This window comes from Streptomyces sp. AN091965, from assembly GCF_022698285.1.
In the GTDB taxonomy this organism is placed as follows: domain Bacteria; phylum Actinomycetota; class Actinomycetes; order Streptomycetales; family Streptomycetaceae; genus Streptomyces.
This window is the reverse complement of the sequence record NZ_JALDMY010000001.1, coordinates 4,790,001-4,904,502: the sequence shown is the minus strand read 5'-3', so window position 1 is coordinate 4,904,502 and position 114,502 is coordinate 4,790,001. Positions and strand designations below refer to the sequence as shown.

93 protein-coding genes, 13 tRNA genes, 1 other RNA gene, 2 pseudogenes and 1 riboswitch (1 of these 110 running past the window's edge) are annotated in these 114,502 nt (G+C 73.0%); of the genes and pseudogenes, 56 read left to right on the top strand and 53 right to left on the bottom strand.

Annotated elements, in window-relative coordinates; all coding sequences use genetic code 11:
* Window positions 1–309 precede the first annotated feature (309 nt).
* The 7 genes and pseudogenes from MQV74_RS20695 (at window position 310) to MQV74_RS20665 (ending at window position 7,491) form a co-directional block, all read left to right on the top strand.
* On the top strand, window positions 310–621 hold the full coding sequence (locus MQV74_RS20695) for a hypothetical protein (protein WP_138960620.1): 312 nt from the start codon (window positions 310–312) through the stop codon (window positions 619–621).
* A 278-nt stretch (window positions 622–899) separates the two neighbouring features.
* On the top strand, window positions 900–1,937 hold the full coding sequence (locus MQV74_RS20690; RefSeq protein ID WP_374120658.1) for a bifunctional MaoC family dehydratase N-terminal/OB-fold nucleic acid binding domain-containing protein: 1,038 nt from the start codon (window positions 900–902) through the stop codon (window positions 1,935–1,937).
* Window positions 1,938–2,026: 89 nt separating this feature from the next.
* A pseudogene (locus MQV74_RS20685) lies at window positions 2,027–2,413 on the top strand (MaoC family dehydratase); the annotation flags it as partial.
* Window positions 2,414–2,715: 302 nt separating this feature from the next.
* Complete coding sequence (locus MQV74_RS20680; protein ID WP_242719777.1) at window positions 2,716–3,882, top strand: lipid-transfer protein; 1,167 nt, start codon at window positions 2,716–2,718, stop codon at window positions 3,880–3,882.
* Between the two features lie 52 nt (window positions 3,883–3,934).
* A complete protein-coding gene (locus tag MQV74_RS20675; RefSeq protein ID WP_242719775.1) occupies window positions 3,935–4,825 on the top strand; it encodes a DUF1906 domain-containing protein in 891 nt (296 codons plus the stop codon).
* 183 nt (window positions 4,826–5,008) lie between these two features.
* Window positions 5,009–5,572, top strand: a complete 564-nt coding sequence (locus MQV74_RS20670; protein WP_374120657.1) for a SigE family RNA polymerase sigma factor — start codon at window positions 5,009–5,011, stop codon at window positions 5,570–5,572.
* 269 nt (window positions 5,573–5,841) lie between these two features.
* Window positions 5,842–7,491, top strand: coding sequence for a long-chain fatty acid--CoA ligase (locus tag MQV74_RS20665; RefSeq protein ID WP_242719773.1), 1,650 nt, complete (start codon window positions 5,842–5,844; stop codon window positions 7,489–7,491).
* Between the two features lie 52 nt (window positions 7,492–7,543).
* Here the strand turns inward: MQV74_RS20665 and MQV74_RS20660 are convergent, their stop codons facing one another.
* Window positions 7,544–12,127, bottom strand: a complete 4,584-nt coding sequence (locus tag MQV74_RS20660) for a PAS domain-containing protein (protein ID WP_242719771.1) — start codon at window positions 12,125–12,127, stop codon at window positions 7,544–7,546.
* A 291-nt stretch (window positions 12,128–12,418) separates the two neighbouring features.
* A complete protein-coding gene (locus tag MQV74_RS20655; protein ID WP_242719769.1) occupies window positions 12,419–12,895 on the bottom strand; it encodes an SSI family serine proteinase inhibitor in 477 nt (158 codons plus the stop codon).
* A 221-nt stretch (window positions 12,896–13,116) separates the two neighbouring features.
* On the opposite strand from MQV74_RS20655, the gene MQV74_RS20650 reads away from it, so the two are divergent.
* From MQV74_RS20650 to MQV74_RS20615, 8 genes are all read left to right on the top strand, one after another.
* Window positions 13,117–13,208: transfer RNA gene (locus MQV74_RS20650), tRNA-Ser, on the top strand.
* A 231-nt stretch (window positions 13,209–13,439) separates the two neighbouring features.
* Window positions 13,440–13,512: transfer RNA gene (locus MQV74_RS20645), tRNA-Arg, on the top strand.
* A gap of 259 nt (window positions 13,513–13,771) precedes the next feature.
* On the top strand, window positions 13,772–14,674 hold the full coding sequence (locus MQV74_RS20640) for a DUF2797 domain-containing protein (protein WP_242719767.1): 903 nt from the start codon (window positions 13,772–13,774) through the stop codon (window positions 14,672–14,674).
* Window positions 14,675–15,077: 403 nt separating this feature from the next.
* Window positions 15,078–15,503 carry an antibiotic biosynthesis monooxygenase family protein gene (locus MQV74_RS20635; RefSeq protein WP_308402290.1) on the top strand — a complete coding sequence of 142 codons (426 nt, stop codon included), beginning with the start codon at window positions 15,078–15,080 and terminating at the stop codon, window positions 15,501–15,503.
* A 259-nt stretch (window positions 15,504–15,762) separates the two neighbouring features.
* Window positions 15,763–16,620, top strand: coding sequence for an amidohydrolase family protein (locus tag MQV74_RS20630; RefSeq protein WP_242728933.1), 858 nt, complete (start codon window positions 15,763–15,765; stop codon window positions 16,618–16,620).
* A gap of 216 nt (window positions 16,621–16,836) precedes the next feature.
* Window positions 16,837–17,586 carry a response regulator transcription factor gene (locus MQV74_RS20625; RefSeq protein ID WP_242719765.1) on the top strand — a complete coding sequence of 250 codons (750 nt, stop codon included), beginning with the start codon at window positions 16,837–16,839 and terminating at the stop codon, window positions 17,584–17,586.
* A gap of 249 nt (window positions 17,587–17,835) precedes the next feature.
* Window positions 17,836–19,371, top strand: coding sequence for an MFS transporter (locus MQV74_RS20620; RefSeq protein ID WP_242719763.1), 1,536 nt, complete (start codon window positions 17,836–17,838; stop codon window positions 19,369–19,371).
* Between the two features lie 156 nt (window positions 19,372–19,527).
* Window positions 19,528–20,301, top strand: a complete 774-nt coding sequence (locus MQV74_RS20615) for a TetR/AcrR family transcriptional regulator (RefSeq protein WP_242719761.1) — start codon at window positions 19,528–19,530, stop codon at window positions 20,299–20,301.
* Window positions 20,302–20,360: 59 nt separating this feature from the next.
* On the opposite strand, the gene MQV74_RS20610 is transcribed toward MQV74_RS20615, so the two are convergent.
* The 3 genes from MQV74_RS20610 to MQV74_RS20600 all read right to left on the bottom strand — a co-directional run bounded on the left by MQV74_RS20610 (window position 20,361) and on the right by MQV74_RS20600 (window position 24,314).
* Window positions 20,361–21,179 (bottom strand): YceI family protein, encoded by an 819-nt coding sequence (locus tag MQV74_RS20610; protein ID WP_242719759.1) that lies wholly within the window; start codon window positions 21,177–21,179, stop codon window positions 20,361–20,363.
* Between the two features lie 112 nt (window positions 21,180–21,291).
* Window positions 21,292–23,820 carry an MFS transporter gene (locus tag MQV74_RS20605; RefSeq protein WP_242719757.1) on the bottom strand — a complete coding sequence of 843 codons (2,529 nt, stop codon included), beginning with the start codon at window positions 23,818–23,820 and terminating at the stop codon, window positions 21,292–21,294.
* A 20-nt stretch (window positions 23,821–23,840) separates the two neighbouring features.
* Entirely contained in the window at window positions 23,841–24,314 is a 474-nt protein-coding gene (locus MQV74_RS20600; protein ID WP_242719755.1) for a MarR family winged helix-turn-helix transcriptional regulator, read from the bottom strand.
* A gap of 173 nt (window positions 24,315–24,487) precedes the next feature.
* Here MQV74_RS20600 and MQV74_RS20595 point away from each other — a divergent pair, with 173 nt between their 5' ends.
* The gene (locus tag MQV74_RS20595) at window positions 24,488–24,697 is read left to right on the top strand and encodes a hypothetical protein (RefSeq protein ID WP_242719753.1); all 210 of its coding nucleotides are present in this window, start codon (window positions 24,488–24,490) and stop codon (window positions 24,695–24,697) included.
* On the opposite strand, the gene MQV74_RS20590 is transcribed toward MQV74_RS20595, so the two are convergent.
* The 9 genes from MQV74_RS20590 to MQV74_RS20550 all read right to left on the bottom strand — a co-directional run bounded on the left by MQV74_RS20590 (window position 24,698) and on the right by MQV74_RS20550 (window position 30,622).
* The gene (locus MQV74_RS20590; protein WP_242719751.1) at window positions 24,698–24,940 is read right to left on the bottom strand and encodes a hypothetical protein; all 243 of its coding nucleotides are present in this window, start codon (window positions 24,938–24,940) and stop codon (window positions 24,698–24,700) included.
* Window positions 24,941–25,706: 766 nt separating this feature from the next.
* Window positions 25,707–26,636 (bottom strand): RNA polymerase sigma factor SigF, encoded by a 930-nt coding sequence (locus tag MQV74_RS20585; RefSeq protein WP_242719750.1) that lies wholly within the window; start codon window positions 26,634–26,636, stop codon window positions 25,707–25,709.
* Window positions 26,637–26,878: 242 nt separating this feature from the next.
* Window positions 26,879–27,706 carry an RNA polymerase sigma factor SigF gene (locus tag MQV74_RS20580; protein WP_138960561.1) on the bottom strand — a complete coding sequence of 276 codons (828 nt, stop codon included), beginning with the start codon at window positions 27,704–27,706 and terminating at the stop codon, window positions 26,879–26,881.
* A gap of 251 nt (window positions 27,707–27,957) precedes the next feature.
* Window positions 27,958–28,251 carry a Dabb family protein gene (locus tag MQV74_RS20575; protein WP_242719748.1) on the bottom strand — a complete coding sequence of 98 codons (294 nt, stop codon included), beginning with the start codon at window positions 28,249–28,251 and terminating at the stop codon, window positions 27,958–27,960.
* A 9-nt stretch (window positions 28,252–28,260) separates the two neighbouring features.
* On the bottom strand, window positions 28,261–28,440 hold the full coding sequence (locus MQV74_RS20570; protein WP_030677182.1) for a hypothetical protein: 180 nt from the start codon (window positions 28,438–28,440) through the stop codon (window positions 28,261–28,263).
* Between the two features lie 551 nt (window positions 28,441–28,991).
* Window positions 28,992–29,076 (bottom strand) — tRNA-Ser (locus MQV74_RS20565).
* Window positions 29,077–29,168: 92 nt separating this feature from the next.
* On the bottom strand, window positions 29,169–29,600 hold the full coding sequence (tadA, locus tag MQV74_RS20560) for a tRNA adenosine(34) deaminase TadA (RefSeq protein WP_242728931.1): 432 nt from the start codon (window positions 29,598–29,600) through the stop codon (window positions 29,169–29,171).
* A 117-nt stretch (window positions 29,601–29,717) separates the two neighbouring features.
* Entirely contained in the window at window positions 29,718–30,263 is a 546-nt protein-coding gene (locus tag MQV74_RS20555; protein ID WP_242728928.1) for a tRNA adenosine deaminase-associated protein, read from the bottom strand.
* 191 nt (window positions 30,264–30,454) lie between these two features.
* A complete protein-coding gene (locus tag MQV74_RS20550; RefSeq protein WP_171075797.1) occupies window positions 30,455–30,622 on the bottom strand; it encodes a hypothetical protein in 168 nt (55 codons plus the stop codon).
* Between the two features lie 140 nt (window positions 30,623–30,762).
* Between MQV74_RS20550 and upp the strand changes: the two genes are divergently transcribed.
* Window positions 30,763–31,398: a uracil phosphoribosyltransferase gene (gene upp / locus MQV74_RS20545; RefSeq protein WP_138960559.1), complete on the top strand. Its 636-nt coding sequence runs from the start codon at window positions 30,763–30,765 to the stop codon at window positions 31,396–31,398.
* Between the two features lie 33 nt (window positions 31,399–31,431).
* Here upp and MQV74_RS20540 read toward each other — a convergent pair whose 3' ends face one another.
* Window positions 31,432–32,088 (bottom strand): LytR C-terminal domain-containing protein, encoded by a 657-nt coding sequence (locus MQV74_RS20540; protein ID WP_242719746.1) that lies wholly within the window; start codon window positions 32,086–32,088, stop codon window positions 31,432–31,434.
* 123 nt (window positions 32,089–32,211) lie between these two features.
* On the bottom strand, window positions 32,212–32,508 hold the full coding sequence (locus tag MQV74_RS20535; protein ID WP_003955420.1) for a type II toxin-antitoxin system VapB family antitoxin: 297 nt from the start codon (window positions 32,506–32,508) through the stop codon (window positions 32,212–32,214).
* A 189-nt stretch (window positions 32,509–32,697) separates the two neighbouring features.
* Between MQV74_RS20535 and MQV74_RS20530 the strand changes: the two genes are divergently transcribed.
* Window positions 32,698–34,299 (top strand): helicase HerA-like domain-containing protein, encoded by a 1,602-nt coding sequence (locus MQV74_RS20530; protein ID WP_374120787.1) that lies wholly within the window; start codon window positions 32,698–32,700, stop codon window positions 34,297–34,299.
* 19 nt (window positions 34,300–34,318) lie between these two features.
* Here the strand turns inward: MQV74_RS20530 and MQV74_RS20525 are convergent, their stop codons facing one another.
* Together MQV74_RS20525 and MQV74_RS20520 are read right to left on the bottom strand one after the other, a co-directional pair.
* A complete protein-coding gene (locus MQV74_RS20525; RefSeq protein ID WP_242719744.1) occupies window positions 34,319–34,909 on the bottom strand; it encodes an HhH-GPD-type base excision DNA repair protein in 591 nt (196 codons plus the stop codon).
* Between the two features lie 41 nt (window positions 34,910–34,950).
* Window positions 34,951–35,865, bottom strand: a complete 915-nt coding sequence (locus MQV74_RS20520) for a LysR family transcriptional regulator (protein WP_242719742.1) — start codon at window positions 35,863–35,865, stop codon at window positions 34,951–34,953.
* Window positions 35,866–35,994: 129 nt separating this feature from the next.
* On the opposite strand from MQV74_RS20520, the gene MQV74_RS20515 reads away from it, so the two are divergent.
* Complete coding sequence (locus MQV74_RS20515) at window positions 35,995–36,966, top strand: DMT family transporter (RefSeq protein ID WP_242719740.1); 972 nt, start codon at window positions 35,995–35,997, stop codon at window positions 36,964–36,966.
* Here the strand turns inward: MQV74_RS20515 and MQV74_RS20510 are convergent.
* Together MQV74_RS20510 and MQV74_RS20505 are read right to left on the bottom strand one after the other, a co-directional pair.
* A pseudogene (locus MQV74_RS20510) lies at window positions 36,903–37,529 on the bottom strand (sensor domain-containing protein); the annotation flags it as partial. The gene MQV74_RS20515 and the pseudogene MQV74_RS20510 overlap by 64 nt on opposite strands.
* 112 nt (window positions 37,530–37,641) lie before the next feature.
* Window positions 37,642–39,093, bottom strand: a complete 1,452-nt coding sequence (locus MQV74_RS20505; protein WP_242719738.1) for a family 2B encapsulin nanocompartment shell protein — start codon at window positions 39,091–39,093, stop codon at window positions 37,642–37,644.
* A gap of 309 nt (window positions 39,094–39,402) precedes the next feature.
* Between MQV74_RS20505 and MQV74_RS20500 the strand changes: the two genes are divergently transcribed.
* The gene (locus MQV74_RS20500; protein WP_242719736.1) at window positions 39,403–40,158 is read left to right on the top strand and encodes an SDR family oxidoreductase; all 756 of its coding nucleotides are present in this window, start codon (window positions 39,403–39,405) and stop codon (window positions 40,156–40,158) included.
* Between the two features lie 65 nt (window positions 40,159–40,223).
* Here MQV74_RS20500 and MQV74_RS20495 read toward each other — a convergent pair.
* Window positions 40,224–40,311: transfer RNA gene (locus tag MQV74_RS20495), tRNA-Ser, on the bottom strand.
* 73 nt (window positions 40,312–40,384) lie between these two features.
* Between MQV74_RS20495 and ffs the strand changes: the two genes are divergently transcribed.
* The 7 genes from ffs to MQV74_RS20460 all read left to right on the top strand — a co-directional run bounded on the left by ffs (window position 40,385) and on the right by MQV74_RS20460 (window position 50,034).
* Window positions 40,385–40,483: signal recognition particle sRNA small type (gene ffs / locus MQV74_RS20490), an RNA gene on the top strand.
* A gap of 63 nt (window positions 40,484–40,546) precedes the next feature.
* On the top strand, window positions 40,547–42,850 hold the full coding sequence (locus tag MQV74_RS20485; protein ID WP_242719734.1) for a DNA polymerase III subunit gamma and tau: 2,304 nt from the start codon (window positions 40,547–40,549) through the stop codon (window positions 42,848–42,850).
* A gap of 154 nt (window positions 42,851–43,004) precedes the next feature.
* Complete coding sequence (purD, locus tag MQV74_RS20480) at window positions 43,005–44,252, top strand: phosphoribosylamine--glycine ligase (RefSeq protein WP_242719732.1); 1,248 nt, start codon at window positions 43,005–43,007, stop codon at window positions 44,250–44,252.
* Between the two features lie 36 nt (window positions 44,253–44,288).
* Complete coding sequence (locus MQV74_RS20475; protein ID WP_242719729.1) at window positions 44,289–45,167, top strand: hypothetical protein; 879 nt, start codon at window positions 44,289–44,291, stop codon at window positions 45,165–45,167.
* Window positions 45,168–45,377: 210 nt separating this feature from the next.
* Complete coding sequence (locus tag MQV74_RS20470; protein ID WP_242728923.1) at window positions 45,378–47,264, top strand: hypothetical protein; 1,887 nt, start codon at window positions 45,378–45,380, stop codon at window positions 47,262–47,264.
* Between the two features lie 242 nt (window positions 47,265–47,506).
* Window positions 47,507–49,021 carry a N,N-dimethylformamidase beta subunit family domain-containing protein gene (locus MQV74_RS20465; RefSeq protein ID WP_242719728.1) on the top strand — a complete coding sequence of 505 codons (1,515 nt, stop codon included), beginning with the start codon at window positions 47,507–47,509 and terminating at the stop codon, window positions 49,019–49,021.
* A 116-nt stretch (window positions 49,022–49,137) separates the two neighbouring features.
* Window positions 49,138–50,034: a phosphoribosylaminoimidazolesuccinocarboxamide synthase gene (locus MQV74_RS20460; RefSeq protein ID WP_242719726.1), complete on the top strand. Its 897-nt coding sequence runs from the start codon at window positions 49,138–49,140 to the stop codon at window positions 50,032–50,034.
* A 51-nt stretch (window positions 50,035–50,085) separates the two neighbouring features.
* Here MQV74_RS20460 and MQV74_RS20455 read toward each other — a convergent pair.
* The 8 genes from MQV74_RS20455 to MQV74_RS20420 form a co-directional block, all read right to left on the bottom strand.
* Window positions 50,086–50,158: transfer RNA gene (locus tag MQV74_RS20455), tRNA-Gly, on the bottom strand.
* 23 nt (window positions 50,159–50,181) lie between these two features.
* Window positions 50,182–50,790 carry a response regulator transcription factor gene (locus MQV74_RS20450; protein WP_138960546.1) on the bottom strand — a complete coding sequence of 203 codons (609 nt, stop codon included), beginning with the start codon at window positions 50,788–50,790 and terminating at the stop codon, window positions 50,182–50,184.
* Window positions 50,787–52,076, bottom strand: a complete 1,290-nt coding sequence (locus MQV74_RS20445; protein WP_242719724.1) for a sensor histidine kinase — start codon at window positions 52,074–52,076, stop codon at window positions 50,787–50,789. Before MQV74_RS20445 ends, MQV74_RS20450 begins: the two co-directional genes overlap by 4 nt.
* A gap of 7 nt (window positions 52,077–52,083) precedes the next feature.
* Complete coding sequence (locus MQV74_RS20440) at window positions 52,084–52,893, bottom strand: ABC transporter permease (RefSeq protein WP_242719722.1); 810 nt, start codon at window positions 52,891–52,893, stop codon at window positions 52,084–52,086.
* Window positions 52,890–53,897, bottom strand: a complete 1,008-nt coding sequence (locus tag MQV74_RS20435; RefSeq protein ID WP_242719720.1) for an ABC transporter ATP-binding protein — start codon at window positions 53,895–53,897, stop codon at window positions 52,890–52,892. The genes MQV74_RS20440 and MQV74_RS20435 overlap by 4 nt, the downstream gene beginning before the upstream one ends.
* 196 nt (window positions 53,898–54,093) lie before the next feature.
* Window positions 54,094–54,169: transfer RNA gene (locus MQV74_RS20430), tRNA-Gly, on the bottom strand.
* A 77-nt stretch (window positions 54,170–54,246) separates the two neighbouring features.
* Window positions 54,247–54,321: transfer RNA gene (locus tag MQV74_RS20425), tRNA-Gly, on the bottom strand.
* 144 nt (window positions 54,322–54,465) lie between these two features.
* Entirely contained in the window at window positions 54,466–54,783 is a 318-nt protein-coding gene (locus MQV74_RS20420; RefSeq protein WP_242719718.1) for a histone-like nucleoid-structuring protein Lsr2, read from the bottom strand.
* Window positions 54,784–55,216: 433 nt separating this feature from the next.
* Between MQV74_RS20420 and purS the strand changes: the two genes are divergently transcribed.
* The 8 genes from purS (at window position 55,217) to MQV74_RS20380 (ending at window position 62,441) form a co-directional block, all read left to right on the top strand.
* Entirely contained in the window at window positions 55,217–55,489 is a 273-nt protein-coding gene (purS, locus tag MQV74_RS20415; RefSeq protein WP_242719716.1) for a phosphoribosylformylglycinamidine synthase subunit PurS, read from the top strand.
* Window positions 55,486–56,169, top strand: a complete 684-nt coding sequence (gene purQ / locus MQV74_RS20410) for a phosphoribosylformylglycinamidine synthase subunit PurQ (RefSeq protein ID WP_030685673.1) — start codon at window positions 55,486–55,488, stop codon at window positions 56,167–56,169. Before purS ends, purQ begins: the two co-directional genes overlap by 4 nt.
* Complete coding sequence (gene purL, locus MQV74_RS20405) at window positions 56,166–58,439, top strand: phosphoribosylformylglycinamidine synthase subunit PurL (protein ID WP_242719714.1); 2,274 nt, start codon at window positions 56,166–56,168, stop codon at window positions 58,437–58,439. Before purQ ends, purL begins: the two co-directional genes overlap by 4 nt.
* Window positions 58,440–58,577: 138 nt before the next feature.
* Window positions 58,578–59,090, top strand: coding sequence for an ArsR/SmtB family transcription factor (locus tag MQV74_RS20400; protein ID WP_242719712.1), 513 nt, complete (start codon window positions 58,578–58,580; stop codon window positions 59,088–59,090).
* Between the two features lie 29 nt (window positions 59,091–59,119).
* A complete protein-coding gene (locus tag MQV74_RS20395; protein ID WP_242719710.1) occupies window positions 59,120–59,986 on the top strand; it encodes a M23 family metallopeptidase in 867 nt (288 codons plus the stop codon).
* Between the two features lie 59 nt (window positions 59,987–60,045).
* Window positions 60,046–60,723: a TetR/AcrR family transcriptional regulator gene (locus tag MQV74_RS20390; RefSeq protein WP_242719708.1), complete on the top strand. Its 678-nt coding sequence runs from the start codon at window positions 60,046–60,048 to the stop codon at window positions 60,721–60,723.
* Window positions 60,724–60,732: 9 nt separating this feature from the next.
* A complete protein-coding gene (locus tag MQV74_RS20385) occupies window positions 60,733–61,530 on the top strand; it encodes a maleylpyruvate isomerase family mycothiol-dependent enzyme (protein WP_242719706.1) in 798 nt (265 codons plus the stop codon).
* Window positions 61,531–61,583: 53 nt separating this feature from the next.
* Window positions 61,584–62,441 (top strand): META domain-containing protein, encoded by an 858-nt coding sequence (locus MQV74_RS20380; RefSeq protein WP_242719704.1) that lies wholly within the window; start codon window positions 61,584–61,586, stop codon window positions 62,439–62,441.
* Between the two features lie 82 nt (window positions 62,442–62,523).
* On the opposite strand, the gene MQV74_RS20375 is transcribed toward MQV74_RS20380, so the two are convergent.
* Both MQV74_RS20375 and MQV74_RS41395 read right to left on the bottom strand, forming a co-directional pair.
* Window positions 62,524–63,945 (bottom strand): sulfatase-like hydrolase/transferase, encoded by a 1,422-nt coding sequence (locus MQV74_RS20375; protein ID WP_242719702.1) that lies wholly within the window; start codon window positions 63,943–63,945, stop codon window positions 62,524–62,526.
* A 248-nt stretch (window positions 63,946–64,193) separates the two neighbouring features.
* Window positions 64,194–64,292: a putative leader peptide gene (locus tag MQV74_RS41395; protein WP_374120656.1), complete on the bottom strand. Its 99-nt coding sequence runs from the start codon at window positions 64,290–64,292 to the stop codon at window positions 64,194–64,196.
* Between the two features lie 260 nt (window positions 64,293–64,552).
* On the opposite strand from MQV74_RS41395, the gene purF reads away from it, so the two are divergent.
* Window positions 64,553–66,079 carry an amidophosphoribosyltransferase gene (purF, locus tag MQV74_RS20370; RefSeq protein ID WP_242719700.1) on the top strand — a complete coding sequence of 509 codons (1,527 nt, stop codon included), beginning with the start codon at window positions 64,553–64,555 and terminating at the stop codon, window positions 66,077–66,079.
* 32 nt (window positions 66,080–66,111) lie between these two features.
* Window positions 66,112–67,194 (top strand): phosphoribosylformylglycinamidine cyclo-ligase, encoded by a 1,083-nt coding sequence (gene purM / locus MQV74_RS20365; RefSeq protein ID WP_242719698.1) that lies wholly within the window; start codon window positions 66,112–66,114, stop codon window positions 67,192–67,194.
* Between the two features lie 131 nt (window positions 67,195–67,325).
* On the opposite strand, the gene MQV74_RS20360 is transcribed toward purM, so the two are convergent.
* Both MQV74_RS20360 and MQV74_RS20355 read right to left on the bottom strand, forming a co-directional pair.
* Entirely contained in the window at window positions 67,326–67,583 is a 258-nt protein-coding gene (locus MQV74_RS20360; RefSeq protein ID WP_138960531.1) for a DUF3073 domain-containing protein, read from the bottom strand.
* A 383-nt stretch (window positions 67,584–67,966) separates the two neighbouring features.
* Window positions 67,967–69,049 carry a Leu/Phe/Val dehydrogenase gene (locus MQV74_RS20355; protein WP_242719696.1) on the bottom strand — a complete coding sequence of 361 codons (1,083 nt, stop codon included), beginning with the start codon at window positions 69,047–69,049 and terminating at the stop codon, window positions 67,967–67,969.
* Between the two features lie 236 nt (window positions 69,050–69,285).
* Between MQV74_RS20355 and MQV74_RS20350 the strand changes: the two genes are divergently transcribed.
* On the top strand, window positions 69,286–70,158 hold the full coding sequence (locus tag MQV74_RS20350; protein WP_242719694.1) for a hypothetical protein: 873 nt from the start codon (window positions 69,286–69,288) through the stop codon (window positions 70,156–70,158).
* Between the two features lie 530 nt (window positions 70,159–70,688).
* Window positions 70,689–70,895 (top strand): developmental transcriptional regulator BldC, encoded by a 207-nt coding sequence (bldC, locus tag MQV74_RS20345; protein WP_003949541.1) that lies wholly within the window; start codon window positions 70,689–70,691, stop codon window positions 70,893–70,895.
* Window positions 70,896–71,434: 539 nt separating this feature from the next.
* Here bldC and MQV74_RS20340 read toward each other — a convergent pair.
* The 3 genes from MQV74_RS20340 to hrpA form a co-directional block, all read right to left on the bottom strand.
* Entirely contained in the window at window positions 71,435–71,662 is a 228-nt protein-coding gene (locus tag MQV74_RS20340; protein ID WP_242719692.1) for a DUF6274 family protein, read from the bottom strand.
* A gap of 280 nt (window positions 71,663–71,942) precedes the next feature.
* A tRNA-Asp gene (locus tag MQV74_RS20335) sits at window positions 71,943–72,017 on the bottom strand.
* A gap of 92 nt (window positions 72,018–72,109) precedes the next feature.
* Window positions 72,110–76,090, bottom strand: coding sequence for an ATP-dependent RNA helicase HrpA (gene hrpA, locus MQV74_RS20330; RefSeq protein ID WP_242719690.1), 3,981 nt, complete (start codon window positions 76,088–76,090; stop codon window positions 72,110–72,112).
* Between the two features lie 83 nt (window positions 76,091–76,173).
* On the opposite strand from hrpA, the gene MQV74_RS20325 reads away from it, so the two are divergent.
* From MQV74_RS20325 to MQV74_RS20315, 3 genes are all read left to right on the top strand, one after another.
* Window positions 76,174–76,551 (top strand): hypothetical protein, encoded by a 378-nt coding sequence (locus MQV74_RS20325; protein ID WP_242719688.1) that lies wholly within the window; start codon window positions 76,174–76,176, stop codon window positions 76,549–76,551.
* Window positions 76,552–76,619: 68 nt separating this feature from the next.
* On the top strand, window positions 76,620–77,378 hold the full coding sequence (locus MQV74_RS20320; RefSeq protein ID WP_242719686.1) for a DsbA family protein: 759 nt from the start codon (window positions 76,620–76,622) through the stop codon (window positions 77,376–77,378).
* Window positions 77,375–78,226, top strand: a complete 852-nt coding sequence (locus MQV74_RS20315; protein ID WP_242719684.1) for a cytochrome c biogenesis CcdA family protein — start codon at window positions 77,375–77,377, stop codon at window positions 78,224–78,226. Before MQV74_RS20320 ends, MQV74_RS20315 begins: the two co-directional genes overlap by 4 nt.
* A gap of 162 nt (window positions 78,227–78,388) precedes the next feature.
* On the opposite strand, the gene MQV74_RS20310 is transcribed toward MQV74_RS20315, so the two are convergent.
* The 4 genes from MQV74_RS20310 to MQV74_RS20295 form a co-directional block, all read right to left on the bottom strand.
* Window positions 78,389–78,462: transfer RNA gene (locus tag MQV74_RS20310), tRNA-Phe, on the bottom strand.
* A gap of 27 nt (window positions 78,463–78,489) precedes the next feature.
* Window positions 78,490–78,564 (bottom strand) — tRNA-Asp (locus tag MQV74_RS20305).
* A 39-nt stretch (window positions 78,565–78,603) separates the two neighbouring features.
* Window positions 78,604–78,676, bottom strand: a tRNA-Glu gene (locus tag MQV74_RS20300).
* Window positions 78,677–78,756: 80 nt separating this feature from the next.
* Window positions 78,757–80,352 (bottom strand): metallophosphoesterase family protein, encoded by a 1,596-nt coding sequence (locus MQV74_RS20295; protein WP_242719683.1) that lies wholly within the window; start codon window positions 80,350–80,352, stop codon window positions 78,757–78,759.
* A 66-nt stretch (window positions 80,353–80,418) separates the two neighbouring features.
* On the opposite strand from MQV74_RS20295, the gene MQV74_RS20290 reads away from it, so the two are divergent.
* The 4 genes from MQV74_RS20290 (at window position 80,419) to MQV74_RS20275 (ending at window position 84,418) form a co-directional block, all read left to right on the top strand.
* On the top strand, window positions 80,419–80,769 hold the full coding sequence (locus MQV74_RS20290) for a metallopeptidase family protein (RefSeq protein WP_184925157.1): 351 nt from the start codon (window positions 80,419–80,421) through the stop codon (window positions 80,767–80,769).
* Between the two features lie 189 nt (window positions 80,770–80,958).
* Window positions 80,959–81,510: a hypothetical protein gene (locus tag MQV74_RS20285; protein WP_242719681.1), complete on the top strand. Its 552-nt coding sequence runs from the start codon at window positions 80,959–80,961 to the stop codon at window positions 81,508–81,510.
* 344 nt (window positions 81,511–81,854) lie between these two features.
* Entirely contained in the window at window positions 81,855–84,131 is a 2,277-nt protein-coding gene (locus MQV74_RS20280; RefSeq protein ID WP_242719679.1) for a DEAD/DEAH box helicase, read from the top strand.
* A 214-nt stretch (window positions 84,132–84,345) separates the two neighbouring features.
* Window positions 84,346–84,418: transfer RNA gene (locus MQV74_RS20275), tRNA-Lys, on the top strand.
* A gap of 122 nt (window positions 84,419–84,540) precedes the next feature.
* Here MQV74_RS20275 and MQV74_RS20270 read toward each other — a convergent pair.
* Together MQV74_RS20270 and MQV74_RS20265 are read right to left on the bottom strand one after the other, a co-directional pair.
* Window positions 84,541–85,155: a hypothetical protein gene (locus MQV74_RS20270; protein WP_242719677.1), complete on the bottom strand. Its 615-nt coding sequence runs from the start codon at window positions 85,153–85,155 to the stop codon at window positions 84,541–84,543.
* A gap of 12 nt (window positions 85,156–85,167) precedes the next feature.
* Complete coding sequence (locus MQV74_RS20265) at window positions 85,168–85,329, bottom strand: hypothetical protein (protein WP_242719674.1); 162 nt, start codon at window positions 85,327–85,329, stop codon at window positions 85,168–85,170.
* Window positions 85,330–85,686: 357 nt separating this feature from the next.
* Here MQV74_RS20265 and MQV74_RS20260 point away from each other — a divergent pair, with 357 nt between their 5' ends.
* Window positions 85,687–86,499, top strand: a complete 813-nt coding sequence (locus MQV74_RS20260; RefSeq protein ID WP_242719672.1) for an alpha/beta hydrolase — start codon at window positions 85,687–85,689, stop codon at window positions 86,497–86,499.
* 87 nt (window positions 86,500–86,586) lie between these two features.
* Here the strand turns inward: MQV74_RS20260 and MQV74_RS20255 are convergent, their stop codons facing one another.
* From MQV74_RS20255 to MQV74_RS20240, 4 genes are all read right to left on the bottom strand, one after another.
* Window positions 86,587–86,781 (bottom strand): hypothetical protein, encoded by a 195-nt coding sequence (locus tag MQV74_RS20255; protein WP_242719670.1) that lies wholly within the window; start codon window positions 86,779–86,781, stop codon window positions 86,587–86,589.
* A gap of 61 nt (window positions 86,782–86,842) precedes the next feature.
* Window positions 86,843–88,066: a mannosyltransferase family protein gene (locus tag MQV74_RS20250; protein ID WP_374120655.1), complete on the bottom strand. Its 1,224-nt coding sequence runs from the start codon at window positions 88,064–88,066 to the stop codon at window positions 86,843–86,845.
* Window positions 88,067–88,326: 260 nt separating this feature from the next.
* Window positions 88,327–88,830 (bottom strand): hypothetical protein, encoded by a 504-nt coding sequence (locus MQV74_RS20245; protein WP_242719668.1) that lies wholly within the window; start codon window positions 88,828–88,830, stop codon window positions 88,327–88,329.
* A complete protein-coding gene (locus MQV74_RS20240) occupies window positions 88,823–89,320 on the bottom strand; it encodes a SigE family RNA polymerase sigma factor (RefSeq protein WP_242719666.1) in 498 nt (165 codons plus the stop codon). The genes MQV74_RS20245 and MQV74_RS20240 overlap by 8 nt, the downstream gene beginning before the upstream one ends.
* Before the next feature lie 236 nt (window positions 89,321–89,556).
* Between MQV74_RS20240 and MQV74_RS20235 the strand changes: the two genes are divergently transcribed.
* The 5 genes from MQV74_RS20235 (at window position 89,557) to MQV74_RS20215 (ending at window position 95,168) form a co-directional block, all read left to right on the top strand.
* Entirely contained in the window at window positions 89,557–90,816 is a 1,260-nt protein-coding gene (locus MQV74_RS20235) for an alginate lyase family protein (RefSeq protein ID WP_242719664.1), read from the top strand.
* A 69-nt stretch (window positions 90,817–90,885) separates the two neighbouring features.
* Window positions 90,886–90,959: transfer RNA gene (locus tag MQV74_RS20230), tRNA-Met, on the top strand.
* 316 nt (window positions 90,960–91,275) lie between these two features.
* Window positions 91,276–92,385, top strand: a complete 1,110-nt coding sequence (locus MQV74_RS20225) for a PP2C family protein-serine/threonine phosphatase (RefSeq protein ID WP_242719662.1) — start codon at window positions 91,276–91,278, stop codon at window positions 92,383–92,385.
* 231 nt (window positions 92,386–92,616) lie between these two features.
* Window positions 92,617–92,785: riboswitch (cyclic di-AMP (ydaO/yuaA leader) on the top strand.
* A 12-nt stretch (window positions 92,786–92,797) separates the two neighbouring features.
* Window positions 92,798–93,931, top strand: a complete 1,134-nt coding sequence (locus MQV74_RS20220; RefSeq protein ID WP_242719661.1) for a M23 family metallopeptidase — start codon at window positions 92,798–92,800, stop codon at window positions 93,929–93,931.
* A 292-nt stretch (window positions 93,932–94,223) separates the two neighbouring features.
* A complete protein-coding gene (locus tag MQV74_RS20215; RefSeq protein WP_242719659.1) occupies window positions 94,224–95,168 on the top strand; it encodes an aldo/keto reductase in 945 nt (314 codons plus the stop codon).
* A 2-nt stretch (window positions 95,169–95,170) separates the two neighbouring features.
* Here MQV74_RS20215 and MQV74_RS20210 read toward each other — a convergent pair whose 3' ends face one another.
* From MQV74_RS20210 to MQV74_RS20195, 4 genes are all read right to left on the bottom strand, one after another.
* Window positions 95,171–96,508 (bottom strand): PrsW family intramembrane metalloprotease, encoded by a 1,338-nt coding sequence (locus MQV74_RS20210; RefSeq protein WP_242719657.1) that lies wholly within the window; start codon window positions 96,506–96,508, stop codon window positions 95,171–95,173.
* Window positions 96,509–96,709: 201 nt separating this feature from the next.
* Window positions 96,710–97,477 carry a tRNA (guanosine(46)-N7)-methyltransferase TrmB gene (gene trmB / locus MQV74_RS20205; RefSeq protein ID WP_308402287.1) on the bottom strand — a complete coding sequence of 256 codons (768 nt, stop codon included), beginning with the start codon at window positions 97,475–97,477 and terminating at the stop codon, window positions 96,710–96,712.
* A 59-nt stretch (window positions 97,478–97,536) separates the two neighbouring features.
* On the bottom strand, window positions 97,537–98,745 hold the full coding sequence (gene lhgO, locus MQV74_RS20200; protein WP_242719655.1) for an L-2-hydroxyglutarate oxidase: 1,209 nt from the start codon (window positions 98,743–98,745) through the stop codon (window positions 97,537–97,539).
* Between the two features lie 97 nt (window positions 98,746–98,842).
* Window positions 98,843–100,288, bottom strand: a complete 1,446-nt coding sequence (locus tag MQV74_RS20195; RefSeq protein ID WP_242719653.1) for an MFS transporter — start codon at window positions 100,286–100,288, stop codon at window positions 98,843–98,845.
* A 727-nt stretch (window positions 100,289–101,015) separates the two neighbouring features.
* Here MQV74_RS20195 and MQV74_RS20190 point away from each other — a divergent pair.
* Window positions 101,016–103,127, top strand: a complete 2,112-nt coding sequence (locus MQV74_RS20190; RefSeq protein ID WP_242719651.1) for an asparagine synthase-related protein — start codon at window positions 101,016–101,018, stop codon at window positions 103,125–103,127.
* Window positions 103,128–103,305: 178 nt separating this feature from the next.
* Window positions 103,306–106,629, top strand: a complete 3,324-nt coding sequence (locus MQV74_RS20185) for an ATP-binding protein (protein ID WP_242719649.1) — start codon at window positions 103,306–103,308, stop codon at window positions 106,627–106,629.
* Window positions 106,630–106,633: 4 nt separating this feature from the next.
* Here the strand turns inward: MQV74_RS20185 and MQV74_RS20180 are convergent, their stop codons facing one another.
* Window positions 106,634–108,634 carry a sigma-70 family RNA polymerase sigma factor gene (locus MQV74_RS20180; RefSeq protein ID WP_242719647.1) on the bottom strand — a complete coding sequence of 667 codons (2,001 nt, stop codon included), beginning with the start codon at window positions 108,632–108,634 and terminating at the stop codon, window positions 106,634–106,636.
* A 211-nt stretch (window positions 108,635–108,845) separates the two neighbouring features.
* On the bottom strand, window positions 108,846–109,646 hold the full coding sequence (locus MQV74_RS20175) for a TetR/AcrR family transcriptional regulator (protein WP_242719645.1): 801 nt from the start codon (window positions 109,644–109,646) through the stop codon (window positions 108,846–108,848).
* Window positions 109,647–110,020: 374 nt separating this feature from the next.
* On the opposite strand from MQV74_RS20175, the gene MQV74_RS20170 reads away from it, so the two are divergent.
* Complete coding sequence (locus MQV74_RS20170; protein WP_242719643.1) at window positions 110,021–111,376, top strand: NAD(P)/FAD-dependent oxidoreductase; 1,356 nt, start codon at window positions 110,021–110,023, stop codon at window positions 111,374–111,376.
* 238 nt (window positions 111,377–111,614) lie between these two features.
* Window positions 111,615–113,291, top strand: a complete 1,677-nt coding sequence (locus tag MQV74_RS20165) for an ATP-binding SpoIIE family protein phosphatase (protein ID WP_242719641.1) — start codon at window positions 111,615–111,617, stop codon at window positions 113,289–113,291.
* A gap of 71 nt (window positions 113,292–113,362) precedes the next feature.
* Here the strand turns inward: MQV74_RS20165 and MQV74_RS20160 are convergent, their stop codons facing one another.
* On the bottom strand, window positions 113,363–114,502 hold the 3' portion of the coding sequence (locus tag MQV74_RS20160) for an MFS transporter (protein WP_242728918.1). It continues 126 nt past the right edge of the window; the window shows 1,140 of its 1,266 coding nt (coding positions 127–1,266); its start codon lies off the right edge, out of view; it ends in the stop codon at window positions 113,363–113,365.

The window sequence follows — 114,502 nt, the reverse complement described above, 5'->3', positions numbered from 1 at the left end:
TGGGGGCAGCGCCCCCTTTTGCCGGGGTTTTGCCGGAACGCTTCAGCCCGTGCGGCGTCTGGGGTCAGCTGGGGCGAGGGTGCTGAACTGGGGCGTTGGTGGAGCGAAGCGGGTTTATCGACTTGTCCTCACGCTTGCGGGGGAATAGTGACTTCCGGGGTGGTTCGGCGGGGATTCGGTGGGCAACTCTGGATGCGCGACGTCGTGCAGATCTCCGGGGCGGTCGGCCAACTGCCCTGGAACAAGCCGTATTTCAGGTGCGCCCGGCAGGGGCCGGAGCTCACCCCCCCCGTTCTGGAGGAAATAGACATGGCAAGCATCCGTACCGCCCGTGCCCTCGCCGCCGTCGCCGCACTGCCGCTGGCTGCCGCCCTCTTCTCGGGTGTCGCGATGGCCGACAACGGCTCGTTCGCGGACAACGGATCGAACGCGGGTGTTGCGGTCGTCAACGGCAGCGGTGTCGGCGATGACAACAACGGCAACTCCTCGACCACTCAGCAGCAGGCGGTCGGCAACGGCGCCTCCAACCAGAGCAACACGGCTCAGGTGAACGGCTCCGCGTTCACGGACATCGACCAGTCGAACGCCAACGTCGCCGTCAACTTCAGCGAACTGTGGTGAGCCGGGGCCTCGTCGGGGAGTGATCCTCGGGGCCTGCTCTGTGGGGTGATGTGACGGTTTGCGCGGCGGTGCCTCGGGCCCCGCCGCGCAGCTGTGTGTGCGGGGTGCGGCGGTCGGCGTCGGCTCCGCGTCTTGACACCCGTACGGAAACTGACGGACAGTCAGAAAATAGTGGCGTGGCGGCGGGGCATCCGTGGGAACCGGCGCGGCGGCTGCGGTGTACCGAATATGTCAGGAGTTCGCGGGGGCGGTTGATCAGGGCGGCGGAGGGGGCGACGGTGACGGGCAGCGCGCGGAGCAGGGCGGACGGACCGGCGGCGGGACCGGACGGACCCGACCGGTGGTACGGACGGCTGAAGGCGTACGAGGGCCGGTCCGCGGCCGAGTCCGGCCACGGCAGGGATCCGGTCAACGCACCGATGATCAGGCACTGGTGCGAGGCCATCGGCGACACCCACCCGGCCTATGCGGGGCCCGGCGCCATCGCCCCGCCGACCATGCTCCAGGCCTGGACGATGGGCGGCCTCGCGGGCCACGCGACCCGCTCGGAGGCGTACGACGAGCTGCTCGCGCTGCTCGACGACGCCGGGTGCACCTCGGTGGTCGCCACCGACTGCGAGCAGGAGTATCTGCGCCCACTGCGGCCGGGCGACGAGATCACGTTCGACGCGGTGATCGAGTCGGTGTCGGACCGCAAGACCACCAAGCTCGGCGCGGGGTATTTCGTGACGACCCGGATGGACATCCGCGCGGGCGGCGAGCTCGCGGGCACCCACCGCTTCCGGATCCTCAAGTACCGCCCCGCGAAGCGGCGGCCGACGGCCACGCCTGCCGCCCGGGGGCGCGGAGCTGCCCCGCCCGCTCGCCCGCGCCCGGTGGTCAACCGGGACAACGCCGGGTTCTGGGAGGGCGTGGCCCGCCGCCGCCTGCTCATCCAGCGCTGCGGGGCCTGTGGCACGCTCCGTTTCCCCTGGCTGCCGGGGTGCGGGGCCTGCGGCTCCCCCGAGTGGGACACGGTCGAGGCGAGCGGCGAGGGCACGGTCTATTCGTACGTGGTGATGCACCACCCCCCGTTCCCGGCCTTCGCCCCGCCGGACGGGGCCTCCGGCGGGGCGAGTCCGTACGCGGTGGCGCTCGTCGAGCTCGTGGAGGGCGTGCGGATCATCAGCAATGTGGTGGGGGTGCCACACCGGGCCGTGCGCATCGGGATGCCGGTGCGGCTGGAGTTCCAGCGGGTGGACGAGGACCTGGAGCTGCCGGTGTTCCGGGCCCTGGAGAGTGCGGCCTTGGCCGCTCCGGAAGGGGGCGAGGGCTGATGGGCCGCGCGGAGACGGGCCACGTGGGTGAGGGCCGCGCGGGTGAGGGCCGCGCGGAGCGGGGGCACCCGCCGAAGGGCCGGGTCACCGTGAGGGTGGGGGACACGCTGCCGCCGCTGGAGATCCCGATCACGCGCACGCTGATCGTCGCCGGAGCCATCGCCTCCAGGGACTACCAGGACGTGCACCACGACGTGGAGCTCGCCAAGGAGAGGGGTTCCCCGGACATCTTCATGAACATCCTCACCACCAACGGCCTGGTGGGGCGGTACATCACCGACCACTTCGGCCCTCGCGCGGCCCTGCGCCAGGTGAAGATCAGGCTGGGCGCGCCCAACTACCCCGGGGACACGATGGTGTTGACGGGCACCGTCGAGGAGGTCACCCGCGCCCCGGAGGGCGTCACGGCCACGGTCAGGGTCGTCGGGGCCAATGGCATGGGCAAGCACGTCACCGGCATGGTGACGGTGACGGTCGGGGGCGCGGCGGCGCGGGCGGGGGAGACGGGCCAGTCGGACGAGACGGGCGGCGCGGCCTCGCGCGGCGCGGCCCTGGCGGGCAAGGCGGGCGACGCTCCCCCAGGTGGCGTGGACCCGGCGGGCAAGACAAGCCCAGCGGGCAAGGCGGCCTCGGGCGGCTCGGCCCCAGGCGCAGCGGCCTCAGACGGTGTGGCCCCGGTGGGCGAGTCAAGCCCAGCAAGCGGCTCGGCCCCAGGAAGCGCAGCCCCAGGCGGCGCAGCCCCGGTCGGCTCACCCCCAGTCGTAGCAGGAGGTGCCGCATGAGCGTGCGGGCGCGGGACGACCTCGGTGGCAGGGCGGCGATCGTCGGGATCGGTGCCACCGAGTTCTCCAAGGACTCCGGGCGCAGCGAGCTGACACTGGCCGTGGAGGCGGTGCGGGCGGCGCTCGACGACGCGGGTCTCGCCCCCGCCGACGTCGACGGCCTGGTCACGTTCACGATGGACACGAGCCCGGAGATCACAGTCGCCCAGGCGGCGGGCATCGGCGAGCTCTCGTTCTTCTCCCGTGTGCACTACGGCGGCGGCGCGGCCTGCGCGACCGTGCAGCAGGCGGCGCTCGCGATAGCCGCGGGGGTGGCCGAAGTGGTGGTCTGCTACCGGGCGTTCAACGAGCGGTCCGGGCGCCGCTTCGGCGCCGGAGTGAGCCACCGCGAGCCCTCGGCGGAGGGTGTCGCGCTCGGCTGGGCGCTGCCGTTCGGACTGCTCACCCCGGCGTCCTGGGTGGCGATGGCCGCGCAGCGCTATCTGCACGCCCATGGGCTGACCCCGGAGGTCTTCGGCCACGTGGCGGTCACCGACCGGAAGTACGCGGCGACGAACCCGGCGGCGTATTTCCACGGCAGACCCATCACGCTGGAGGAGCACGCGGCCTCCCGGTGGATCGTGGAGCCGCTGCGGCTCCTGGACTGCTGCCAGGAGACCGACGGCGGCCAGGCCCTCGTCGTCACCAGCGCGGAGCGGGCCCGGGACCTGCCGAAGCCGCCCGCGGTGATCGCCGCCGCCGCGCAGGGCGCGGGCCGGGCGCAGGAGCAGATGACCAGCTACTACCGGGACGATCTCACCGGCCTGCCGGAAATGGGCGTCGTGGCACGGCAGTTGTGGCGCACCTCGGGGCTCGCCCCCGGCGATGTCGACGTAGGGATCCTCTATGACCACTTCACTCCGTTCGTGCTGATGCAGCTGGAGGAGTTCGGGTTCTGCGCGCCGGGTGAGGCCGCGGAGTTCGTCGCCAAGGAGCGGCTGCCGCTGAACACCCACGGCGGACAGCTCGGCGAGGCCTATCTCCACGGGATGAACGGCATGGCGGAGGCCGTGCGCCAGCTGCGCGGCACCGCGGTGAACCAGATACCCGGCGCCGCGCGCGCCCTGGTCACGGCGGGCACCGGCGTCCCCACTTCGGGGCTGATTCTGACGGCGGACGGCTGAACGCGGCGCGTGTCCCGGGCCGGGCACCCACCCCGGGCCGTTCACTCGCCCCATGCGCCACCGGAAGAAGATCACTGGCCTTGTCCTCGCCCTCGCCCTGGCGACGCTGGCCCTGGACACCTCGCGCCCACCCGAGGGTCCGGGACCTGCCGAAGCTTCGGGGCCCGCGCGTCCGGCGGTCCTCGGGGGACCGACGGGCCCGGGCCGGCCCGCGGCGGCGGCCGGGCCCGGGGTCTTCGACGGCCGGGCCTTCGACACCTGTCTGACGCCGTCGGCGGACACCATGCGGCGCTGGCTCGACTCGCCGTACCGCGCGGTGGGCGTCTACTACGCCGGGCGCGGCCGGGCCTGCCAGGACCAGCCGCAGCTGAGCCGCGCCTGGCTGACGGCGGTCGACGAGATGGGCTGGGGCGTGCTGCCGGTGTACGTCGGCTCGCAGTCCCCGTGCGTCCGGGCGGCGAACAAGCAGCACGTCCGCATCGGAAGCGAGCCCGGTCCCCAGGGCACCCGGGAGGGCCACGACGCGGTGCTCCGGGCCGCGGCGCTCGGCATGGGGCCGGACAGTCCGCTCTACCTCGACATGGAGGCGTATGCGTACCAGAACGAGAAATGCGCCACGGCCACGCTCACTTTCGTACGGGCCTGGAGCCGCGAAGTGCGCAGCCATGGCTACGTACCGGGCTTCTACAGCAGTGCCGATTCCGGCGTAGCGCACCTGGAGTCGGCGCGCCGGGCGGGGGTCGACGACCTGCCGTCGATCATGTGGTTCGCACGCTGGAACAACCGGCCCGACTTGTACGGTGAGCAGGGACTGCCCTGGTACGCCTGGCATCCGGAGCGCCGGATCCACCAGTACGCGGGCAACGTCACGGAGCGGTACGGCGGGCGCACGCTGCAGATCGATCGCAACCTGGTGCACGCGCCGGTGGCCGTGCTGGGGTGAGCGGAGACGGGAGCCGAGTGGGCAAGCGGTTTCCGGTTCCTCAGGGTCGAACCCTCAGGGGCGGGCTCCTTCTCCTCCACCTTCAGGAGGTGAGGCTACCTCCCCTCGTACAACCTGAGGCGGACACGGCTTCGGGACCTGCGGCCGATCCGCAGATGTAGGGGGCGCTTCTAGCGTGGAGCCATGACCGCATCCATGGTGTCCGTGTGCACCAGCGCATCGAAGGCCGCGACGCGGGGCGCGGGTCCTTCCGCCTACCCGTCGTTCGCCTCGTACGTCCGGGCCCGCCAGCCCGTGCTGCTGCGCACCGCTCGCTCGCTGACGGCGAACCCGAGCGACGCCGAGGACCTGCTGCAGACGGCCCTGACCAAGACCTACGTGGCCTGGGACCGGATCGAGGACCACCGGGCGCTCGACGGGTACGTGCGCCGGGCCCTGTTGAACACGCGCACGTCGCAGTGGCGCAAGCGCAAGGTCGACGAGTTCGCCTGTGACGAGCTGCCCGAGCCGGAGACCGTGCCGGCCGGTGACCCCGCCGAGCAGCAGGCGCTGCACGACGCGATGTGGCGCGCGATCATGAAGCTGCCGGCGCGGCAGCGGGCCATGGTCGTCCTGCGGTACTACGAGGACCTGAGCGAGGCCCAGACGGCCGAGGTGCTCGGGGTGTCCATCGGCACGGTCAAGAGCGCGGTGTCGCGGGCGCTCGGCAAGCTCCGCGAGGACCCGGAGCTGACGCCGGTCCGCTGAGCGGCAAGCCAACCGGCCAGCAAGCCGACTGGCCAGCAAGCCGGCTGGCCGGTCGGCCGGTTGGTCGGCGTTTCGCGGGCGCGTCGCGTGGCCGGGGCGCCGGGCGGGTGGCCGGGGCGCCGGGCGGGTGGCGGTCGTAGCTCAATTTGCGTTCTTGTGCGCTCGCGGTAGTGACATACCGCTCGGTATGCGGCGAGAATCTGGGGCTACCGCCAGGTAGAGCGCCGGGAGCACCCGGCCGCCTGCCGCCCGCCGACCGGGAGGACGCCGTGCTGAGCACCATGCAGGACGTACCGCTGACCGTGACCCGCATCCTCAACCACGGCGTGACCGTGCACGGGACATCACAGGTCACCACCTGGACCGGCGACGGTGCCCCACAGCGCCGCAGCTTCCGGGAGATCGGCGCCCGCGCCGCCCAGCTCGCCCACGCCCTGCGTGAGGACCTCGGGGTCAGCGACGACGAACGCGTCGCGACCTTCATGTGGAACAACGCCGAGCACGTCGAGGCCTACTTCGCCGTGCCCTGCATGGGCGCCGTCCTGCACACGCTCAATCTGCGGTTGCCCGCCGAGCAGCTCACCTGGATCGTCGGCCACGCGGCGGACCGCGTCATCATCGTCAACGGCTCCCTGCTAGGCCTGATCGCGCCGCTGCTCGACCGGATGCCGACGGTCGAGCACCTCGTCGTCTCCGGCCCCGGCGACCGCGCCCTCCTCGACGGCGTGCGGGCCCAGGTCCACGAGTACGAGGAACTGATCGCGGACCGGCCGACCGCCTACGACTGGCCCGAGCTCGACGAACGCCGTGCCGCCGCCATGTGCTACACCTCGGGCACCACCGGCGACCCCAAGGGCGTCGTCTACTCCCACCGCTCCATCTATCTGCACTCCATGCAGGTCAACATGGCCCAGTCCATGGGACTCACGGACGCCGACACCAGCCTCGTCGTCGTACCGCAGTTCCACGTCAACGCTTGGGGACTGCCGCACGCGACGTTCATGACGGGCGTCGGCATGCTGATGCCGGACCGCTTCCTCCAGCCCGCGCCGCTCGCCGAGATGATCGAGAGCGAGCGCCCTTCGCACGCCGCGGCCGTGCCCACCATCTGGCAGGGGCTGCTCGCCGAACTCACCGCGAAGCCCCGCGACGTGAGCTGTCTGCACCAGGTCACCATCGGCGGCGCGGCGTGTCCGACGTCCCTGATGGAGGCCTTCGACCGGCTGGGGGTCCGCGTCTGCCACGCCTGGGGCATGACGGAGACCTCCCCGCTCGGCACGGTCTCGCGGCCGCCCGCGCACGCCGTGGGCACCGACCAGGAGTTGGCCTACCGCCTCACCCAGGGCCGCTTCCCGGCCGGGGTCGAGGGCCGCCTCGTCGGCCCCGACGGCAGCCACCTCCCCTGGGACGGTGAGTCCGCGGGCGAACTGGAGGTCCGCGGCCCCTGGATCGCGGGCGCCTACTACGGCGGCGCGGGCGGCGACGTGGTCCGGCCCGAGGACAAGTTCAGCGCCGACGGCTGGCTCAAGACCGGGGACGTCGGCGTCATCTCCGCCGACGGCTTCCTGACCCTCACCGACCGGGCGAAGGACGTCATCAAGTCCGGCGGGGAGTGGATCTCCTCCGTCGAGCTGGAGAACGCCCTGATGTCCCACCCCGACGTCGCCGAGGCAGCCGTCGTCGCCGTCCCCGACGAGAAGTGGGGCGAGCGTCCCCTGGCCACCGTCGTCCTCAAGGAGGAGGCGACCGCCGACTACGCCGCCCTGCGCGACTTCCTGGCCACCCGCGTCGCCAAGTGGCAGCTCCCCGAGCGCTGGGCCCTCGTCGCCGCCGTCCCCAAGACGAGCGTCGGCAAGTTCGACAAGAAGGTGCTGCGCAGGCAGTACGCAGCCGGAGAACTGGACGTGACACGGGTCTGAGGGGCCGTGGCACGGGCCCGAGGGGCCGTCCCCCTCGGGCCCTGCCGCCTGCTCAGTTCGTGCCGATCTTCGCCAGCAGGTCGACGATCCGGGTCTGCACCTCGCTGCTCGTGGAGCGTTCGGCGAGGAACAGGACGGTCTCGCCCGCCGCGAGCTTCGGCAGGTCGGTCTCGTCGACGGCGGCCGTGTAGACGACCAGCGGCGTGCGGTTCAACTGGCCGTTGGCGCGCAGCCAGTCGATGATTCCCGCGCGCCGCCGGCGTACCTGGTGGAGGTCCATGACCACCAGGTTCGGCCGGGTCTGGGCGGCGAGCGTCACCGCGTCGGCGTCGCTCTCGGCCCGTGCGACCTGCATGCCGCGCCGCTCCAGGGTCGCCGTCAGGGCGAGGGCGATCTCCTCGTGCTCCTCGATCAGCAGGACCCGCGGCGGGTGCTGCTCGCTGTCGCGCGGCGCGAGGGCCTTCAGGAGCACGGCGGGGTCGGCGCCGTACGCCGCCTCGCGGGAGGCCTGCCCGAGCCCGGCCGTGACGAGCACGGGCACCTCGGCGGCGACGGCGGCCTGGCGCAGCGACTGCAGCGCGGTGCGCGTGATCGGGCCGGTCAGCGGGTCCACGAAGAGGGCCGCGGGGAACGCGGCGATCTGCGCGTCGACCTCCTCGCGCGAGTGCACGATGACGGGCCGGTAGCCGCGGTCGCTCAGTGCCTGCTGCGTGGTGACGTCGGGCGCGGGCCAGACGAGCAGTCGGCGCGGGTTGTCCAGCGGCTCGGGCGGCAACTCGTCGTCCATGGGCCGAGGCTGGGGCCGGTTCGTCACCTCGACGGCGCCACCGGGGCCGTCCAGCGGCTCGGGGCCCTCGGCGGCGTTCTCGTCCGGGGCGCCGATCGCGTACGAGCGTCCGGTGCCCTCGGTGCCCGGCGAGAGCCGGGGCTGCGGCTGCGGCTTGGTCTGCTGCGGCGCCTGCGGGTGCGGGCGGGCCGCGCTCTCCGGTCGCTCGTCGGCGCCGGGCTCGGGCGGCGTCGCCAGCTTGCGGCGGCGCCCCGAACCGCCCTGCGCGGGCTGAGCGGACTGCGCGGGGCCGTGCGACGGCTGGGCCTGCGGCTGTAGGGGCGGCTGCGGCTGGCGGCCGAAGGGCACGCCCTGGCCGAGCGTCCGGACGCTGATCGCGCGGCCCTGCGTCGAGTTCGGGTCGACGGACGCGGCCTCGGCGGGCAGCGGCTGCGCCGCACGCGCGCGTGGGTCACGTTCCGGCGGCAGGGCGGCGGCGCCCTGGGCGGGCGCCGCTCCGGCGTGCGGGACGGCCTGCGCGGCCGCGTGCGGGACTGCCTGCGGGGCCGCGTGCGGGACTGCCTGCGGGGCCTGTGGCGCGGCCTGCGGCGGCAGGGCGGTCGACGGCGTGCCCCCCGCGGGGGTGCCCTCGGCGGGCCTGGCGCCGGTCGGGACGCCTGCCGCCGGGGTGCCCGCGCCGGGCATGTCCTGGGGCGGAGTCGCACCGCCCGCCGGGTCGGCCGTCGGCGGGGCCTGCCGTGCGCGCCTGCGCCCGGTCGGGGCCTGCGGCTGCGCCTGGCCGGGCAGCGAGGGGGGCTGCGTGGGGTGCGGCTGCGGCGGGGTGTGGTCGTCGGTCGGGTCCTGCGGTGCCACGGCGTGCTGCCCCGTGTCGTCCTGCCTCGCGTCGCCCTGCCCCACGGGGAGGCCTCCCGGCGCGGGAGCGGGCACGGTGCCCCGGGCCGGAGCGGGCGCGCGGCCCTGCGGGGGCACGCCGCCACGTGCGGCGGCCTGCATCCCGGCCTGTACGCCCGCCGGGACGCTCACCGAGGCGCCGACCCGCGCGGGCCCGGCCTCCGTGGCGACCGTGCCGCGCGCGTCCTGCCCGGCACCGGAGGGGTGCGCACCGGCGAGCTGCCGCGCACCGCCCCGCACCGACTGTCCAGAGGCCTGCCCGGCGGCCGGTCCGGCGTCCTGCCCGGTGACCTGCTCGGCGCCGACCAGCGCCCCGCTGCCCTCCTCGCGGTCCGCCTCGGCCGGAGGCAGCGCGAACACCCGGCTGTTGGACGCCTCTTCCGCCGCGGCCCGCTCCCGGGCCGCCGCCAGCGCGCGCCGGGCGCGACGGCCACCGGGGCGCGGGGCGTCGGGGTCGTCGCCCTGTCCGTCCCCGGTCTCCGGAGCGGCCCCGGTCCCCGACGGCAACGCCAGCGCGTGCGACTCGCCCGCGCGCCGGGCACGCCGCCCCGAAGGACCGCCGTCGCCCTGCGGCGGCACTCCCTGGGACGGCACTCCCTGAGGGGGCACCGTTTCGCCGAGCGCCGCGGAACCGGCGGCGTGCTCGGCCGCCGTCATCACGGCCCCCTCGGCGGGGCTCGGCCGTCCCCGGCGCCGGCCGGTTCCTCCCGACGTACCGCCGGAGGTGTCACCGGACGCACCAGGCATACCGGACATGCCAGAGGCGCCAGGCGCGCCGGACGCACCGGCGCCCGTGTCCCCGGGCGCGACCGGGACGGCTTCCGCCGGACCGTGCGCCACCGCACGCCGCCTGCGCCGCCCGGTACCACCGGGACCGGCCTCCGCGGCGGGTCCGGCGACACCAGGCCCAGCACCAGGACCGACACCAAGCCCAGCACCAGGACCGACACCAGGCCCAGCACCAGGACCAGCACTCGTACGCACACCCGCACCCGGACCGGAGTCGGCGCCTCCAGGGACCCCCGCACCCGCGGTGTCACCGGAACCAGCCTCCCCGGGAAGGCCACTGTCGAGGAAGGAGTCCACCGAGGAGCGCCGCGCGCGCCTGCGGCCGCCCCCGGCGGGAGCCCCTGCCTGCTCGGGCACCGGGACACCGGCGCCCACCGTGTCGCCGCCCTGCGCGGGGCTCTCGGCGACGGCCGGAGCCGGTCGCGGGGCCACCTCGACGGACGTCCCCGGAGCGACGGACGCCCCGGGAGCGGGAGCGGCCCCGGCGCCGTCCCCGACCGGCACTTCGAGCACGTACGCGACGCCGCCCGTGCCCGGCACCTCATGCGTCTGGAGCACGCCGCCGTGGGCCCGCACGATGCCCTGGACGACGGGCTCGTGGACGGGGTCACCGCCGGTGTAGGGCCCGCGCACCTCGATGCGGACGACCTCGCCGCGCTGGGCCGCGGCGACGACGACGGTCGAGTCGACGTACCCGGCCGCGGCCTCGGGGCCGCCCGAAACCACGGCTCCCGCGCGCGTGTTGCCGGTAGCGTCGATTCCGGCCACGTCGGCGATCAGGTGCGCGAGGGCCGTCGCGAGCCGGTGCGCGTCCACGTGGACCGCGACCGGCGGCGCGTGCACGGCGAACTGGGCGCGGCCGGGCCCGATCAGCTCGACGGCCCCGTCGACGCCCGCCGCCACGACGGCGTCCAGCGGCACGACCGTACGGGCCAGTTCCTCGGCGCCCGTCTCCAGGCGCTGGAAGCCCAGGACGTTGTCCACGAGGGTCGTCATGCGCGCGTACCCGGCCGACAGGTGGTGCAGGACCTGGTTGGCCTCGGGCCAGAGCTGGCCCGCGTCGTCGGCGGCCAGCGCGGCCAGTTCGCGGCGCATCTCGTCGAGCGGCCCGCGCAGGGACCGGTCGAGGACGGCCACGAGCTGCTGGTGCCGGGCGTCGAGGGCGTCGTACCGCTCCTCCTCCTGCTCGGCGAAGGCCTCGAAGCGGTCCTTCTCGCGCTCGGCGAGCGCCGCGTACCGCTCCTGCTCGGCCGCGAGCTCCTCCGCGCGGCGCTCGGCGGCCTCGCGCAGCTCCTCGGCGTGCTGGGCGAGCGCCGCCTCGTGCTTCTCCGCGAGCGCGTCGTACGGCCGCCGGTCGGTGAAGGTCATGACCGCGCCGACGAGCTGGTCGCCGTCGCGCACGGGTGCCGTCGTCAGGTCGACCGCGACCTTCTCGCCGCTCTTGGCCCACAGGACCTGACCCCGCACGCGGTGCTTGCGGCCGGAGCGCAGCGTGTCCGCGAGCGGGGACTCGTCGTACGGGAACGGCTCGCCGTCGGCGCGCGAGTGCAGGACCAGCGGGTGCAGTTCCTGCCCGCCGAGGTCGCTCGCGCGAAAGCCGAGTATCTGGGCGGCGGCGGGGTTGACCAGGACGACGCGGCCGTCGGTGTCCGTGCCGACGACGCCCTCGGCGGCGGCCCGCAGGATCATCTCGGTCTGCCGCTGCGAACGCGCGAGCTCGGCTTCCGTGTTGAGCGCGCCGGACAGGTCACGGACGACGATCATCAGCATCTCGTCGCCGCTGTAACCGCTGTAGCCGCTGTGACCGCTGTGGCCGTAGCGCTCGTCGTAGGCGTTCCTGCTGTCCTCGAGGCTGGAGCTGGTGACCTCGACCGGGAACTCGTAGCCGTCCGTCCGGCGGGCGATCATCCGCTTCGGCTTGGTCCGTCCGCGTTCGTCCGTACTGTCCGGACGGCGCATGGAGCCGGGAATAAGCCGGGAGTCGAACTCCGGCAGCAGATCGAGCAGTCCGCGCCCCACGAGCGCGGTGCCGGGCGCCTCGAAGGCCTCGAGCGCGATGGCGTTCGCGTTCACGACGGTCCCGTTGGCGTTGACCAGCACCAGCGCGTCCGGGAGCGCGTCGAGTATGGCTGCGAGGCGAGCAGCGCCTCGGGATGGCCTGCTGCTCACGACGACGCTTCCTCCCTGGTTACCGCACCTTGCCGACCGCCCAGGCCATCTTGCCCCGCGGCCCGCGGCATGTCACGGGAGGAAAGTCTACGGGGAGCGGTTGCGGGCGCGACGCCGGATGAGGGGGAGTGAGAGGGAGACTGCACGCAGAAGCTGTGAGGGCTTCGGTCCTGCCTGGTCACGGTGGGGGCGCGCGGCGCACTTCACCACGGCGCCGCACGGCACTTCGCGGAACTGCACGGCACCTCGCGGAACTAGGGGAATTCGTCCGCCACGCGCGCGTGGCGGACGTTACGCGCCGGTGGAGGGCAGGACCGGAACCAGCGTGTTCCACCGCGAGATCTGGCAGCCGTCGGTCCGCTTGAAGGAGGCGTCGACGGGCCGCCCCTGCCAGGTGCCCGTCACGTGGGCGGTCTGCGAGCCGCCGTACACCTGCGTGCACATGGCGTCGCGCGCCACCGGCCGGAAGGGGTCGGCGCCTTCGGCCGCGAGCCCGTCCAGACGTGCGCACGCGTCGGAGGGAGCCGGGTGACTGCCGGCGGCCGGGCCGCATTCGAGGTCGTACGTCCTGTGCGCCGTCCCGTCGTTCTCGGAGTACGTGACTTCGAGGTGGTCGCGGCTGACGAGGCCCAGGTGATCGCGGGTGATCAGGTCGGCGGGGGCCGCGGCGGCGGACGGCGCCGCGAGGGCGGCGAAGGAGGCGGCGACGGTCGTGACGGTGGCCGCGACGGTGGTGCGGAAGGGACGGCGTTCGCTGACGGTCCTCACGGAGGCTCTCCTGGGGTGTGCGGTTTCCACCTCGCGCCCACCGGTGGGGCGGGCGCCTACCACCCCCTCTAACGCCCCCGGCCCTGCCGCGTTGCGGGGGCCTCGGACGCTTTGCTCTTCGACCCGCGCGACTAGTACCGTGGAAGCCGCGATTGGTGGCGCGGCCCCTGGCTGTGTCATCATCTGCACGCACACCCGCGCTCGCGGAGGTGCATCAGGTTGGAGGCGTCGCCTAGTCCGGTCTATGGCGCCGCACTGCTAATGCGGTTTCGGGGTAACCCCCTGATCGAGGGTTCAAATCCCTCCGCCTCCGCACATGAGCTGAAGCCCCGGTCCACTGGACCGGGGCTTCAGTGCTTCCTGAGCCTTCCGACCGCTTCCGGCCGACCCCGCCCTCACCCCGCCCCCTCCACGCGCGGGAACGTTTTCGCAGGTCACAAGGGGTGAGGCCAATGGATTTCACATGGCGGCGGCAGTCATGTAATGTTCTTCCTGTCGCCGCGAGCGGGCCGAAAGGACCGGGAGCGAGACAAAAACAAAACAAGCACTCGTAGCTTAACGGATAGAGCATCTGACTACGGATCAGAAGGTTGCAGGTTCGAATCCTGCCGAGTGCACAGCAGGCCAGAGGCCCCGGAGAGATCCGGGGCCTCTGGCTTTTGTCGTCATCTCTCGGGGCCTCCCCGACGGGGTCGAAGGGCGTGGCTGGGAGCCGAGTGCAGGGTGGGCTGGGGGCCTCGTGCCGTCCGAGAGCAGGAACGTGATCAGGGCCGCGACCTCGGTGGGTTCGGTGATGCGGTCCGATGCCATGCCGAACGTCTGCGGGATGTCCGCGAGGAACCGGGGCGTCCCGTCCCGTTGTCAGTGGTGTGCGTCATGCTCGATCGCATGACGTGGTGGTGCACGGGGGTGCGGTGGCACGCGGAGGGCAGGCCCGCCCTCGGCTGGTACGCGCCCGGACGGGAGCCGCGCGAGAGCGCGCCGGAGTACGGGGCCGTGCTCGCCTTCCGCGCCCGGGGCGGGCGGCGGTGCCTCGGGGTGTGGCGCGGCGGACGGTGGACGCCGTGTCCGGTGGGCGCGGGGGTCGCGGCGCGGGCCACGCGGGGGCAGTGCGAGGAGTGCGCCCGCGTCGACCGGGCGCACTCGGTCGCCGCGGACACCTTTGCCGACGATCCACGGCCGTATCACGTGTACGTGGCGTGGTTCGGCCCCGACGTGGTGAAGGTCGGCATCACGCGGGTCGCGCGGGGCGGCACGCGCCTCCTTGAGCAGGGGGCGGTGGCGTACAGCTGGCTGGGGCGCGGCCCGCTGATGGCCGCCCGCCGCACCGAGGAACTGCTGCGCACCGCGCTCGGCGTGCCGGACCGGATTCCGTACGCGCGCAAGCGGGCCCTGCGGGCGCGGTTGCCGCCCCCGGCCGAGCGGGCCCGCGAGCTGGCGGAGCTGCACCGGAGGGCGAGCGGGCTCGGCGGGTGGCCCGAATCGCTGGAGCGGCTGCCGTACGCGTGCGTCGACCACGGGGAGGTGTTCGGGCTCGCGCTCGGGCAGGCGACGGGGGTGGTCGGCGAGCTCGTGGACGGGGGCGCGGTCGCGGGCACGCTGGTCGGGGCGGCGGGGCCCGATCTGCATCTGGAGGTGCGGGAAGGGGCGGGGCGCGGGGGTGTGGTGGTCGTGGACGGGCGGGTGTTGAGCGGGTGGCGCCTTGAAGCGGTGGCGGAGGGGGCGGGGGTGACGGTTCCGGTACGGGGGATACCTGCGGTGCAGGGCGGATTGTTCTGAGCCCCGGCTCGCGGCCCGCCCCTGTGGGCCTTGGGTCCTGTCGGCGGCTTGCCCCTGCGGGGCTCGGGTCCTGTGGGCGGCCTGCTCCTGCGGGGCTCGGGTCCTGTCGGCGGCTTGCCCCTGCGGGGCTCGGGTCCTGTGGGCGGCCTGCTCCTGCGGGGCCTCGGGCCCCGTCCACGGCCTGCCCGGCTGGTGGCCCGCGTCGTCGGGGGCCCGTCGTGCGGGCGGTCCGCTGCGGCCTGCCGCGGACGGCCCGGCTCGTCGGCAGAGCGCGGCGCCGCTGACCTGCCTCCGGGGCCGCACCCCCGGTTCGCTGACCGGAAGGTCAAAACTGGCTGCCCGTTCGGCAAGGCGGGCTCGCTGAGGTGGACAGGGGGTTCGGCCGCCGGTGACGGTGGGTGCCATGACTGATCACGTGCTGACTGATGACGAGCTGACGGAGTACGAGCCCGGCGACCGCGGGAGACCTGAGGTGGTAGGGCCCGTCGGCCCCTTCGAACCGCCTTACTACTCGGTCGTGTTCACCGCCCTGCGCACCGACGGTGACCACGGCTACGGGGAGACCGCGCAGCGTATGGACGAGCTGGTGGCACAGGTCCCGGGCTTCCTCGGGGCCGACTCGGCGAGGACGCCCGGCGGGCTCGGGATCACCGTCGCGTACTTCCGGGACCTGGACGCGGTGAAGGCGTGGCGGGACGCCCCGGAGCACCGGGAGGCGCGGAAGCGGGGCCGGGAGGAGTGGTACGAGCGGTACGTGGTGCACGTGGCCAAGGTGGAGCGGAGTTACGGGCAGGAGCGGGGAGCGGGGGTGGCCGGCGGTGGCGAGTGAGACCGGGGAACAGCGGCACGACCGGGAGGAAGCCGACCGGGAGGAAGGCGACGGGGAGGGCTTGGGGAAGTCCTCGGGGAGGCTTTCGGAGGAGGTGCCGGGCTTCGGTGTGGGGAGGCTTTCGGAGGAGGTCCCGGGTTTCGGTGCGGGGAGGCTTTCGGAGGAGGTCCCGAGCCTCGGCGCGGGGAAGACCTCGGGGGAGGGCGCGACGGGTGGGCACCCGCAGGCAGCCCCGGGGAAGCCGGGCGAGGCCGAGGCCGTGGTGGCGTTCTGGCGGAGGCTCGGGCTGCCCGGGCTCGTCGACGTGCACACGCACTTCATGCCGGAGCGCGTCCTCGCCAAGGTGTGGGCGTACTTCGACGGGGTCGGGCCGCTGACGAACCGGAAGTGGCCCATCGCGTACCGGCACGACGAGGAGCGACGGCTCGCCGTGCTGCGGGAGTTCGGGGTGCGGGCCTTCACCGCGATGCTCTATCCGCACAAGCCGGGCATGGCCCGCTGGCTCAACGGCTGGGCGGTGGACTTCGCGGCCCGTACGCCGGACTGCCTGCACACGGCCACGCTGTTCCCGGAGCCCGGCGTCGAGGGCTATGTGCGGGAGGCGGTCGAGGCCGGGGCCCGGGTGTTCAAGGCGCACGTACAGGTGGGGGCGTACGACCCGAACGACGCGCTGCTCGACCCGGCGTGGGGGCTCCTCGCCGACACCGGCACGCCCGTGGTGATGCACTGCGGCTCCGGACCCGTGCCCGGCAAGCACACCGGACCCGAGCCGGTGGGGCGGCTGCTCGCGCGCCACCCCCGGCTGCGGCTCGTCGTGGCGCACATGGGCATGCCGGAGTACGCGGACTTCCTCGACCTGGCCGAGCGGTACGGGGAGGTGCGGCTCGACACGACGATGGCGTTCACGGACTTCAGCGAGCGGGAGGCGCCGTTCCCGCGCGGGGAGCGGGCACGGCTCGCGGACCTCGGCGACCGGATACTGCTCGGCACGGACTTCCCCAACATCCCCTACGGGTACGGGCATCAGCTGGAGGCGCTGGAGCGGCTCGGCCTCGGCGACGCGTGGCTCAGGGGGGTGTGCCACGGGAACGGGGCGCGGCTGTTCGGGCTGGAGTGACGCCCCACGCGGCCGCCCCGGCCGCCCCGTGCCCCGGCCGCCCCGCGCCCGTGCCCCGCCCTCCCGCCACGCCCGAGGCCCGCCCTCCCGCCGCACCCGAACCCCGCCCTCCCGCCGGGCCGAAAGCCCCGCCCCGGCCACCGGCCCCACCCCCTTCTTAGGGAATTCACAGGAACCCGCAAGCCCCCTCTCACCCCCCGCGCCCACGCTGAAGGCATGACCACGACCTCGCCCCAGGGGCGTACCGAACTGCTCAGGCCGGACGGGAGTCCCGTCCGCGTGCTCGTCGTGGACGACGAGGTGTCGCTCACCGAGCTGCTGTCCATGGCGCTGCGCTACGAGGGCTGGGAGATCCGCAGCGCCAGTGACGGCCTGGGGGCCGTGCGGGCCGCGCGGAGCTTCCGGCCGGACGTCGTCGTGCTGGACATGATGCTGGCCGGCATGGACGGCCTGTCCGTGCTCGGGCGGCTGCGGCGGGAACTGCCGGAGGTGCCGGTGCTGTTCCTGACCGGCAAGGACGCCGTCGAGGACCGGATCGCCGGGCTCACGGCGGGCGGCGACGACTACGTCACCAAGCCGTTCGGCCTGGAGGAGGTCGTCGCCCGGCTGCGCGGCCTGATCCGGCGGACCGGGGCGGGAGCGGGGCGCCGCAGCGAGTCCGTCCTCGCCGTCGGCGACCTCACCCTCGACGAGGACAGCCACGAGGTGACGCGTGGCGGGCAGTCCATCCACCTCACCGCCACCGAGTTCGAGCTGCTGCGGTACTTGATGCGCAACCCGCGGCGCGTGCTCAGCAAGGCGCAGATCCTCGACCGGGTGTGGAGCTACGACTTCGGCGGCCAGGCCAACGTCGTCGAGCTGTACATCTCGTATCTGCGCCGGAAGATCGACGTGGGCCGCGAGCCGATGATCCACACCCGGCGGGGCGCGGGCTATCTGATCAAGCCCGCCCCGGTCGCGGTGTGACCGCGCGGGGCGACGCCGGAGGGACCTGAACTCCCGCCGGACGCACGCGAGTCGGCGAGCGAACGTGCGGTGGCCCGCCCCCGCGGGACGGGGCGCCTCTCCCGGGCCGCAGCCGCCCGCCCAGGGCCCGCGTCTTCGACTCGGCCAAAGGAGTGAGACCCTCCGAAAAATTCTTGTACAGCGTAAGACGGCTCCTCTACGGTGTATGACGCATTCGGCCTCATACACCGTAGAAGAGAAGGAGCCGCCATGACGGCGACCACCGCCGAGCCCCCCGAGGCGGCCGCCGCGCCCCGGGACCGGCACCCGCAGCGCTGGCTGATCCTGGGCGTCATCTGCCTCGCCCAGCTCACGGTGCTGCTCGACAACACCGTCCTGAGCGTCGCCATCCCGTCGCTCACCCGCGAGCTCGACGCCACGTCGTCCGACATCCAGTGGATGATCAACGCGTACTCGCTCGTCCAGTCCGGCCTGCTGCTCACGGCGGGCAGCGCGGCGGACCGCTACGGCCGCAAGAAGATGCTGACCGCGGGTCTCGTCCTGTTCGGCCTCGGCTCGCTCGCGGCGGGACTCGCGCAGTCCTCGACGCAGCTCATCGCGGCCCGTGCCGGGATGGGCATCGGCGGCGCGCTCCTGATGACCACCACCCTCGCCGTCGTCGTGCAGATCTTCGACGAGGACGAGCGGGTGCGGGCGATCGGCCTGTGGGCGACCGTGAACTCCCTCGGCTTCGCGGCCGGTCCGCTGCTCGGCGGCTTCATGCTGAACCACTTCTGGTGGGGCTCGATCTTCCTGATCAACATCCCGGTGGCGCTGCTCGGCGTCATCGCGGTGGTCCGTCTGGTCCCCGAGTCCAAGAACCCGCAGGGCGACCGGCCCGACCTGGTCGGCGCGGTGCTCTCGACGATCGGCATGGCCTCGGTCGTGTACGCGATCATCTCCGGCCCCGAGCACGGCTGGACGTCGGCGCACGTCCTGGTCGCGGCGGGTGTCGGCGTGGGCGTCCTGGCCGGGTTCACGGTCTACGAACTGCGGATCCCGTACCCGATGCTGGACATGCACTTCTTCCGGAACAAGCAGTTCGTGGGCGCGGTGACCGGCGCGATCCTGGTCGCCTTCGGCATGGGCGGCTCGCTCTATCTGCTCACCCAGCACCTGCAGTTCGTCCTCGGCTACGAACCCCTTGAGGCCGGGCTGCGCACCGCGCCGCTCGCGGTCGCCGTGGTCGTCCTGAACACGGTGGGCCTCGGCGCGCGCCTGCACGCCAAGCTGGGCACCCCCGGCACGATCCTGACCGGCATGACCATGATGGCGGGCGGACTCGTGGTGATCGCGGTGTTCGGCGGCCACGCCTACTCGGGCATGTTCACCGGACTCGTCCTGATGGGCGCGGGCATCTCGTTCTCCATGCCCGCGATGGCCAACGCGATCATGAGCGCGATCCCGCCGGAGAAGGCGGGCGTGGGCGCGGGCGTCAACGGCACGCTCGCGGAGTTCGGCAACGGCCTCGGCGTGGCGGTCCTCGGGGCCGTCCTCAACGCCCGCTTCGCGGCGCTCGTCGCGGTCTCCGCCACCTCCTTCCCCGCGGCCATGGCCGCGGCGGGGTCGGCGGGCGAGCGGGAGCGGATCTCCGACGCGTTCGCCTCGGGCCTGGAGACCAGCCAGCTCGTCGGCGCGGCCGCGGTCTTCCTCGGCGGCGCCCTCGCGGCGGCGTTGCTGTGGCGGGCCGAGCGGGCAGACTCGGGTCAGCGCGCGCAGGGTGCCGTGGACGGGGCGTCCGCGTAGACCGGTGGCCGAGTGTCCGCGGAGCTCCGCGGACCGGGCGCCCGCACGGCCCCGCGGACCAGGCGTCCGCATAGCATCGAAGCCGGGCGGGCCGGCACGTCACGGCCCGCCCGCCCGTACCCGTCGCGAACAGGACCCGTACCAGGAAGGTGCGCCATGGTGAAGGCAGCCGACCGCACGAAGCGAAGGGCGCGCACGAGTGTCTGGCTGGAGAGCAAGGCGCCGCGCGGCTCCGGCCGCAAGGGCGACCAGCCGTCCGGCCTCGACCGGGACCGCATCACCGAGGCCACGGTCCGGCTCCTGGACTCGGAGGGGCTGGCCAAGTTCTCCATGCGCCGCCTCGCCGCGGACCTCGACGTCACGGCGATGTCCCTGTACTGGTACGTGGACACCAAGGACGACCTGCTCGAACTCGCCCTCGACTCGGTCTGCGCCGAGGTGCGCCTGCCCGACACCACGACCGACCCGTCCGCGTGGCGCGCGCAGCTGCGCGACCTCGCGCGGGCCTACCGGGCGCTGCTGATCCGCCACCCGTGGGTGTCGCCGCTGGTGGGCCAGTTCCTGAACATCGGCCCGAACTGGCTGCGGTACTCCCTCGCCGTGCAGCGGGCCGTGCGGAACACCGGCCTCGCGCCCCAGCAGCGCAACGGCGCGATCGCCGCGGTGTTCCAGTTCGTGTACGGCTACGGCACGATGGAGGGCCACTTCATCGCGCGCTGCAACGAGGCCGGGATGACCCTGGAGGAGTACTTCCGCGACGCGGTCGGCACGGTGAACGAGGAGATGCCGGGCAACGAGACGATCCGCAGCGCCCGGGAGCTGATGAACTCCCGTACCGAGGCCACGGTCGTCGAGATGTGGGAGCGGGACTTCGAGACCGCGCTCGACCTGCTGGTCGCGGGCATCGAGGGCCTCCTGTCCCGGCCCTGACACCCGCCCCGGCACCCACCCCGGCATCCGGCCCGGAGCCCGGCCCCCAGGATCACCGGCTAGGCGCCCGGCAGCTCCTCGCCGCGCACCGTCTGGATGTCGAGCTCCACCCGCAGCGTCGTGCCGATCGCGGCGATCCCGGCCCGTACGACCTGGTTGTAGTGCAGGGCGAAGTCCTCGCGGCGCAGCTCGGCGGTGGCGCGGAAGGCGGCGCGGGTGCCGCCCCACGGGTCGGGGCCGGTGCCGAGGTAGGTCAGGTCGAGGTCCACGGGCCGGACGACGCCGCGCAGGGCGAGGTCGCCGCGCACCGTCCAGCGGTCGGCCCCGGCGGGCTCCAGGTCCGTGGACCGGTAGGTGATCTCCGGGTACGCCGCCACGTCCAGGAAGTCCGGGCCCTTCAGGTGTGCGTCGCGCGGGCCGTTGCCCGTGTCGATGGAGGCGGCCCGGATCACGGCCTCCACGCGCGACTTCGCCAGGTCGTCGGCGATGTCCACGCGCCCCGAGAACACGGTGAACCGCCCGTGCACGCTGGAGATCCCCAGGTGCTGGGCGACCGCGCCCACGGTGGAGTGGGCGGGGTCGATCGTCCACGGCCCGGCCGGGGGCAGCTCGGCGCCGCCCGCGCGGGCCAGCACCACCTCGCCCACGTCGGCGCGGCCGCTCGCGGTGACCAGGGCGGTGGCCGCGGCGGGCGCGTACCCGACGGCGGTCACGATGACGGTGTACGGCCCGGCCGCGAGCGCGGTGGCGTCCCGCACCACGCCGTCCGCGTCCGCGTCCACGCGCAGCAGCTGCGCCCCCGTCATGTCCGTGACGGTCACGACGGCGCCCGGCACCGCCCACCCGTCCCGGGTGCGTACGCGCGCGCTGATCCCCATCCCACAACTCCCGTTTGCTCTGTCACTGCTTGAGGTGAAGGTCCGGTCCGGGGCGGTGCCGGCTGGCCGTCCCCTGCCATCGCGTGCCGGCACCGCCCCGGACCGGGGTCGGTCACTCGCCCGGGTGGGCGAGCTCGATCTCGTGCCCGTCGACGCCGTCCCCGGCGACGACGAGGGCGGTGGCCACCGGCGGGAAGCCGGCGGCGATCACGGTGTACTCGCCGCCGTCCAGGTCGGTGAAGGCGTACGCCCCGTCCGTCCCGGTGGTCGCGCTCGCCACGACGTTGCCCGCCGCGTCCACGAGGGTGACCCGCGCGTCGGCGAGCGGCTCTCCGGCGGTCCGCACGGTGCCGAGCACCCGTGCGCCGGGCCGCAGTTCGGCCTCGACCCGGGTGACGCCCACGGCGGCGACCTCGACGGGCAGGGCCACGGGCCGGTGCCCGGCCGCGTTCACGGCGACGGTGACGGCGCCCGGCACGAGCTCGCCGAAGGCGAACGCGCCCTGCTCGTCACAGGCCCCGGTGGCGAGGACGTCGCCGCGCACATCGGTCACGACGACCAGCGCGCCGGGCAGCGGCTGCTTGCCCTCGGCGGTCCGTACGACGCCGCTGAGCCCGCTGGTGCCGCTCAGGAGCACGTCGTACGCGAGCGGCTCGTCGCCGACCACGACGGTCGAGGCCTGCGGCTGGAACCCGTCGGCGGCCGCGATGAGCACGTACGACCCGGCGCCGGGCGCGTCCACGGCGTACGAGCCGTCGGCCCGCGCCACCGAGCGCCCGAGCTGCTGCCCGCCGAGCGAGATCAGCGTGACCGCGGAGCCGGGCACGGGTGCGCTCTCGGCGCCGCGCACGAAGCCGCGCACCGGAATCCCGCCCCCGGCCGAGGGAACGGCCGACGGCGCGGCGGCCGAGGCCCGGACGGCGGGCGCGCCCTCCGCGGCGGCGGCGACGGCGGCGAGCACGGGCTCCTCAACAGGAGCCGGAGCCTCCGCAGCGGACCCGGCGGCCGGAGCGGCCGGAGCGGCCGGAGCGGACTCCACCGACGAGGCCGCCGCCCCGGCGGACCGCAGCGGAACCTCCTTGATGAACAGGGTGATCAGGAAGGCGACGAAGGCGATGGGCGCCGCGATCAGGAAGACGTCGGCGATGCCGTGCCCGTACGCGCTCTCCATGACGGTGCGGAACGGCGCGGGCAGCTTGTCCAGATCGGGGATTCCGCCACCGGCGGTCCCGCCGTGCCCGAACGCGGCGCCCTGGGGGCCGAGATCGGCGATGCCGTCCTTCACGTAGTCGGTGATCCGCGTGGACATCACAGCACCGAGTGCGGACACACCCATGGCCCCACCGAGCGACCGGAAGAAGGTCACCACGGAACTCGCGGCACCGATGTCCTCGGGATCCACCTGATTCTGCGTGCACAGCACCAGGTTCTGCATCATCATGCCGATGCCGAGACCCATCAGGGCCATGTAGACGGCGATGTGCCAGTACGGGGTGTCGTACCGCATGGTGCCGAGGAGCCCGAGACCGGCGGTCAGCAGCACGCCACCGCTCACCAGCCAGGCCTTCCACTTCCCGGTCTTGGTGATGAGCTGCCCGGAGACAGTGGACGAGACGAACAACCCACCGATCATCGGAATCGTCAGAACGCCCGACATGGTCGGCGACTCGCCCCGGGCCAGCTGGAAGTACTGGCTGAAGAACACGGTGCCGGTGAACATCGCGACGCCCACGAACAGCGAGGCCGCCGAGGCGAGCGTGATGGTCCGGTTCCGGAAGAGCCGCAGCGGGATGATCGGCTCGCTGGCCCGCGACTCCACGAGCAGGAACAGCAGCCCGAGCAGGACCGCGCCACCGACCATCGTGTACGTCTGCCACGACAGCCACGCGTACTTCTTGCCCGCGCCGCTGCCCGCGAAGGTGATCCAGACGAGCAGCAGGGACACGGCGCCCGAGATGAGCAGCGCCCCGCCCCAGTCGACCTTCACGTCCCGCTTGACCACGGGCAGCTTCAGGGTCTTCTGAAGGACCACAAGAGCGATGACGGCGAACGGCACGCCCACGTAGAAGCACCAGCGCCAGCCGAGCCAGGAGGTGTCGGTGATGACGCCGCCGAGCAGCGGCCCGCCGACGGTGGCGACGGCGAAGGTGGCGCCCAGGTAGCCGGAGTAGCGCCCGCGCTCGCGCGGGGCGATCATCGCGGCCATGACGATCTGCGCGAGCGCGGACAGACCACCGACGCCGATGCCCTGCACGACGCGGCAGGCGATGAGCATGCCCGCGTTCTGCGAGAGCCCGGCGACAACGGACCCCAGCACATAAATGACAAGAGCGATCTGGACGAGCGCCTTCTTGCTGAACAGATCGGACAGCTTGCCCCACAGGGGCGTACTGGCCGTCATGGACAGCAGCGCGGCGGTGACGACCCAGGTGTAGGCGGACTGACCGCCGCCGAGGTCGCCGATGATCTCGGGCAGGGCGTTGGAGACGATCGTCGACGACAGGATCGCGACGAACATGCCGAGCAGCAGGCCGGAGAGCGCCTCCATGATCTGGCGGTGGGTCATCGGCGCGCTGTCGTGCGGATGCCCTCCGTGCTTGGCATGGCTGCCCCGCACACCGGACGGTGTGGATGTTGCCATGGGGTTCCTTCTCCTGGTTCTTACGCGGGTGTACGGGTGGGTGCCGCGACGCGCGGCGCGGCGGACCTGCAGTCCCCGAAGCTGTCGCGGAGGCGGGCCATCAAGGCGGTGAGCAGGCCGACTTCGTCGTCGGACCAGTCGCTGAGCCGCTCGGCGAGCAGCCGCGTGGTGCACTCGGAAAGGACTTCCATCTGCCGTTCACCGGCGGGGGTGAGGCGCAGGATGCGCGTGCGCTTGTCGGCGGGGTCGGGGGACCGGTCGATCCAGCCCCGCTCCGCGACGTGCGCCACGTGCCTGCTGGTCACCGACATGTCGACGGCGAGCAGCTCGGCGAGCCGGCCCATCCGCATCTCGCCGTAGCGGCTCAGCAGGGTCAGGACGGCCGCCGAGCCCGCCGGGCAGTCGTGCGGCAGGATCCGGGCGAGGTCGCGTTTGACGGCGCCGATGGCGCTGAGTTGGCGGGCCAGCTCCTCGTACTGACGCTGAGCGGCCACGGCACCCTCGCTTTCGTTGCTTAGGGCAACGATAAAAGCAGTTGGTTGCCGCAGGCAAACTAAATCGGCCCCAGCCCCCTAAAACCCTGGCAAAGCCCAGTACCCCCCTCTGTAAAGTCCCCGGTCAGAGGGGGGTTGGGCGGACCACCCCGGATTCGCTAGGGTCCTGCCCCATGGCACACAACCCCCATGCCCCGCAGGGCCCCGAGGGCCAGCACGACCCCGCAGGCTCCACGCAGATGTTCCGCGCGTTCGTCGACGAGACCCCACAGGGCCGCTCCCGCCCGCAGCAGGCGCCCGCGGGCCCGCGCATCGGCCTGATCGTGGGCGTCGTGGCGGCGATCGCCATCGTCGCGGCCGTGGCCTGGCTGGCCCTGAAGTAACTACCGCCAGTCCACGTCCACGTCGCGCGTCTCCACGTGCATCCCCCAGGGAACACGCCACGCGTCGACACAAACCGGCCAAGTCTTCCTGACGCTCTGCCCGCCCCCTAGGGGCGCGGGCATCTTCACCGTCGACTCCACGCTCCCCCAGTCGACTCCGAGCGCCCCGATGATGTGCGTCCCGAACTCCACGGTCCCCGACCGCACGGCCGCCCCACCGGTGTTCCGCAGCACCAGCGTCACGTCCTCACACCACCGCCGCGCCCCTGCCTCCCGCACGGGCGCCCCCACCTCCACCGAGGCGGGCCTCTCCGCCCCCGGCGAACCATGAGAGGGCCGAGGCCCCGGCCGCCCGGGCTTGCCGTCGCTTCCGCCGGAGGGGGAGGGTCGGGGCGTGGGCGCGGCGGACGTAGGCGCAGCAGACGACTCAACGGCGCGCCGCGGCGAACGCTCCGCGGCAGGGGGCGACGCGGTCTCGATCTCGCGAGCCCCTTGCCGAGGCCCGGGCGACTCCGTACGCCGTCGCTCACGAGGACGATCGAGGGGATCAAAGGAAACATCCGCACGAGGCGCGACGGCCTTGGCGGAGGCCCCACCCTCAGAGGCAACGTATCCGCTCCGCCCACCGCTGCCGCACGAGGCGACGAGCGCTAATCCCAACACGACAACCGGGAGGCTCACGAGTCTCCGACGCATCGCGCAAGTGTGCCTGACGCTTCGTCAATTAGTAACCCACGGACGCCAATCGGCACCGCATAACCGCCGGGGGACGGCCGCCGACGAAACGCGAGGGGCCGCGCCGGTATGTCCGCCCGGAGCACAGCAACGGCACTGCCCCGCGCGGGAGCCCACCCCGCGCACATGACGGCGAGGACGGACATACCGGCGGGGCCCCGCCGCACAACGAACGCAGGGCGCCGGACAACGGCGGGAAAGCAGCATCGGAAAGCGCCCGGGCAACGGCGGGAAAGCAAGCCGCCAAACAGCAGCGGAGAACAGAAGGCCGACCTCAGTCGGAGATGAGCCCCTCCCGGAGCTGGGCCAGGGTGCGGGTGAGCAGCCGGGAGACGTGCATCTGCGAGATCCCGACCTCCTCGCCGATCTGCGACTGCGTCATGTTCGCAAAGAACCGGAGCATGATGATCCGCCGCTCCCGCGGCGGCAGCTTCGCAAGCAGCGGCTTCAGCGACTCCCGGTACTCCACGCCCTCCAGGGCGGTGTCCTCGTACCCGAGCCGGTCCGCGAGCGACCCCTCGCCGCCGTCGTCCTCGGGCGCGGGGGAGTCGAGCGAGGAGGCGGTGTACGCGTTCCCCACCGCGAGCCCGTCGACGACGTCCTCTTCGGAGACGCCGAGCACGGCCGCGAGCTCGGGCACGGTCGGCGACCGGTCGAGCCGCTGCGCGAGGTCGTCACTGGCCTTGGTGAGCGCGAGCCGCAGCTCCTGCAGCCGCCGAGGCACCCGCACCGACCAACTCGTGTCCCGGAAGAACCGCTTGATCTCCCCGACCACGGTAGGCATCGCGAACGTGGGGAACTCGACCCCGCGCTCGCAGTCGAACCGGTCGATGGCCTTGATCAGCCCGATGGTGCCGACCTGGACGATGTCCTCCATCGGCTCGTTCCGGCTGCGGAAGCGCGCGGCCGCGTACCGCACGAGCGGCAGGTTGAGCTCGATGAGGGTGTCTCTGACGTACGCGCGCTCGGGACTGTCCTGATCGAGCGCGGCGAGCCGCAGGAAGAGGGAGCGGGACAGGGTCCTGGTGTCAATGGCCTCGGGCGCCGCCGGCACGGCGACCTCCGGCACGGCCGCCGGAGGAGCGGCCGGAGGAGCGGCCGGAGGAGTGGCCTCGGAACCCTGAAGCGCGTCGGGCGCGGACGCGCTCTCGCGGCCTTCGAGCGTGAGCGTGAGCACCTTCGAGCTGCCCTGGTCTGCGGACATGCCACCCCCTTGAGGTCGCGGACGGTCGCGGCCTGCGCCCACCGAAGGAACGCAGCCTCCACCTGAATACCGGAGCCGGAGCTGCGGCAAACGCGGTTCCAGCAGAATGTCACATGTCGGCAACACGCTGTAGTGACTTGTCGACAAGTGAGGGTGACGTACCTGCAGGAGAGAGAGGGTCTCGGCCGATTTCGCCCAACTCCCCGTCGGCAACGGCGAAAAGACCGCTCCACCCGATACGGTTACGCCTCGATCCGATTTGCGGATCGAAGCCGCGCGAAGCTTCTGGCCAACAGTCTTGACACATGCATCTGGGAGACGCCCAATTCGGCACTGATCTGAGACTGGGTCAGATTACTGTAGTACCGCAGCAGCAGAATGCGCTGCTCGCGCTCGGGCAGCTGCACGAGCAGATGCCGCACCAGATCGCGGTGCTCGACGCCGTCCAGGGCGGGGTCCTCGTACCCGAGCCGGTCGAGGAGCCCCGGCAGCCCGTCGCCCTCCTGTGCGGCCTCCAGGGACGTCGCGTGGTACGAACGCCCGGCCTCGATGCAGGCGAGGACCTCGTCCTCACCGATCCGCAGCCGCTCGGCGATCTCGGCGGTGGTCGGGGAGCGCCCGAAGGACGTGGTCAGATCCTCCGTGGCCCCGGTGACCTGAACCCACAGCTCGTGCAGGCGCCGCGGCACGTGCACCGTGCGCACGTTGTCGCGGAAGTAGCGCTTGATCTCGCCCACCACGGTCGGCATCGCGAAGGTGGGGAACTGGACGCCCCGGTCCGGGTCGAACCGGTCGATCGCGTTGATCAGCCCGATGGTGCCGACCTGGACGACGTCCTCCATCGGCTCGCTGCGGCTGCGGAAGCGCGCGGCCGCGTACCGCACGAGCGGCAGGTTGGCCTCGATGAGCGCGGCGCGCACGCGGGCGTGCGCGGGGGTGCCCGGTTCGAGCTCCTTGAGCTGGGCGAACAGGACCTGGGTGAGGGCCCGCGTATCGGCGCCCCGGGTGCTCGTGGGCCCCTTCGCGGGCGGCGCTTCGGGCGCAGAACTGGCCGGCAACGTCAACGCCACCCCTTCGAACCGGTCGACTCGATCAGCTTGGTCAACTCATCCGTCAAAAGCGGTCATAGCATCACAAGACATGTGCACTGTGTGCAAGCACCCCATAACTCCGTGTTGAGGGTGGTGGGACGGTGTGCGGCACCGGGAAACGCAAGCGGCCCCGCACCGTTGAGGTGCGGGGCCGCTGTGAGGTCTCGTAGAGGCCCGGAGGGTCTCGTCGAAGCGCGGGGTGGCGCGCGTACGCGGAAGGCGCCGTGCGCTCAGAACTCGTAGTCGGCGATGACCCAGGTCGCGAACTCGCGCCAGAGCGCGACGCCCGCCTGGTGGGCCGGGTGCTCCAGGTAGCGCCGGAGCGCGTCGGGGTCGGCGACGGCGGAGTTGATGGCGTAGTCGTAGGCGATGGGCCGGTCGGAGATGTTCCAGGCGCACTCCCAGTGCGCCAGCTCCGGGATGAGGCCGCCGAGCTCCTCGAAGGCCTTCACACCTGCGGCGACGCGCGGGTCGTCGCGCTCGACGCCGTCGTTCAGCTTGAACAGGACCAGATGGCGGATCATCAGGTGCTCCTAGTCGTCCTTGCCCCCGTTGGCGACCCACGTCATGAAGTCGCCGATGGCCTTGGCGGCGTCCGAGATGCCCTCGAAGCCGACCTGTACGTAGTCGGCGGCCTTGGCCGGATCAGTGATGATCACGTACAGGACGAACACCACAAGGACGAAGAGAATGAGCTTCTTTGGGTCCTTCACGCCGTGCCCTCCCCGTTTCCGCTCATCCCACGCCCCCGTCGCCCTCTGTCCTAGCCGCTGCCGCCTGTTGCCGGGCGAGTCTAACGTGGCGCTAACTCACCAGGTTTTTAAGGACCAATGACCCCCCGCGGAGGGGCCCTTCGCCTGCGGTGTCGCGGTGGTGACGGGCGGAGGATGGGGGAGAGCCCGCGGGATCTGGCAGGAATCCACGGGCCGGGACCGGCCTCCACTGCGGGGTCCGTGCCGCCCTCTCCCCCGGTGGCGGCGCGGACTTGAGAGAGCCGGGCCTCATCGGGGGGAGCGGCGTCCCCCCGTGCCGCTTCCCCCGGCCTTCCTCCGCGCGCGTAGGGGAGCGGCGCGCACGGGAAGAAACAACGCACGCAAGGCACGTCACGGCACAACGCAGGCCGCACCACGACCGAACAACGCACGCAAGGCACGTCACGGCACAACGCAAGCCGCACCATGACAAGCAGCGCACACAACGCCGAGCAGCGCACACAACGACGAAGGGCCCCGTCCTCAAGGACGGGGCCCTTCGTGCTGAAGAGCGGTAGCGGAGGGATTTGAACCCTCGGTGACTTGCGCCACACTCGCTTTCGAGGCGAGCTCCTTCGGCCGCTCGGACACGCTACCGAGAGAGATCCTAGCCCAAGGTGGGCCCTGCGCTGAAATCCGTTCCCGGCCAGACCGCGGCCGCCCCGGAATCCGCGCCGGGGAGGGGCCCGCTACCGCCCCCGGAAGAAGGCGGTGAGCAGCCGCGCGCAGTCGTCGGCGAGGACGTCCCCGACGACCTCGGGGCGGTGGTTGAGCCGCCGGTCGCGCACGAGGTCCCACAGGGAGCCCGCGGCGCCCGCCTTCTCGTCGCGGGCGCCGTACACGACCCGGTCCACGCGGGACTGCACGAGCGCGCCCGCGCACATCACGCACGGCTCCAGGGTGACGACGAGGGTGCAGCCGGGCAGCCGCCAGGAGCCGAGCGCGGCGGCGGCCCGGCGCAGCGCGAGGACCTCCGCGTGCGCGGTGGGGTCGCCGACAGCCTCGCGTTCGTTGTGGCCGCGCGCGAGCACCGTCTCGCCGTCCGGGGAAAGGACGACGGCGCCGACGGGTACGTCACCGCCCCGGACGGCCAGCGCGGCCTCGTCCAGGGCGAGCCGCATCGGAGCCTGCCAGCGGTCCCGTACGGGATCGGGGAGAGGGTTCACACGAGAAGCCACACGACGAACCTTACGGATCAAGGGGCCGGTCCGAGGGGCCGCCGTGGCGCGCGGACGTGGTCAGCGGACCGCTTCGAGCACCTCCGCGGCGCCCAGGACGTCGGCGATCTCGTTGAGGGCGTCCCCGCTCTCCAGGGCGAGCAGCTCCTTCTCCGATACGCCGAGGTCGCTCAGGATCTCCCGGTCGCCGAGCGGTCCCGCGGGCACGGCCTCGCCCCCGCCGTCGGTCTCGTCGTCGCCGGACGCGTCCTCGCCGTCCTCCGTGCCGTCGAGGTCGAGCGCGTCCAGGTCGTCCGCGCCGTCGTCCGGATCGCGCCCCAGCATCTCGTCGGTGAGCAGGATCTCGCCGTAGGCGCTGCGGGCGGCGGCGGCCGCGTCCGAGACGTAGATGCGCGGGTCGTCCTCGCCGTCCACGCGGACGACGCCGAACCACGCGTCTTCCTGCTCGATGAAGACGAGCACTGTTTCGTCGTCGGCGCCGCCCGCCTCGGCGGCGGCCTCACGGGCCAGGTCGGTCAGATCCGACAGGGTCTCCACATCGTCGAGCTCCGTGTCGCTCGCTTCCCACCCGTCTTCGGTGCGCGCGAGCAGTGCGGCGAAGTACACCGTGACTCTCCCACTGTTCATAGGCGCCGGTTGGGGATCCCCCCGGCGGACGTCGGGGGCGGGAATGCTGTGCCGAGCCCCGCCCACTCGGAATCGTGGCAGAAACAACGGCTTCAGGAGAGGTCTTCCGGCCGCTGTGTCCGCGTCGCGTTGTGAATCACATGCCGTTTCGCCGTCGTGGCCCCCGGCGGCTACCAGCGGAACGTGCGCATGCGCATCGCCTGTCGCAGCCGGGCCGCCCGTGCGCGGCGCGGTGTCACCCGGGCCCGCAGCTCGCGCGCCTCGGCCAGTTCGTGCAGGAACTGGGCACGGCGCCTGCGGCGCTCCGCGTCGGTCTCGCGCGCTTCCCTGTCGGGCATCGGCCACACCACCCCGGTCCGTACGTCCACCTTCCCCCGGGGAGCCGGGTTGATGCCAACGGAGGGACGAGGAGGGCCACAGCGGGCAGGTGCGGCCCGCGGGGGACGGAGGGGGCGCTTCGCCCGGTTACTGTTGAACAATGCGGATCCACGTCGTCGACCACCCGCTGGTGGCGCACAAACTCACCACGCTGCGCGACAAGCGCACCGACTCCCCGACCTTCCGGCGCCTGGCCGACGAGCTGGTCACCCTGCTCGCGTACGAGGCCACCCGGGACGTGCGCACCGAGCAGGTCGACATCGAGACCCCGGTCGTCGCGACGACCGGCGTGAAGCTGTCGTACCCGCGTCCCCTGGTGGTGCCGATCCTGCGGGCCGGGCTCGGCATGCTCGACGGCATGGTGCGCCTGCTGCCCACCGCCGAGGTCGGCTTCCTCGGCATGATCCGCAACGAGGAGACGCTCCAGGCGTCCACGTACGCGACCCGCATGCCGGAGGACCTGTCCGGCCGCCAGGTGTACGTCCTCGACCCGATGCTCGCCACCGGCGGCACCCTGGTCGCGGCGATCCAGGAGCTGATCAAGCGCGGCGCGGACGACGTGACGGCCGTGGTGCTGCTCGCCGCCCCCGAAGGCGTCGAGGTCATGGAGCGCGAGCTGGCGGGGACGCCGGTGACCGTGGTCACGGCCGCGGTGGACGAGCACCTGAACGACAGCGGGTACATCGTCCCGGGCCTCGGCGACGCCGGGGACCGGATGTACGGGACGGCCGAGTAACAGGTCGTCGGACCGCCGCGCGGCGGTGTGCGCTCAGCAGTTCTTGCCGTCGCCCGACGACGGCCCGGAGGGCGCCGGTGAGGGCTTGGCGAGTGCCGCCAGGGCCTCGGCGGCGTCCTTCTCCTTCGCCAGGCCCTTGAACCCGGCGCCGAGGATCAGGTCGACCGTGCCGCTCCTGCGGCCGTCGGTGCGCTTCTCGGCGCCGGTGAGCTGCGTGGCGAGCACCGGCAGCGCGGTGTCCAGGGCGGACCGGGGGCCGAGCACTATCCCGGGGCCCTTGACCTTCTTGTCGTACGCCTTCGTGGCGTTGTCGAACTTGGCGACGGCGAAGCCGCGCTTCTTCAGGGCGTCGGCGGTCTCCTTGGCGAGGCCCTCGCGGGGCGTGGCGTTGAAGACGTTCACGGTGATGCGGCGGGGCTCGGGCAGCGGCCCGGCCTTCCGCGCCGCTGCCTTCCGCTCCGGCTGTCTCTTCGCGCAGTCCTTGGCGGGGGCCGCGGCGGACGCCTCGTCACCGCCCGTGAAGACGTCGATGAGCTGCAGGGTGCCCCAGCCGATGAGGCCGAACGCGGCGAGGGCCGCGACGGCCGCGAGCACGATCCTGCGGCGGCCGCTCGGGCGGCGCATTCGCGGATATTTGTCCCCCGTGATGCGGTACTTGCCGCCCATGCCGGGGGGAGTGAGCATGCTCATGGGCGCAGCGTAGTGCCGACGGGGCACGATGCCTACTAAATGATCATTACCGGATGCGCAGTCCAACCCGAAAGGGCCAATGCGGAATTGGGCCCTGGCGCGGGGGGTGCTCCGGGGGTGGCGTCAGCCCAGTTCGAGGACGCGGGCGTGGAGGACCTGGCGCTGCTGGAGCGCGGCGCGGACCGCGCGGTGCAGGCCGTCCTCCAGATACAGGTCGCCCTGCCACTTGACCACGTGCGCGAAGAGGTCGCCGTAGAACGTGGAGTCCTCGGCGAGCAGGGTCTCCAGGTCGAGCTGGCCCTTGGTCGTCACGAGCTGATCGAGGCGGACCGGGCGCGGCGCGACGTCCGCCCACTGCCGGGTGCTTTCCCGGCCGTGGTCGGGGTACGGCCGGCCGTTTCCGATGCGCTTGAAGATCACACGGAAAGCCTACCGGTCAAGGCTCTCCGGGCGCAGCCATGGCGGCCGAGTGCGACCCTGGGAAATGCCGTCCGAAAGCAGGGCAAAGCGGGAACTCTCCAGTCGGGAGCGGGGTTCGAAGTGAGCGACAGCCGACCGACGCCGTCCACACCCGATGGCGGAAACCGCCCGAACGAGTCCGCGCCCGGGGTGTCCCCGGACGCGCAGCCGCCCCCCGGGGCCGCCGCGGCCTCCGAAGCCGCCGAGGTCGACGAGGTCGCCGAGGTCACGGAGATCGCCGCCGGGTACGCCTTCCAGGGACCCGCGCTCGACCTCGGGGCCGTCCTGTGGGAGGGCCGGTGCCACCCGGGCGCGCAGGTGCGCATCCCGCTGGCGATGCTCAACCGGCACGGGCTCGTCGCCGGGGCCACCGGCACCGGCAAGACCAAGACCCTCCAGCTCGTCGCCGAGCAGCTCGCGGCGCAGGGCGTGCCGGTCTTCCTCGCCGACGTCAAGGGCGACGTCTCGGGCGTCTCCGCGCCCGGCGAGCCGGGCGAGAAGGTCGCCGCACGGGCCCGCGAGGTCGGTCAGGAGTGGGCGCCGCGCGGCTTCACCAGCGAGTTCTACGCGCTCGGCGGCATCGGTACGGGCATCCCCGTGCGGGCCACCGTGACCAGCTTCGGCCCGCTCCTGATGGCGAAGGTCCTCCAGCTCAACCAGACCCAGGAGCAGTCCCTCGGCCTGATCTTCCACTACGCCGACCAGAAGGGCCTCGAACTCGTCGACCTCAAGGACCTGCGGGCGGTCGTCACCTTCCTCACCTCGCCCGAGGGCAAGGCCGAGCTGAAGACCGTCGGCGGTCTGTCGACCGCCACGGCCGGGGTCATCCTGCGGGCGCTCACCACGTTCGAGGCGCAGGGCATGGGGGACTTCTTCGGGGAGCCGGAGTTCGACACGAGCGAGTTCCTGCGGGTGGCCGGGGACGGGCAGGGCCTGGTGTCGGTCCTGGAGCTGCCCGCCGTCCAGGACAAGCCCGCGCTGTTCTCGACGTTCCTGATGTGGCTGCTCGCGGATCTGTACCACGACCTCCCGGAGGTCGGTGATCTGGACCGGCCGAAGCTCGTCTTCTTCTTCGACGAGGCGCACCTGCTGTTCAGCGGGGCGTCCAAGGCGTTCCTGGAGTCGATCACCCAGACCGTGCGGCTCATCCGCTCCAAGGGCGTCGGCGTCTTCTTCGTCACCCAGACGCCCAAGGACGTGCCCGCCGACGTGCTCGCCCAGCTCGGCAACCGCGTCCAGCACGCGCTGCGCGCCTTCACGCCCGAGGACCAGAAGGCCCTCAAGGCGACCGTGCGGACCTTCCCCACCTCCGCGTACGACCTGGAGGAGACCCTCACCGGCATGGGCACCGGCGAGGCCGTGGTCACCGTCCTGAGCGAGAAGGGCGCCCCGACGCCGGTCGCGGCGACGCGGCTGCGGGCGCCGCGGTCCCTGATGGGGCCGGTGCGGGCCGCGGACCTGGAGCAGGCGGTGCGGGGCTCCCTGCTCTACTCCCGGTACGCGGAGGCCGTGGACCGCCACTCCGCGTACGAACGCCTCCAGGAGGAGGCGGCCAAGGCCGCGGCGGCCCCCGCCGCGGAGGCGCCCGAGGCCGCCCGGGGCAAGGGCAAGGGCGAGAGCGGTGGCGGGGGCTCGGTGGTGGACCAGGTGGTCGGCAGCGGCATGTTCAAGTCGCTGCTGCGGTCCGTGGGCACGCAGCTGGGCCGGGAGATCTCCCGCTCGGTGTTCGGGACGGCCCGGCGGCGGCGTTGACCCCTGGGGTCCGTCCCGGCTAGGACGCGGCCCGCTTGGCCGCCGCCTTCTGCTCCTGCTTGTAGGCGCGGACCTTGTGCAGCGTCTCCGGGCCCGTGATGTCCGCCGCCGAGCGGTAGGACCCGGCCTCGCCGTAGGCCCCCGCGGCCGCCCGCCAGCCCGTGGGGCGCACGCCGAGCTGCTTGCCGAGCAGGGCCAGGAAGATCTGGGCCTTCTGCTTGCCGAAGCCGGGCAGGTCGGTGAGGCGGCCCAGGAGCTCCTTGCCGCTGCCCGCGTCCCGCCAGATCCCGGCGGCGTCCCCGTCGTAGTGCTCGACCAGGTACTGGCACAGCTTCTGGACGCGCCCCGCCATCGAGCCGGGGTACCGGTGCACGGCCGGCTTCGTGGCCAGGAGCGCGGCGAACGCCTCCGGGTCGTATGCGGCGATGTCGTGCGCGTCGAGGTCGTCCGCGCCCATCCGCCGCGCGATCGTGTACGGGCCCGCGAACGCCCACTCCATGGGGACCTGCTGGTCCAGGAGCATCCCGACGAGCGCGGCCAGCGGGCTGCGGCTCAGCAGCGCGTCGGCCTCGGCCTCCTGGGCGAGGTGCAGGGTGACGTCCTTGTCCATGGGCCGATCATCCCCCGGCCGGGCCCCGCACGCAGGCCGGGCTAGGCGGCGGCGCCGGTCGTGTCGGCCGCCGTCGTGCGCAGGGCCTTGAGGAAGGCCCGCAGGACCGGGCCCTCGGGGGCCGTCGCGCGGACGGCCGCCCAGATCGAGCGCGTCGGCCGGGGGCGGGTGACGTCGCGTACGACGACGTCCCCGGCGTCGTCCGGGACCCCGGCCAGGCCGAGGCCCGGCACCAGGGTCACGCCCACGCCCGCCGCCGCGAAGCCCCGGGCCGTCGCGTAGTCGCCGCTGTCCACGACGGAGTCGGGGGTGAAGCCCGCCGCCGCGCACGCGTCGAGCACGGCGTCCAGGCAGGGGCCCGGCAGCTCGCTGCCCACCCAGGGCTCCCCCGCGAGCTCGGCGAGGTCGAGCACGTCACGCTCTGCCAGGCGGTGGCCCACCGGCAGCACCGCGCGGTAGCGGTCGTCGAGGAGGTGGACGAAGCGGACGCCGTCCACGGGCGGCGCGTCGTGGCGCCGCACCACGAGCGCCAGGTCCACGCGGCCCGCCTTCACGTCCGGCAGCGGGTCCTCGTCGAGCCGCAGCTCCGTGTGCACGCCCGGGTGCTCCTGTCGCAGCAGGGCGAGGGCGGGCGCGACGAGGCGGGCGCCCGCCGTGGCGAAGTACCGCACGGAGATCCGCCCCGTGCGCCCGGCCCGCAGGTCGGCGAGCGCGGTCTCCGCCTCGGCGACGTGCCGCCCGACCGCCGCCGCGCAGTCCGCGAGCAGCCGCCCGGCGTCCGTGGGCCGCACGCCCCGCCCGGTCCGTTCGAGGAGGGCGACGCCCGCCTCCTTCTCCAGGGCCGCCATCTGCTGGCTGACCGCCGAGGGCGTGTAGCCCAGGTTCCGGGCCGCCGCGGTGACCGAGCCGCTGCTGACGACCGACCTCAGGATCTGCATGCGCCGCATGTCGAGCATGCGCCCAGCGTATGCCACGGATGTAGCACAGCTTAATGCTGGCTCCACATCTTTTCGCTTGTCTTATAGGTCGGGGCGCGGCACCGTCGACGTACACCCCCTGGCCCCTCCCCAACCCCTGGAGCCGTCGTGCGCGTCGCCGTCCTCGCCCTGCTGTGGGGTTCGAGCTTCCTGTGGATCAAACTCGCCCTCGACGGCGGGCTCGGACCGCTGTACGTCACCGTCGTGCGCTGCGCGCTCGGCGCCGCCGTGCTCCTCGGGCTCGCCCGCGCCACCCGTCAGCGCCTGCCGCGCGACCGCCGCACCTGGGGGCGTCTGGTCGTGGCCGCGCTGTTCTGCAACGCGCTGCCGTTCCTGTGCTTCAGCATCGGCGAGCAGACCGTCGACTCGGGCGTCGCGGGCGTCATGAACGCCACCACGCCGCTGTGGTCCCTGGGCCTCGGCCTGCTCCTGCGCACGGACCGGGGACTCGGCCCCCACCGGCTCGGCGGGCTCGTCCTGGGCTTCGCCGGTACGCTGCTGATCTTCGCGCCCTGGCACGAGGCGGGGCTCGCCAGCGGCGGCGCCCTGGTGCTGCTCGCCGCCGCCGTCAGCTACGCGGTGGCCTTCGCGTACATGGCCCGCCACCTCGTCGGCCGCGGCACCGCGCCGCTCGCCCTCTCCGCCGCCCAGCTCCTGGTGGCCACCGGCCTGACCGCGCTCGGCCTGCCCTTCACCGCGGGGCCCGCCGCCGCGCCGAGCCTCACCGGGCTCGTCGCCGTCGTGGTCCTCGGCGTCTTCGGCACCGGCCTCACCTTCCACCTCAACTCCCGCCTCATCGCCGACGAGGGCCCCACCGCGGCCGCGACCGTCGGCTATCTGCTGCCGGTGGTCTCGGTCGCGCTCGGGGCCCTCGTCCTGGGGGAGGAGCTGAGCGTGCGCGTCGTGGCGGGGATGGCGGTGGTGCTCGCCGGGGTCGGGCTCACCCGCTACCGGCCGAGCAGCGACCGCACCGCCGCCCGGTCCACGCCGTTCAGGGCCCGGATGACGAGCGGCGTGAGCAGCACGAGCAGGACGCCCACGGCGGAGACCCCGGCGACCTGCCACGGCGACTCGATGTAGTACGCGTGGTGCTCGCCGCCCGAGGTGAAGTCGTAGACGCGGTAGCCCGGCCAGTCCAGATAGCGCGCGAAGACCCAGGAGTACGCGGGGAACAGGGCGATGACCCAGCCGGTCACCCACAGCGTCACCGCCACGCAGAAGCTCGTCACGCGCCACGGGAACATCACCACCTGGAACAGCAGGGCCTTCCAGCCCGCCGCGTCCCCGAGCCGCGCCCACGCCCTGGCCCACGCGCCGCCCTCGGGCGGCGTCCGCGGGCCCGCCGGATCCGCCACCACGAGCCCGAGCCGGGCCCGCGCCCGCCCGCGCTCGGCGGCGCCGAGGCCGCGCGCCCCGGCCAGCATGGCCGCGTACACGGGGATGCCGAGCAGCGTGACGGCGAGGCCCGCGCCGAGCGAGAACAGCGTGACGGCGAAGACGAAACCGGCGATCGCGACGGGCAGGTTCGTCAGCGTGTACCCGAACTCCCGGAAGGTGCGCGCGGAGACGGGAGCCCGCCAGAAGCCGGGCCGTCGCGCGCGCTCGGGCGCGGCGGGGGCGGCGTAGGGGAGGGTCGTGGTCATGGCGGGCCTCGCGTTCGTCTGCTGCGTGGTGGGGACGTGCCGTGCGGACGTCCCCACTCTCCCCGGCCCCGGGCCGCGCCGACATGGGGCGGGGCGGTGTCCCGGGGTGTACCTAGGCCCCCTCTGCGCGGGCGGCGGAGACCTGGACGTTCTCCAGGACGCCGAGCGCGTCCGGGACGAGCACGGCCGCCGAGTAGTACGTGCTCACCAGGTAGGAGATGACGGCCTGGTCGTTGATCCCCATGAACCGCACGTTGAGCCCCGGCTCGTACTCGTCCGGGATCCCGGTCTGGCGCAGCCCGACGACGCCCGCGTCCTCCTCGCCGGTGCGTACGGCGATGATCGACGAGGTCTGCCCGGCGGAGACGGGGATCTTGCCGCAGGGCAGCAGCGGGACGCCGCGCCAGGCCGGAACGCGGCGCCCGTCCAGGTCGGTGTGCCCGAAGTACAGGCCCCGCTTGTTGCACTCGCGCCCGAAGGCCGCGACGGCGCGCGGGTGCGCGAACAGGAACCGCGTCTGCCGCCGCATGCTCAGGAGCTCGTCGAGGTCGTCCGGGGTCGGCGGTCCCGAGTGGGTCTGGATGCGCTGCCCGTGGTCGGCGTTGTGCAGCAGGCCGAACTCCCGGTTGTTGACCAGCTCGTGCTCCTGCCGCTCGCGCAGCGCCTCGATGGTCAGGCGGAGCTGCTGCTCGACCTGGTTCATCGGGTCGTTGTAGAGGTCGGCGACGCGCGAGTGCACCTTCAGGACGGTCTGCGCGACGCTCAGTTCGTACTCCCGGGGCCGGAGTTCGTAGTCGACGAACGTCCCGGGCAGCGGGGGCTCCCCGGAGTGCCCCGACGCCAGGTCGACGGCCGCCTCGCCGTGCTTGGTCTGCGGCAGGTCGCGCTCGGCGAACCGCCGTCGCGCGTGCTCCCGCAGCGCCTCGTGCCGCCCGGCGACGGCCTCGTACTCCTGCCGGGACAGCACGAGCACGGTGGTGGCGGTCGCGGCGCGCGCGGTGAACTCCCACGCCCCCGCGTCCGCGGCGTCCGGCGCGAGCGCCCGCCCGCCGAAGAACCCGCCGTCGGCGACGACGCCCAGCGTGGTCTCGTCGCCGTACGGACCGCGCCCGATCCGCTCCACGCGCCCGTGCGCGACGAGCACGACCTGGTCCACGGGGTGCCCGGCCTCGACGACGACCTGTCCCGGCTCGTACTCGCGCTGTGCGAACCGCGCGGCGAGCGCGCCGAGGGCCTCCGCCTCGTCGAACCCGCGCAGCAGGCCGAGTTCGGCGAGCTCCTGCGGTACGACGCGGACGTCGGCCCCCTCCTGCACGAAGGACACCCGGCCGTCACCCACGGCGTACGTCAGCCGCCGGTTGACCCGGTACGTGCCGCCCTTGACCTCCGTCCACGGCAGCGACCGCGACACCCAGCGGGAGCTGATGCCCTGCATCTGCGGCACGCTCTTGGTGGTCGTCGTCAGGTTCCGCGCGGCGGCGATCCCCAGGCTCAACTGGGCGCGTCCGCCCTCCTGTGCGCCCTCTTGACCGCTCTCCGGCTGCTGCTCCGCTGCTGTCGACATCGCGCGTCCCTTCCGGCTCCGGCAAGGCCTGGTGAGGCGCGACGAGCCAACAACCGGCGCGGACCCCGGTCAACGAGCGCCCCGTCCGCCCCCGGCGCCCGATGGCCGGTAAGCGCCGCCGCGCGGAACGTCACGGCACGTCGGCGCTCCGCCCACCGCCTCCGGCGGCGCGACGGCCACAAGGGAATGGCCGTTTGGCATATCACTCGAACGTGTAAATCCAGCGGGTGTGAGCCCCAGGGTGGTGGTGCTGGACCCAGGCTCAGCTCACACTCCCCGCCGGGGCCGCGCGGCCCCGACGATCGGTCCATGCAGCGATTCACGGACAAGACGGCCCTGATCACCGGCGGTACGAGCGGCATGGGCCTCGCGACGGCACGGCGCCTCCTCGACGAGGGCGCGCACGTGGCCATCACCGGCCGGGACGAGGAGCGCCTGGCACGGGCCGCGGCGCGGATCGGCGCCCCGGACAGGCTGCTCGCCGTACGGGCGGACGCGAGCAGCCTGACCGACCTGGACGCGTTGATGAGCGCGGTCGAGGACTGGCGCGGCGGCCTGGACACGGTCTTCGCCAACGCGGGCGTGGGGGTCTTCAAGCCGAGCGCGGAGATCACCGAGGCGGACTTCGACCACGCGGTGAACGTCAACTTCAAGGGCGTCTACTTCACCGCGCAGAAGGCCGTCCCGCTCCTGAGGGAGGGCGGCTCCCTCGTTCTCAACGCCTCCTGGACCCTCCACCGGGGCCTCGCCGTGGCGTCGGTCTACTCCGCCACCAAGGCGGCCGTCCACAACCTGGCCCGCACCCTGGGCGCCGAGCTCGCCCCCCGGGGCATCCGGGTCAACTCCGTCAGCCCCGGCTACATCGACACGCCCATGTACCGCGCGGCCGGCCCGGACCCCGCCGCCGAGTCCGCGGTCACCGCCCAGGTCCCCCTCGCCGCCCTCGGCCGCGCCGAGGAGGTGGCGGCCGCGGTCGCCTTCCTGTCCTCGGCCGACGCCTCGTACGTCACGGGGCAGGACCTGGTGGTCGACGGCGGCCTGGTCGGTTCGGTACCGGCGGCGTAGCGCGCAACGTCGAAGGGCCCCGCTGCAAGCAGCGGGGCCCTTCGACATCGTGCCCGGTGAGGCACTGGCGGAGGATACGAGATTCGAACTCGTGAGGGGTTGCCCCCAACACGCTTTCCAAGCGTGCGCCCTAGGCCTCTAGGCGAATCCTCCGCGGCAAACAATACAAGACGTTGAGGAGTGCTCGCGAACTCGTTCCCGGGGGTGGGGATCGGCTACTGTGGGGGCCAGCCCCTCACGTGGCGCTATCTGACTGAACTCCCCCAGGGCCGGAAGGCAGCAAGGGTAGGTCGGCTCTGGCGGGTGCGTGAGGGGCGCTTTGCGTTCTGTGGCCGGTGCTGCCGCAGGGCGGTCCGTGTTGTCAGTGGGCGCCATTAACCTCGTAGGTGTGTCGTCTCTCGCGCTGTACCGCCGCTATCGCCCGGAGTCGTTCGCCGAGGTCATCGGGCAGGAGCATGTAACCGACCCGCTGCAGCAGGCGCTGCGGAACAACCGGGTCAATCACGCGTACCTGTTCAGCGGCCCGCGCGGCTGCGGCAAGACGACGAGCGCGCGCATCCTCGCCCGCTGTCTGAACTGTGAGCAAGGTCCCACTCCGACCCCCTGCGGTGAGTGCCAGTCCTGCCGCGACCTCGCGCGGAACGGACCGGGGTCGATCGACGTCATCGAGATCGACGCCGCGTCCCACGGTGGCGTGGACGACGCCCGTGACCTGCGCGAGAAGGCCTTCTTCGGGCCCGCGAGCAGCCGGTACAAGATCTACATCATCGACGAGGCCCACATGGTCACGTCGGCGGGGTTCAACGCTCTCCTGAAGGTCGTCGAGGAGCCTCCGGAGCATCTGAAGTTCATCTTCGCCACGACCGAGCCCGAGAAGGTCATCGGCACCATCCGGTCGCGCACGCACCACTACCCGTTCCGGCTCGTGCCCCCCGGCACCCTGCGGGACTACCTCTCCGAGGTGTGCGGGCGCGAGGACATCCCCGTGGCGGACGGGGTGCTGCCCCTCGTCGTGCGCGCGGGCGCGGGGTCCGTGCGTGACTCCATGTCCGTGATGGACCAGCTCCTCGCGGGCGCCCGCGAGGACGGTGTGACGTACGCCATGGCCACCGGCCTCCTCGGGTACACGGACGGGTCGCTCCTCGACTCCGTGGTCGACGCGTTCGCCTCCGGGGACGGCGGCGCCGCCTTCGAGGTCGTCGACCGCGTCATCGAGGGCGGGAACGACCCCCGGCGGTTCGTCGCCGACCTGCTGGAGCGGCTGCGGGACCTCGTGATCCTCGCCGCCGTTCCCGACGCCGCCGAGAAGGGCCTCATCGACGCCCCCGTCGACGTGATCGAGCGCATGCAGGCGCAGGCCGGGGTGTTCGGCGCCGCCGAGCTCAGCCGCGCCGCCGACCTGGTCAACGCGGGCCTCACGGAGATGCGCGGCGCGACATCGCCCCGGCTCCAGCTGGAGCTGATCTGCGCCCGCGTGCTGCTGCCCGCCGCGTACGACGACGAGCGTGCCGTCATGGCCCGGCTCGACCGCCTGGAGCGGGGCGGGCACTTCATGGCGCAGGGTCCCGCTTCGGCGCCCCCGATGGGGTACGTGCCCGGGCCCGAGGCCCACGCGGGCGTGCAGCAGCCCGGCGTCGCCGTGCCGCCGCCCGGGCCCGTCGCTCCGCCCGGCCCGCCCGTTCCGCCCGGTGGTGGTCCCGCCGCCGCGCGTGCCGCGGTGCGGGGGGCTGCTGAAGGGGCTCCCGCCGGGGGCGCGGAGCCGTCCGGGCCCGCTCCGTCCGGGCCCGCGCAGGGTGCCACCCCGCCGCCTCCGCCGGTGGCTCCCGCGCCGCCCGCCGCCCCGGCCCCGGCCCCGCAGGCCCCCGAGCCCGCCCAGCCGTCCGCCCCCGCCGCGAGCCGGCCCGGCAGCTGGCCCACGGCCTCCGCTCCGGGCGGCGGAGCCGCGCCCGCGGCCTCCGGCGCGCCCCGGCCCGGCGGCTGGCCCACGGCCGCCCCCGCGGGCGGCGGCGCCCCCGCGCCCGCGCCGGTCACCCCGTCCGCGGCCCCGCAGGCCCCGGCCCCCGCACCCGCCCCTGCCCCGCAGGCCGCCGCGCCCGCGCCCACCGGCGGGCTCGACCCCCGCTCGCTGTGGCCGAACATCCTGGAGGCGGTCAAGAACCGCCGCCGCTTCACCTGGATCCTGCTCAGCCAGAACGCGCAGGTGGCGGGCTTCGACGGAACCACCCTCCAGATCGGCTTCGTCAACTCCGGGGCCCGGGACAACTTCGCGAGCAGCGGCAGCGAGGACGTCCTGCGCCAGGCGCTGTCCGAGCAGTTCGGCGTGCAGTGGAAGGTCGAGGCGATCGTCGACCCGTCCGGCGGCAGCGCGCCGCCGCCCGCCGCGACCGGCTTCGGCGGCGGCCAGGGCGGTGGCTATGGCGCCCCCTCCGGCGGCTACGGCGCTCCCGCCGCCCCCCGGCCCGCCCCGCAGGCGCCCGCGGCCCCGGCGCCGCAGCCCGCCGCCCGGCCCGCCCCGGCGCCTGCGGCTCCGGCGCCGGTCACGCCCGTCGCGCCGGCTCCGGAGCACATCGCCCCGGAGGACGACATCCCCGAGGACGACGATCCGGACCTCGTCGACTCCGCCCTGTCCGGGCACGAGCTGATCGTCCGCGAGCTGGGGGCGACGGTGGTCGAGGAGTATCCGAACGAGTAGGCGGGGGCCCTCAAGGGGCACCCCGGACCCGCCCCTTCCCGGGCCTGAGGGCTCCGCCCCGGGCCCCGTACTCGTACGAACCCACAAGCCGCCCCCACCTCCCACCTAGGACACCCCGCCAAACCCACCCGCCCCGCCGGGCTAGGCTGACCCCGTGAAGGTCCTCGTCATCGGCAGCGGTGCCCGCGAACACGCCCTGTGCCGCTCCCTGTCCCTCGACCCGGCGGTCACCGCCCTGCACTGCGCCCCCGGCAACGCCGGCATCGCGGAGGCGGCGGAGCTGCACCCGGTGGACGCCCTGGACGGCGCCGCCGTGGCCGGGCTCGCCCGTGAGCTGGGGGCGGACCTCGTCGTCGTGGGGCCGGAGGCGCCCCTCGTCGCCGGAGTCGCCGACGCCGTGCGGGAGGCGGGCATCCCGTGCTTCGGGCCGTCCAAGGAGGCCGCGCTCCTGGAGGGCTCCAAGGCCTTCGCCAAGGACGTGATGGCGGGCGCCGGGGTGCCCACGGCACGTTCGTACGTCTGCACCACCGAGGCGGAGGTCGACGAGGCGCTCGACGCCTTCGGCGCGCCGTACGTGGTCAAGGACGACGGCCTCGCCGCGGGCAAGGGCGTCGTGGTCACCAGCGACATCGAGCAGGCGAAGGAGCACGCCCGCGGCTGCGGCCGCGTCGTGATCGAGGAGTTCCTCGACGGCCCCGAGGTGTCGCTGTTCGCCGTCACCGACGGCGAGGCGGTCGTCCCGCTGCGCCCCGCCCAGGACTTCAAGCGCGCGCTCGACGGTGACGAGGGCCCCAACACCGGCGGTATGGGCGCCTACTCGCCGCTGCCGTGGGCCGACCCGAAGCTCGTCGACGAGGTGCTCGACACGGTCCTGCGGCCGACCGTCGACGAGCTGCGGCGGCGCGGCACCCCGTTCGCCGGGCTCCTCTACGCGGGGCTCGCGATCACCAGCAGGGGCGTGCGCGTCATCGAGTTCAACGCCCGCTTCGGCGACCCCGAGACGCAGGTCGTCCTCGCCCGCCTGGAGACCCCGCTCGCGGGCGTCCTGCTCGCCGCCGCGAACGGCACGCTCGCCGATCTGCCGCCGCTGCGCTGGAGCGACGACGCGGCCGTCACCGTCGTCATCGCCTCGCACAACTACCCGGACACCCCGCGCACCGGCGACCCCATCGTGGGCCTCGACGCGGTGGCGGCGCACGACGCCCCGCACGCGTACGTCCTGCACGCGGGCACCAAGCGCGAGGGCGACGCGGTCGTCAGCGCGGGCGGCCGCGTGCTGTCCGTGACCGCGACCGGCGCCGACCTGACGCAGGCCCGCGAGCGCGCGTACACGGCGGTGTCCCGCATCAGCCTGGACGGCTCCCAGCACCGCACGGACATCGCGGAGCGCGCCGCCGAGTAGCCGGGGGGCGACCGGGCGGTGACGTAACGTAAGGCCATGGCCTCAACTCGTCCGCGCCCCCGCCTCCTGTACGTCACCGACCTCGCCTACGAGGCGCGCGGGCGGCGCTACTGCGACGAGGACATCAAGCTGTCCGCCCGGCTGCGCGAGCACCTCGACGACATGGACGTCGCGCTGTGCCACCCGCTGGACGCGGCCGCCCTGATGGACGGCTTCGACCTCGTCGTCGTACGCAACAGCGGACCGGTCATCCACTACCAGGAGGCGTACGACGCCTTCCGGGACCGCGCGCTGCGGGACGGCGTGCGCGTGTACAACCCGCTGACGGGCCGCGCCGACATGGCGGGAAAGCAGTACCTCGTCAGCCTGACCGCCGAGGGGCTGCCGGTCATCCCGACCGTCGACCGCCGCGAGGACCTCCACCGGCTCCCCGAGGCCGCGTCGTACGTCGTCAAGCCCAAGCTCGGCGCCGACTCCATCGGCCTGCGGACCGTCACCCGCGAGGAGCTCGCGGGCCTGGAGTTCACCGCGGGCGGCGGACTCCTGGCCCAGCCCCGGATCGACTTCCGCTACGAGGTGTCCTTCTACTTCATCGACGACGCCTTCCAGTACGCGCTGTACGCACCCCGCCCCGACCGGCGCTGGGAGCTCGAACCGTACGCCCCGACGGACGACGACCTGGAGTTCGCGCGCGGGTTCGTCGACTGGAACACGCTCCCGTACGGCATCCAGCGCGTCGACGCCTGCCGGGCACCGGACGGACGGCTGCTCCTGGTCGAGCTCGAGGACCTCAATCCCTATCTGTCCCTCGACCTCATCGGCGCCGAAGGGCAGCGGGCGTTCGCCGGAAACCTCGCCGTTTCGCTGCGCCGTTACCTGGCGGACAGCTTTGCCCAAAGCCATTCCATCGAGTGACCGCTGGCCCATCCGGCTGACGCTGACCTGCGCCCCAACTAGGGTGCGGCGCAGGCGTTCCGGCACCCATAGCCAAACAGCCCACCGGCATTGCGATGTCGGTGGCGGGTGCCACAGTGGGGGAGTGAGCAACGCCAACGACGTGCGCCGCCGGCTCCGGCCGACGGCCGAGCTGTGAGGCAGCAGGGGGTGTCTTCGGTCGTGTCAGGTATGGGTGAGGAGGCGGGCGCGCAGGCCGCGCGCTCCCGGGCTCTCGCCGTGCTGCGCATCCGCGGCAGGGCGCTGGCCGTCGCCCTGCTGCCCGCGGCCGCGGCCGTCGTCCTGCTCGCCGCCGCGGTCACGGGCCACGTCGAGGGCGCCGCCTGGGCCGCGGCCCGCTGGGTCGTCACGGTGCTCGCCGTGCTCGCCCTCGTCGCCGCCTCGGTCGTCGCCCTGGTCGTCGCCCGCGCCAGACCCGCCCTGAGCCCCACGGTCCCGATCAGCGAAGCCGCCGCACCCGACCTGTACCGCCTGGTGCGCGACCTCGCCGACCGCCTGGACGTCCCCGCCCCCTCCGCGATAGCGCTCACCCCGGACTGCGACAGCTGGCTGGAGGACCGCACCCACCCGGCCCACGACGCGTGCGCGCGCCGCCGCGAGGCCGAGGCCGCCCAGGGCGCAGGGACGGGCCCGGCCCCCGCGGGCGGTGCCGCCGACGACGACCCGGACCCCGGCACCGGGATACGCGGCGGCCGCCCGCCCAAGAGCCGCGCCCCCGCCGCCCCCGTGCTGGTCATCGGCTCGCCCTTCCTGTGGTGGATGCGGGTCGGCGAGCTGCGTGCGGTCCTCGCCCCCGTCGTCGCGGGCACGGGCCCCTCGGCCCACCCGGACATAGCGGCCGCCCGCCGCTTCGTGCGCGGCCTGGACGCGGCCGTCGCCGTCGCCTCCGCGCCCGGCCGCGGCCCGATCACACGGACCGTCCTCGGCGGCGTCGGCTGGGTGGCGCGGCTGCTGCTCCGCGGCTGCCGGATGCATGCGGCCGAGATGGAGCGCGGCGTCGCGGCCGCCGCCGCCGAGCGCGCCCAGACCGTGGACTACGGCGCGCGGATCGTCGCCCAGGAGCAGGTCGGCCTCGCCTACGCGGGCTGGGACCGGCTCCTGACCCGGGTCGCGCTGCCCGCCTGGCGCATGGGCCGCTGGCCCTCCCGGCTCGACGCGGGCGTGGTCTCGGCGCTCACCGAGCTGTCCCGCAGGGACCGCCTCGCCGAAGGATTCGCCTCGCGGCTCGGCGAGCGCCCCGCCTGCGACCTCCTGGAGGAGCCCGGCGTGGTGGACGAGGCCGCCTCGCTGCTCGCCGCCCGGCTCTTCCACGGCGGACCCGCCGAGTCCGGCCCCGGCTGGGCCCCGGTGGCCTGGCAGGAGTACCCGGACGAGATCGTCGACCGCAAGTGGCGCATGGACGCGGCCCGGCTGCACCGCGTGCTCGACTCCCTCGGCGTCAGCCGCTCCTTCGACCCCGAGGCCCCCGACCCCGAGGGGCCGACGCTCGGCCGGGTCCTCGACCATCTGACGGACCCGGAGCGGGCGGCCCGCCGCCGTGCCTCCGACGCCCCGGAAGCCTCCGGTACCGGGGAAGCCTCCGGCATAGGGGAACCCGGCGCCGCCGAAGCCTGGCCCGAAGCCGACGACCACGACGACGCGCACCGCGAGGACGCCGACGAAGGCCGCGGCGGCCAGCTCGCCGCCGGGCTCAGCGCCGAGCTGGCCCGCGAGGAAGCCGCCGCCCCCGCCCGGCCCGCCCCGACCGGCCAGTCCCCGGACGACGCGCTCTGGGACGACGGCGCGCTGCCCCTGTTCCCGCTCCAGCCGCCCCGGTCCGGCCGCGAGCTGCTCACCGACCACGTAGCGGCGATGGTGTGCTGCGCGGCCATAGACACCGCGGGCGCGGCCCCCGGCCTCGACTGGCTGGACGGCCCCTCCCTGCTGATGGGCGGCGAGCGCGCGGCCGACCTCACCCCGCGCGTGCTCACCCTCGTGGAGGACGGCGACCCGGAGCCGCTGCGCGCCTGGCTCACCGCCCAGGGCATCCGCCCGGAGAAACCCCTGCGCCTCGTCTAGACACCCCGCCTCCCGGGCACCCCGGCTTCCGCGCCCACGGCCGGAGTGAAACGTTCCGGTCATCGCCGGTCTCGTTAATTCACGACGAACGGTGACGGACCGCGTGCGTAATGTGATGTGCTGGGACCGCGAAAGGGAAAGACCGCCGCGGACCGCGGCGGCTCCGCCTCCGCACCGGCACGGAGCCATCGACCACGCAGCGGCGGAGAACAGGCTCGGGGGAGCGAGGGAGGGGACAACGCATGGGACCGGAGCCGATCCGCCGCTGGGAGTCGGGCGCCCTCGCCCACGCCGTGACCGACCCCTTCGGCCAGGGCCCGCTGCCCTGGCTCCGGGGCGCGGAGCACTACTTCGACGACACGGGCCAGGTCGTCCCCTGGTACGTGGACCACGCCCCGGCGCCCGGCGCCACCGGCCACGTCCCGGCCCGCCGCCCCGGCGGCGGCCCCCGCACCGCCGACGACGTGCACCGCCAGATCAAGGGCTTCACCAGCACCGGCGCCGCCGCCCCGGGCGAGGCGCTCGACTTCCACATCACGGTCGACCCGCCGCAGCAGTTCAGCGTGGACATCTACCGCATCGGCCACTACGGCGGCGACGGCGCCGCGAAGATCACCACGAGCCCCCGTCTCGCGGGCATCGTGCAGCCCCCGCCGCTCACCGCCGACCGCACGGTCTCCTGCCACCACTGGTGGCTCTCCTGGCGCCTGCAGATCCCGGCGTACTGGAACATCGGCGCGTACGTCGCCGTCCTCACCACCGCCGACGGCTACCGCTCCCACGTGCCCTTCACCGTCCGCGACAGCCTCGTCCAGGGCGAGCTCGGCCACGCCCCGTCCGCCGACCTCCTCGTCGTGCTCCCCGACATCACCTGGCAGGCGTACAACCTCTACCCGGAGGACGGCCGCACCGGCGCCAGCCTCTACCACGCCTGGGACGAGCACGGCCGGCTCCTCGGCGAGGGCGAGGCCGCCGTCACGGTCTCCTTCGACCGGCCGTACGCGGGCGCGGGCCTGCCCCTGCACGTCGGCCACGCCTACGACTTCATCCGCTGGGCCGAGCGATACGGCTACGACCTCGCCTACGCCGACGCCCGCGACCTGCACGCGGGCCGCATCGACCCCACCCGCTACCGCGGCCTGGTCTTCCCCGGCCACGACGAGTACTGGTCCGCCGCGATGCGCCGCACCGCCGAACTGGCTCGGGAGAACGGCACCTCGCTGGTGTTCCTCTCCGCCAACACCATGTACTGGCAGGTGGAGTCGGGCCCGTCCCCGTCCGGCGTCCCGGACCGCCTGCTGACCTGCCGCAAGCGCCGCGGCCCCGGGAAGGCAGCGCTGTGGCGGGAGATCGACGCCCCCGAGCAGCAGCTGATGGGCATCCAGTACGCGGGCCGGGTCCCCGAGCCGCACCCGCTGATCGTCCGCAACGCCGACCACTGGCTGTGGGAGGCCACCGGCGCGCACGAGGGCGACGGCATCGACGGCCTGGTCGCGGGCGAGGCCGACCGCTACTTCCCGCGCACGGCGCTGCCCGAGCACCAGGACCGCATCCTGCTCGCGCACTCCCCGTACGAGGACGGCGAGGGCACCGTCCGCCACCAGGAGACCTCCCTGTACCGCGCCCCGTCCGGCGCGCTCGTCTTCGCCTCGGGCACCTTCGCCTGGTCCCCGGCGCTCGACCGGCCCGGCCACATCGACGCCCGCGTCCAGCGCGCCACCGCCAACCTCCTCGACCGGATCTGCAAGCGCGACTGACCCCGGTGCGGACCCGGCGGGCCGCCGTCCCGTCGGGACTCGGCCAACCCTTGGCCAAGACCACTCCCCGCATACGGGAGAATCGGAGCACTTGGACAGAACCACGGGGAGGAACCGTGTCCGGATTCGTCGAAAAGCCCGAGCCGATCCAGGTTCCGGGCCTGGTGCATCTGCACACCGGCAAGGTGCGCGAGCTGTACCAGAACGAGGCGGGCGACCTCGTGATGGTCGCCAGCGACCGCATGTCCGCCTACGACTGGGTGCTGCCCACCGAGATCCCCGACAAGGGCCGGGTGCTGACCCAGCTGTCGCTGTGGTGGTTCGACCAGCTCGCCGACATCGCCCCGAACCACGTGCTCTCCACCGAGCTGCCGCCCGGCGCACCCGCCGACTGGGAGGGGCGCACGCTGATCTGCAAGCGCCTGGAGATGGTGCCCGTCGAGTGCGTGGCCCGCGGCTATCTGACCGGCTCGGGCCTCCTTGAGTACAACGAGACCCGAACCGTCTGCGGCCTCGCGCTGCCCGAGGGCCTCACCGACGGCTCCGAGCTGCCCGCCCCGATCTTCACGCCCGCCACGAAGGCGGAGGTCGGCGAGCACGACGAGAACGTCTCGTACGAGGAGGTGGCCCGCCAGGTCGGCGCGGAGACGGCGGCCCAGCTGCGGCAGACCACCCTCGCCGTCTACGGCAGGGCCCGGGACATCGCGCGCGACCGGGGCGTGCTCCTCGCCGACACGAAGTTCGAGTTCGGCTTCGAGGGCGACGCCCTGGTCCTCGCCGACGAGGTCCTGACGCCGGACTCGTCCCGCTTCTGGCCCGCCGACACCTGGGAGCCGGGCCGCGCCCAGCCGTCCTTCGACAAGCAGTTCGTCCGCGACTGGCTGACGTCGTCCGCGTCCGGCTGGGACCGCCACGGCGAGCTGCCGCCCCCGCCGCTGCCCGAGGACGTGGTGGCCGCGACCCGCGCCAAGTACATCGAGGCGTACGAGCGCCTCACCGGCACCGCCTGGTAGCCGGGCACACGACGAAGCCCCCCGGTTCGGAGAACCGGGGGGCTTCACTTGAGCGGACGACCAGGTTCGAACTGGCGACCTCAACCTTGGCAAGGTTGCGCTCTACCAACTGAGCTACGTCCGCGCTGCGCCGAAGCGCGATAGCTACTATACCCAACCTCGCTCGCGTGCGAGACGCACTGCCGCGTGCCGGTTCTCGGCACCGGTCTTGGTGACCGCCGACGAGAGGTAGTTCCGGACCGTTCCCTGGGACAGCGAGGCGCGCTCGGCGATCTCCGCGACGGACGCGCCGTCGGCGGCGAGTTCGAGCACCTCGGCCTCGCGGGCGGTCAGCGGGGAGTCTCCCGCGGAGATCGCGTCGGCCGCCAACTCCTGGTCAACGTACCGCCGTCCGTCGTGCACGGTGCGGATGATCTCGGCGAGCCGCTGCGCGCTCACCGTCTTCGGTACGAACCCGCGCACGCCGACCGCGAGGGCCCGCTTGAGGTGGCCGGGGCGGCCGTGGCTGGTCACGATCATGACCCGGCAGCCGGGGAGTTCGTCGCGCAGGGATGTGGCCACGCTCACACCGTCCGCCCCCGGCATCTGGAGGTCGAGCACGGCCACGTCGGGCCGGTGGGCCCGGGCCATGGCGAGCGCCTCGGGCCCGGACGCGGCCTCCGCGACGACGGCGAGGTCGTCCTCCAGGCTGAGCAGGGCGGCGAGGGCGCCGCGGATCAGATGCTCGTCGTCGGCGAGCAGCACGCGCACGGTCACGACGCCCCCACCCTCGGGGCCCCGGCCAGGAGCGCGTCCTCAGCCTCGTCGCCGAGGTCCGCCCCGGGGGACACCGGCACCCGTGCGGTGAGCCGGAACAGGCTGCCGTCGGCACAGTGCTCCAGCGTGCCGCCCACGGCGGCGAGGCGTTCGCGCAGGCCCGGGAGCCCGGTGCCGCCGGTGGCCGCGCGGCCCTCGGGCACCCCGTCGTTCTCGATGGTCAACGTCGTCTGTCCTTCCGTGACCGACACGGTGATGGCGCAGTGCTGTGCGTCGCCGTGGCGCAGCACGTTCGTGGTGCCTTCCCGCACCACCCAGCCGAGGGCCGACTGCACCGCGGCCGGCAGGCCCGCGGGCTCCCCGGTCACCCGGCAGGGGATCCCGGCGGCCTCCAGGACCCCCTGGGCCCCGATGAGTTCCACGCCGAGCTCGACCTCGCGGTAGCCGCGTACGACTTCCCTGATCTCCCGCTGCGACTGCTGTGCGATCCGCTGCACCTCGACCATCTGGTCCACGGCCTCGGGCCGCCCGCGCCGGGCCAGCTGCGCGGCCAGCTCGCTCTTGAGGGCGATGACGGCGAGGTTGCGCCCCATCACGTCGTGCAGGTCGCGGCCGAAGCGCAGCCGCTCCTCGGCGACGGCGAGCCGGGCCTCGACCTCGCGGGCCCGGTCCGCCTCCCACATCACCGAGAGCGTCCAGGCCCCGCAGCGCGTGCTGAGCAGGGCCACGCCGGTGCCGAAGGCGACGAGCACGGCGATCCCGAGCAGCCGGCCGTCGCGCACGCCGACCGCGGCGAAGCCGGTCACGACCGCGGCCTCGACGAGTGCGAAGCGCACACCGAAGCTCCGCAGCGGCAGCGCGAAGGCGAGCGCCTCGAAGTGCGGTACGACGAGGAAGGCCACGGGGAAGCCGATCAGCCCCTCCTCGACGCCGTCCACGGTCTGGAGCGCGAGGGCGAGCACGAGCATGACCACCATCAGCGCGCGGGACACCGCGAGGTCCCGCGCGGGGTAGGGGGCGCGCCCCAAGTAGTGGTCGAGCGCCCGCCGCAGGCTGCGGTTCACCTGGACGCACTGCCCGGCGGCCGTCGCGACCATCGCCCAGCCGAGCACCTGCGCCGGGAGTTCCGGCGCCAGGCTCAGGCCGAGCGGCAGCGAACCCCAGCTCAGGAAGAGCAGCCAGGGCATGGCGTGCCAGAGCACCACGGACTGGAGCTCCACCCGCTCGATCTTGGTGCGCTGGTGCCAGCCGCGCTGCCAGGCCCGCATCCGGCCGACCACGTTCATCCCCTCCTCAGCGGCGCGGTTCCCAGCGGAACCACCGGCGTACAGCAAACACGCCGATCGCGATCCAGACCACCGCGGTCGCGAGGGTGCCGAGCGCCTCGGTGAAGGACAGCTGCCCGGTCCAGCCGCCGCGGATCAGCTCGATCACGGGGGAGAGCGGCAGGAGCGCGCAGACGTCGGCGATCCGGTCCGGCATCACTTCGAGCGGCACCATCGCCCCGGAGCCGAGGAACGACACGAGCAGCAGCGGCATGGCCGCGACCTGCGCGCTCTCCACGCTCCGGCTGAAGCTCGCCGTCACGGCCGCGAGCAGGGGCCACAGCACGAGGCCGAGGAGCAGCCCCAGGACGGCGTAGTGCGGCGCCTCGGGCGCGCCCACGTCGAGCAGCGCGAGACAGCCCGCGGTCAGGAGCAGCGACTGGACGAGGCCGACGGCCACGGACGGGAGCGCGGCGCCCGCGAGGATCTCCGCGTCCCGCACCTCACCGGTGCGCAGCCGCTTGAGGACGAGCTCCTCGCGCCGGGCCGCGTACACGTTCACGAGCGCCGAGTAGACGGCGAAGAGCAGGGAGAAGCCGATCGCGCCGGGCAGGACGACCGAGCCGACGGACAGTCCTGTGCCTTCCAGGTCCGCCTCCTCGGCGGCCTGGCGCACGCTGAACGGCAGGACGAGCGGCACGAAGAGCGCCGCGAACAGCGTGCCCTTGCTGCGGCCGAGCAGGGTCAGCTCGGCCCGTGCGAGGGCCCGCATGCGCTCGGCGGGGGTGGTGCGCGCGGTGCGCTTCTGCGCGGGGCGCGTCGTCGTCATGGTGCTCATGCCGTTTCCTCCGTGGCCGTGGCCGTGGCCGTGGCCGTGGCCGTGGCCTTGGTCCCGGCCGTGCCGTCGACGCCCGTGCTGTTGTCGGCCGTCGCGTCCCGGGCGATCCGCAGGAAGGCCTCTTCGAGGGAGGCGGCGCGGACGTCGAGCCCGTGCAGTTCGACGCCCGCCCGCCGGGCCCAGACGAGCAGTTCGGTCGCGGAGTGCTGGAGGGTGCCGGTGCGCAGCCGCACCGTGCGGCCCACCAGTTCGTGGTCGCTCACGCCGAGGTCGGCGAGCGGCGGCAGATCGCCGGGGAAGTAGCCCTCGGGCAGGTCGAAGGAGATCTGCGAGGGCTGGGTGGCGACGACGTCGGCGACGCGTCCGGAGGCGGCGATGCGGCCCTCGTGCATGATCGCGAGGCGGTCGGCGAGCTGCTCGGCCTCCTCCAGGTAGTGCGTGGTGAGCAGCACCGTGGTGCCGTTGTCCCGCAGGGCGCGCACCAACTCCCAGGTCTCGCGGCGGCCTTCGGCGTCGAGCCCGGTGGTCGGCTCGTCGAGGAACAGGACCTCGGGCTCGCCCATGAGCGCCATGGCGAGGTCGAGCCGGCGCTTCTCGCCGCCGGAGAGCTGCTTCACGCGGGTGTCGCCGCGCCTGGCGAGCCCGACGGCCTCCAGGGCCTCGCCGACGGGCCGGGCGCCGCTGGTGCACCCGGCCCACATGCGCGCGGTCTCGGTGACGGTCAGCTCGGAAGGGAAGCCGCCCTCCTGGAGCATCACGCCGATGCGCGGGCGCACCGCGGCCCGGTCGCGGTAGGGGTCGTGTCCGAGGACGCGGATCTCGCCCGCGGCCGGTTCGGCGAGGCCTTCCAGGAGTTCGACGGTGGAGGTCTTGCCCGCGCCGTTCGTCCCCAGGAGGGCGAACAGTTCGCCCTGCCCGACGGCGAACGAGATCCCCCGGACCGCTTCGAAGCCGCCCGCGTAGGTCCGCCGCAGGTCGGTGACGTCGATCACGTGCTCTGTCATGGCTCAAGCGTTCCGCGGGCGGGGGCGGTCCGGCAGTGCGGCCTGTCATCGGCGCCCATGACAAATGTCAGATCAGGCGCCGCGGGCCGCGGAAGCGGGGGCCGGAGAAGCCGTCGGCCGCGGAAGTCTCGGACCACAGGAGAAACAGGCGGGAACAGCAAGAAGCCCGGTACCTGGGGTACCGGGCTTCTCCTTGTGGAGCGAACGACGAGGTTCGAACTCGCGACCTCAACCTTGGCAAGGTTGCGCTCTACCAACTGAGCTACGTTCGCATCTGCTCCCGACCGGCTTTCACCGATCGGTGCGAGCACCAGCCTACCGCACCCGGATGGGTGGTCGGTGACCGATGTGGAGCGGGTGACAGGGATCGCACACTGCGCCTTCCCCCTGGAAGGGGGATGTTCTACTACTGAACTACACCCGCACGCTGCTGTGGGATTCGGCCTTTCGGCCTCGCCCCTCGGCGTGCTCCAGACTTTAGCTGATCACCAGGGGTGCCGCGCAAGTCGGCTGCACAGCACCCCTGCAGGCGGATCCGGCCGGGGACGGCGATGGGCCCGGCCGGAGTTCAGTTGGCGGCTTCGAAGGCCTCGTACACCTTCTTCGGGATGCGGCCCCTGGGCGGCACGTCGAGCTGGTGGGAGCGGGCCCAGGCGCGCACGGCGGCCGGGTCGGCCGTCACCGCCGTGTGCCGGTAGACCCTGCCGGACTTCGACTTCTTGCGGGCCGCCTGCAGGTAGGGGGCCAGCACCTTGCGAAGTTTCTCGGCATTGGTTTCGTTGAGGTCGATCTCGTACGACCTTCCGTCGAGACCGAAGGCGACCGTTTCCGCCGCTTCTGAGCCGTCGATGTCGTCATAGAGAGTGACCACGACACGCTGCGCCACGAATATCGGTCCTTTCGTGCGGCCGCACCGCATATGACATGCGCTGATGCCGACTGTCCGGCAGTTTTGGGACAAAGTATCGGCTATTGCCAATTCCTTTGTACAGGGCCCGGCAATGAAGCGGGAAGTCGGCTAAATCTCACCGCGTGTTCCGGGGGCGGGCCGTCCGGAATGCGGCCCCGCGGGCGCACGTCAGCAGCCTGTCCGGCGGGCGGTGCCCGGCGCAATGGCGAACTGTGATCTTTTCCGGGATTTTTCGCGCACGCACCGCTTGCGACACCCCGATGACCGGCCGATCCCTGAGCCGAAGTGACTGGCGTCACGTATGTTGCTACGAATCTACGCGGGTAGAATTTTTGTACGGGTAGTCTGAAGGAACCTGCTCAGCACCACGCCTGGCAGCACACGCAAGCACCACACACCGGGAGTGCCAGTGGCACGCGTCGTAGTCGACGTCATGCTCAAGCCGGAGATCCTCGACCCCCAGGGACAGGCGGTGCAGCGTGCACTGCCGCGCCTCGGATTCCAGGGCATCTCCGATGTACGTCAGGGAAAGCGCTTCGAACTCGAAGTGGACGGGCCGGTGGACGACGCCGCGCTCGCCCGTATCCACGAGATGGCGGAAACCTTCCTCGCCAACACGGTGATCGAGGACTTCGTCGTAAAGGTGGAGGCCACCGAGAGCGCCGCGGGGGCCCAGAAGTGACTGCCCGAATCGGAGTCGTCACATTTCCGGGAACCCTGGACGACCGTGACACGCAGCGCGCGGTGCGCGTGGCGGGCGCGGAGGCGGTGCCGCTCTGGCACCGGGACAAGGACCTCAAGCAGGTCGACGCCGTGGTGCTGCCCGGCGGATTCAGTTACGGCGACTATCTGCGGGCGGGCGCCATCTCGCGTTTCTCGCCCGTCATGGAGTCGGTCATCGACCAGGCCAAGGCGGGAATGCCGGTCCTCGGGATCTGCAACGGCTTCCAGGTCCTGACCGAGACGCACCTGCTCCCCGGCGCGATGCTGCGCAACAACCACCTGCACTTCATCTGCCGCGACCAGAAGCTGCGGGTCGAGTCGGACCGCACCGCCTGGACCGCCGACTACGAGGCGGGCCAGGAGATCTCCATCCCGCTGAAGAACATCGACGGACGCTACGTCGCCGACGAGCGCACCCTCGACATGCTGGAGGCTGAGGGCCGCGTCGCCTTCCGCTATCTGGACGTGAACCCGAACGGCTCGCTGCGCGACATCGCGGGCATCACGAACGAGGCGGGCAACGTCGTCGGTCTCATGCCGCACCCCGAGCACGCGGTGGAGCCGCTGATCGGGACCGGCCGCACGGACGGCCTGGGGTTCTTCACCTCGATCCTGAAGAAACTGGTGGACGCCCGATGACCCTCGACACCGTCAAGCACGCGGGGGAGACCCCCGAGACCGCGCTGCCCTGGGCCGAACTGGGCCTCAAGGAGGACGAGTACGCGCGCATCCGCGAGATCCTCGGCCGCCGCCCGACCGGTGCCGAGCTCGCCATGTACTCCGTCATGTGGTCCGAGCACTGCTCGTACAAGAGCAGCAAGGTCCATCTGAAGCAGTTCGGCGAGAAGGTCCCCGAGAACGACGCCATGCTCGTCGGCATCGGCGAGAACGCGGGCGTCGTGGACGTCGGCCAGGGCTACGCGGTCACCTTCAAGGTCGAGTCGCACAACCACCCCTCGTACATCGAGCCGTACCAGGGCGCCGCGACCGGCGTCGGCGGCATCGTGCGCGACATCCTCGCGATGGGCGCGCGCCCGGTCGCGGTCGTGGACCCGCTGCGCTTCGGCGCGGCCGACCACCCCGACACCAAGCGCGTCCTGCCCGGCGTGGTCGCGGGCATCGGCGGCTACGGCAACTGCCTGGGCCTGCCGAACATCGGCGGCGAGGTCGTCTTCGACGCCTGCTACCAGGGCAACCCGCTGGTCAACGCCGGCTGCATCGGCGTGATGAAGCACGAGGACATCCACCTCGCGAAGGCCTCGGGCGCGGGCAACAAGGTCATCCTGTACGGCGCCCGCACGGGCGGCGACGGCATCGGCGGCGTGTCCGTCCTGGCGTCGGAGACCTTCGAGTCCACCGGCCCCGCCAAGCGCCCCGCCGTGCAGGTCGGCGACCCGTTCCAGGAGAAGCTCCTCATCGAGTGCACCCTGGAGATCTTCAAGGAGAAGCTGGTCGACGGCATCCAGGACCTCGGCGGCGCCGGGCTCTCCTGTGCCACCAGCGAGCTGGCGTCGGCCGGTTCGGGCGGCATGCGCGTCGAGCTGGACACCGTGCCGCTGCGCGACGCGACGCTGTCTCCTGAGGAGATCCTCATGAGCGAGTCGCAGGAACGCATGTGCGCGATCGTCGAGCCCGGCAAGGTCGACCGCTTCCTGGAGATCTGCGAGAAGTGGGACGTCATCGCGACCGTCATCGGTGAGGTGACGGACGGCGAGCGCCTGGAGATCTTCTGGCACGGCGAGCAGATCGTCGACGTGCCGCCGCGCACGGTCGCGCACGAGGGCCCGGTCTACCACCGCCCCTACGCGCGCCCCTCCTGGCAGGACGCCCTCCAGGCCGACGACGCGGCGAAGCTGCCGCGCCCGGCGACCGCCGAGGAGCTCAAGGACCAGGTCCTGAAGGTCGTGGCGTCCCCGAACCAGGCCTCCAAGGCGTGGATCACCGACCAGTACGACCGCTTCGTGCAGGGCAACACGGTGCTCGCCCAGCCCGAGGACGCGGGCATGGTCCGCATCGACGAGGAGACCAACCTCGGCGTCGCCATGGCCACCGACGGCAACGGCCGGTACGCGAAGCTCGACCCGTACGCGGGCGCGCAGCTCGCGCTCGCCGAGTCGTACCGCAACGTCGCGGCCTCCGGCGCCCGGCCGCTCGCCATCTCCAACTGCCTGAACTTCGGCTCGCCCGAGGACCCGGACGTGATGTGGCAGTTCGCCGAGGCCACGCGTGGTCTGGCGGACGGCTGTCTGGAGCTGGGCACGCCGGTCACCGGCGGCAACGTCTCCCTGTACAACCAGACCGGCGAGACGGCGATCCACCCGACGCCCGTCGTGGCCGTGCTCGGCGTCATCGACGACGTCACGCGCCGCACGCCGGTCGCCTTCAAGGAAGAGGGCCAGCTCCTCTACCTGCTCGGCGACACCGGCGAGGAGTTCGGCGGCTCGGCCTGGTCCCAGGTCGTCCACGACCACCTGGGCGGTCTGCCGCCCAAGGTGGACCTGGAGCGCGAGCGGCTGCTCGCCGAGATCCTGATCTCGGCCTCGCGCGACGGCATGATCGACGCCGCCCACGACCTGTCCGACGGCGGTCTGGTGCAGGCCGTCGTGGAGTCCTGCCTGCGCGGCGGCCACGGCGCGCGCCTGGTCGTGCCGGACGCGCTGTCCAATAGCGGCTCCGCCACGGGGGACGCGTTCACGTTCCTCCTCTCGGAGTCGGCGGGCCGCGCGGTCGTGTCCGTGCCGCGCAGCGAGGAGCTCCGCTTCACCGACATGTGCGGCGCCCGGGGGCTCCCGGCCACGCGCATCGGTGTCGTGGACGGCGACGCCGTCGAGGTGCAGGGCCAGTTCGCGCTGTCCCTGAACGAGCTGCGCGCGGCCCACACGGAGACGATTCCCGGGCTCTTCGCCTAGGACGACCTCCCGCCCCGCCCGGGGCACCGCTCGTCGAGCCCCCGCCCGGACCCGGTCCGGGCGGGGGCTCTGTCGTGTCCGGAAGGTGCCCGACGGTGTGACCTTGTTTGGAGATACGTAATTACGTAATCTACGATCATGGAGCTTGAGGAACGCGTCGCCGCGCTCGAACGGCGCATGGCGGCACTGGAGAGCGCGGGCCGCGACCACGACAAGGCCGCACCCGCCGTGAGCGAGAGCGACTTCTGGGCCCTCGAAGGCCTGAAGGCACAGCTCGCCGAGCACGGCGCCACCGACGGCGGCGTGCTGTACACGGGGGCGGTGCGGCTGCCGACCGGGGAGCGCTACGACTGGCAGACCGGCCAGTTCACCGAGGTGCTCCTCGACGGCGACTGGTCCGAGGCCGCCGACTCCTTCGCCGCGCTCGGCCACGCCGTGCGGCTGCGGCTGCTGCGCGAGGTCCTCGGCGGCCGCCGCACCGTCGCGGAGCTCGCCGCGCTCGACGGGGTCGGCACGACCGGCCAGATCTACCACCACCTGCGCCAGCTGACCGGCGCGGGCTGGCTGCACACCACGGCTCGCGGCCGCTACCAGGTACCGGCGGACCGAGTGGTTCCGCTGCTCGTCCTCGTCGCGGCCGCCCGGCCCTGACCGCACCACGACCGCCAGGGGGAACCACCGTGTCCATACGCAAGCTCGCCGCCGTCCTCGGCCGCCTCCTGTGGCTGGTCTTCGTCGTGCAGGCGACCGCCGGGTTCTTCGTGGACCTGCCGTACACCTACTGGGTGGGCTGGCTCCCGGCCGTGGCCGCCATCGGCCTCGGCCTGCTGCCGGGGCAGAAGGCGCGGCAGCAGATCGCGAGCGACCCGCCCGCGCCCGTCGAGGTGGCGGCCCCGGTCACCGGCCGCTGGTCCGCGCTCAACAGCCCGGCCGACAAGGTGCCGAGCCACGGCACGCACGCCCTCGCCCAGACCTACGCCATCGACATCACCGCCGAGGGCGACCCGTCCGGCAAGCAGGCGCGGCCCGGCTTCGCCTGGCTCTGGCCCGTGGCCCGGCGCGGCAGCGCCTTCCCCGCCTTCGGCGCCCCGCTGCTCGCCGTGGCCGACGCGACCGTGGTGCACGCGGAGGACGGCCAGCGCGACCACCTCAGCCGCAACTCCCTGCTCGGGCTCCTCTACTTCTTCTTCGTCGAGGGCACGGTGCGCGGCGCCGCCCCGCCCCGCCGCGTGATCGGCAACCACGTCGTCCTCGACCTGGGCGACGGCGTCCACGCCGCGTACGCGCATGTGCGGCGCGGCTCCCTCGCCGTGCGCCCCGGGGACCGGGTGCGCACGGGCCAGGTCATCGGGAGGTGCGGGAACTCCGGCAACTCGACCGAGCCGCACGTGCACTTCCAGCTCATGGACGGCCCCGACATCGAGACGGCGCGCGGCGTCCCGTTCCGCTGGCGCGGGATCGGGGTGCCCGCCAACAGGGAGGTCTTCACGGCGGAGGCGCCCGCGGCCGGTGAGCCCCTGAAGTCCCCGAAGTCGCTGAAGCAGTGAATCCCTGACCCAGTACATGTTTGATCTCGGGCAAAAAACGTCCGCATACAATGCGGAGCATGGCACAGAAAGACGCGCTGGCCGCCGCTGAGGCGCCCCAGGCCCGTCGGCCCGGGCTGCGCGAGCGCAAGAAGCGACAGACCGCCGAGCGCATATGGCGGGCCGCGGTGGACCTCTTCATCGAGCGGGGCTTCGACAAGGTGTCCGTCGCCGAGATCGCCGAGGCCGCCGACGTATCGAAGATGACCGTCTTCAACTACTTCGGCACGAAGGAGGATCTGATCCTCGGGCCGATGGAGGAGCACGTCGCCGACGTCGCCGACGCGGTGCGCGGCCGGGCCCTTGGCGAGTCCGCCGTGGACGCCGTGCGCCGCCAGCTGCTCGGCGCGATCGCGGAGCGCTCCCCGGCCGTCGGCCTCAGCGACGACCGGCGCTCGCTGGAGACGGTGCGGCTCATCCTGGAGACACCCGTCCTGCTCAAGCGGGCACACGACTTCCACATGCGCGGCCAGACCCTGCTCGCCGACGCGCTCGCCGAGGAGACCGTCGAGCCGGTGCTCGCCCAGGTCGCCGCCGCGCAGCTCATCGGCGTACGCAACGCGGTCTGCTCGGACGCCATGCGCCGCCGCATGGCCGGGGAGCCGCTCGACGCGATCGCGGCGGACACCGAGCGCCACGCCAGGGCCGCCTTCGACCTCCTGGAAAAAGGCCTCAGCGGGTTCGCGGTCAAGGCTTAGGCTCCGGCTATGCCACCGGCCAAGAAGCGCGCCCGCGCGTACGACCCGACGAAGATCCGCGCCGCCGTCCTCGCCCAGTTCGCGACCGTGCGGGAGGCGGTCGCGGGCCTGACGGACGAGCAGCTCGCCCGGCCCACCAGGCTCGGCGACTGGAGCGTGCGCGAACTGGCCGCGCATCTGACGATGTCGCTCGGCGCGGTCGCGCGCGCCCTGGCCGCGCCCGAGCCGGACACGGCCGATGTCACCCTGCGGAACTGGGCGTTCCAGACGTCGGCGGCCGCGGGCCAGGTCGACGAGGACGTCCGCGCGATCGTGGGCGGCGGCACGGACCTCGACGCCCTGTTCGGACAGGCCGCCGACCGGCTCGCGGAGGCGCTGCCCGACGCGCCCGCCGGCCGTCTCGTCCAGATGCGCTTCGGCGGCATGACCCTCGCCGACTTCATGGTCACCCGCACCGTCGAACTCGTCGTCCACACCGACGACCTGAACGACGCCGTGCCCGGCCTCGACGTGCCGTACGACCGCCAGGCGCTGGCCGCCTGCACCCGGCTGCTCGCCGACACCTTGGCGCTCAAGGCCCCCGGCGGCGCGGTGGAGGTGCGGATTCCGCCGTACGCCGTGGTGCAGTGCGTCGAGGGCCCCCGGCACACCCGGGGCACCCCGCCGAACGTGGTCGAGACCGACCCGCTGACCTGGATCCGGCTCGCGACGGGACGGACGGCCTGGGCCGCCGCACTCGACGCGGCGAAGGTCGGCGCGAGCGGGGAGCGGGCGGATCTGGGCGGGCTCCTGCCGCTGATGTCGTAGCGGGACCGCGGGCGCGAGGGGAACCGGTCCGCCCGTCGCCCCGTCACAGTGACATGTACAAGCAGCGCGTAACCCAGACCCTCACCGTCCTCTTCGCCGCAGGTCTGCTCGCTGCCTGCGGCTCGGAGTCCGGATCGAAAGATTCCGACCAGTCCGCCAAGGGGGACTCCGGCTCCGCCGGCTCCAAGGCGTCCCTGACCGGCGTGCGGTGGAACGTCGAGAGCCTCACCGTCGACGGCAAGAAGCAGAAGGCGCCGGACGACGTCTACGTACGGCTCGGCGGAAAGGGCGGCACCGGCGGCAACTTCGGCTGCAACGGCTACGGCGCCGACGTCTCCGTGAAGGGCGACACCGTCCGCTTCAAGCCCGGCGTGCACACCGAGATGGCCTGCGAGGCGCTCGACTTCGAGAACAGCCTCGCCCGCGCCATCGACGGCACGCTCAAGGCCAGCGTCGACGACGACCGCCTCACCCTCACCAACGCCGACGGCGACCGGATCGCCCTGACCAGCAAGCCGGTGGCCCCCGGAGCCCCGCTCCAGGGCACGGTCTGGACCGTGGACTCCGTGGGCGAGGGCGACTCGGCGCGGCCCCTGCCGAAGCAGGTCGCGGGCAAGGCCCGGCTGATCTTCGGCAAGGACGGCACCGTGCGCGGCAACCTCGGCTGCAACGACGTCTCCGGCAAGGCCGAGTCGCGCGACGGCACCCTCGCCTTCGGCACGCCGAAGCTGACCCGCATGATGTGCACGGGCGCCAAGGCGAAGACCGAACGCGACCTGCTCAAGCTGTTCGAGGGCAAGACCCGGTACCAGGTCAAGAAGGACGGCCTCACCCTCACGGCGAAGGACGGCACGGTCGTGAGCGCGACCGCGACCGTCGACGCCAACGCGGACGCCGCCGCGAAGAAGTAGCCCGGCACGAAGAAGTAGCCCGGCACGAGCGCGCGCCGGACGGCCGGTCCACCGCGCGCCCGCGCCTTCGTGGCGGGGGCCCTCACGCCGTCGGATACGGCAGCAGGCCCGCCTCCGTCCGCTCCCACGCCGTCCGCAGCTCCGCGAGGAGCGCGGGCTCCCGGCGCGCCAGATCCGCCTGTTCCCGCTGGTCGCGGCCCAGGTGGAAGAGCTGGTCGGCGCCGTCCTTGCCGCGGTAGTACTTCCACGGCCCGCGCCGCAGCGCCCGCTCGCCGCGCACCCGCCAGAACAGGTCCCGCTCGCGCGGCTCGGTGCCGCGCAGCAGATACCCGGCGAGGCTCGTGCCGTCGAGCGGACGGTCCTGCCCGGGCCGGGCCCCGGCGAGTTCGAGCAGCGTCGCCGTCCAGTCAGGTGTGTACACGGGCAGGTCGCTGACCTGCCCGCCGTCGAGCCGGGCGGGCCAGCGCAGGATCGTCGGCACCCGGATGCCGCCCTCCCGCAGCGAGCCCTTGTTCCCGGACAGCGGCCAGTTGTAGGAGAAGCGCTCGCCGCCGTTGTCGGAGGCGAAGAAGACGAGGGTGTCGCGCTCCTGGCCGGACTTCTTCAGGGCGTGCAGCACGTGTCCGATCGACCGGTCCAGGTCCTGCACCATCTCCGTGTACTTGGCGATCGACCCGCCGTCCCGGTGCTGGAGGGCACCGCGGTCCCCGGCCTTGATGCGGCGCACGATCTCCGCGCTGACCTCGGTGTCGCCGTCGGCTATCCAGGGCCAGTGCGGGGTGGTGAAGTTGAGGTTGAGCAGCCACGGCCGGTCGTGGTCGCGCCGGATGTACTCGCCGGCCCGCTCGGTCAGGATCCGCGTGTAGTAGCGCAGGTCCTTGTAGGCCGTGTCGCCCTCGTACAGGTCGTACTCGCCGCCCAGGCCGAGCTTGGAGTAGTACTCAAGGGCCCCGCCGAAGTTCCCGAAGAACTCGTCCCAGCCCGACTTGGTGGGCGAGTAGTCCGGCAGGTAGCCGCAGTGCCACTTGCCGATGAGCGCGGTTGCGTACCCGGCGCCGCGCAGCAGCGAGGCGAGCGTGGGGTGGGTGGGCTCAAGGCCCACCGACCTGTCGGCGATGGGCTCGGCGAGCCCGCCCCGCGTCCGACCGGGGAAGCGCCCGGTGTACAGGCTGAAGCGGGTGGGGGAGCAGGTCGCGGAGCCCGAGTAGGCCTGGGTGAAGCGCACGCCCTGGCGGGCCAGGCGGTCCAGGTGCGGGGTTCTGATGTGCGGCGAGCCGTAGGACGACAGGTCGGCCCAGCCGAGGTCGTCGCCGAGGACGAAGAGGATGTTGGGCCGTCGGCCGGCCCGCCCGTCGGCCCGCCCGTCGGGCCGCTCGCGGGCGGCGAAGGGCCGCTCGGCGGGCGCGGCGACGGCCTCGCCCGCACCGATCCCGACGGCGGTGGCGGCGCCCGCCACACCTCCGGTGAAGGCGCGCCGGGACAACGGGTTCTCGTATGAAGACACAAAGGACTCCTGGGGCGGGGAGGGCCCCCTGCGCGGGGGCGTGCGGATGCCCCCGTGGCGCGGGCGGCGGGTGCGGCGGGCGAGGGCGGGGGAGCGGCCCGCCCGGGGCGGGAGAAGCACGGGAAAGCCGGGCGGCGGAGGCGGAAAGCACCCCGAAGTGACCCGAAGGGGGAACGTTTCAGCGTGACAAACGTCCCATGGGTCAGAGCGTCAAACCGCCCTGAAACGGGGCGAAGTGGAAGTCCGGCTCAGAGGGCGCGACGACAGATCGCGCTCGCGACGCGGGCCAGATCCACATGGCGGCGCCACACGAGCGGGAACGTCGGAAGGTCACCGGAGGGCTGCATGAACCAGGAGCCTCACGGAGCCCGCAGGAGGCTGTCAACGCCCTGTCGTGCCTGTTCACGAGCCCTTCGCACGGCTGAAGCAACCCCGCCGAGAGGAGATCGGCAAGGGGCCCGCCGGGAGATCCTCACCCGGGCCGCTTGGCGGAACGTACATATTCAGCCGGGCCCCTCGGAGGCCCCGTAAAGCACCCGCCTACGCTCCGTACAGGACCCGTATCCCCAATTCGGACCAGTGGTCGATCTCGCCTACACTCGGTGCCGTGCCACGTGGTGACGGTCGACTCAATCACGATCTGCTCCCCGGCGAGAAAGGCCCCCAGGACGCTTGTGGCGTCTTCGGTGTCTGGGCTCCGGGCGAAGAGGTCGCAAAGCTCACGTACTTCGGGCTCTACGCCCTCCAGCATCGGGGTCAGGAATCCGCGGGAATCGCGGTCAGCAACGGCTCCCAGATCCTCGTCTTCAAGGACATGGGCCTGGTCTCCCAGGTCTTCGACGAAACTTCCCTCGGCTCCCTCCAAGGTCATATCGCGGTCGGACACGCCCGCTACTCGACCACCGGAGCCTCGGTGTGGGAGAACGCGCAGCCCACGTTCCGTGCCACGGCCCACGGCTCCATCGCCCTCGGCCACAACGGCAACCTCGTCAACACGGCCCGGCTCGCCGAGCTGGTCGCCGCCCTGCCGAAGGAGAACGGCCGCGCGACCCAGCTCGCCGCGACCAACGACACGGACCTGGTCACCGCGCTGCTCGCGGGCCAGACCGATGCCGACGGCAAGCCGCTGACCATAGAGGAAGCCGCGGCCGCGGTCCTGCCGCAGGTGCGGGGCGCCTTCAGCCTCGTCTTCATGGACGAGCACACGCTGTACGCCGCCCGCGACCCGCAGGGCATCCGCCCGCTGGTCCTCGGCCGCCTGGAGCGCGGCTGGGTCGTCGCTTCGGAGTCCGCCGCCCTCGACATCTGCGGTGCCAGCTTCGTCCGCGAGATCGAGCCCGGCGAGTTCGTCGCCATCGACGAGAACGGTCTGCGCACCTCGCGATTCGCGGAAGCGAAGCCCAAGGGCTGTGTCTTCGAGTATGTCTATCTGGCCCGCCCCGACACCGACATCGCGGGCCGCAACGTCTACCTCTCGCGTGTCGAGATGGGGCGGAAACTGGCCAAAGAAGCGCCGGTCGACGCCGATCTCGTCATAGCGACCCCCGAGTCCGGCACCCCCGCCGCGATCGGCTACGCGGAGGCCTCCGGCATCCCCTTCGGCGCCGGCCTCGTCAAGAACGCCTATGTCGGGCGGACCTTCATCCAGCCCTCCCAGACCATCCGCCAGCTGGGCATCCGGCTGAAGCTGAACCCCCTCAAGGAAGTCATCAGGGGCAAGCGCCTGGTGGTCGTCGACGACTCGATCGTCCGCGGCAACACCCAGCGCGCCCTGGTCAAGATGCTCCGCGAGGCGGGCGCCGCCGAGGTGCACGTGCGGATCTCCTCGCCGCCCGTGAAGTGGCCGTGCTTCTTCGGCATCGACTTCGCGACCCGCGCCGAGCTCATCGCCAACGGCATGACCATCGACGAGATCGGCACCTCGCTCGGCGCCGACTCCCTGTCGTACATCTCCATCGACGGCATGATCGAGGCGACCACCATCGACAAGCCGGACCTGTGCCGCGCCTGCTTCGACGGCGAGTACCCGATGGAGCTGCCCGACCCCGAGCTGCTCGGCAAGCAGCTCCTGGAGACGGAGCTGGCCGCGGGCCCGGCGGCCACGGCCGCAGCCGATGCGATCCGTCGCCCCTGAGCCCCATCATCAACCCCGAAAGATCCCAGGCAATGTCTGAGACAACTGCTGGTACTGGTGCCTCCTACGCCGCGGCGGGCGTCGACATCGAGGCGGGCGACCGCGCTGTCGAGCTCATGAAGGAGTGGGTCAAGAAGACCCAGCGTCCGGAGGTGGCGGGCCTCGGCGGCCTCGGCGGCTTCGCCGGGCTCTTCGACGCCTCCGCCCTCAAGCGCTTCGAGCGGCCGCTGCTCGCCTCCGCCACGGACGGCGTCGGCACCAAGGTCGACCTCGCCCGGCAGCTCGGCGTGTACGACACCATCGGCCACGACCTGGTCGCCATGGTCATGGACGACATCGTCGTGTGCGGCGCCGAGCCGCTGTTCATGACCGACTACATCTGCGTCGGCAAGGTCCACCCCGAGCGCGTCGCCGCGATCGTCAAGGGCATCGCCGAGGGCTGTGTGCTCGCGGGCTGTGCGCTCGTGGGCGGCGAGACCGCCGAACACCCGGGCCTCCTCGGCCCGGACGACTTCGACGTCGCGGGCGCGGGCACCGGCGCCGTGGAGGCCGACCGCCTGCTCGGTCCGGATCGCATCCGTAAGGGTGACGCGGTCGTCGCCATGGCGTCCTCCGGGCTTCACTCCAACGGGTACTCGCTGGTCCGGCACGTGGTCTTCGACCGCGCGAAGATGACCCTGGACCAGCAGGTCGAGGAGTTCGGCCGCACGCTCGGCGAGGAGCTCCTGGAGCCCACCAAGATCTACTCCCTGGACTGTCTGGCGCTGACCCGCACCACCGACGTGCACGCGTTCAGCCACGTCACCGGCGGCGGCCTGGCGGCGAACCTGGCCCGGGTGATCCCGGACGGCCTGCACGCCACCGTGGACCGCTCCACCTGGGCGCCGGGCGCCGTCTTCGACCTCGTCGGCACGGCGGGGCGGGTCGAGCGCCTGGAGCTGGAGAAGACCCTGAACATGGGCGTCGGCATGATCGCCGTCGTGCCCGAGGACTCGGTCGACGTGGCCCTGGCGACGCTCGCCGACCGCGGCGTCGAGTCCTGGGTCGCGGGCGAGATCACCGACCGCGGCGACCACGCCGCGGGAGCCGAGCTCGTCGGCGACTACGCCAAGTGATCCAGGCCCGGTGATCCGGGCCCGCACAGCACGAAACCCGGTCCGGCAAGCTGCCCGGACCGGGTGAAGTGCGTTGTCGCGCTGTCCGCGAGAGGTGCGGACGCTATCGCGCGAAGAACCGAACTACGAGGTCAAGCGCCGCGGCGCTGCTGCGACGGGCCGGACTCGTCCGCGTCCTCGTCGTCATCGTCGTCGGTGTTGTACAGATCCGCGTACTGCGCGTACGGGTCTTCGTCGTCCTCGTCCTCGAACGGCTCGCCATTCGGCGGCTGCTGCGAAGTCGAAGCGCCCAGCTCATTGGCCAGACGCGACAGGTCAGTCCCGCCGCTGTTGTACTTCAGCTGGCGGGCGACCTTTGTCTGCTTGGCCTTGGCCCGGCCGCGCCCCATGGCTCGACCCCCTCGGTATCGGGGCTCATGGCCCCAGAGTCTTGACACGCGTTCATGATCCGGAACGGGCTCTCCGTGGAGAGACCGGTCCGTAGGGCTTCCACGGTACCTGTTCCTGCGGCCATACGGTACGTCGCCCGCAGGACGCGCCTGGGCGCACGACCGGCAAGGAGCCCTTTCCTCGCTGGTCAGCTGCGATTTTAACCTCTTCTTGGCGGGCGACCCGCCGACGGGCGTGAGTCTTCTCTCCCGATGACGCCGGCGGGCCCCGACGAGGGCCTTGTCAGGGCCCAATCAGGCCGTTCTGGAGGCCGTATTCAGTTGTCCCGGGCTGCGTTCCGCCTCCATTCGGACACGTTCCGCAGCCTTTGGTCCGGTACGCGTCAGCCGCGGCGGGCCTCCGCGATGCGCTGCTCGGCGATCCTGTCGGCCGCGGCGGCAGGCGGTATGCCGTCCGCCTTCGCGCGAGCGAAGATGGCGAGGGTGGTCTCGTAGATCTTCGAGGCCTTCGCCTTGCAGCGGTCGAAGTCGAAGCCGTGCAGCTCGTCGGCGACCTGGATCACGCCGCCCGCGTTCACCACGTAGTCCGGGGCGTAGAGGATGCCGCGGTCGGCGAGGTCCTTCTCGACGCCGGGGTGCGCGAGCTGGTTGTTGGCCGCGCCGCACACCACCCGGGCGGTGAGGACCGGCACGGTGTCGTCGTTCAGGGCGCCGCCGAGCGCGCACGGCGCGTACACGTCGAGGCCCTCCGTGCGGATCAGGGCCTCGGTGTCGGCGACGGAGGAGACCTGCGGGTGCTTGTCCGTGATGCGGCGCACGGAGTCCGCGCGCACGTCCGTGATCACGACCTCGGCGCCGTCCTCGACGAGGTGCTCGACGAGGATGTGCCCGACCTTGCCGACACCCGCGACGCCGACCTTGCGGCCGCGCAGCGTGGGCGCGCCCCACAGGATCTCGGCGGACGCCCGCATGCCCTGGAAGACGCCGAAGGCGGTCAGGACCGAGGAGTCGCCCGCGCCGCCGTTCTCGGGCGAGCGGCCGGTCGTCCAGCGGCTCTCGCGCGCCACGACGTCCATGTCCGCCACGTACGTACCGACGTCGCAGGCCGTCACGTAGCGGCCGCCGAGGGAGGCCACGAAGCGGCCGTAGGCGAGCAGCAGCTCCTCGCTCTTGATCTTGTCCGGGTCGCCGATGATGACGGCCTTGCCCCCGCCGTGGTCGAGGCCGGCCATGGCGTTCTTGTACGACATCCCGCGCGCGAGGTTCAGCGCGTCGGCGACGGCCGCCTCCTCGGTGGCGTAGGGGTAGAAGCGCGTGCCGCCGAGGGCGGGGCCCAGGGCGGTGGAGTGGATGGCGATGACGGCCTTCAGTCCGCTGGCGCGGTCCTGGCAGAGCACGACCTGCTCATGACCCCCCTGGTCCGACTGGAACAGGGTGTGCAGGACGCCGTCGGTTACATCGGTCACGGTGGTGACTCCCGGATACATAGCGGCGGTTGGACGGGTGCCCGTGCGGGTGGCGGGTCCCGTTGTGGCATGAGAGTAGAGCCTCGCGGGGCCCCGCCGCCGCACGGAGGTCGGCAAGACTCTGTCCCCTCCGCACGGGGGTCACTCTCCCGGGCTGCGAGACGGAGTACGGCGGTGTTCGGCCATGGCACGATTTGCAGTGTTTTCCAGCCGGTGGGCGGGGGAGGGGAGGAGCCGTGCCCAAGGTGTCCTCGGTGGTCGTCCCGTATGCGTCGTACCTGCGCGTGTACGAGCCCCTCGCCGCCTTCCCCGAGCCCGAGCGCACCCACTGGGCGCGCTACGCACGCCGCCCGGAGCGGCCCTCCTACCAGGACGAACTGCGGGCCTCGCTGGCGGATCTGGCGCCCACGCCGCCGATTCCGGTGCCGGTGCACGAGAGCCGGGAGGCCTTCGTGGTCGAGGCGGACGGCGTGGTGTGCGTCTGCCCCTGGCGCACCCGGCTGCGCGGCTGGCAGGCCCTCGACGAGCTGTCCGGGCTGCTGCCCGCGCCGGTCCTCGACGCGGTCATCCCGCCGGTGGTGCGCCGGCAGGCGGCCGCGGACTACGAGGCCTGGCTGGCGCTCAATCCCGACGCGCGCCCCTGGATCCGCACGGCGACTTGGCACGTCCCGCTGAACTGGTTCGTGCTCGTCGCGGACGAGGAGCGCTTCTACGACACGGCGTACGCCGACGCGGCCGACGGGGGCGAGCCGCCCGGGGCCGCGGCGCCCGTGCTGCGCTACCGCACGCCGATGGTGCAGGCCAGGCGCCGGGTGGCGCGCGGCCTGAAGGCGCTGCGGAACGCCATGGACGAGGGGCCGCTCATCGACGGCCTGGTGGACGTGGGCCGGTGGCTGGAGGAGTTCCACCCGCGCTCGCTCGTGGAGCTGGACTACGGCGGCCTGGTGCACACGCTGTCGGCGGAGACGCTCGACGAGGACCACTCGGCGGCGGACGTGGCCGCGGGGATCGAGGCGCTGCGCGACGGTGACGGCGTGGGCGCGGGCGAGGCGTACACGCGGCTCGTCGAGCGGTGGCGCGCGGTCCGGGAGCGGCAGTTCTCGAACTGACGTGGCCTTCTTGACGAAGCCGTAACACCGAGCCGGTGGTTTTCCCCTGGAAGTAGTGCATCCTGGGCTTTCCCTGTCCCGCCGCCGGGACGTAGGTCCCGATCCGGGCCTTTGCCTCAAGCGTGATGGACCGCACTTAACTGACCCTTGCGCCGATCAGCCTTCCTCATGCCAAAATAGGACAAGGAGTCCGGACAGGGCTCCTTCCGTCCAACTACGGGCGGAATGCTCGGCATTGCGCGCTATGGGGGGTCTGTTGACTCCTGATCGCTCTGTGACTGATCGTCACTGTGGCGTGACTGTCCGCTATGGCATGGTCCATCGGCTTCCGTCGCTGATGGACACCTGGGAGGGCAATTCCATCGGTTTGGCCGACGCGGCTGGACGGATGGTGTAGTTGTAGTGCCGAGGACAAGCCGTTCGTCCTATAACCGACTCGACTCGCGTCCGCCATTTCGGGCAACGCGGGTCAAGGTGCAGAATTTAGAGGAATGAACCGAGAAGGTTCGGTTCTCCCGAGGAGGCCGCTCATGACCGCTCGCACCCCTGATGCCGAGCCGCTGCTGACCCCGGCTGAGGTTGCCACGATGTTCCGCGTCGACCCCAAGACGGTCACGCGCTGGGCCAAGGCTGGCAAGCTCACGTCGATTCGCACGCTCGGCGGGCACCGCCGTTACCGCGAGGCCGAGGTCCGCGCACTGCTCGCGGGCATTCCGCAGCAGCGCAGCGAGGCCTGACGCAGGGCGTTATCGCAGCAAGAAGTGCACATCGGACGAAGGGCACCATCGCTGCCGGGTCCCCCAACCCGGCCGTACCGTCCGACCCATAGCTCCACACGACGCGGGTCCTGCCCCAACGGGGCCCCTGCCTGAGCCACTTGGGTGCGTCGTCGATCGCGCTGGACTCCGCCGGGTCCAGCGCGATCTTTTTTGTGCCCGGGCCCACGCGTCGGGGCCGCTCGTCCTACACGCTCTCCCAGGCTTCAACAAGACGGCTCACAGGGGCGCTCAACAGCGCGCATCGTGCGGCTCCGCCTACAGGTGCAATTGCACATATTAGATTGACCTGTTGTAGGGCGGGTGTAAGTTCAACGGTTTCTGAAACTCATTCGGTGACTACCGTCACACGCACCGTGGCTTGTTGCTCTTGCCGCCCTTGCGCTAATGGGGCGTAGCGCCCGGACGGGGCGAACACGCCTGTCCCTCACGGAGCGGACGGGGCCGCTTCCGTGGCTCTCAGCTTCCCATCGCGGGGGTGCCGCCCGCGGCGGCTTTGGTCATGCCTTGGGGGGACTTTCGTCCCCGCATTGCTCCGGGTGCCCCTCATCGGCCTCGGGCGCCTCTGTGGCCCCGTGGGCGTCGTCGGCGGGCTCCATGGCCAGGCGGAGCAGCCGGTGGCAGATGGGGCAGTGCCGGGTCGCGTGGCGGTACCTCGACGCCGCGGCGAGATGGGCGCGCAGCAGGGCGCGCGTCTCGTGCCGCGCGGATGCGGGGACTGGCGTCATGCGTCACCTCCGGGGGGCGTGGCCGCCCCTGGGCCCCTGGGTCCTGCTGATTGGGGTACCGGCGGAATGTGACGCCGTCAAGGAGTCGAGTGCGGGAACGGGCCGTGGGCCCTTGGGCGGGGTGGTCGCCCTGCGGGCTCGCCCTCAGGTGCCGGACAGGCTTGGTGGTCGCCCCCCCCGGGCTCGTCCTCGAACGCCGGACGGGCTCGACACTCCTGCTCGCCGTCGTCCGTGCACGCGAAAGCGGGCCGCATCCAGAGGATGCGGCCCGCTCTACTTGCGGTCCTGACGGGATTTGAACCCGCGGCCTCCACCTTGACAGGGTGGCGAGCACTCCAAACTGCTCCACAGGACCAGGTTTCGCGGCGCTTGTACTGCGTTGCGCTGCGAGAAGGACTGTACAGGAGTGCAGGCCAGCGGTCGAACTCACCCTGCGTGCCCGACCGGTTACGGCACCGCAGCGTCGATGGCCTTCACGATGCGCTTGTCCGAGACGGGGTAGGCCGTGCCGAGCGCGTGGGCGAAGTAGCTGACCCGCAGCTCCTCGATCATCCAGCGGATGTCCAGGACCTCCTGCGGGACCGGGCGGCCCTGCGGCAGCTGCTCCAGGAGCCAGGCGTACTCGTCGCGCATCTCGCGGACCTTCTCCATGCGCGTGGTGTCCCGTTGCGCGTTCGCCGGCATCTGCTGCAGGCGGCGGTCGGCGGCGACCATGTAGCGCATCAGGTCCTGGAGCCTGCGGATGCCCGTCCCGGTGACGAAGCCGGGCTTGATGAGACCGTCCAGCTGCTCCCGTACGTCCTGGAGGTTGGCGAGCAGCGCGGGGCTGCGCGTCGACTTCAGGCGCCGCTCACAGGCCTGCCAGGCGGCGAGGACCTGCTGGACCTGCGCGACCGTGCGGACCGTCGTGTCGACGATCTCGGCGCGCACCTTCTCGTAGAGCTTGCGGTACGACTCCTCGTCCCACACCGGCCCGCCGAAGTCCGCGATCAGCTTGTCCGCGGCGGCGGTCGCGCAGTCGGCGAACAGCGCGGGCATGGAGCCGTGCGGATTCGCGGACAGGGCGAGCTTCTGCTGGTTGGTCAGCTTGTCCTGGGCGAACTTGGCCGGATTCACCGGGATGTTGCGCAGGATGAGCCGGCGCGTGCCCTTCCACATGGCCTGGGCCTGCTCCGCCTCGGTGTCGAAGAGGCGTACGGAGACCGTGTCGCCGTCGTCGACCAGGGCCGGGAAGGCCTTCACGGGCTGGCCCGCGAATGGGGTCTCCCCTGCTCGAGCGGAGCCGAGAGCTTGGGGATGGGTCTCGAAGACGCGGTTCAGCGTCCCGATGGTCCAGTCCGTGAGGCCGGTGCGCTCGATGGTGGCGCCGCCCGTGCGCTCCGCCGTGGCGGCGGCCGCCTGCGACAGGGCCTTGCGGGCCTTCGGCTTGAGCTGGAGCTTGAGGGCCTCCAGGTCCTTGTCCTCGGCGAGCTTGCGGCGCCGCTCGTCGGTGATCCGGAAGGTGATCTTCAAGTGGTCGGGCACGCGTGTCAGGTCGAAGTCGTCCGGCGAGACCGGTACGCCGACCATGCGCTGCAGCTCGCGTGCCAGGGTGACGTGCAGCGGCTCCTGCAGGGGCACCGCACGCTCCAGGAACGCCTTCGCGAAGTTGGGCGCAGGGACGTAGTTCCGGCGGATCGGCTTGGGCAGGGAGCGGATCAACTCGATCACGACCTCCTCGCGCAGGCCGGGGATCTGCCAGTCGAAGCCCTCGTCGGTGACCTGGTTCAGGACCTGTAGCGGGACGTGGACCGTGACGCCGTCCGCGTCCGCGCCCGGCTCGAACTGGTACGTCACCCTGAACTTGAGCTGCCCCTGGCGCCACGCGTCGGGGTAGTCGTCCTTGGAGACGTCCCCCGCCTTCTCGTTGATGAGCATGGACCGCTCGAAGTCGAGCAGCTCCGGTTCGTCGTGGCGCTTCTTCTTCCACCAGGAGTCGAAGTGGGCGCCCGACACCACGTCCTCGGGCACGCGCTGGTCGTAGAAGTCGAAGAGCGTCTCGTCGTCGACGAGGATGTCGCGGCGCCGCGCCCGGTGCTCCAGCTCCTCGACCTCGGTGAGCAGCCTGCGGTTGTCGGCGAAGAACTTGTGGTGCGTGCGCCAGTCGCCCTCGACGAGCGCGTTGCGGATGAACAGGTCGCGCGAGACCTCGGGGTCGATCCGCCCGTAGTTCACCTTGCGGTCGGTGACGAGCGGGACGCCGTACAGCGTCACCTTCTCGTACGCCATCACGGCCGCCTGGTCCTTCTCCCAGTGCGGCTCGCTGTACGTGCGCTTGAGCAGGTGCTGGGCGAGCGGCTCGACCCACTCCGGCTCGACGCGGGCGTTCACCCGGGCCCACAGGCGTGACGTTTCGACGAGCTCGGCGGACATCACGAAGCGCGGCGGCTTCTTGAACAGCGCCGACCCCGGGAAGATCGCGAACTTCGCGCTCCGCGCCCCCAGGTACTCGTTCTTCGCGCCGTCCTTCACGTCCTTCATGCCGATGTGGCTCAGCAACCCGGCGAGCAGGGAGATGTGCACCTGCTTCTCCGGGGCGTCGCTGTCGTTCAGATGGATGCCCATCTGCTTGGCGACCGTGCGCAGCTGCGTGTAGATGTCCTGCCACTCGCGGATGCGCAGGAAGTTCAGGAACTCCCGCTTGCACATGCGGCGGAACGCGGAGGAGCCGAGCTCCTTCTGCTGCTCGCGCACGTACCGCCACAGATTGAGGTACGCCAGGAAGTCCGACGTCTCGTCCTTGAAGCGGGCGTGCTGCTGGTCGGCCTGTGTCTGCTTGTCGGCGGGGCGCTCCCGCGGGTCCTGGATGGACAGGGCGGCGGCGATCACCATGACCTCGCGGACGCAGCCGTTCTGGTCGGCCTCAAGGACCATGCGGGCCAGGCGCGGGTCCACCGGCAGCTGCGCCAGCTTGCGGCCCTGCTGGGTGAGGCGCTTGCGCGGGTCCTTCTGCGCCGGGTCGAGCGCGCCGAGCTCCTGGAGGAGCTGCACGCCGTCGCGGATGTTGCGGTGGTCCGGCGGGTCGATGAAGGGGAACTTCTCGATGTCGCCGAGGCCCGCCGCGGTCATCTGGAGGATGACGGACGCCAGGTTCGTCCGGAGGATCTCCGCGTCCGTGAACTCGGGACGGGCGGTGAAGTCGTCCTCGGAGTACAGGCGGATGCAGATGCCGTCGGACGTACGGCCGCAGCGGCCCTTGCGCTGGTTGGCGCTGGCCTGGCTGATCGCCTCGATGGGCAGGCGCTGCACCTTCGTGCGGTGGCTGTAGCGCGAGATGCGGGCCGTGCCCGGGTCGATGACGTACTTGATGCCCGGGACGGTCAGGGACGTCTCGGCGACGTTGGTCGCCAGGACGATTCTTCGACCGGTGTGCTGCTGGAAGACGCGGTGCTGCTCGGCGTGCGAGAGCCGCGCGTACAGCGGAAGTACTTCCGTGAACTTGTACTTCTTCTTCTCCAGCGCGTCCGCCGTGTCGCGGATCTCGCGCTCGCCGGAGAGGAAGACCAGGATGTCGCCCTTGCCCTCGGCCTGGAGCTCCTCGACCGCGTCCGTGATCGCGGTGATCTGGTCGCGGTCCGGGTCGTCGCCCTCCTCCTCCAGGAGCGGGCGGTAGCGGACCTCCACCGGATACGTACGGCCGCTGACCTCGACGATCGGGGCGTCACCGAAGTGCCGCGAGAACCGCTCGGGGTCGATGGTCGCCGAGGTGATGACCACCTTCAGGTCCGGCCGCTTGGGCAGCAGCTGCGCCAGGTAACCGAGGAGGAAGTCGATGTTGAGGCTGCGCTCGTGGGCCTCGTCGATGATGATCGTGTCGTACGCGCGCAGCTCGCGGTCCGTCTGGATCTCGGCCAGCAGGATGCCGTCCGTCATCAGCTTCACGTACGTGTTGCCGCTGACCTGGTCGGTGAAGCGGACCTTCCAGCCGACGGCCTCGCCCAGGGGCGTGTTCAGCTCGTCGGCGACGCGCTCGGCGACCGTACGGGCCGCGAGGCGGCGCGGCTGCGTGTGACCGATGAGGCCGCGCACGCCGCGGCCCAGCTCCAGACAGATCTTCGGGATCTGGGTGGTCTTGCCGGAGCCCGTCTCACCGGCGACGATCACGACCTGGTGGTCGCGGATCGCCTCCAGGATCGCGTCCTTCTTCTGGCTGACCGGCAGCTGCTCGGGATAGGTGATCGCGGGCACGCCGTCGGCGCGGCCCGCCATCCTGGTGGCGGCCTGGTCGATGTCCGTCGCGATCTCGGCGAGGACGGTGGCCCGGGCCTCGGGCTTGCGGATCCGGCGCGCACCTTCGAGCCGCCGGCCGATGCGGTGCGCGTCGCGCAGCGACAGCTCCGAGAGGCGGGGGGCGAGGGCGTCGAGGGTGAGGGCGGGCTGCGTAGACATACGCGATCCAGGATCTCACCCGGTGCTCACAGGTGGCCAACCGATTTCCCGGGGCGCGCGTCGCGGCACGTACCATTCCGGGCATGTTGTCCCGTGTGCGTACGCCGTGGTGCCCCCTGGTGGCGGTGCTGCTCGTGGTGCTCGGGGCGTTCTGCGGGCCCGCCTTCGCGGACCGGCCCGCGCCGCCCGTCGAGCGGGCGGCACACGTCTTCGTCCAGGAGACCGACGGGCGGGGGGTGCCCGGCTGCGGCCGGAGCGACGCCTCCGACCTGGGGCAGCGCCCCGCGGTGCCGCCGCGGCAGGGCCCCGGGTGCGAGCTGCCGCCGTCGGCGTACGCGGCCCGTGTCGTGGACTACGACTCCTGGGGAAGCGAGCCGGCCGTGCGGGCCGTCGCGTCGCTGCGCGGGCCGCCGCCGCTCACGCCGCCCTCACCGGTGGATCTCTCCGTTCTGCGCGTGTAGGAGGCCCCTGTCTCAGGGGCCCCTTCAGCTACGCACGCCTACGCACGCAACAGGAGAAGCGCATCAGCATGTCCACTGCCCGCAAGAAGAAGAACATCGCCGTCGTCGCCGCGGTCGCCGTCGCCGCCGGGGCGCTCGGCATCGCCTCCTACACGGCCACCAAGCCGGACGACTCCGCTTCCACGGGGTCCTCCGCGTCCGCCGAGAAGGGCTCGGACTCCGCCGCGCCCGAGGCGGGCGTCTTCCCCGAGCTGGAGGGGCTCGCCCGCCGCGAGGCCAAGGACCCGCTCGCCCAGGGCAAGGCCGACGCTCCCGTCGTCATGATCGAGTTCGCGGACTTCAAGTGCGGCTTCTGCGGCAAGTTCGCCCGTGACACCGAGCCCGACCTGGTGAAGAAGTACGTCGACAACGGCACCCTGCGCATCGAGTGGCGCAACTTCCCGATCTTCGGCGAGGACTCCGAGCGGGCGGCGCGCGGCGCCTGGGCCGCGGGCGAGCAGGGCCGGTTCTGGCAGTTCCACGAGGCCGCGTACGCGGACGGGGCCAAGGAGAAGGGCTTCGGCGAGGACCGGCTCAAGGAGCTGGCGCGCGAGGCCGGGATCAAGGACGTCCCGCGCTTCCTGCGGGACGCCGGGAGCGACGCGGCCAAGGCGGCCGTGAAGAAGGACCAGGACGAGGGCTACAAGCTCGGCGCCACGTCCACGCCGTCGTTCCTGGTCAACGGGCGGCCCATCGCGGGCGCACAGCCCCAGTCCGTCTTCGAGGAGGCGATCGAGAAGGCGGCGGCGAGCCGCGCCAAGGGCGGCAAGGAAGGGTCCGGCAAGTGACGGCCGACGTCGGATACTTCGCCGCCTTCCTCGCCGGTCTCCTCGCCCTGGTCAGCCCGTGCAGCGCGCTACTGCTTCCAGCGTTCTTCGCGTACTCGATCGACTCCACGTCGCGGCTGCTCGCCCGGACGGGGATCTTCTACGCCGGGCTCGCCACGACCCTCGTGCCGCTCGGGGCCGCCGGGTCCACGGCCGGGCGGTTCTTCTTCGGGCACCGGGAGGAGCTGGTCTTCTGGGCGGGCTGGACGATCATCGCGCTCGGGATCGCGCAGGTGGTGGGGTTCGGCTTCGCCTCCCGCCGCCTCGCCGAGCTGTCCGGGCGCATCCGGCCCACCACGGCGGTGTCGGTGTACGCGCTCGGTGCCGTCTACGGCCTTGCCGGGTTCTGCGCGGGCCCGATCCTCGGCAGCGTGCTCACGGTCGCCGCGGTGAGCGGCAGCCCGGTGTACGGCGGTGCGCTGCTCGCCGTGTACGCGCTGGGGATGGCGGTGCCGCTGTTCGTGCTCGCCGCGCTGTGGGAGCGGTTCGACCTGGGGCGGCGGCGGTGGCTGCGCGGCCGTGCCTTCCGCGTCGGCCGTCTGGAGCTGCACACCACGTCGCTGCTCTCCGGCCTGTTCTTCGTGCTGCTCGGCGCGCTGTTCCTCGCCTATGACGGCGCGGCCGCGCTGCCCGGTCTGCTCGACGTGGACGACTCGTACACGGTTCAGGAGAAGGCGAGCCGCATCGGTGACGCGGTGCCCGACTGGGCGGTCCTCGTCGGTCTGGTCGCCGTGGCGGCCGCGGTGGCCCTCGCGGCGGCCCTCCGCGGCCGTCGCGAGGAGTCGGGGGCGGCGCCGGACGCGGAGTAGCCCTTGCTCCCGGGCCCGCCCGGGACCGTGCCCACCCTTGGGTCGCAGGTCAACTGGCCTGCGACCCAAGGTGTTTCACGTGAAACATCCGCGGGGGAGGGGGCTCCCGCAGGGCCGGGGAACGACGAAAGCCCCCGTCCGGAGACGAGGGCTTCGTGACGGTGGCTGGGGCCGGGATCGAACCGGCGACCTATCGCTTTTCAGGCGATCGCTCGTACCAACTGAGCTACCCAGCCACGCAGCTCACCGAGGTGATCTGCAAGCGGTCCTGACGGGATTTGAACCCGCGGCCTCCACCTTGACAGGGTGGCGAGCACTCCAAACTGCTCCACAGGACCTTGCGTTGTGCGAGCACTAGTCTCGCACAGGGTGGTGCGTGCCCCCAACGGGATTCGAACCCGTGCTACCGCCTTGAAAGGGCGGCGTCCTAGGCCGCTAGACGATGAGGGCTATCGACCCGCCTGGGCGCTTCGCAGCGCGTCGGGGACGTGAGAAGCATATGGGATGCGGGGACCTATCGCCAAAACGGTTTACGAAGGAGGGCCCGGCGGGGGTGTCGAGGGCTCGGCCCCGGGCTGGTTCTCCTTGGGGAGATGGCGGCTGACCTCGGCCTTCGTGAGGCCGAGCCCGCCGAGCTTGATCTCGTCCCAGGCCTGGAGCCGCTTGGTCGCGCGGTCCAGATAGAGCACGGAGGTCTCCACGGGGTCGGGGTGTTCGCCCTCGACGGCGCGCAGCCCGCTGCCACCGGTGGAGCCCTCGGTCCGCAGCCGGGTGCCCTTGTCCATGACCTCCATGTCCTGGTGGTGCAGATGCCCCGCGAGCACCAGCGGCACCGTCCCGTCGGTCTCGCGCGCGGCCACCGGGTTGTGCGCGACCGCCACGTCGACCGGCGTGCGCGCGGCGGCCTGGGCGCGCAGGGACGAGGCGAGCGTGATGCCCGCCACTTCCTCCGCCGGGTTGCCCTCCGCCTTCGTGGACCGGTCGGGCGTGAACTGGGGGTCGCCGATGCCCGCGAAGCGCAGGCCCGCGACGTCGACGGGCTTGCCGTCGTCCAGGACGTGCGCGTTCTTGAGCTTCTTCAGATAGCGCTGCGTGGTCGTGGAGTCGTGGTTGCCGCGCACCCACACGTACGGCGCGTCGAGGTCCTCGACGGGGTCGAGGAAGGCGTTCTCGGCGGAGGTGCCGTGGTCCATGGTGTCGCCGGAGTCGACGATGACGTCGATGTCGTACTGCTCGACCAGCGAGTTGATGATCTTCCAGCTCGCCGGGTTGAGGTGGATGTCGGAGACGTGCAGGAGGCGGATCGTGGAGGGGTCCGGCTCGTACGCGGGCAGCGTCGACGTCACGTCGTACAGCTTGGTCACGTTCGTCACCAGGCGCGCCAACTCGCGCTGGTAGACGTCGAATTCGCTGACGATGTTGCGGGCGTTGCCGACCACGGAGGGCGCGCTGCTGAGCAGTCCCGAGAACTTCGGCTCCAGGACCGACCGGGGGTTCCAGGTGGCGAACGCCGCTGCGCCGGACGCGGCGAGCAGGGCCAGGGCGAGGCCGCCCGCGGCGAGCGCGCGCCGGGGGCGGCGGTAGACGGCGAGGCCGAGCGCGGTCGCCCCGGCGACGACCGCGGCGCAGGAGCGCACCGCGAGGTTCAGCGTGCCGTTCGCCACGTCGGAGGCCACTTCCTCCTGGAGCCCCGAGATTCGCTCGGGGTGGTCGACCAGGGCCTCGGAGCGCACCGGGTCGAGGCGGTCCACGTCGACGTCGAGGCGGATCGGCGCGGTGTGCGAGCGCAGTTCCAGGGAGCCCAGGGGCGACACGTCGATCTTCGTACCGCCGGTGAGCGAGGGTCGCAGCGCCATTCGGGTGTCCATCGGCCCCACGGACGTACGGACGCTGCCGACGATCAGCAGGCCGAGCCAGGCGCCGAGCACCACGACGGTGACCAGACCCAGGGAGCGCGCAAAAGGGCGCGGGTTCGTGCCGAGCTCGGCCAGAGCACGCCCCTGACGTGCGCTTTCGCGGCTGCTCCGGGGTGCGCGCCGGAAGGCGCGGACGCGGTCGGCGAGAGAGGTGGGGGCACCGCGCAGGCTGCGCAGGTGCCGCAGAACGACCGTGACGTCGCGCCCCATTGGGCGCGTATGCCCGCACGGAGAGGTGGCTATGCCTGCCGCTGATCGACGGTCGACAATGGGCCCGTGCTGGAGATGACGCGTGAGGAGTTCGAGGAACTGGTGGCCGAGGCGCTCGACCGGATCCCGCCCGAGCTGACACGGCTCATGGACAACGTGGCGGTGTTCGTCGAGGACGAGCCGCCCAGCGACGACCCCGAGCTGCTCGGGCTCTACGAGGGCACGCCGCTGACCGACCGCGGCGAGTGGTACGCCGGGGTGCTGCCGGACCGGATCACGATCTACCGGGGGCCGACGCTGCGGATGTGCGTGTCGCGCGAGGACGTCGTGGCGGAGACGGAGATCACCGTCGTGCACGAGGTGGCGCACCACTTCGGGATCGACGACGAGCGGCTGCACGCGCTCGGGTACGGCTGAGCGGCCCCGGCCGTGCCGTGCCGTTCCCGAGCGGCCGAGCGGTCCCGGGCGGGGCCCCGCCGTCCCTGATCGGCCGGGTCGCCGGGCCGGGCGCGGGTCCTCTTGGGGCGGTGCCGCGCGTGTCCTCTTGCCGGGCGCGGGAGTTGGGCAGGTCGTCTCTCTCCCCCTGCGCCTCGGAGGTGCTCGGCCGTGCGCCAGTTCTACGTTTCCGTCCGGTGGGCCGCGACCGTGGTGGCCGTCGCGGCGACCGCGGGCTGCATGAGCATCGGCGACGACGGGAGCGGCGCGCCCGTGCCCGGGAAGTCGGTCAAGGAGCGCGGGGGCGCCGCCGCGCCCGACGGCGGCACGGTGCTGCCCGGCGACGGACGCGGACGCGGCGACGACGGGGGCCGCGGGGGCGGCGACGGCAAGGGGAAGAAGAGCAAGGGCAAGCGCGGCGACAAGGGCGAGGCGTCACCGGAGGCCGACGGCGACGACAAGCCGGGCAGCAAGCCGTCGCGGGCCGGGTCCGGCACCGCCGCCGCGTCGGTCGAGCCGACGAAGAACGGGCGGCCGACGCCGACGCGCACGAAGCCGGGGCCCCGCCCCACGCGGACCACCCCCACCCCGGACCCGACGCCCGAGCCGCCCACGCCGTCGCCGGACCCCACGACCCCGGAGCCCTCGTCGTCGGCGCACGGGGAGGCGGAGGGGCCGGTCAAGGAGCAGGGGGAGCCGTCGCCTGAGGCGGGCCCGGCGTAGTCCGGGGCGGGTGGGGCGCGGCCCTGGGCGGGTGGGGCGTAGTCCGGGGCGGGTGGGGCGCCGGTCCATCGGCCTTCGGCCTCGTCCTCGAACGCCGGACGGGCTTGATCCTCCGCTCGCGTCGTCGCCCCCGACACCCGGCCTCTGTGGTGCACATTTGCCAATGTGGGTGGTAGGTGCGTATGGTGGTAGATCGTTTGATCCCATTTGCCCGGCGCCGACACAGAAGAGCGCCGCGTGGCGCGTACTCTCCCTTGCCGTGGCTGACCGCATAGAGGCGGTCCATTGCGAAATCACGGAGTTGACGGGCGCGTGCCGAGACTCCGGAAGGTTTCGCATTTCGCATGTCCATTTCCAGTTCTGACCACGCCGTCCTGCCCGAGAACGAGTCCGCCCTCGACGTGGCCGAGGCCGTCGTCGAGGCCGCCGCGACCGTCGAGTCCGAGGCCGTGGAGCCCGCGGAGCAGGTCGTCGAGGCCGAGGCCCTTGAGGCCGCTGACGCCGACGCCGACGCCGACAGCGAGGCCGACGCCGACGCCGAGCCCGAGATCACCTTCGGCGACCTCGGTCTGCCCGACGGCGTCGTCCGCAAGCTCGCGCGCAACGGCGTGCACACCCCCTTCCCGATCCAGGCCGCGACCATCCCGGACGCCCTGGCCGGCAAGGACATCCTCGGCCGCGGCCGCACCGGCTCCGGCAAGACCCTCTCCTTCGGTCTGCCGACCCTGGCGCGCCTCGCCGAGGGCCACACCGAGAAGAAGAAGCCCCGCGCGGTCATCCTGACCCCGACCCGCGAGCTGGCGATGCAGGTCGCCGACGCCCTCCAGCCCTACGGCGACGTCCTCGGCCTGAAGATGAAGGTCGTCTGCGGCGGTACGTCCATGGGCAACCAGATCTACGCCCTGGAGCGCGGCGTCGACATCCTCGTCGCCACCCCGGGCCGTCTGCGCGACATCATCAACCGCGGCGCCTGCTCCCTGGAGAACGTCGAGGTCGCCGTCCTCGACGAGGCCGACCAGATGTCCGACCTGGGCTTCCTGCCCGAGGTCACCGAGCTGCTCGACCAGGTCCCGGCCGGCGGCCAGCGCATGCTGTTCTCGGCCACGATGGAGAACGAGATCTCCACGCTGGTCAAGCGCTACCTGGTCAACCCGGTCAGCCACGAGGTCGACGCCGCCCAGGGCGCCGTCACGACCATGACGCACCACATCCTGATCGTGAAGCCCCGCGACAAGGCGCCGGTCACCGCCGCGATCGCCGCGCGCAAGGGCCGCACCATCATCTTCGTCCGCACCCAGCTGGGCGCCGACCGCATCGCCGAGCAGCTGCGCGACGCCGGTGTGAAGGCCGACGCGCTGCACGGCGGCATGACGCAGGGCGCGCGTACGCGGACCCTCGCGGACTTCAAGGACGGCTACGTCAACGCGCTCGTCGCCACCGACGTCGCCGCCCGAGGCATCCACGTCGACGGCATCGACCTGGTCCTGAACGTGGACCCGGCCGGCGACCACAAGGACTACCTGCACCGCTCGGGCCGTACGGCGCGCGCGGGCCGCAGCGGCACGGTCGTGTCCCTCTCCCTGCCGCACCAGCGCCGCCAGATCTTCCGCCTCATGGAGGACGCGGGCGTCGACGCCTCCCGCCACGTCATCAACGGCGGCGGCGCCTTCGACCCGGAGGTCGCCGAGATCACCGGCGCCCGCTCCATGACCGAGGTGCAGGCCGACTCCGCCAGCCAGGCCGCGAGCCAGGCCGAGCGCGATGTGCAGGGCCTGACCAAGGAGCTGGAGCGCGCCCAGCGCCGCGCCGCCGAGCTGCGTGAGGAGGCCGACCGCCTCACCGCGCGGGCCGCGCGCGAGCGGGGCGAGGACCCGGCCGAGGCGATCGCCGCTGCCGCCGCCGAGACCGCCGCCGACGCCGTCGCGGCCGAGGCCGCGCCGGTCTCCGTGCCGGAGCAGACGGACCAGCCGCAGGCCGAGCGCGCCGAGGGCTTCGACCGTGGCGACCGCGGTGGCTTCCAGCGCCGTGACGACCGTCGTGACGACCGGGGCGGCCGTTCCTTCGACCGTGACCGTCGTGACGACCGTGGCGGCTTCCAGCGCCGTGACGACCGTGGCGACCGCGGTGGCTTCCAGCGTCGCGACGACCGTCGTGACGACCGGGGCGGCCGTTCCTTCGACCGTGACCGTCGTGACGACCGTGGCGGCTTCCAGCGTCGCGACGACCGTGGCGACCGTGGCGGCTTCCAGCGTCGCGACGACCGTGGTGACCGTGGCGGCTTCCAGCGCCGTGACGACCGTGGCGACCGCGGTGGCTTCCAGCGCCGTGACGACCGTGGCGACCGCGGTGGCTTCCAGCGCCGTGACGACCGCGGCGGCCGTCCCTTCGAGCGTCGCGACGACCGCGGTGACCGTGGCGGCTTCCGCCGCGACGACCGCCCGTCGGGCCACCGCGGCAGCGACCGTCCGTTCAACCGCGACCGCCGCGACGACCGCCCCGCCGGTGGCGGCTACCGCTCCGGCGGCCACGACCGTCCGTCGTACAACCGCCGTGACGACCACCGCTCCGGCGGCTCCTTCGGCCGCCGCGACGACAAGCCGCGCTGGAAGCGCAACGGCTGACACGCCGGTCCGGCACACAGCCGATGACTGATGAAGGCGGGCACATCTCCGGATGTGCCCGCCTTCACGCGTACGCCGTCCCTGCACAACCCCGGTCCACGGGAGGCGGTTCGCTCCCCGTTCGCCCCGCCGCCACGGCCGCGCTGCCGATACCCGATCGGACTGCGGGGCCCGGCGGGCTATGCTCATGGGTGCGCCGACATCACGTCGGCGAGGACCGTTAGCTCAATTGGCAGAGCAGTGGACTTTTAATCCATTGGTTGTGGGTTCGAGTCCCACACGGTCTACGAGGAGCGGGAGAGGGAAGCCCCCTCTGACCTGCTAAGCAGCGCTCGGGTCCACTTCGGTGGGCTCGGGCGCTGCTTCGTTTGCGCGCCCTTGCGCGAGCGATGCGTGAGCGGACGGGGCATCAGAGGCCTTCCCCGCCTTGCGAGCCCGGGGGATCAGGTTCGCGGTCTTCTCGGCGATGTCGCGGTCGATCCCGGGGAGCGGGCTCGTATGCGTGGGCCCAGCGGCCGATGGTGAAGTGGGCGGCCCAGGACTGGCCGGGCGGGGCGGTGGCGGTGCGTTCGATGGAGGTCTGGGAGGCGGCCAGTGCTTTGGCGGCGAGCTTGTGGTTGCCGTCCAGGCGGAAGGCGTGCGCGTAGTACTGCTTGGCACGGTCCTGGTGGCCATCGTCGTCGCCCTCGTCCTGGTACATCCAGCTGATGAGGTGGGCGAGCTGAGAGGTCGCGGCGTACAGGTGGCGGCCGGTGGCCTCGGTGTACTTGCCGTCCAGCCCGGGACCGGCGTTGTCGGTGAGGTGGCTGACGGCCAGGCGGCGCACGTGGCTGCCGCCGTACTCGGCCGCCGAGTCGCCCAGGGTCTTGACCACGGCAAGGACGGCGTCCACCTCACCCTGGCCCACCCGTACGGCCCCTGCGAACGCGGTGCGCACGCGCCGGGTGACGGCCTCGGCGTCCGGCACGCCGAGGAGGGACAGGGTCGCGCCGTCGGAGGCGGTCAGGAAGCTCCGACGGTCCACGGCACTCCTCCCTCAGACCAGGACTGAGGCCACGGTATCCGCGGGTTCGGTGATCGGCGCGGGCATAGCGACGACCTGGGATGCGTCGATCCCCAAGACCTGGATCACGTAGGGGAACCAGTAGTCGGGGTTACGCTCGCCGACCATCAGCTTGCGGGCGTACTGCCGGGGCATGGCGGTGGGTCCTCTCGGCCTTGTCTCGGAAGGCATGCCGCGGCCCTCGCCACGCTGCACCTGCACAGGCAGCAACGAGGCACGTAAGGACTACATGGAGGATCCATGTGACCCCGATCCATTCCATCAGGAAGGGGGGGTGCCGTGCGCGGGAGGGCGGCGTGCGCCTCCGGGCCCCGGGGGCGCCGTGCGCGGGAGGGCGGCGTGCGCCTCCGGGCCCCGGGGGGCCTCCGCGTGCGGAGGCAGCTCATCAGGAAGAGACTGGGAAAGGTGACGCCCCCCGTGTGACGCCTCTGGGCTCGCGCCCCGGGTCCAGCCCGCCGCCGGAGACTCTTTCCCTTCCTCCTGGAGGCTGCCATGAACGCGCATCGCACGCCCGTGATGTTCATCCACGGCCTGTGGCTGCATTCGACGAGTTGGCAGGGCTGGGCCGACACCTTCAGCGAAGCCGGGTACGAGCCGTTGCTGCCCGAATGGCCGGGCGTTCCCGACACTGTCGCCGAGGCTCGCAGACAGCCCGAGCGGCAGGCCGGGGTCGGCCTCGCCGAGATCTCCGAGGCGCACGCCGAGGTCATCCGCACGCTCCACACCCCTCCGGTGCTGGTCGGGCATTCCGTGGGAGGCTTCATCGCCCAGCACCTGCTGGGCCAAGGGCTCGGCGCGGCGGCGGTGGCGATCTGCCCCGGGCAGATCAAGGGCGTCAAAGCCATCGCCCCGGCCCAGGCCAAGTCCGCCTTCGCCTTCCTGCGCAATCCCGGCAACACCAAGAGGGCCGTATCGCTCGACGCGGCGCAGTTCCGCTACGCCTTCGCCAACGCCGTCTCCCAGGAGGAGTCCGACGAACTGTTCGAACAGTGGACCATCCCCAGCCCGGCGCGGCCTCTGTTCCAGCTGGCCCTCGGCAACGTCACCCCGAACTCCGCCGCCAAGGTCAACACCGACAACGAGACCCGGGGCCCGCTCCTGCTGCTGTCCGGCAAACTCGACCACACGGTTCCCGACGTGCTGACCCGCTCCACCTTCAAGCAGTACCGCCGCTCCAGCGCCGTCACCGAGTACCAGCGCTTCGACGACCGAGGCCACTCCCTCATCGTCGACCACGGCTGGCCCGACCTCGCCGCGACGTCCTTGGCATGGCTGCGTAAGTCCGTTCCCGCGCTTTCGTCATAGCTGCCTCCCGCACCGCGCCGACTGTCGAGCACGGCGACAGCGCCGCCCTGCCCCTCGACACCGGCCGCACCCGCACAACCGGTCTGCTTACTGGAGGCTCTGGTTGTCGTCGCCGCGGTGGCGTCGCTGGGACTTCTGGTAGCGGCTCGCGGCCTCGCCCGCCGCGGACGTCAGCCGGGCCGCGGCGCGGATGCCGCGCGGGGCGTTGCCGCGTACCGTCCAGACGACCGCGCCGAAGCCGGCGAGTGCCAGTACGAGCAGCACGATGAGCAGTACGAGCATGCGCTTCCCCTTGGTCGGGCCCGGTCGGGCTCCTCGCATCCTCTCAGGCTCCCCGGGAGCGCTAGCCCGCCCACCGGCCCGTCAGGAACGTGAGGGCGCAGAGGGTCATGAGGGGCGCGGCCAGACAGACGTAGGCCGTGCGGACGCGCGGCGCGCGCAGGCTCCAGGCGGCCAGGGAGACCCACAGCGGCCACCACAGGAGGGTGGCGCGCGGCAGCGACATGTACCAGTACGACGTGCCGAGGGCGACGAGGGCCAGGCCCGTGTACGCCGCCTCCGCCCAGCGGCGGCGGTACAGGAGGAAGCCGGTCAGGACCAGGCCGAGGACCATCGTGAGGAGCTCGGCCTGGAACTCCACGGCGTAGCCGGTGGACGTGGTGTGGCCGAAGGCCGCCTCCCAGGTGTTGCGCCAGGCCTCCCACGGCGAGTGGAAGTCGCGGTACCAGCCGCGCTCCTCGGCGTGCTTCCACGCCATCCAGTCGCCGGTGCGGGACTTGAGGAACCAGCTGTACGCCAGCGGCGGCAGCGCGGGGAGCAGCAGCCAGGGCAGGGCGCGGCCGTCGCGGTGGGCGCGGACCGTGGTGAGGAAGTGGACCGCGAGCGCGGCGGCCAGGAACAGGCCGCTCACCCGGACCGTGGTCGCGAGCGCGGCGAGCACCGCCGCGAGCGGCCAGGCGCGCCGCCGCGCCGCCAGCCACGCGGGCAGGGCGAAGGCGAGGAACAGCGCCTCGGTGTAGCCCGCCGCGAGGAAGACCGCACACGGCGACAGGAGGAAGAACAGGACCGCCCGGCGGCCCGCGTCCGGGTGGGGCACGTGGTCGCGGGCGATGCGGGCGAGGGCGAGGACCGCCACCGCGCCGGCGGCGAAGGAGACGAGCAGCCCCGCCGCCGCCCAGTCCGGTACGACGGCGTGGACGGCGCGCAGCGTGAACGGGAAGCCCGGGAAGAAGGCCTCCCGGTTGTCCCAGCCCTCCATCCCGGGGCGGAGGTCCCCGGGAAAGTAGCCCTCTTGGGCTATGCGCAGGTAGTGCCACCAGTCCCACTGCTGCCAGGCGGACAGCGGGGACGCGGCGTGGCGGGTGCGGGAGTCGGGCGGGAACAGCCAGGTGGCGCCGTACGCCGTCGTCCACAGGCCCGCGCGCGTGACCACGTAGAGGAAGAGGACGTCCGCGTCCTCCTTGCCGAGCAGGCGCCACCGGCGGCGCCGCGGGGCGCCGCGCCGCCGGGGGACCTGGACGGAGGCGGCCGCTCCCGACCGGGGCCGGGGCGGGGAGGAAACGGACAAGACGGTGCCTCCGTGGGTGGGTTGGGGTGTTTCGGGGCGCGCGGGGCCGCCGCGCGGCAGTGCAGTGTGAGGGAGGGGAGCCGCCCGTGGGTAGACGTGGGCGACTGGCGCGGCACAGGTCCGCGCTCAAGGGGCCCGCGCTCAAGGGGCCTCGCGTTCAAGGCCCCGCGCTCAAGGGGCCCCGCGTTCAAGGGCCCCGCGCTCAAGTCACTCAAGGGCACCGGCACTCACGGGGCCTGGCCCTCAAGGGCCCCGGCGTATCAGCCGCGAGGCGCCCCCGTGCCGGAGCCCGTGTCGGAGCCCGTGTCGGAGGCCGCCGCCCCCAGCGCCGAACCGAGCGCCTCCCCGCTCTCCGGCGGATACGTGGGCGTGCGCGGCGGCGCGCTGCTCTCCGCGTCGCCGAGCTGCGATGCGGTGCCCGAGGTCTCCGTCGGCGGGAAGCTCGCGCTGGGCGGGGGCGGCGACTGGCCGTCCGTGGTCGGTGAGGGCGAAGGGGAGGGGGAGGGCGAGCGCGGCACGGACGGCGACTGGGGGCCCGAAGGGACGGTGGCGGGCGGCGTCGGCTCGGAGCTGTAGGTCAGCGCCAGGGCGCCCGCGCCCGCGACGAACAGGGTCGCGGCAACGGCGACGGCCGTGACGAAGACCCGGTGGGCCCGGCGTCCGCGCTGGACGACGACGGAGACGGGCGGCACACCGGCGTGGACGCGGCCGGCGTCGGCGGCCTCCTGGAACAGCGAGCGCAGGGGGTCGTGCGGTTCAGACACCGGGGGCCTCCTCGGTACGCGGGTCTGTCAGACGGAGGGCGAGCGCGGCACGGCCGCGCGAGAGATGGGTCTTGACCGTGCCGGGGGACAGGCCGGTCTCCCCGGCGATCTGCTCGACGGAGAGGTCGCACATGTAGTGCAGGGCGAGCGTCCGCCGCTGCTGCGGCGGCAGTTCGCGCAACGCCTCGACCAGGGCGACCGATTCGGGTCCTGGACCCTCGGCGTGCGGCGGGGCACCGCTGCGCTGCCAGGCCGAGGCCGAGCGGCGCACGCCGCGCCAGCGGCTCACCGCGAGCCGCCAGGCCACGGTGCGGATCCACGCCTCGGGGCGGCCGTCGCGGTCGAGCCGCCCCCGGCGGCTCCAGCCCTTGACGAACGCCTCCTGCACGACGTCCTGCGCTTCGTGCAGGTCGCCGAGCATCACGTACAGCTGCCCGGTCAGTCGTGCGGCCGCGTGCGCGTAGAACTCCTCGAACTCCTCGACGGTCAACAGATTGCTCCCGGATCTCCTTGGTCTCACCGTGCATACGCCCACCGACCCGCGTCCGGATGACACGGAAGGCGAAAGATCCAGGTGACGACGGTCACAGGCTGGATGCGGTGCACCCCGCTCGCAGCTCCGGCACGCGCGTCGCCGACGGGGCGCCCCACGACCGGCCCAACAAATCCTGCGCCCCCGGCGCCGCCGCGGCACGCTGCCAGTGGAATCTGATCCGGAGGTGCGGCATGGCGGCTCAGGCACAACCAGGGGCCCGGTCCCGCGGGCCCCGCGGGGGCATACCCGGCCGCCGGATCCGCGCGGCGGCGCTCGCCCTGCTCCTCGCCCTCACCGCGCAGGGCTGCGGCGGTTCCGACGAGCCCGGCGCCGCGGCCACCGCCCCCGCCCGCCGCGCCGACCTGCCCTTCAGCCATCCGGGCGTCCTCGTCAGCAAGGCCCAGCTCGACCGGGTGCGCGCCCACGTCGCGGCCCGCGAGCAGCCCTGGCGCACGGCGTACGAGCAGCTGCGCGCCAGCAAGTACGCGGCCGCCGACTACCGCCCGAAGCCGTACGCCGTGGTCGCCTGCCCGCCCGGCAACGAGCCGGGCCGGGGCTGCGTGGAGGAGCGCGAGGACGCCCTGGCCGCGTACACCCAGGCCCTGCTCTACAACGTCACCGGCGACCGCGCCCACGCCGAGAAGGCCATCGCGATCATGGACGCCTGGGCCCGGGTCGTCACCCGGCACACGGAGGCCAACGCGGGCCTGCAGACCGCCTGGGCCGCCACCTCCTGGGCGCGCGCCGCCGAAGCCGTGCGCTACACCTACGACGGCTGGGCCGACGGTGACCTGCTGCGCTTCGAGCGGATGCTCCGCAACGCCTATCTGCCCCAGGTCGTGGCCGGTTCGATCGAGTCCAACGGCAACTGGGACCTCGTCATGGCCGACGCCGTCATCGGCATGGCGGTGTTCCTCGACGACCACGCGGCCTTCGAGGAGGCGGTGCGCCACTTCCGCAGCCGCGTGCCCGCGTACTTCTATCTGAAGTCCGACGGACCGCTGCCCGTGGCGCCCCGGGGCAGCGACCTCGACACGGCGGCCGAGCTGAGCCGCTACTGGTTCGGCCAGAAGAGGTTCGCCGACGGGCTCGCGCAGGAGACCTGCCGCAACTTCAAGCACGCCGGGTACTCCCTGGCCGCCACCGCCCACATCGCCGAGACGGCCTGGCACCAGGGCGTCGACCTGTACGCCGAGGTCAAGGACCGGCTGCGGGCCGCGTTCGAGTTCCACTCCGGCTACCAGCTCGGCGCCACCGCGCCCGGCTGGCTGTGCGGCGGCAGGCTCCAGCGCGACCTCGGGCCCGACACGGAGGTCGGCCTGAACCATCTGCGCGGCCGCCTCGGCATGGACCTGCCGAACACCCGGAAGCTCACCCTGGAGCGGCGCCCGGAGGGCACCGACGACCTGTTCGTGGCCTGGGAGACGCTGACGCACGCGGAGAACACCTGAGGCGCGTGGGGCACCTCGGGTACCGGTTCGCGTTCTGTGCCCCTGATGGCGTACTGTTGGTTTCACCGACGCGGGGTGGAGCAGCTCGGTAGCTCGCTGGGCTCATAACCCAGAGGTCGCAGGTTCAAATCCTGTCCCCGCTACTGAAGAGCCGAAGGCCCGGAATCCCCAGGGATTCCGGGCCTTCGGCGTTTCCGGAAACCTCCACGCGGCCGGGGCTCGGGGCCGGGCCCGCACAGCGCCGACGGGGGCGCACGCCGTCCGCGCGAGCAGGCGCGCCACCGCCCCGCGCCAGGGCGCACGCTGCCCGCCGGATCACCCACTCGGAGCACGCCGGGTCGCCCCCGGGGCCCAACGCGGGAAGCCTTGGGCCGATGCGGCGGGTCTGCGGCGGGAGTGGAGCGGTGGTTGCTTTGGGCGGTGGGGGCCTCCGTACCGGAGCCGGGCCGGAGGCGTGCCATGGGCGCTGAGGGCCCGGCACCGCGCCGCGAGCGGGCCCTCACCCGCGTGCTGCCCCCGCTCCTGATCGTCGTCGGGGTCGCCTTCGACGCGCTCACACCGCCCCAGTTCACCGCGTCCCCGCTGTTCGCCGCCGCGCCCCTGATCGCGGCCCCGTTCTTCTCGCTCGGCACCACCGTGGCGACGGCCGCCGTGTCCTGCGTCGCCGTGCTCGCCCTGCGCATCGACAACCACTCGGGCGTGGACGTCGAGGTCGTCACCTCGTTCGTCACCATGCTGACCGTCGGCGCCCTCGCCGTCGTGATCAACCGCGTCGTCCGCCGCGGCGACGCCCGCCTCGCCTCCGCCCGCTCCATCGCCGAGGCCGCGCAGCGGGCCGTCCTGCCGCAGCCGGACCCGCGCATCGGCGGCCTCGACGTCGCCGCCCGGTACGAGGCCGCGCAGGCCGACGCCTTCATCGGCGGCGACCTGTACGCGGTGCAGGACACCCCGCACGGCGTCCGGCTGATCGTCGGCGACGTCCGCGGCAAGGGCATGGGCGCGGTGGCCGCCGTCGCCGTCGTCATCGGCTCCTTCCGCGAGGCGGCCGAGCAGGAGGCCACCCTGGAGGCCGTGGCGCAGCGCCTGGAGCGTGCCCTCGCGCGCGAGGGCACGCGGCGCGACGGGCTCGACGCCTTCGAGGGGTTCACCACGGCCGTCCTCGCGGAGATCCCGCGCGGCGGCGGCAGCGTACGCCTGGTCAACCGCGGCCACCCCGAGCCGCTCCTGCTGCGCGCCGACGGGCGTCTGCGCGTGCTCTCGCCCGCCGAACCCGCGCTGCCGCTCGGCATGGGCGACCTCGGCGTCTGGCCCGACCGGGCGGACGAGACCGACTTCCCGCCCGGATCCACGCTGCTGCTCCACACCGACGGGCTCAGCGAGGCCCGGGACGCGCGGGGCGCCTTCTACGACCCCGCGGCCCGGCTCGGGGGCCGCGTCTTCTCGGGAGCGGACGCCCCCGACGCGCTCCTGTCCACGCTCGTCGCCGAGGTCCTCGACCACACCGGCGGCGGCGCCACCGACGACATGGCGCTCCTCGCCGTACGACGGCCCGTCACACCCCGTGACTGAACGGAGTCCCAGCGCAGCGCAACTGACGCCCCGTCATGCGCAGCTGAAGATCGATCCCGCTGCGCAGCGTCATGGCGCCCACTCAACTCGCCCTATTCCCAGCCTTGATGTCCCGTTGTGTTCGTGGCGTAAGCGTTAACGATCAACTCGAACAGCTTGGAATACCGACCCGCTGTCTATTAACGTTCGATAACGCAGCGCGGTCGTCCCAGCCGTCACACCCGGCGGCTCCGCGCGCACGCGCCTAATCCCGCAAGGGAGCCGGGGAACCACCATCTTGGGGTGAATCGGACGCCTCTCGCGCACGCGGACCCGTATCCGCCGTGCACGAGCAGCGGCCGTAGGAGACCTTCCTGCTCCGAACCCGTCAGCTAACCCGGTAGGCGAGAAGGAAGGAAAGGAGTGCGCCCCCGTGGCGTCCAACCGGCCTGCCCCAGAAGCGCTCTACATACCCCACGGCAGTCTCATCGAGGGTGCCGACGGCGGCGAAGGACCCGGGGGACACACCGGGTACGCCGACCAGGCCGAGGCCTCCGCGCCCGCCGGGTACGCCGGTTACGCCTCCCAGGAGCCCCCGGCCTCCTGGGAGGAGTGGAACCCCACCGCGGAGACCGTCCGCCCCGTGCGCGGCAAGCACCGCATCCACAAGAAGGGCGGCGGCGGCCTCGCCCGCAGCTCCACCGTCCTGGGCGTCGGCGTCATCGCCGCCGTCGGCGCGGGCGGCATCGCCACCGCGCAGGGCGGTAAGCCGCCGGTCTCCATCGCCATGCCGGACCTGGGGTCGCTGCCCGGCGTCGGCTCCCTGATGGACGGCGACGACACCGCCGCACCGGTCACCGCCGCGGCCGCGGCGCCGCTCAGCTCCGCGGGCGTCACCGGCGCCGACGCCGAGCGGGGCACCACGGACGCGGGGGAGGCCCTGCGGGCCCGCATCCTCCAGCAGGCCGAGAACCAGCACCACCAGGCGGACGACGCGCAGCGCAGGCAGGCCGAGGACGCGGCCGTGGCCAGGGCCGCCGCGGCCGCCACGGCCCAGCAGGGCAAGGCGGCGGCCGAGGCCAAGGCGAAGGCCGCGAAGGAGAAGCGCGAGAAGGAGGAGGCGGCCCGCAAGAAGCGCGAGGCCGAGCGCCTCGCGAAGCTCGCCAAGAGCTACACGCTGCCCGCCTCCTCGTACGTCCTCACCTCCCACTTCGGCGACTCCGGCTCCATGTGGTCCTCGGGGCAGCACACCGGCCTGGACTTCGCGGGCTCCAGCGGCTCCCCGCTGAAGGCCGTCCACTCCGGCACCATCACGGAGGCGGGCTGGGCGCGCGCGTACGGCTACCGCACGGTCCTGAAGCTCGATGACGGCACCGAGATCTGGTACTGCCACCAGTCCTCGCTCTCCGTCAGCGTGGGCCAGAAGGTCAGCACCGGCGACGTCATCGGCCGCATGGGCGGCACGGGCAACGTCACCGGGGTCCACCTCCACCTGGAGGTCAGGACGGGTGGCGGCGCGGCCATCGACCCGCTGTCCTGGCTGCGCGGCAAGGGCCTGACCCCCTGATCCCGCCCGCCGCGGAGCCCCCCGTGACCGCGCGGCCCGCTGACGGCCGACCGCTGATCCGCTGACGGCCGACCTCTGACGGCCGATCGCTGACCGCTGGCGGCCGATCGCTGACCGCTGACCGCGAAGGGTCCTCAGACTCCGGCGGTCCTGGCGACGACCCCCCGACGCCAGGGCCGCCGGTTCCTCCGTCCCGCGGCCTCCCCGGCCGGTTCCACATCCTGGAATCCCTTGTCTGGAATCCGCCGTCCGACACCGGAATTCCCGACTTCGCAAGGATGTTGGCGCCGGTATGACCACTCTTCGCCCTCTGGGATCGTCCGACCTCGAAGTCTTCCCGCTCGCTCTCGGCGGCAACGTCTTCGGCTGGACCGCTGACCAGGACCAGTCCTTCGCCGTCCTCGACGCCTACGTCGCCGCGGGCGGCAACTTCATAGACACAGCGGACGCCTACACGTTCTGGGTGCCCGGCAACAAGGGCGGCGAGTCCGAGACCGTCCTCGGACGGTGGATGGCCGAGCGCGGCAACCGCGACGAGGTCGTGGTCGCCACCAAGGTCGGCGCGCTGCCCGAGTACAAGGGCCTGTCCGCGAGCACCATCAAGGCCGCCGCCGAGGAGTCGCTGCGCCGCCTCGGCACCGACTACATCGACCTGTACTACACGCACTACGACGACCCGTCCGTGCCCGTCGAGGAGTTCATCACCGCCCTCGACGAGCTGGTGCGGTCCGGCAAGGTGCGCGCGATCGCCGCGTCGAACATCACCGCCGAGCGCCTCCAGGAGTCCCTCGACTTCTCCGACCGCGAGGGCCTGGTCCGGTACGTGGCGCTCCAGCCGCACTACAACCTCGTCTCGCGCGACACCTACGAGGGCCCGCTCCAGGAGATCGCGTCGCGCTCCGGACTCGCCGCCGTGCCGTACTTCGGCCTCGCCGCGGGCTTCCTGACCGGCAAGTACCGCCCGGGCACGGAGGTCGACAGCGCCCGCGCCGAGAAGGCGGGAGAGTATCTGGCCACCGAGCGCGGCCGCCGCGTCCTCACCGCCCTCGACGAGGTGGCGAAGGCCCACGACGCCGAGGTCGCCACCGTCGCCCTCGCCTGGCTCGCCGCGCAGCCGACCGTGGCGGCCCCGATCGCCTCGGCCCGCACCCTGGAGCAGCTTCCGGCGCTCCTCGCGGTGGGCGACCTGGAGCTGACCGAGGCCGAGCTCGCGGCCCTCACGGCGGCCTCCGCCTGACGTCAGGGCCGATAGGGGTTGTGGCACGGGGGAAGCACCGGGCCGTACGCCCCGACGGGCCCGTACGCGGCGTGCGGCAGCGGCACCAGGACCGGGGCCGTCGCCCGCGCCGCGTAGCCGAGCGCGGGCGCGGCCACGGCCCTGCGCTCCCACAGGGCCTGAAGGAGCTCCCGCTCCCGCGCGACGAAGTCGGCGCCCGCCCTGCCGTGCCGGGCGCGGTGGCGCAGGAGCGCCAGGGCCGTCGCGCACGTCTCGTACTCGACGACGGTGCGGCCCGCGGGCTTGCCCAGGTGGAAGGCCGCGTAGTCACGGGCGAGCGTGCGGGCCGGCAGGGAGCCGAGCGCGTAGGGCTCGGGCGCGGTGAACCAGCCCGCGGCCACGTACACGGGCAGCTCGTCGCACACGAGGCGCAGCTCGCGCCGGCGCAGCCAGACGGCCAGCCAGGTGAGAAGGCCGAAGAGCGGCAGCATGAAGGTCGCGTACACGACGAAGAAGCCGTACTCGCCGAAGCCCGCGGAGCCGTTCCAGAAAGCGTGCAGGCCCATCGCGAGGAGCAGCCCGGCGCACGGCAGCAGCGCGCGGCGGGCGGTGCGGTGCTCGGCGGTCACGGCGGCGATGCCGAATCCGATGCCGGTGAGCACGGTGAAGAGCGGATGCGCGAACGGTGACATGACAACGCGGACGAAGAAGGTCGCGGCGGTCACCGAGGCGAGGCCGCTCTCGCCGCTGAGCTGGTCGGTGCCGAAGGCGTTGCCGAGGTAGAGGATGTTCTCGGTGAACGCGAAGCCGGTGGCGGTGACGCCCGCTATCACGAACCCGTCGACGACCCCGGTGAAGTCGGCTCTGCGGAACAGGAAGACGAGCAGGACGGCCGCCGCCTTCGCCGTCTCCTCGACGACGGGCGCTATGACGGTCGCGCCCAGGGTGTCCGCGCTGGTCGGGTCGGCCGTCGCGGTGGCTATCCAGCGGGTCGCGAAGCTGTTCGCCATGATCGCGATCAGCGCGGCCGCGCAGGCGCCCCAGGAGAAGGCGAACAACAGGTTCCGCCAGGGGCCCGGCGCCACCCGGTCCAGCCAGCGGAACGCGGCGATCAGCAGCGGCACGGGGAGCGTGGCGAGGCCGAGCCCCACCAGGAATCCCTCGGTGCCGGTCTGCTCGCGCACCAGGGCGAGGATCACCAGGCCGGAGAGGGCGAGCAGGATGACGAGGCCCGTCCCCCGGATGGCCCCGCGCTGCCACCAGTGCGGACGCCGGGGCCCGGATGTCCCGGCGAACGCGTCGGACCCGGCGGGCCCGCCGGGCGGCGTCGGGTGGCTCGGGACTGCGGGGCTGGTGGCCACGGATCGACCCTAACGAGGGTTGCGGCGGGCCGCGACGGTGCCTCGGCGGTGGCGGGCTGTGGAGCCTGCGGTGCCTCGGCGGTGGCGGGCTGTGGAGCCTGCGGTGCCTCGGTGGTGGCGGGCCGCGGAGCCTGCGGGGCCCTCGGCGGTGGCGGGCCGCGGAGTCGGCGGTGGCCCGGCCCCGGCGGCCCGCGGAGCGCCTCAGCCCCGGGCGAGCGTGGCGGCGCGGCGGAACAGCAGGTCGTTCACGACGTGTCCCTTCCGCAGGCCCTGGCCCTCGAAGCGGGTCAGCGGCCGGAAGTCGGGCCGCGGCGCGTACCCGCCGTCCGCCTGGGTGTTCTCGAAGTCGGGGTGCGCGCCGAGCACCTCCAGCATGTGCTCCGCGTACGGCTCCCAGTCCGTGGCGCAGTGCAGCACCGCGCCGGGCTTGAGCCGGGGCGCGAGCAGCGTCAGGAAGTCCGGCTGGATCAGGCGCCGCTTGTTGTGGCGGGCCTTGGGCCAGGGGTCGGGGAAGTACACGCGCGCGCCGTCCAGGCTCTCTGGGGCGAGCATCTCCCGGAGCAGGATCACGGCGTCGCCGTTGGCGACCCGGATGTTGGACAGGCCGTTCCGCTCCGCGAGATTCAGCAGGTTGCCCTGGCCGGGGGTGTGCACGTCCACGGCGAGGATGTTCGTGTCCGGGTCCGCGGCCGCCATCTGCGCGGTGGCCTCGCCCATGCCGAAGCCGATCTCCAGGACGACGGGCGCCTCGGAGCCGAACAGCTCCTGGAGGTCGAGCACCTTCGCGCCGTCGATGTCGAAGCCCCACTTGGGCCACAGGCGCTGCAGGGCGTCGCCCTGCGCGGTGGTGACCCGGCTGCGGCGCGGCGTGAAGCTGCGGATCCGCCGCTCGAACCGGCCCCCGGAGGGGTCGGGCACGGGACCTTCGGGGAAACGGGGGGCGCCCTTCGGGCGGGAGTTCTCAGACACAGTGCCGTCGATTTTAGTGCGGCGGGACCGGACGGGGGCGCCCCGAGCCGCCGGTCGGGTCAGTGCAGCGCGGCGAGGACCCGGCGGGCCACCTCCCGGCCGATGGGCAGCGAGGCGGTGGCCGCGGGCGAGGGCGCGTTCAGCACGTGCACGGCCCGGGCCCCCTCCTGGATCAGGAAGTCGTCGACGAGGGTCCCGTCCCGCAGCACGGCCTGCGCCCGCACGCCCGCCGCCGCGGGCACCAGGTCCTCGGCCCGCACGCCGGGCAGCAGCCGCCGCACGGCCTGCGTGAACGCCTCCTTGGACAGGGACCTGCGCAGCTCCCCCGCCCCGTACCGCCAGTGGCGCCGGGCGATCTGCCAGGAGCCCGGCCAGGCGAGCGTCGCGGCGAGCTCGCGGGGCCGCACCACCGACCAGTCGTACCCCTCGCGGGCCAGCGCGGGCACCGCGTTCGGCCCGACGTGGACGCCGCCGTCGACGCCGCGCGTGAGGTGCACGCCGAGGAAGGGGAAGGCCGGGTCGGGCACGGGGTACACGAGCCCGCGCACGAGCTCGGGCCGGGCGAGCGTGAAGTACTCCCCCCGGAAGGGCACGATCCGCATGTCGGGCTCGTCGCCGGTCAGCCGGGCGATCCGGTCGCAGTGCAGCCCCGCGCAGTTGACGAGGACCTTGGCGCGCAGGACGTCCCCGCGCGCGGTGCGCACGGCGACGCCGCGGTCGGGGCGGCGGTCGACGTGGACGACGTGGGAGTCGTAGCGCACCTCGGCGCCGGAGGCGTGGGCGAGCTGCTCGGCGACCGCGCCGTAGTCGCAGATGCCGGTGGTGCCGACGTGGATGGCGGCGATGCCCCGCACGTCCGGTTCGTACTCCGCTATCTGGGCGGGGCCGAGCTCGCGGACCGGGATGCCGTTCTCCCGGCCGCGCTGGACGAGGGCGTGCAGCCGGGGCAGCTCGGCGCGGTCGGTGGCGACGATGAGCTTGCCGGTGACCTGGTGCGCGATGCCGTACTCGGCGCAGAACTTGACCATCTCGGCGGCGCCGCCCACGGCGAAGCGCGCCTTCAGGGAGCCCGGGCGGTAGTAGATCCCGCTGTGGATCACTCCGCTGTTCCGCCCGGTCTGGTGGCGGGCGGGGCCCGGCTCCTTCTCCAGGACGGTCACCCGGGTGCCGGGCGCCGCCCGGGTGAGGGCATGCGCGACCGAAAGCCCGACGATGCCGCCCCCGACGACGAGCACGTCACAGTCATACGCCACGGAACCCCGACCCATCGCTCTGCACCTCCCACCCCGATAGTGCCCTGCACCACTGACAACGCCGTTAAACGTGGTCCTGGGCACCCGGGGCCGCGAAGGCCCGTGTCGCCGCTCACGCCGGGGCGACGAGCAGGGGGCGCGCCCGCTCCCGCAGCTCCACCACCCGGGGCTCGTCGCCGTAGGGCTCCAGGCGGTGCAGCAGGTCCTTCACGTACTCCGTGGTGCGTACGGAGGAGATGCGTCCGGCGACCTCCACCGCCCGTACGCCCTGCTCGCAGGCCGCGTCCAGGTTCCCGGACTCCAGCTCGGCGACGGCGGAGACGACGAGCCGCAGGCCGTGGGAGCGGACGAACTCCTCGGTGGGCCGGGACAGCGCCTGCTCCGTGAAGCGCCGCACCTGACGGGGCGCCTTCAGGTCGCGGTAGCACTCGGCGGCGTCCGCGGCGAAGCGGTCGTAGCCGTAGAAGCCGAGCCAGGACGGGTCGTGGTCGCCTTCGCGGGACCGTTCGAGCCAGCCCTCGGAGGCCCGCAGGGCCGCGCCCGCGGCCTGGGCGTCGTGGGCGCGCGCGTGCGCGCGTGCCTCGACGAGCCGGAAGAAGCTCATGGTCCTGGCGGTCGCGAGACTCCTGTTGCGCTCCAGGGCGGCCTGGGCGAGGTCGACGCCCTCGTCGCCGAAGCCCCGGTAGGTCGCCTGGAGGGACATCGACGCGAGGACGTACCCCCCCAGGGGCACGTCGGCGGCCGCGCGGGCCAGGCGGAGCGCCTGGATGTAGTACCGCTGGGCGGCCTCCTGCTGGCCGGTGTCGAAGGCCATCCAGCCGGCGAGCCGGGTCAGCTCGGCGGTGGCGCCGAACAGGGCGCGGCCCACCTCGTCCGAGTACGAGCCGAGGAGCAGCGGAGCCGCCTCGACGCGCAGGCACTCCGGGACCATCGACGAGCGCCAGTCGCCGCCGCCGTACTTGGAGTCCCAGCGCCGCGCGTCCTCGGCGGCCTCGCGCAGTTTCAGCACGTCGCTGTGGCCGACCTTCATCGGGGCGCCGCCCTCGTCGGCCCTGGCCACGTCGCGCGGGCCTTCGCGGCTGACGTCACGGGCCACCGAGCTGTCGGCCGGGGTTATGAGCCAGCGGGACGCGGGCGTGGCGTACGCGCTGACGGCGAAGGAACCGGCCAGGGACTGCCAGATGCCGCCGCCCGCGCGGCGGCCCGCGAGGTCGAGGCGGTACAGCTCGGTCGCCGACTTCACCGCGGCGCCGACGTCGCGCGGGAAGGCGAGGCCCACTTCGGGCGCCGGGTCCGCGTCGGCGAGGCCGATCTCGTGCAGGGGCACGGGGCGGCCGAGCTTCTGGCCGATGGCGGCGGCGATGAGGTGCGGCGCGGCGCCCTGCGGCACCATCCCCTTGGACACCCACCGGGCCACCGAGGTCTTGTCGTACCTGAGCGTCAACCCGCGTTGAGCACCGAGGTCGTTGACCCTGCGCGCGAGCCCCGCGTTGCTGATTCCCGCGAGGGCGAGAACGGTGCCGAGCTTTTCGTTCGGCCCGCGTTGCTCCCTGGACATGCGCCACCCCTCGGACACAGACGGCTGCCGGGCAGTGGCGTGACCGCGCGGCATTCGTGCTGCCTTCCCCCCGGGGGCGGCTACCGGGGGTCACCGGTGCGAACGGCGTGTCGCGCGCCGTTTCCCGATCCCGGCCCGCAAGAGCACGTGGCCGAGCCCCCAGGTATATGCCTCCGCGAAAACAACAGCACACCCAGCGTAGTTCGGCGAATCCCAAGCGTTAAGAGGCGTAGTTCCGTATGGCGAGATTGTTGTCCGTACGGGCGTGCGGCACCGTCGGAGCGTGCTCCGGGTGTGTGGCCGTGCGCCCGTGCGTGCGCTCTTCTACGGCCACCGGGAGGGCGTTTCCATGGATGACGCGTGGGTCGGCCCGCTGCGCTGGAGTCAGCGGGCTGGGGGACACCGCCGCCTCCATCCCCGCGGGCGGCGGACCGGTCCGGGAGGCGAACACCGCCTCCCGGGCTGTGCGTTGGCCGTCCCGGCCCTGGGGGGCGTGTTCGGCCACGGCTGAATTGGCCGAAAATCGCCCCTGCCTGCCCGCGCTCCAGCCGTCCCACGTCCCGGTGTTGACGTCGTTGCGACCTCAACCATAGATCGCCCGGGGCGCGTTCGCGCCGGTACGAGCGCCGTCGTAGACCCTCTCGCACGCCTCCTTCGTGGCAGCATGGGTCCCCAGTCCCTCGATTCCGGAGGGTCACTGGTTTGTCCACAGGCTGTGGAGGCGGCGATGCGGTGGTTGGTGGGGTGGAGCAGTACCACCGCGAGGCCCTCGGCCGCCCTCGGCACGGCGGGCGCCTCCGGGGACGACGGCGAGACCGTCCACCCCGTGGGCTCCCAGCTCCTCTGGGGCGACCCCGACCCCCTGTGGGCGGTCGGTGACTGGCGCCCCGACGAGGTGCGCACCGTCAAGGCCGACGACGAGACCCGCATCGCCGTGCTCGGCATCTGCGGGGCGAGCGACGAGGAGCTGCGGGCCAGCCTGTTCGCCGCCCGCGGCGGCGCGCTGCGGCACCTGACCGCCTGGCCCGGCAGCTACACCGCGGTCGTCCAGGTCGGCCGCCGCGTGATGGTCGCGGGCGACCTGGCGGGCGCCCGGCCCGTGTTCCACACCCCGTGGGCGGGCGGCACGGCGTACGCGACGGCCGCCCTGCCGCTGGCCGACCTCATCGAGGCCCACCTGGACATCGGCCACCTCGCGGCGCTGCTCGCCGCCCCCGACGTCCCGGAGGCGCTGCACGACTCGACGCCGTACCAGGGCGTGCGGCGCGTGCCCCCGGGGCATGCGCTGATCCTCCGCGCGGGCGCGCGCGAGGTCGCCGGGTACGAACCCGTCGCGTCCCTCGCCGTCGCGGCTCCGCCGACCGACGAGGCCAGCGCGGTGGAGGGCGTCCGGGACGCCCTCGTCGAAGCCGTACGCGCGCGGCTGCGGGCCCCGCGGCACGTCCCCGGCACCGACATCGACCCCGGCCCCGTCCCCGGCATGGGCCCCGCCGAGCGGCGCGCGGCCCGCGGCATGCCGGTGCCCGGCATCGGCGCCGACCTCTCCGGCGGCCCCGCCTCCGGCACCCTCGCCCTGCTCGCGGCGGGCCTGCCCGGGATGCCCGGCACGGTCCTCGGCCACGGCACCGGCGCGGGCGAGCGGCTCCTCGCCGTCACCTTCAACGACCTCGCCACGGGCGGCCGCGAGGCCGAGCTGGAGCGCGCGGGCACCATCGCCGCCAACCCCCGGCTGCACCACGTCGTCGTCGCCGGGGGCGAGGAGAGCCTCCCGTACGCCGACCTGGAAGGACCGCTGACCGACGAGCCCAGCGGCGTCCTCGTCGCCGCCCAGCGCCACCGCGCCCGCCTCGCCTCGGGCAGCGCGGACCACTTCACCGGCTACGGCGCCCGGCAGGTCCTCGACGCCCACCCGGCGCGCCTGGCCGACCTCCTGATGGACCGCAAGCGACGCCACCTGGTGCGGCCGGTGACCGCCCTCGCCAAGGCCGAGGGCTCCGTCCTGGTCCCCGCGCGCGTGTACGGCGCCGCGCGCCGCCTCGCCCGCACGGCACACCGCGCGGGCGTCGAGACCCTCGCCGACCGCCTCCTGCACCGCAGCTTCGAGGAGCCGGGCGGCGCCGTGGGCGCCTCGCTCGCCGCCCTCGCGTGGGCCAGACCGGGTCCCGCCGCGCGCTGGCTCACCGGTGAGGCCCTCGCAGAAGTATCGGTTCGCCTTCAGGAGACGACGACCCGCCCCGGGCCCGGGCCCGGACAGCGCCCCGGCGAGTTCCGCGCGCGGGCCGCCCTCTTCCGGCACGCGGCCGACCTGCGCGTCCTGGAGCAGGCCGCGGAGGTCCGCTTCCAGCGCCTGCACGCGCCCTTCCTGGACAACCAGGTCGTCCGCGCCTGCCGGGCCCTCCCGGAGTCCGTACGGGTACGTCCCGGGGCGCGCGCCCAGATCCTGCGCACGGTCCTCGAAGGCGCGGGCGTCAGCGAACTCCCGCCCGGCTGGGGCGCGCCGTCCCACGCCTCGAACGCGGCCGCGGCCCGCACCGGCCTGCGCACGGCGGTGGACGGCCTGCTCGCCCTCTTCGACACGCCCCTGCTCGCGCAGGCGGGCCTCGTCGAGGCCCGCGTCGTCCGCAAGGCGCTGCGTGCGGCGGCCGAGGGCGAACGGGTACCGCTCGACGGCCTCGCCGACCTGGTCGCCACGGAGGTGTGGCTGCGGCGGCTGCTGTCCCGGCGCGGCACCTGCTGGACCGGCACACCGGCACGTCAACGTGCCGTCCCTACGGGGACGGTGGTCCCCCAGCAGGGCACCCTGGGGGCTGCCAGGACACCGCACTCGCTGCCGCACTGAGCATGCAGGGCGGGGTGTTTCAGCCCGTCCGGCGTCCGAGGACAAGCACGGAGCGCGATCAGGCGGGGTCCAGGGGCGGCAGCTCCGGTTTCGGGAAGGGGCGGGCTTGGGGAGCCCCCCGGCAGGGCCCCACGAAAACCTCGCAGCGCCCCCGCCCCCGACGAGCCAGAATGACCCCGTGCGGTATCGAGTCCTGGGCGCCACCGAGGCGTACGACGACGCGGGAGCCCCCGTCCCGGTGGGCGGCCCCCGCCTGCGCGCCCTCCTCGCGGCCCTGGCCGCCCGCGCGGGCCGCACCGCGCCCGTCGACACCCTCATCGACGACATCTGGGCGGACGCCCCGCCCGCGGACGCCCCGGCCGCGCTCCAGGCCCTCGTGGGCCGCCTCCGCAGAGCTCTGGGCAAGGACGCCATCGCCTCGGAGCCCGGCGGCTACCGCCTCGCCGCCGCCCCCGACGACGTCGACCTCCACCGCTTCGAACGCCTGGCCCGCGAGGGCACCGCAGCCCTGGACCGGGGCGAGCCCGAGGCGGCCGCCCGCACCCTGCGCGAGGCCCTCGCCCTGTGGCACGGCCCCGCGCTCGCCGACCTGCCCGACCGCACGGCCGCCACCCGCCCGGAGGCCCGGCGCGCGGAGGCCGCCCGCGCGCGGGTCGAGGCGGACCTGCTGCTCGGCCGGGCCGCGGACCTCGTACCGGAACTACGGGAGTTGACCGCCACTCAGCCCTACGACGAGACCCTGCACGCCCTGCTGATCCGGGCGCTGCGCGACGCGGGCCGGGGCGCGGACGCGCTCGCCGCGTACGAACACTCGCGCCGCACCCTCGCGGACGGGCTCGGCGCCGACCCGGGCCGGGAACTGCGGGCGCTGCACGCGGAGTTGCTGGCGGAGCCGGTGCCGCCGGAGGGCGGTGCTCCGGAAGGGGGCCGTGCCTCGCGGGCGGATGCCGGGAGGGACGACCAGGGCGTACGGGCACGGGCCCCACGCCGTGAGCGGAAGGGGAACATCCGCCCCCGTCTGACCTCTTTCGTCGGCCGGGAACCCGAACTCGCCGCCATCCGTTCGGACATGCGGAGGGCCCGACTGGTCACGCTGACCGGACCGGGCGGCTCCGGCAAGACCCGCCTCGCCGAGGAAGCCGCCGCCGGGCATCCCAGCGCATGGCTGGCCGAGCTCGCCCCGCTCGACCGGCCGGAGGCGGTCCCCGGCGCGGTCGTCAGCGCGCTCGACCTGCGCGAGACCGTGCTGATCACGAGCGAGCTGACCGCTCCGCAGGACGACCCCGTCGCCCTGCTCGTCGAGTACTGCGCCCCGCGCAGCCTGCTCCTGCTCCTTGACAACTGCGAACACGTCATCGGCGCCGCCGCCGAACTCGCCGAGACCCTCCTCACCCGCTGCCCGGACCTCACCATCGTCGCGACCAGCCGCGAACCGCTGGGCGTGCCGGGCGAGGCCGTGCGCCCCGTGGAGCCGCTGCCGCCCGACCCGGCGCACCGCCTGTTCGCCGAGCGTGCCGCCGCCGTGCGCCCCGGCTTCGACGCCACCGCGGACGCCGCCGCCGTCGACGAGATCTGCCGCCGCCTCGACGGCCTGCCCCTGGCCATCGAGCTGGCCGCCGCCCGCCTTCGGCTGCTCACACCCCGGCAGATCGCCGACCGCCTCGACGACCGCTTCCGCCTGCTCACCAGCGGCTCCCGCACGGTCCTGCCCCGCCAGCAGACCCTGCGGGCGGTCGTCGACTGGTCCTGGGACCTCCTGGACGAGGCCGAGCGCACGGTCCTGCGCGAGGTCTCCGTCTTCGCGGGCGGCTGGGACCTGGAGGCCGCCGAGGCCGTGTGCACCGGCCCCGCCGCCGACCTCATCGGCGCCCTCGTCGACAAGTCCCTCGTCGTCGCGACCCCCGGCGCCGGACCCGAGGACCCCGACATGCGCTACCGCATGCTGGAGACCATCCACGAGTACGCGACCGAGCGCGCCGCCGAGACCCCCGCTGCCCGCGCCGCCGCCGAGGACCGCCACGGCGCGTACGTGCGCGCCCTCGTGGAGCGCGCCGAGCCGCTGCTGCGCTCCGCCGGGCAACTGCCGTGGATCCGCCGCCTGGAGTCCGAGCTCGACAACATCCGCGCGGCCCTGCACCGCGCCGTCGAGCACCGGGACGAGGAGCGGGCCCTCGCCCTCGCCCTCGGCATGGGCTGGTTCTGGTGGCTGCGCAACTACCAGACGGAGGGTTCGGACTGGGTCGGCCGCGTCCTTGGCTGCATCGTGCGGCCCGAGCCCCCGGAGGCCGCGGCCGGGCCGTCGCCCCTCGCCGCCTCCCCGCTGGCCCCCGGCGCCGCCGGGCTCGACGCCGACCTCGCCGACGAGGGCCACCCGAGGCACTGGCCCCGGATGGCCCTGCGGATGCTGCACCTGTTCCTGACGGTGGAGGCGGGGCCCGCGGACGTGCTCGCCGACGACGAAGCCCGGCGGTACATCCGCCGCGTCCGGGACACGCTGGCCCGGCCCGTGCCCGCGAGCGGCCTCTTCCCGGGGCTGCTCTGGCCGTTCACGATGTACTTCCTCGACGAGCCGCACAACGTGGTGCCGTCCCTGGACACGGCGGTCGCCAACTGCCGGCGCTTCGGCGGCGACTGGGAGATCGCGGTCACCCTGATGTTCCGGGTGCACACCGTCATCGACCGGCCCGGCCTCCTCGCCGGGGTCGACGAGGACCTGAGGGAGCTGCGCACGCTGAGCGGACGCGTGGGCGACCGCTGGCTGCGCGCGCAGGTCAGCAGCGCGGCGGGGGAGGCGGCGATGTCCCGCGGCCACCACGCGGACGCGCGCCGGGAGTACGAGGAGGCGCTGCACCTCGCGTACGAGGTGGGGGCGCACGCCGAGACCACGTTCCTGCTCGCCCGCCTCGCCGAGATCGCCTACCGCGAGGGCGACCGCGAGCTGGCCGCGAAGGGCCTGGACGAGGCGAGCGCAGAGGCCGACCGGTTCGGGGTCCCGGACGCCCGCGCGTTCGTCTGTCTGATGCGTGCCTCCCTGGCCATCGACGAAGGTGACGTGGTGCGGGCGCGCGCCCTGTGCGAGGCGGCCCGCAAGGAGGGCGAGCGCGGCACGCTGCCGCCGCAGTTCGGGGCGGGCCTCGGCAATGTGGAGGCCCGGGTCACCGCCGCCGAGTCGGGCCCCGGGGCCGGGCTCGCCGTGCTCGCCGACGTGCTGCGCGACGCCTTGCACCACCACTGCTCGGAGCCGGTCACGGCCAGTCTGGTGGACGTGGGCGCCGCGCTGTTCCTGCGCCTTCACGACCACGCCCGCGCGGCCCGGCTGCTCGCCCGGGCCACGCGCTGGCGGGGCGGCCACGAGCGCTCCGTGCCGGAGCGGGCCCTCGCCGAGCGCGTCGAGACCGAGGCCGGCCAGGCCCTGGGGCCGGGGGCCTACGAGCGGGAGCGGGCGGCGGGCGCCGCGCTGACCGTCGACGAGGTCCTGGCGGAGCTGGCCCCGCCGCGCTGAGCGCTCAGGTGCAGCGGAGGCGGGACTGCGCCCAGTCCGCGAGGGCCACCGAGTCGAAGTGCGTATGCGGCTCGACGACCAGACGGATCGTCTTGCGGCCGGTCAGACCGACCCGTACGGGCACGGCCGGATCACCGCCCTTGACCAGCTGCGACTGCCACAGGCGCACCCCGTCGGCGTACACGGAGAACCGCACCTGGCCGAGGGGCATCGTCATGTCGTCGACGCCGACGAGCGCCTCGTACGAGGTGCACGTGCGGTTGAGGTCGATGGTCACGGAGGAGGAGCCGTGCACGGTCACGCCGTGGCCGTACCGCTTGTCCCCGATGGACATGCCCCAGCGCTGCCACACCCAGCTGCTCTCGCCGAGCCGCATCTCGGGCTTGGTGCCGTCGCCGGTGAGGCCGTACTCCAGCTCGTTCCACTGGTAGACGACCGGTGCGGGGGGCGGTGTCGGCGTGGGGGTCGGCGTGGGCGTGGGCCTGGGCGGCGTCGGCCGGGGCTTCGGCGGCGGGGGCGGCTTCGGCTTGGGTTTCGGCGGTGGCGGCTTCGGCGTCGGCTTGGGAGCGGGCTTCGGCGGCGGCTTCGGCTTGGGCTCGGCCTTCACGGGCGGCGCGGGCTTCGGTCGCGACGGGGGCGGCGGCTCCGGCTTCGGCAGCGGCTTCGAGGGCGGCGGATTGCGCGGGATCACCGGCGGCTGGGCGGAGGTCGGCTGCGGCTTCGCCTCCGGCGGATCCTTCTTCTCCGGGCCCCCGGCGAGCGCGACCGCCACGGCCACCCCGGCCGCGACGACACCCGCCACGATGCCGACCTTCGCCGGGGTGCCGAGGCCCTCGGCGGCCGCGCCGCCCCCGGCCGCTCCGGCGCCGCCCGAGGCGCTGCCCGCGGCCGCGCCCGCGGCACCCGCCGCGCCCGCGCCCGCGACGCCGCCCCCGATGAGGGCGGCCACCTTGGCGTATCCGGCGGCACCGAACCAGCCGATGACGGCCACCGGCACGACGGCGGGGATGCCGCTGGCGACTTCCTTGATCTGGCCGGCGGCGAGACGGCAGTTGGCGCACTCCTCCAGGTGCTTGCGCAGGCCCCGCTCGGCGCGGGTGCGCAGGCCGCCGCGGGCGTAGGCACCGAGCCGGTCGGCGTAGCGCGCGCACTCCTCGCTCTCGGTGAGCGTGGCGCTCACATGGGCCTGGAGATAGGCCTGTTTGAGGCCTTCGCGGGCGCGGCTCGCGAGCACGCGCGTGCCGTTGGCGTCCAGGCCGAAGAGCGTGGCGACGTCGCTCGGCGACTCGTCCTCGACCTCCGTGTGCCACAGCACGGCCTGCCAGCGCTCGGGCAGGCTGCGGAAGGCCTGCATGGCGAGCGACTGCTCGGCCTCGTGCATGGCCCGCACGTCCGCGCCCAGGTCCAACGTTTCGTCGTCGGACACCTCGGAGCCCCGGGCCGCCTGCGCGGCGAAGACCGCGAAGTCGTCGACGAGCTGCTCCCGCTTCGCCGACTTCGTCCACCCGGCGGCGACGCGCCGCACCGTGGTCAGCAGATAGGCGCGCACCGCGTGCTCGGGCCCGGAACCGGACCGCACGGCCTGGAGCATCCGCGCGAACACCTCGGCCGTGAGGTCGTCCGCGGTGTGCGCGTCGCGGCAGCAGGTGCGGGCATAGCGGCGCACCGCGTCGGCGTGCCTGCGGTACAGCTCCTCGTACGCGGAGTCCTCGCCCGCCCGCATCCGGGCGATCAGATCGGCGTCGGGGGGTGGCGAAGCGTCACCGCCACGAGCGCCGGGCGTCCCGGCCTCCGTGCCGGGTGCGCCGGGCGAGCCGCTGCCGCGCTGGGGTGGCACGCTCGGGTCGGGGCCTGGCACACCGGAACCGGCGGCGGCGCCGGACGCGGAACCGCTCGTGCTCCCGCCGCCACCGCCGGGGCCGCCCTGGCTCGGCACCTGCCGGGAGGGCAGTCCGCCCGACTCGCCACCGGTGGAGCTGGGCTCGTCCCGCCCGTCAACACTCATCGCGGACAGCCCCCGCATGCACACTCAGACCCGGACACCGGGAAAGAGTGCCACACGGCCGCGCCCCGTCGAATAGGGACGACAAGCAACCACCCGTCCGGGGCGAGTTACCGCAACCGAGCGCTACCGTTCACCCATTCGGGGAATGCTCAACTCCTGTGCGTATCCGTGGAGTTGAGCATTCCGGGACCGTGGAGGCCCGAACGGGTGTTTACGAAGGCCGCGACCGCAGCCCCTCGAGGAGGATGTCGAGGAGCCGGGACGAGGCCGCGGCCTGCTGCGCCGCGTCCGGCAGCGAAGGCGCCGCCGTCGCTATCACGAGCAGCACGTCGGACACGGTCACGTCCGCGCGCAGCTCACCCGCCGCCCGCGCCCGATCCACGAGCCGCCCGACCACGTCGAGCAGCGCCGCGGCACCCGCGTCGTCGCTCTCCCGGGCCGGAGCGGGCCGCTGCTCCACCAGCCGCAGCTCCGGCGAGAGCGCCGGAGGCACCTGGCGCTGCTGCGGCACGCGGACCTCGGCGGCGTCCGCCACCCTGGTCCCGTCCACCGCGGCCGCGCCGTCGGTTCCCTCGCCCTCGTCCACGCTCACGCGCAGCACCTGGGGCGGAAGGAGCCGCCCCGCGCCCGAGGCCACGGACGTCCGCAGGAAGCGCGAGAGCGCCGACCACGGTTCGTCCTCCTGGCCGAGTGCCGCGCGGGCCTGCTCGGTCAGCCGGGAGGTCTCCTCCTCGGCTATCCGTCGCACCAGTACGTCCTTGCTCGGGAAGCGGCGGTAGACCGTGCCCACGCCGACGCGGGCCCGCCGTGCCACGTCCTCCATCGGCGCGCCGTACCCCAGCTCGCCGAAGACTTCGCGCGCCGCGCGCAGGACGTGCTCGAGATTCCGCTGCGCGTCCACGCGCAGCGGCGTCGTACGCGCTACGTCCCCCACTTCCCGTCCGTTTCCGCCCGAGGCGACGGCGGGTGCCGACGCTGTCGCGGAAGTCCAGTGAGAGTCCTGAATGTGCATATGTGTTCCCCCGGTAATGACGTCTCCCCCCGGAGACACTCCCCGCCATGTGATGACCGGCGTGTGAGGAGCGAGCTGCGCACGAATCCGGCAAACCGGACTCGACGAGCGCATCCCCCGACACCCCGACGTCACACGAACATAGTTGAGCCAGAGTCAATTCAGAAGGGGTGGGTTCCGCACGGGGTGCCCCCCGATCGGAGTACGCACCGTTTCCCACCCGATTGCACCCCGCGCCACCACCCTGCCACCACCCTCTGACCTGCGCACATTCCACCCGGTCTGCCAAGTGGAGCGGCTGCCGCCAACCAAGGCTTCCAGTCATACAAATTGCTGAGCCTGTGGACAAACGCGAAGTGCGGGTGCGTCATGGGATGGTGACGGAACCTGTGCGCATTCTCGTTGTCGGCGGTGGCTACGTCGGGATGTACACCGCGCTGCACCTCCAGCGGAAACTCAAGCAGGAGCTGCGGCGGGGCGAGACGGAGATCGTCGTGATCTCGCCCGATCCGTATATGACGTACCAGCCGTTCCTGCCCGAAGCCGCGGCCGGCTCGATCTCCCCGCGCCACGTCGTCGTCCCGCTGCGCCGCGTCCTCGACCGGTGCCGCGTGGTCGTCGGCGAGGTCACGTCGGTCGACCACGCCAAGCGCACCGCGTCCTTCACGACGCTCGCCACCCGCGAGGAGGGCACGGGCCCCCTCGCCCTCACGTACGACGAGCTCGTGCTCGCCCCCGGCTCCATCTCGCGCACCCTGCCCGTGCCCGGCCTCGCCGACTACGGCATCGGCTTCAAGACCGTCGAAGAGGCCATCGGACTGCGCAACCACGTCATTGAGCAGATGGACATCGCCTCCTCGACGCGCGACCCCGCCGTCCGCGACGCCGCCCTGACGTTCGTCTTCGTGGGCGGCGGCTACGCGGGCGTGGAGGCGCTCGGCGAGCTGGAGGACATGGCCCGCTACGCCGCCCGGTACTACCACAACGTCAAGGCCGAGGACATGAAGTGGATCCTCGTCGAGGCCTCCGGGCGCATCCTGCCCGAGGTCGGCGAGGAGATGGGCAAGTACACGGTCCGCGAGCTGCGCCGGCGCAACATCGACGTACGCCTGGAGACCCGGCTCGATTCCTGCGAGGACCGCGTCGCCGTCCTCAGCGACGGCGCCCGCTTCCCCACCCGTACGGTCGTGTGGACCGCGGGCGTCAAACCGCATCCGCTGCTCGCCGCCACGGACCTGCCGCTGACCGAACGCGGCCGCCTGAAGTGCACCGCCGAGCTGTCCGTCGACGGCGCCCCGCACGCGTGGGCCGCGGGCGACGCGGCCGCCGTCCCCGACGTCACCGCCGAGCAGCCGGGCACCGAGTGCGCGCCCAACGCCCAGCACGCCGTGCGCCAGGCCAAGGTCCTCGGCGACAACATCGCCGCATCACTGCGCGAACAGCCCCTCCAGGAGTACCGGCACAAGTACGTCGGCTCCGTGGCCTCCCTGGGACTGCACAAGGGCGTCGCCCACGTCTACGGACGCAAGCTGAAGGGCTACCCTGCCTGGTTCATGCACCGCGTCTACCACCTCAGCCGGGTGCCCACCGTCAACCGCAAGTCCCGCGTGCTCGCCGAATGGACGCTGTCCGGCCTGTTCAAACGCGAGATCGTCTCCCTGGGCTCACTGGAACACCCGCGCGCGGAGTTCGAACTCGCGGCCGGGGGCGAGCGCCCGAAGGAGTCCTGATGACCTCCGGCCGGAACTGCCCGAGCAGGACCGGCGTCTGACGGATGTCAGTCCGGTCGGCCAGACTGGACGTGTGACCATGAGCGGGCCCGCAAGAGGGCACCTGAGAAGCAAGGGTCCGCTCCACGCCATGCTGTGTCTTCCCGGGAGGCGGCGCCGCACGCCGCACCGCCACCGGCCGAACGCCCGGCCGTACACCCCCGCCCGATCCAGAAGCGACACCACGAGGCCTACCGCAGTGAACTTCACGCGCTGGAGCGCCCGGCTCCCCGGAACACAGCGCCGCGCCGCGGCGCGCGCCGAGACCGGCGGCTCCCCGGCACAGCGAGGCGAGAGCTCCGTCCCCGCGGCCCGCGCCGAGCGCGTCGCGGAGCATCCCACCGAAGGCGTCGACGCTCCCGGGGGCGTCGACGGGCTCCCCGCCCGCGAGGTCCTCGACAGCATCCCGGCCCTCGTGGCCCTCGTGCACGGCCCCGACCACCGCATCGCGTACGTCAACGACGCGTACGCCACGGCGTTCGGCCCCCGCCCCACCGGTGCCCCCGCGCGCGAGGCGCTGCCCGAGCTGGAGGAGGTCGGGCTCCTGCCGCTCCTGGACCAGGTGCTGCGCAGCTCCAAGCCGCGCACGGTCAAGTCCCGCAAGGTGCCCGGCGGCCGTTCGTACACGTTCACGTGCACCCCCGTGTCGCTGCCCCTGGGCGGGCCCGTCACGGATGCCCAGGACGGCGGGGTGCTGGTCTTCGCCGCCGACGTCACCGACCACGCCGACGCCGCCGAGCGCCTGCGCGCCAGCGAGCGCAGCCAGCGCGAGACCGCCGTCACGCTGCAACGCTCGCTGCTGCCCCAGGAGTTGGAGCAGCCCGACGACCTGCGCATCGCCGCCACGTACCAGCCGGGCGGCACCGAGGCCGCGGTCGGCGGCGACTGGTACGACGTGATCACGCTCGGCGGCGGCCGCACCGCCCTGGTCATCGGCGACGTCATGGGGCGCGGGGTGCGCGCGGCGGCCGTCATGGGCCAGCTCCGCACGGCCGTGCGCGCCTACGCCCGCCTCGACCTGCCGCCGCACGAGGTCCTGCAGCTCCTCGACGGCCTCGCCGCGGAGATCGACGCCAGCCAGATCGCCACGTGCGTGTACGCCGTCCACGACCCGAACGAGGGCAGCCTGTCGTACGCCTCGGCGGGCCACCTGCCGATCCTCGTCCGCGACGAGAACGGCACGATCCACCGCGCGGACGAGCCCACGGGCCCGCCGCTGGGCACCGGCGGCTGGCTGCACGCCTCCGGCTCCGTGCCGCTCGGCCCGGGATCCACCGCCGTGCTGTACACGGACGGCCTCGTGGAGCGCCGCAGCGAGGACATCGACGAGGGCGTCGCGTCCCTGGAGCGGGCCCTGGGCGGCGCCACCGGCACGCCCCAGGTGGTCTGCGACCGCCTGATCCGGGCCCTGGGGGTCACCGCCGACCACGACGACGACGTCGCGGTCCTCGTCCTCCAGCAGCCCGCCCGCACCGGCGCCGACGCGGAGCTGTTCCGCAACGCGGCCCTGGAGCTGCTCGGCGGCGTGGAGGCGGCCCCACGCGCGCGTGCCTTCGCCACCGGCGTCCTCGCCAGCTGGCGGTTCCCGCCGGAACTGCTCGACCTGGGCGTCCTGGCCACCAGCGAGCTCGTCGCGAACTCCCTGCAGCACGGCACCCCGCCGATGCGCCTGCGGCTGCGCCGCACCGACCGCCGGCTGATCATCGAGGTCACCGACGGCGACGACCACCTGCCCAGGCGCCGCCGCGCCGAGCCCGCGGACGAGGCGGGCCGCGGCATCGCGATCGTCGCCACGATCGCCTCGAACTGGGGCTCGCGCCGGACGCCCGGCGGCGGCAAGGCCGTGTGGTGCGAGTTCGCGCTCCCGCGCGCGTAGGCCCTGATACGACGACGCGCGCGTGGGCATCGCCCACGCGCGCGTAGCCGACGACGTGCCCGACCGGCCCCTCAGGAGTGGGCGGTCACGGCCTCCGGGGCGCTCTGGGCGACGACCCTGCTCTTCTGGGCGTACGGGTGGTTCTGCGCCGGCGTGAGGTGCTTGCCGAGCCGCAGCGCGAGCACCGTGATGCCCAGCGAGAAGAGCAGGAACGTCACGACGTACGGAGCGTGCAGCGTGGCGCCCATGGGCCCGCCCACGGCCGGGCCGACCGCCAGGGCCAGCTGCTTGACCAGGGCGAAGGCCGAGTTGTACCGGCCGACCATCGACTCCGGCGCCAGATCGGCGACCAGCGGCGCCACGGTCGGCGCGAGCATGGTCTCGCCGATCCCGAAGAGCGCGTACGTCGAGATGAAGGCGGCGGTGGCCATGGCCTGGCTGCCGTGGCCGAGGCCCGCGTAGCCCGCGGCGATCCACGCGACGGCCCAGATGAGGCCCACGGCCGCGATCACCTGCGAGCGCCTGCGGCGCTCGACGAACCGCAGGACGGCGAACTGGGCAACGACGATCGCGCCGGTGTTGGCGGCGAGCGCGATGCCGAGGGTCGACGGCGAGATCCCGGCGGCCTCCACGCCGTACGCGGACAGGCCGGACTCGAACTGGCCGTAGCAGGCGAAGAACAGCACGAAGCCCAGGACGCACAGCTGGAGCATCACGGGGTTGCGGAAGACGTCCTTCATGCTGCCCCGGGCCTGCGGCGCGGCGTCCGCGATCCGGGGCGAGCGGGGCAGGCGCGTGGTCAGCATGACGCCGACGAGCACCAGGAAGATCACGGTCTCGATGGCGAAGAGCAGTGTGAAGTCGCTGGGCCGCTCGTGCTTGACGAGCTGGCCGCCGATCAGGCCGCCGACGCCGAGGCCCAGGTTCTGCAGGAAGAACTGAGTGGCGAACGCGCGCGTGCGGGTGTCGGGCGTGGAGCACTCGACGATCATCGTCGCGAGCGCGGGCTGCATGACGGCCTGGCCCGCGCCGAGCGCGCCCGCCGAGAGCAGGACGAGGGGGGCACTGGCCGCCAGGCCCAGGCTCAGGGCGCCGACGGCGGCGGTGAGCAGGGCGGCGATGAGGACGGGCAGCGGTCCGCGCCGGTCGATGGCCCGGCCGGAGAACGGCAGCACGATGAGCGCGGCCACCGCGAAGGCGGCGAGCACGAG

Excerpts from the sequence above, each read along its gene's own strand:
- MQV74_RS41395 (WP_374120656.1), bottom strand. The coding sequence starts at position 64,292 with ATGCAGCCCTCCGGTGACCTTCCGACGTTCCCGCTCGTGTGGCGCCGC.
- MQV74_RS20505 (WP_242719738.1), bottom strand. The coding sequence starts at position 39,093 with ATGTCGACAGCAGCGGAGCAGCAGCCGGAGAGCGGTCAAGAGGGCGCA.
- MQV74_RS20525 (WP_242719744.1), bottom strand. The coding sequence starts at position 34,909 with ATGGACAAGGACGTCACCCTGCACCTCGCCCAGGAGGCCGAGGCCGAC.
- MQV74_RS20500 (WP_242719736.1), top strand. The coding sequence starts at position 39,403 with ATGCAGCGATTCACGGACAAGACGGCCCTGATCACCGGCGGTACGAGC.
- MQV74_RS20340 (WP_242719692.1), bottom strand. The coding sequence starts at position 71,662 with ATGACGCCAGTCCCCGCATCCGCGCGGCACGAGACGCGCGCCCTGCTG.
- bldC (WP_003949541.1), top strand. The coding sequence starts at position 70,689 with ATGACCGCTCGCACCCCTGATGCCGAGCCGCTGCTGACCCCGGCTGAG.
- MQV74_RS20170 (WP_242719643.1), top strand. The coding sequence starts at position 110,021 with ATGGTGACGGAACCTGTGCGCATTCTCGTTGTCGGCGGTGGCTACGTC.
- MQV74_RS20225 (WP_242719662.1), top strand. The coding sequence starts at position 91,276 with ATGGGCGCTGAGGGCCCGGCACCGCGCCGCGAGCGGGCCCTCACCCGC.
- tadA (WP_242728931.1), bottom strand. The coding sequence starts at position 29,600 with ATGCGGCTCGCCCTGGACGAGGCCGCGCTGGCCGTCCGGGGCGGTGAC.
- MQV74_RS20470 (WP_242728923.1), top strand. The coding sequence starts at position 45,378 with ATGGGTGAGGAGGCGGGCGCGCAGGCCGCGCGCTCCCGGGCTCTCGCC.
- MQV74_RS20610 (WP_242719759.1), bottom strand. The coding sequence starts at position 21,179 with ATGGGGATCAGCGCGCGCGTACGCACCCGGGACGGGTGGGCGGTGCCG.
- MQV74_RS20280 (WP_242719679.1), top strand. The coding sequence starts at position 81,855 with ATGTCCATTTCCAGTTCTGACCACGCCGTCCTGCCCGAGAACGAGTCC.
- MQV74_RS20190 (WP_242719651.1), top strand. The coding sequence starts at position 101,016 with ATGCGGTGGTTGGTGGGGTGGAGCAGTACCACCGCGAGGCCCTCGGCC.
- MQV74_RS20520 (WP_242719742.1), bottom strand. The coding sequence starts at position 35,865 with ATGCTCGACATGCGGCGCATGCAGATCCTGAGGTCGGTCGTCAGCAGC.
- MQV74_RS20360 (WP_138960531.1), bottom strand. The coding sequence starts at position 67,583 with ATGGGGCGCGGCCGGGCCAAGGCCAAGCAGACAAAGGTCGCCCGCCAG.
- MQV74_RS20695 (WP_138960620.1), top strand. The coding sequence starts at position 310 with ATGGCAAGCATCCGTACCGCCCGTGCCCTCGCCGCCGTCGCCGCACTG.
- MQV74_RS20620 (WP_242719763.1), top strand. The coding sequence starts at position 17,836 with ATGACGGCGACCACCGCCGAGCCCCCCGAGGCGGCCGCCGCGCCCCGG.
- MQV74_RS20615 (WP_242719761.1), top strand. The coding sequence starts at position 19,528 with ATGGTGAAGGCAGCCGACCGCACGAAGCGAAGGGCGCGCACGAGTGTC.
- purM (WP_242719698.1), top strand. The coding sequence starts at position 66,112 with ATGTCTGAGACAACTGCTGGTACTGGTGCCTCCTACGCCGCGGCGGGC.
- MQV74_RS20325 (WP_242719688.1), top strand. The coding sequence starts at position 76,174 with ATGTTGTCCCGTGTGCGTACGCCGTGGTGCCCCCTGGTGGCGGTGCTG.
- MQV74_RS20585 (WP_242719750.1), bottom strand. The coding sequence starts at position 26,636 with ATGTCCGCAGACCAGGGCAGCTCGAAGGTGCTCACGCTCACGCTCGAA.
- MQV74_RS20435 (WP_242719720.1), bottom strand. The coding sequence starts at position 53,897 with ATGACAGAGCACGTGATCGACGTCACCGACCTGCGGCGGACCTACGCG.
- MQV74_RS20540 (WP_242719746.1), bottom strand. The coding sequence starts at position 32,088 with ATGAGCATGCTCACTCCCCCCGGCATGGGCGGCAAGTACCGCATCACG.
- MQV74_RS20385 (WP_242719706.1), top strand. The coding sequence starts at position 60,733 with ATGCCACCGGCCAAGAAGCGCGCCCGCGCGTACGACCCGACGAAGATC.
- MQV74_RS20640 (WP_242719767.1), top strand. The coding sequence starts at position 13,772 with ATGCTCGATCGCATGACGTGGTGGTGCACGGGGGTGCGGTGGCACGCG.
- MQV74_RS20445 (WP_242719724.1), bottom strand. The coding sequence starts at position 52,076 with ATGAACGTGGTCGGCCGGATGCGGGCCTGGCAGCGCGGCTGGCACCAG.
- MQV74_RS20390 (WP_242719708.1), top strand. The coding sequence starts at position 60,046 with ATGGCACAGAAAGACGCGCTGGCCGCCGCTGAGGCGCCCCAGGCCCGT.
- purL (WP_242719714.1), top strand. The coding sequence starts at position 56,166 with ATGACCCTCGACACCGTCAAGCACGCGGGGGAGACCCCCGAGACCGCG.
- MQV74_RS20635 (WP_308402290.1), top strand. The coding sequence starts at position 15,078 with ATGACTGATCACGTGCTGACTGATGACGAGCTGACGGAGTACGAGCCC.
- MQV74_RS20675 (WP_242719775.1), top strand. The coding sequence starts at position 3,935 with ATGCGCCACCGGAAGAAGATCACTGGCCTTGTCCTCGCCCTCGCCCTG.
- MQV74_RS20215 (WP_242719659.1), top strand. The coding sequence starts at position 94,224 with ATGACCACTCTTCGCCCTCTGGGATCGTCCGACCTCGAAGTCTTCCCG.
- MQV74_RS20595 (WP_242719753.1), top strand. The coding sequence starts at position 24,488 with ATGGCACACAACCCCCATGCCCCGCAGGGCCCCGAGGGCCAGCACGAC.
- MQV74_RS20400 (WP_242719712.1), top strand. The coding sequence starts at position 58,578 with ATGGAGCTTGAGGAACGCGTCGCCGCGCTCGAACGGCGCATGGCGGCA.
- MQV74_RS20465 (WP_242719728.1), top strand. The coding sequence starts at position 47,507 with ATGGGACCGGAGCCGATCCGCCGCTGGGAGTCGGGCGCCCTCGCCCAC.
- MQV74_RS20380 (WP_242719704.1), top strand. The coding sequence starts at position 61,584 with ATGTACAAGCAGCGCGTAACCCAGACCCTCACCGTCCTCTTCGCCGCA.
- MQV74_RS20550 (WP_171075797.1), bottom strand. The coding sequence starts at position 30,622 with ATGCCCGACAGGGAAGCGCGCGAGACCGACGCGGAGCGCCGCAGGCGC.
- MQV74_RS20670 (WP_374120657.1), top strand. The coding sequence starts at position 5,009 with ATGACCGCATCCATGGTGTCCGTGTGCACCAGCGCATCGAAGGCCGCG.
- MQV74_RS20265 (WP_242719674.1), bottom strand. The coding sequence starts at position 85,329 with ATGCCCCGGCAGTACGCCCGCAAGCTGATGGTCGGCGAGCGTAACCCC.
- MQV74_RS20605 (WP_242719757.1), bottom strand. The coding sequence starts at position 23,820 with ATGGCAACATCCACACCGTCCGGTGTGCGGGGCAGCCATGCCAAGCAC.
- hrpA (WP_242719690.1), bottom strand. The coding sequence starts at position 76,090 with ATGTCTACGCAGCCCGCCCTCACCCTCGACGCCCTCGCCCCCCGCCTC.
- lhgO (WP_242719655.1), bottom strand. The coding sequence starts at position 98,745 with ATGGGTCGGGGTTCCGTGGCGTATGACTGTGACGTGCTCGTCGTCGGG.
- MQV74_RS20260 (WP_242719672.1), top strand. The coding sequence starts at position 85,687 with ATGAACGCGCATCGCACGCCCGTGATGTTCATCCACGGCCTGTGGCTG.
- MQV74_RS20235 (WP_242719664.1), top strand. The coding sequence starts at position 89,557 with ATGGCGGCTCAGGCACAACCAGGGGCCCGGTCCCGCGGGCCCCGCGGG.
- MQV74_RS20680 (WP_242719777.1), top strand. The coding sequence starts at position 2,716 with ATGAGCGTGCGGGCGCGGGACGACCTCGGTGGCAGGGCGGCGATCGTC.
- MQV74_RS20475 (WP_242719729.1), top strand. The coding sequence starts at position 44,289 with ATGGCCTCAACTCGTCCGCGCCCCCGCCTCCTGTACGTCACCGACCTC.
- MQV74_RS20180 (WP_242719647.1), bottom strand. The coding sequence starts at position 108,634 with ATGAGTGTTGACGGGCGGGACGAGCCCAGCTCCACCGGTGGCGAGTCG.
- MQV74_RS20255 (WP_242719670.1), bottom strand. The coding sequence starts at position 86,781 with ATGCTCGTACTGCTCATCGTGCTGCTCGTACTGGCACTCGCCGGCTTC.
- MQV74_RS20320 (WP_242719686.1), top strand. The coding sequence starts at position 76,620 with ATGTCCACTGCCCGCAAGAAGAAGAACATCGCCGTCGTCGCCGCGGTC.
- upp (WP_138960559.1), top strand. The coding sequence starts at position 30,763 with ATGCGGATCCACGTCGTCGACCACCCGCTGGTGGCGCACAAACTCACC.
- MQV74_RS20195 (WP_242719653.1), bottom strand. The coding sequence starts at position 100,288 with ATGTCCAGGGAGCAACGCGGGCCGAACGAAAAGCTCGGCACCGTTCTC.
- MQV74_RS20440 (WP_242719722.1), bottom strand. The coding sequence starts at position 52,893 with ATGAGCACCATGACGACGACGCGCCCCGCGCAGAAGCGCACCGCGCGC.
- MQV74_RS20175 (WP_242719645.1), bottom strand. The coding sequence starts at position 109,646 with ATGCACATTCAGGACTCTCACTGGACTTCCGCGACAGCGTCGGCACCC.
- MQV74_RS20295 (WP_242719683.1), bottom strand. The coding sequence starts at position 80,352 with ATGGGGCGCGACGTCACGGTCGTTCTGCGGCACCTGCGCAGCCTGCGC.
- MQV74_RS20625 (WP_242719765.1), top strand. The coding sequence starts at position 16,837 with ATGACCACGACCTCGCCCCAGGGGCGTACCGAACTGCTCAGGCCGGAC.
- MQV74_RS20575 (WP_242719748.1), bottom strand. The coding sequence starts at position 28,251 with ATGATCCGCCATCTGGTCCTGTTCAAGCTGAACGACGGCGTCGAGCGC.